Here is a 112,302-nt window from a genome sequence, read left to right on the forward strand (position 1 = left end):
CCTATCTCTCGTCTCGCAGGATCAACTCGACGACGTCGCTCTGAGGCTCAATCAGCGACCCCGAAAAACCTTGGACTTCGAGACCCCGGCCGATAGGCTGCAGAAGGTGTTGCGATGACCGGTTGAACTCACCGCCCCATCCTGGCCATTCATTAAAGTTGCTGCGAGCTTTTCGCCCCCTTGGCTTTTTCCGATCTATCTCCTTACCCATCATGGCATCAAGTCTTATCGGACTTGCCGTCAGCGAAGCAAACCATCGAGGTCGAACTCATCCCAACCTTTGAGCCTTGGAGGCAGGCCGTCCTTCTCGAGAACGGAGGCCGAGCCAGCCTTCTGCTGGCCTTTGCCAGCCCGTGTGAGAGCAGCCTTGCCAGCCGCGCGCCGCCTGTTTTCCGCAGCGGCGATCGCATCTTCTTCACGCCAGACATCGGGCATTCCACGATCGAGGACATCCTCGATGAGACGCGGGTCGAACACATGGAAAGTGATTTTCCGCGCGCGGCCGCGCAGCTTCACTGTCCGTGTTCCAGCGCTTTGCAGACGGCCGTCCTTGAGCCACCGATGCCGCTCGACCGAGGTGATCGTCAGGATGTCCTCGACCTCTCGCGGAATGACCGGCAGGTCCTCGATGCCATTCAGAATCCTCGATATGATTGTGATGGTGTCGTGGAAGTCATTGTCGCTGTCGTCCGGCACTCGCAGTTCGAGCGCCCCGGACGCGATATCGACTAGCTTCTTCGCCGAAAGCGGCAGGCCAGCCCGCACCTCTAGAAGGATTCCTCTGGCCCGAACCGACGACCCGACCGTGGCGGCAGTCGAGAGCGGCCATTCCTGGATTAGCTTTGTAGGTTGCGGCATCTTACGGCGTGCAGGCATGGGGCTCAGATAGGTTTTCGAGCATTCAGCCTCAACCCTAAATCTGCTTATCACTGTGCGACACGAGCGTTGACTTGATCGGTCTCTTTGGTTGAAGCTCAGCTTTTCGGATTATTCGCCTGAAGCTGCTTATCCGCAATCGGCCCCAGACCTGTAGCTCGAGGTTAGAAGCGACGACGCTGAAAGCGGACATTGCAGATGGCCGTTGGGATCATATCTGTCGCAGAAGTCAGGTGTAGAATTGTCGCTTTAATCGGGATTTTCGCGAAAGGGCGATGTCGGCTTCCGACCCCATTGCCACCGTTCGGATTGCTCCCGTCGCTGTTCGAAACCTGCCGTTCTTTCAATTCGACCTGGCGGCAAGAAAGGGGGCCGGAAGCGGTACGTCCCGTCTTGCGCGCTTTCGTCGATCAATTGCGCTGCTTCGGCGGGTTTTTTATGGACGATGACTTAGCCTCGGCAGTCAGAGCGGCACGCAGGCGACGAACTTCCTGATTGAGGGCTATCATCTCTTTTGCCGTCATACCTGCTTTGGCGAAAAGCGCCTCTCCGAGACAGCGGCTCTGCTCACTGAGCGCCTTGCCTTGATCGGTCATAATGACCCGAACACTGCGTTCATCCTCGGCGCTGCGGAGTCGACGCACCAATGACGCGGCTTCCAAGCGCTTGACCAGAGGGGTGATCGTGCTTGGCTCGAGATCGAGCCGGGTTGCAATTGCGCTGATACTCAAACCGTCCTTCTCCCACAGAGCGTTCAGCACGAGATACTGCGGATAGGTGATGCCAAGCCCATCGAGCAGCGGCTTGTAGAGCCGGCTGACCGCCATGGAGGTGGAATAGAGCGAGAAGCAAAGTTGGTCTTCGAGAGGGATGTTTTGGGTCATGAGGCTACATATCACGCAATTGTTTATCGCGGCAAATAAAAAACTGGACAGCTGATTGGCGAAGCGTTAGGTGTGTGTTTATTGCGATAAAGATTTTCGCGATATCAATCTAAGGAGACCGATATGCCCGTCAATGTTCTATATAGCACCAAAGCCACATCCACCGGCGGCCGTGATGGCAAGTCTCGGATCGAGGGTGGACGGGAGATTGCGCTGTCCACACCAAAGGAATTGGGCGGCAACGGGGGAGAAGGCACAAACCCCGAACAACTCTTTGCTGCCGGCTATTCAGCCTGCTTCCTCGGCGCGCTCAAGGCGGTTGGATCCCAAATGAAGGTCAAGGTTCCGCAAGATGCCGCGGTCACCGCGACGGTCGGGATCGGGCCACGCAGCGAGGGAGGCTTCGGCATCACCGCCGCGCTGGCGATCAGCCTGCCAGGCCTTGCTCGTCACACCGCCGAACGGCTGGTCGAGGCCGCGCATCAGACATGCCCCTACTCCAATGCGACCCGCAACAACCTCGATGTCGAGTTGACGCTCGTCTGAGGCCTGATCGCGCCAATGTCCTGCACCCCGGGGTCGTCCCCTGGGGCAGCGGAAAGGAATCGACATGTTTGGAATTACACCCCTCGGTTGGCTGCATACGCTGGGCAGCCTGCCCGCCATTCCCGCCGCCGCCTATATGCTTGTCCGCCATGGCCGGATAACCCCACGCTCGGTCGCCGGCCGTATCTATTTCGTCTGCATGGTGATCGGCGGGCTCACAGTTTTCCTGGTGGCCACCGCGCCGGAAAGCCCGATCATCGGAGCGGCCACCCTGTTGCTTCTTTTTGCCGGCTATACGGTCGGACGGGTCACGATCCTGGGCCGCGTCCGCCGGTATCTGGAAACCTTTCTCCTGACCCTCACGGTCTTCCTGCTGATGGTCCCGACAGTCTCCGAAATATTGCGCCGCGTTCCCGATGGCCACCCGATCGTGACGGACCCGGACTCTCCCATTCTAAAGGGCGCGCTCGCGAGTCTCGTGGTGATGTTGATTTTCGGTCTTGCCGCGCAGTTTATCTATCTTTTCAAGTTCAAGGTCAGCAACAGAGCACGCTGAAAAGCCCAGCGTCGTGATCGGACGTTTGCCGGGATACTCAGTGAGGGTTTCGAGTTCTCGGGCGACGGAGGATGGCTGGCGCGCAAGCATGGCACGCATCGCGCTGGCGTCTTCGAAGACAGTCTGCTCGCTCTTCCAGCAAGTAAAGCTCCGAACATGCTTATGTGCTGCGAATGCGAAAAATGAGACGTCTGTGAAAGACCTGACCGTACCCGGAATCTGCCGTTCCGCTTCCCACCCCAGAGCGGCGGAGCTGTCGCATAAATTCTGACTTTGCTGCCAAGCCAATGGCGAGGATGGGGTGGATTCTTGCCCGACTGCTTCTGGGCGGCGGAACTGGGAAAGCTGCCATTCAGGTGGCCGCCGCACTTCGACCGCAACGCGCCCCCATTCCGGACGTTCAAGGCGCCTTTGCCACTGCCCAAGAGCAGACGTCACCCACGGGAAGCTGGCAAGCAGCCAGTGCACTTGGCGCCGGATCGAACGAAGAACCGCAAGTGGAGAGCGACGACGGTGATTTGGGGAGCGGTTCGGCGCGCCAATTTTGCGGACGCGCCGAAATTGAGCATTAAGGGCGGGCGGCTTTCAAGCGGCCGTCAGATACGGAATGGCGCCTGCGATGTCGGTGTCGTCGATCATGTGGAAGTTGCTGACGCTGCCGGCCCGGCGCGCCTTGGCATACGGCGCATAGTCGGGATCATTCGCGAAGCGCTCGAGTGCGTCGCGGGAAGGAAATTCCAGTAGCGCAATGAGCGTACTGTCCTTTTCCTGCCCCTCCATCGTGCTGATGTTTCCGCTCCGGGACAGGTAGCGGCCGCCATGTTTTTCGACGAGCCTGTGCACGTTGTTTGCGTATTCCGGCACCCATCCGTCGTCGGTGACCTTGATGTCGGCGATCAGGAAGACACTCATTGTGGTTCTCCGTTCCTCTGCTTTTCGCAGCGATCTTCATGAAGGCCACGATACGCACTCGATGCTGGAGCCGACGGCGGCAATGGTCCAGTCACGGAACTGGAGCGCGGGGTACAGTTTCTGTACTTTAGCCGCCCCGCTTAGCTGCTAGCATGAGGACCTCAGTGAACTCATGGAGGTCTTCAGTGTCCCAACCCGGTTACAAGCAGTTTTGCCCTTTGGCGATGGCGGCCGAAATCCTGTGCACCCGGTGGACCATGGTGCTGCTTCGTGAGTTTATAGCCGGATCAACACGCTTCAACGATCTTCGGCGCGGGGTTCCCAAGATGTCGCCGACGCTGCTTTCCCAGCGGCTGAAGGAACTCGAGATCGCGGGCATCGTCGAACGGCGTCCGCTGCATTCTGAGAAGGGTGTGTTCGAGTATCACTTGACCCAGGCTGGAAAGGACTTGCGACCCGTTGTGGAAGCCATGGGATTTTGGGGCCAGAAATGGGTCGAATCGAGCCTTTCCCTCCGCAATCTCGATCCTTCCCTGCTGATGTGGGACATGCGGCGCAATCTGAACCCCGAGCCGTTGCCCAAATTGCGTACGGTGGTACAGTTTTTGTATTCGGATCTTCCGGCTTCCAAGAGCCATTGGTGGCTCGTGATCGAGCCTCAGGGTGAAGTCGACCTGTGCTGGTCAGATCCCGGCTTTGAGGTCGATCTCTTTGTCACGACCGATCTGCGCACCATGACGGCGATCTGGATGGGCCTGACCACGGTCGCGCAAGAGAAGAACATCGATCTCTCGGGCTCGCGCATGGTGGCATCCTCGATGCAGGCGTGGCTCGGCCTTAGTCCCTTCGCTGTCCAGGCGAAGCTCGTTGCATAGGACCGGGCCGCGCGGGCAATCACATTCATCCTGCTCCTCGGAAGCGCTGATCGCGGTACAGCCAGTGTCTGACCACAGCCGCGGACGTCAGGGCGGTGTCATGCGGCAGGCCGGCCATGCCGGCGGTTAATGTCGGACATTGAGGTCAGCATTGCCGCCTCCTGAAAGCCGACATTCCAACTGGCTACGCTGAGGGTCGTGGTTGCGCCAAGAGCGGTCCTTCGAGCGAAGTTCCTTGGGTGTCATGTATCACCGGAAGCGGACGTTGGTCTGCGCTGTTGCACCTCATAGCGTAGCCCAAGAAGCTATAACAGCGGCTGCCCGCCGTGACCCGGAAGATCGTGCGGTGACGCAACCATTTCGGGAATTTCGGGAGCGGCCAGAGAGCCCAAAGTGCGTGCAAACCGGACCGACAGAGTGATACGCCCATTTGCTGCTAGACACGCAAGCGGCCAAGCGACGCAATCTCATTCGGCGATTTCCCGCATCACGTGGTAGAGCGCCGACTTGGCTTCGAACCCGACGCCCGGGATCTGCGGCAAGCGGACATAGCTGTCTTCCACGGCAATGCCGTCCGCAAAGCCGCCGAAGGGCTGGAACACGTCCGGATAGCTCTCGTTACCACCGAGATGGAGGCCGGCGGCGATGTTGAGCGACATCTGGTGGCCGCCGTGAGGGACCACGCGGCGCGAAGACCAGCCAAGTTCCTGCATCACCTCGAGCGTGCGCAGATATTCCACCAGCCCGTAGGACAGGGCGCAGTCGAACTGCAGCCAGTCGCGATCGGACCGCATTCCGCCGTATCGCAGCAGATTGCGGGCGTCCTGGTGCGAGAAGAGGTTTTCGCCGGTGGCCATGGGCAGGCCGTATTGGGCCGCAAGCTCGGCCTGGAGCGCGTAATCGAGCGGATCACCCGCTTCCTCGTACCAGAAGAGATTGTAGGGCTTGAGGCCTTCCGCATAGGCGATGGCGGTGCCGAGATCGAAGCGCCCGTTGGCGTCGACCGCCAGCCGCCGACCGTCGCCGACCACGTCGATCACCGCTTCGATGCGGGCAATGTCTTCCTCAAGCGGCGCGCCGCCGATCTTCATCTTCACCACTGAATAGCCGCGGTCGAGATAGCTGCGCATCTCGTCCTGCAATTTGCAGTGGTCCTTGCCCGGATAGTAGTAGCCGCCGGCGGCATAGACCCAGACCTTCTCATCGGCCACGCCGCCACGGAAGCGGTCGGCAAGCAGGCGCCAGAGCGGAACCCCCGCGATCTTGGCCACTGCGTCCCACACGGCCATGTCGATCGTGCCGACGGCGACGGAGCGCTCGCCGTGACCGCCGGGCTTTTCGTTGGTCATCAGCGTCTTCCAGATCGCGAAAGGATCCAGATTGTCGTTGGCTTCGTCGACGAGGCTCGCCGGATCGGCCTCCAGCACGCGGTCGATGAACCGGTCGCGCATCAGCGCGCCCTGTCCGTAGCGGCCGTTGGAATTGAAGCCGTAGCCGACCACGCGCTTGCCGTCGCGGATCACGTCGGTGACGACCGCGACCACCGAGCAGGTCATTTTCGAAAAATCGATATAGGCGTTGGCAATCGGGGAGGCGATCGAGACGGTCTTCTCGCGGATTTCAAGAATCTTCATGTCGGTTCTCTTTCAGTTCAGTGCGTCGGCAATCGCCTTGCCGCAGGTCACGGTGTCGGCCATGCCGCCAAGGTCGCGCGTGCGCAGCGCAGGTTCAGCCAGAATCTTTTCGATAGCTTTGAGGATGCCGGCGGCCGCCTCGGGATGGCCGAGATGGTCGAGCATCATCGCGCCTGCCCAGATCTGGCCGACCGGGTTGGCGACGCCCTGGCCGGCAATGTCGGGCGCAGAACCGTGGACAGGCTCGAAAAGCGAGGGGAGGGCGCGCTCCGGATTGATATTGCCCGACGGTGCAATGCCGATCGTGCCGGTGCATGCGGGGCCGAGATCGGACAGGATGTCGCCGAACAGGTTCGACGCCACCACCACGTCGAAACGGTCGGGATGCAGCACGAAGAGCGCGGTCAGGATGTCGATATGATATTTGTCGACCTGCACGTCCGGATAGACCGCCGCCATCTCCGCCACCCGCTCGTCCCAATAGGGCATGGTGATGGAAATGCCGTTCGACTTGGTGGCCGAGGTCAGGTGACGCCCGCGTTTCATCGCCAGCTCGAATGCGTAGCGCAGGATCCGATCGACGCCGGTGCGCGTCATCACCGTCTCCTGCATCACGATCTCACGGTCGGTGCCGGGAAACATCTTGCCGCCAATGGAGGAATATTCGCCCTCTGTGTTCTCGCGCACGATCATCATGTCGATGTCGCCCGGACCTCTTCCCGCAAGCGGCGAGGAGACGCCCGGCATCAGGCGCGCCGGCCTCAGGCTCACATACTGGTCGAACTCGCGTCGGAACTGGATCAGCGATCCCCATAGCGAGACGTGGTCGGGCACCGTGGCGGGCCAGCCGACCGCACCGAAGAACAGCGCGTCATGGCCGCCGACTTGCGCCTTCCAGTCGTCGGGCATCATCTGACCGTGCTTGGCGTAGTAGTCGCAGGACGAGAAGCCGAATTCGTCGAACCGGAAGTCCAGCCCATAGCGGCCAGCGGCGGCCTCGAGCACGCGAATGCCTTCAGGCACCACTTCCTTGCCGATTCCGTCTCCGGGGATCACGGCGATGCGCATGCTGTTATTGCTCATTTCGTCCTCAATCGTTGCGGCCGCGGATGGCGGCGATGACGGCCTCGGTCACGCGGTCGGTGGTGGCGGTTCCCCCCAGGTCGGGGGTGTGAAGTTCGGGACTGGCAGTAACCGTCTCGATCGCGTCCATCAGGCGGCGGGCAGCTTCAGGCTCGCCGATATGGTCGAGAAGCATCGATGCGCTCCAGAAGGTGGCGACAGGATTGGCGATGCCCTTGCCGGTGATGTCGAAGGCCGAACCATGGATGGGTTCGAACATCGAAGGCGTCCGCCGTTCGGGATTGAGGTTCGCGGTCGGGGCGATGCCGATGGAGCCTGCGAGCGCGGCGGCCAAGTCCGACAGGATATCGGCATGCAGGTTGGTCGCCACGATTGTGTCGAGCGACGAAGGATTCAGCGTCATCCGCACGGTCATGGCATCGACGAGCATCTTGTCCCAGGTCACGTCCGGAAACTCCGTGGCAACCTCACGGGCGATCTCGTCCCACATCACCATGCCGTAGCGCTGAGCGTTCGACTTGGTGACCACGGTCAGCAGCTTGCGCGGCCGCGACTGCGCCAGCGCAAAGGCGTGGCGCATGATCCGCTCGACGCCGGCTCTGGTGAAGATCGAGACCTCGGTCGCGACTTCACCCGGCAGGCCCCTGTGCGAGCGCCCGCCCTGGCCGGCATATTCGCCTTCCGAGTTCTCGCGCACGATCACCCAGTCGAGGTCGCCGGGTCCGACGCCGCGAAGCGGGCTTTCAATGCCGGGCAGAATACGGGTGGGGCGGACATTGGCGTACTGGTCGAGCGGCTGGCAGATTGCCAGGCGCAGGCCCCAGAGCGTCAGGTGGTCGGGCACGTCGGGGGCGCCGACCGCGCCGAAGAAGATGGCGTCGAAGGCGCGGAGCCGTTCGGCGCCATCCTCCGGCATGAAGTCGCCGGTCCGCTTGTAGCGCTCGCTGCCCCAGTCGAAGGTCTCCACCTCGAGGCGGAAGTCGCCGTCGCGCTCGGCCAGCGCCGCAAGCACCCGGTGGCCCGCGGCAACGACCTCGATCCCGATCCCGTCGCCCGGGATCGAGGCGATCCGATAGGTCTTCATCATTGTTCCTTCTCTTACATCAGCATGCCGCGGGGCATCCGGAGGAGAAGCACGTCGGCCATCAACCACCAGAAGACCGCGACGGTAACGATCGCAACGAGGCCGCGGAGGAGCCAGGTGCGGGCCGGCACGCTGTCATGCTCGCCGACGGCGGTCATGGCGACAAAGGCCGTAAAGCTCGTGACGATGAAGCCGACGACCGGCAGGAGCCAGACCCAGACCGCGAAGATGGCAACCAGGATCGCCCGCCGCCTGTTGGAAACAGGTCCGACCGCGGTCTCGGTCGGGACCGGCCGGTTCCTGCCCATCACTCCGAGGACGGTCAGTGCGGCCGACATTGCGGCCAGGAGCACCGCGATCGTCTTGGGGAAGATCGAGCCCATGGCCGACATGCTCTGCGCGCCCCAATAGGCCAACCCGGCAGTGGCGAGGAAGATTGCGGCCAATCCCACCGCGCCCCAGTCATGGCCGCGCGCCGCCACGGGCTCGGCTTCGGGCAGCGGATGCGCATGGTCGAGCGCGCCGGGACGGCCCGTCGCCGCCGTTGCCACTTCGGTCAGGGCGGCGGTGCCGCGCTTTCTTGCCCGGTAGTCGGCCCAGAAGGGATAGAGCAGCGTGATCAGCGCGGCGAGGATGATGGCGATGCTGATCGGGCGGCCGAAGAACATTCCGAAGAGGTTTCCGGTCGCATTGCCGATGAGATAACTCTGTACGAAGCCCTGCTCGGCAATCGAGCCCAGCACCAGCCCGAGCACGATCGGCGACGGCGAGAACCCGTAGCGATTGATGAACCAGGCGATAATGCCTACTCCCAGCATGACCTGGGTGTCCTGCACGTTCGAATGGACGGCGAAGGAGCCGATGATCGTCAGGAACGCCACCGTCGGAACCAGGAGCGCCTTCGGGAAGGCGATGACCGACTTGTAGGCGTAGCGCCCGATCAGCAGCCCCGCCGGCAGCATCAGGATGGTCGCGATCAGAAGGCCGTAGATAAAGGTGTAAACGATGTGCCCTTCGGAGGAGAACAGCGTCGGCCCGATCTTGATGCCCTGGACCAGCAGGGCGCCGAGGATGATGGCGTCAGGCGGCGTGCCGGGAATGCCGAGAACCAGCGTCGGGATGAAGCCGCCGCCGACGGTGGCGTTGTTGGCGGCTTCGGTGGCGATGACGCCGTCGGGCTCGCCCTTGCCGAAATAGGCCGAGCGCGGCGATGCCCTGCGCGCCTCTGAATAGCTAACGAGGCCGGCGATCGAGCCGCCGGCCCCGGGGAGGATGCCGATCACGGTTCCGATCACCGACGAGCGGGCGACGTTGAATTTTTGCTTCCAGCAGATGCCGACCGCTTCGCGGAACCTGATCCCGTCGGTATCGCCTGTGATCTTGAGATGCGGGTCCTTGGTCGCGACGAGGTCGATGATGACCGGCACGCAGTAGAGCCCGATCAGCGCCGCGACATAGTCGATGCCGCCGAGGAAGGCTTGCGAGCCGAGCGTGTAGCGCACGTCACCGCCGACGACGGCGACGCCGACCATGGACATGAGAAGGCCGATACACGCGCCGATCAGGCCCTTCAGCGTGTTTCCCACGGAAAGCGCCGAGATCAGCGTCAGACCGAAAATGGCCAGCCAGAAATATTCCGTTGGCCCGAAGGCGAGCGCCACCTTGGCGAGCGGCGGGGCGAGCAGCAGCAGGCTGATCGCCCCCACGAGACCACCCACGACCGAGGCGATGGTGGCGAGCGTGATCGCCAGCCCGCCGTCGCCCCGCCGGGCCATGGGATAGCCGTCGAAGGTGGTGGCGATGGAGGACGGCGTTCCCGGTGTGTTCACCAGGATCGCCGCGAAGGCCCCGCCGTAGATCGCGCCGGTATAGATGGCGCCGAGCGCGATCAGGCCCGCGGCGGGGTCCATTGTGAAGGTGAATGGAACCAGCACGGCCACGGCCATCGTTGCCGACAGCCCCGGAAGTGCCCCGATGACCGTGCCCAGTACGACGCCGCCGAGGGCGAGCACCAGGTTGAACGGGCTGAGCGCGTCCAGGAAATAGCCGAACAGTTCCATCCGCCGGTCTCCTACTTGTCGCCGATGCCGAGCGCTTCTGCGCCCGCGGCATATTCAGCCTTCATCTCTTTCATGAAGGCGTCCATCTTGTCGTAGGTGATGTCGGTCAGCACGAAGCCTCCGTCCTCCATCTTCTTCTTGAAGTCGGGGTGCTCGTTGATCTGCTGGACGATGTCGGAGATGCGCTGCCGCATTTCCTCCGATGTCGAGTCCGGCACCGCCACGCCGCGATAGGCGCCGCCGGCCATGTCGTAGCCGAGTTCCTTGAAGGTCGGCACGTCGGGGAAGGCCGGCAGTCGCTCGTCGGAGGCCACGGCGAGCATCCTGAGATCCTCGCCCACATTCACGCCGGACGTCGCGTAGTTGAATCCCGCCCTCGTTTGCTGGCCAAGGACGGCCGTCATTGACGGGCCGGTGCCCGAGAAAGGCACATAGGTGGTGGTGACGCCCGCAAGGTTGTCGAACTTGGCTTGGCCGAGATTGTTCGCCGAATTCGCGCCCGAACCCGCGAATGTCACCAGCCCCGGATTCTCCTTCGCATAGGTCACGAGATCCTCGAGAGTCTGGAACTCGCTGTCCTTGTGCACGAAGATCGCGTTCGGTGTGTAGTGGAAATAATGTACCGGCGTCAGGTCATCGGTGGCGTAGCCGACCGAACCTTCCATCGGCTGCAGCACCGTGTGCGGCAGGTTGATGCCCATGATCGTGTAGCCGTCGCCCTCGATCTGGTTGAGCTCCGACCAGGCCTGCGCGCCACCGGCGCCGGGCTGATACTGTACGACCACGTCGTGTCCGGTGACGTCCTTCCAGACGCTCTGCTGGTAGCGTGCCGAGACGTCGGATTCGCCGCCGGCATTGAACGGGATGATGTAGGTCATCGGCTTGGTCGGAAAGTCTTCGACCGATTGCGCTGCGGCCGGCAGGGCAGTCAGCAACGCAAGCGCCGTGCCTGCGACGAGGGTCAATTTGATATTCATGGTCATCCTCCCAGAGATCGGCCCGAACGAGATGTCGGGCGCCTGTTTCAAGAAAAGTTCGGCAGGCAGGCAGCACACCGACCTGCATTGTCTGCGCATCCGGGCTTCCTTCCTCATCGAACTGCGCATCCTCGGGTGCCGACACCGCCCATCGGCAGCTATCGGCGACGCCGGCAGGTTAACTTCTGAATTCTGCATTTGGAAATTCCGATATTTCATTTCATTATTGCGTTTGATGAACGAATGGAGATTGGATGAGCGGCGAGAGCGACATGCAGTTCTTCACGGTGGTCGCGCAACGCAACAGCCTGTCGCAGGCTGCCCTGGAGCTTGGACTTACGGCCTCGGCGGTCAGCCGGCGGCTTGCCAGGATCGAAGACAGGCTGGGGGTGCGGCTGGTGAACCGCACCACGCGCCGGCTCAGCCTGACCAGCGAGGGCGAGGCCTATCTTTCCGCCTCGCATGACATCATCAACCGTATCGCGGTCGCCGAGGAAGCGATCTTCTCGGCCCGGGCCGAGCCGCAGGGCCTTTTGAGGATCAACGCGACGTTCCAGTTCGGCCGCGAGCATATCGCGCCCGCGATCTCGAAATTCTCCACGCTGTTTCCGCAGGTGCAGGTGCAGCTGGTGCTGACGGATGCGCCGATGAACCTGATCGAGGACGGGTTCGATCTGCAGATCCGGTTCGGGCCGCCGGCGGCGACGCGGCACGTGACGGCGCTGCTGCTGCGCAACAGGCGGATGCTGGTTGCCGCGCCCTCCTACCTGGCGGCTCGCGGCGTTCCACGTCGGCTGGCAGATCTCGCGCACCACTCGTGCATCGTTCTTCGGCAGGAGCATGCGGCCTACGACATCTGGAGGCTGGGCGACGACCAGGGCGTGCGCGTTGCCGGCGCGCTTGCGACCAATCACGGCGAGATCGCCGTCTCCTGGGTGCTCGACGGCCATGGGATCATGCTGCGATCGGAATGGGACATCGCCCCGCATGTCAGGTCAGGCCGGTTGCAGATCGTGCTGCCGCGCCACTACACGCAGGCCGACATCATGGCCGTCTACCCGGAGCGGCTGAACCTTTCGGCGAAAGTGCGCATGTTCGTCGATCTGCTGCGCGAGGAGCTCAAACCGAAGACGCGGGAATTGCAGCTTGCCTGACAATCATAACTGCGCACAGGCTTAGCGCTCGCGAGCCGCTTCGCCACGCTTGCTCGCACGAGGCCGCAGCGTTGATGGCGCGCTCTCAAGACAATGCCCCAACGGCATCTCTTGGCATGCAGTGCAGACGTTCATTCTTTGACTCTAGAGTGACCGCTAAGGGTCAGATCACGACCTTAATTCCAGCAGGTTGAATGTCTGCAATCTTCGTTCTGAAGCCAGAAGCTGCCTGTCCGCAGTCGGCCCCAATTTTAAGACGTTCGTTATGTCTCGACGCATGCTCGCTACTGGGACAACCATGGAGCCATGAAAAGAAAATTGGCAGCGACCGTCGCCTCCGTGCTGCGGCCGCCGGATGATCGTCCTGGGGCGGAACCAATTGAGCGCAAATGTAGGGCCATTTCGGTAGCTTAACCGACCCGCCGGAGCAGATTTCGCTACGGACGGCAGGACCGGAAGAACTCTTCTTTCGCCGACCTGTTGACAAGTCGATCTTTTAGCGATTGTCTACTGATCGATCGATCAGACAGGGAGCTGGAAGGTCGACAGGATGGGAGATGCGAGACTCTCCGAGCCTTTTGGGAGGAACTTATGCTTAACGACGTTTTTGTCCTTGATGCCATTGCGCACGCTTATAATTTCGCAGACAGCAATCGCATCGGTCAGCCATATGCCGATGGTATTGCGAACGGCGTCTATCAGATGCACACGCAATACGCGCCCAAGGGGCGGCCTGATCTGGTCCTCGATCAGCGAACATTCGACAATGATATCTGTGATCCCGACCTGACCGGCGAAGTCATTTTCGGCGAGAGCCACACGGACGCCACCATCTACCATGAGCTTCCGCTCTACGGTTACTTCAAGGATGGCGGCTCGCCCTTGTGGGTTGGCGAAAAGATGCGCGAGCGGTGGCCGGGTCGCGTCTTCCTCTATGGCGGCATTTCTCCTCACCAGCCAAACGCGCTGGATCGTGTCGACGAACTGGTGGAGCGCCATCGGGTATCGGGCATCAAGCTTTACCCGCACGACATGATCTCTGGCGAACTCCGTACTTACGGTATCGACGACGAGAAGTTGCTGTTTCCCATTTTTGAAAAAGTGCGCAAGCACGGCATCAAGACCGTCGCCATCCACAAGGCGATCGTCATGGGACCGGTTCCGATCGAACCTTATTTCCCCTTCGAGGTCGGGGCGGCGGCACGCGCTTTCCCGGACATCAATTTCGAGATCGTTCACGGCGGCTGGGCGTTCATGGAAGAAACCGTCGCGCAGATGCAGTGGCATCCCAACATTACGGTCAGCACGGAAGGGACGACCGCTCTGCTTGCCCGGTCGCCGCGCAAGTTCCTGGAGATCATCGGGACACTGATGATGAACGGCTTCACCGATCGGATCCTGTGGGCGATGGGCGGTCTGGTAGGTCACTCTCGCTGGTACGAAGAAGCTTTCTGGAACATCGAGATGCCGAGGGATCTTGTCGACGGCTACGGATTTCCGGAGCTGACCGAGGAGGCCAAGCGCAAGATCCTCGGTTTGAACGCCGCAAACCTGCTCGGCCTCAACATGGAAGAGGTCAAGCAAGCCACGTCCTCGGACGAATTTGCAAAGCCTCGCCGTCTGAAGGCGCCCTATTCGGCGCTCAAGCGCTCAGCCGCATAAGATCGGAGGACTTCATGAATAACGCAGAATTGCGCGAGTCCATCGCGCAAACCCTGGAAGCTATTGTCGACCCTTGCAGCATTGCTTCGGGCGCGCCTGCCGGGCTGGTCTCGATGGGGTTGGTAGGTGACATCAACATCATGCAGGCCACGGACAGCGCGGACGTCGAGGTCACCCTGTATATAACCGAACCGGGCTGCATGATGGCCGCCCTGTTCCAGATCACCGCCAAGCAAAAACTCGAGCAGATCGAAGGCGTCGGCAGTGTCGATGTGAAAGTCGACTACGGTCACATCTGGGGCCCGGAACAGATGACGCCTGAGTACCGGGAGCGCCTTCGCGAATACAGATCCTGTCAAGAGAAGCACATGCAAGCACTTCACGCGTCAGCATAAATCTAAAGGGAGGGAAAGATGAAACTACTGAGGAATTTGAAAGATTGGAGTATCATGGGCGGGGCCGCAATGGTTCTGCTAGGCGGCATCGCCTCGACGGGAAGCGCGTCCGCGCAGGAGGCCGATCCCGTCGCATTTGCCAAAACCGTCGTCGACGCTGCCCGCCAGAGCAAGATGTCGCGCAGTCCGCTCGACCAGGGCGGCGTCACATGGACCGGGGCGGACAGTTCGCCCAAGCCCATCGAGAAGGCAAGCGTGGCGGTAATGCCATGCCCCTTGTCGCTCGGCGTATGCCAGTTCCTGTTCAAGTCCGCGAAAGAGGCTGCCGAGGCGATCGGCTGGGAAGCCTTCCCGATCGACAACAAGGGCGATCCGGCCGTTGCGCAGAAAGCGGTCGATGCCGCCATCACCCGTGGCGTCAGCTGCGTGCTGACACTTGCCTCTCCCGCTCGCGATATCCGGTCCCAGATTCAGCGCGGCAAGGACAAGGGCGTCGCCTTCGTCACTGGCTTCTCCGATGATCCGAAGGAGTTTGGCGGCGATATCGGCTTTGGTCTCGACTACCACGCGGCCGGTGAATTGCTGGGCGCCTATGTCGTGGCGCATGGCGGCGGTGGCGTCGTGATTTTCGACTCGCCCCAGCTTCCCCAGCTTTCGGTCCGCCTGGCCGGGTTCAAGAGCTATCTTGAAAAGCATGGCGGCGGGGTCGCCACCATCGTGCACGAGGAAGATTATTCACTGGCGGCTGGCGCTCCCGGCCAGATCACCAAGATGCAAGCCATCCTTACCAAATATCCGAAGGACAGCTTCCAGTGGATCATCGGCCCATTTGACGATGCCTTGGTTCCCCTCTTGCAAACGGCAGCACAACGCGACCGTACCGAGATCAAGGGCCTTGCGTTCGACGGCGAACCGATCGCCTACGACTCCATCCGCAGCGGCGGCTCCCAGGCCGCCACCATCAGCTGGGGACTGGAGTGGGTTGCCTGGGCCGGCATCGACGAGTGCAACCGCGCGCTCAACGGCGCAGAGGTCGGCGTCAACAAGGACTTCCCCATTCAGCTGACCGACAGCACCAACGTGCCGGCGGAAGGCAAGTCCTACGACATCAACTTCGACTTCAAGGCCAAGTACAAGGAGATGTGGTCCGCCGCCCGCTAAGGCGCGCCGCCTTGCCACAACGGATGTGAGGCCCCCCGCGGGCCTCACATCCCCCAATCATGCCCGAGTTCCGACAGACTGCGGATGCGATTTCCTATGCAGACACATGATCAAATCGTGATGGCGAACACGCCGGGCGACGCGACCGAGGCGGGAGCTGCGTCAACGGTCCTCGCCTTCCGCAACATCGGCAAGACCTTCGGGCCGACGGTGGCCGTGGACGATGTCAGTTTCGAACTGCATGCGGGCGAGATCCATGCCCTGGTGGGCGAGAATGGCGCCGGCAAATCGACGCTGATCCGGATTCTGGCCGGAGACCATCAACCCGACCAGGGTCAGATCCTGCTGGACGGAAAACCAGTACAGTTTGGTCATCCCGGCGCGGCGCTCGAACACGGGATCGGTTTCGTCCACCAGATTCCGATGTATGTGCCGGACCTCAGCATCACCGAAAATCTGCTGCTGGGCGTGCCTTTCCGCAGGAATGGACTTGGCCTGATCGACTGGGCCGCCGAGCACATCGCCGCGAAAAAGGACCTGCTGAAGGTCGGCATCCATGCCGATCCTCGACAGCCCTTGATCAATCTGGGGCCGGCCGAGCGCCAGCTTGTCGCCGTCGCGCGATCGTTGCGCCGTGGCCTGAGCGTGCTGGTGCTCGACGAAGTCACCGCCTCGCTGACGGAGTTGGAAGTTCGCACGGTCCACACGCAGATCAAGCACTTGCGCGACCAGGGCATCGCCATCCTCTATGTCAGTCATCGGCTTGAAGAAATCTTCCGCATCGCAGACCGCGTGACGGTCATGCGGGACGGCCGGCGCGTGGCCACCCTGCCCGTCGCGGGGATTTCGCACCGGGACCTCGTGAACCATATCGTCGGGTCCGATGTGGACGATCTCTTCTCAAAGCCCAACGCTTCTCCAACGCACGCTGGTTCGTCTCCCCGCCTTGAACTCGCGGGCCTCGGCGACGCCAAATTGAAGGGCCTGGATCTCAAGCTCTACCCCGGCGAGATCGTGGGGATCGCGGGCCTCGGCGGCAGCGGGCGTTCCCGCCTGCTCAAGACGATCTATGGCGAGGTCAAGCACACCGAAGGCGAAATCCGTCTCGACGGGAAAGTCTGTCGGTTTGCATCTGCGTCGGATGCCTTGGATGCCGGCATAGGCCTGGTGACCGAAGACCGGATAGCCGACGGCTTCGTCGACACCTTGCCTATCTGGAAGAACATCACCCTGCCATGGGCCAAGCGTTATTCGGGACGCGGCTTTCTGAAATTGGGGCACGAGCGCACATCCGCATCGCGCGACGCCGCCCGTGTCGCGGTCAAGATGCCCTCGGTCGACGCGCTCATGACGCAACTGTCGGGCGGAAACCAGCAGAAGGCGATTTTTGCGCGTTGGATTTCCGCGCCGATCAAGCTGCTTCTTCTGGATGAGCCGACGCACGGCGTCGATATCCGTTCCAAATCTCACATCTACGAGTTGATCCGCGACCTGACGAAACGGGGCGTGTCCATCCTGCTGGTCTCCTCCGACACCGAGGAACTGGTGGGGCTGTCCGACCGCGTCTTCATTTTGTCCAGCGGCCACTTCCGGTCCGAATTGTCCGGAGACGAAATCAACAAGGATCGCATCCTTCACTCACTCCTCGATGAAGAAGAACAAAGCTGATGACCATGGTAACCACGGAAAGGAAAGCCAAGCCGGAACTGCCTGACGGGCCTGAACCGCGCAGCAAGAGCAGAGTGGATTGGGGCACGCTCGCGCCAGTCTTCTTCTTCTGTTTTCTGATCGCCGTGTTCGGCATTCTGGAACCGGCGGTTTTCCTGAGCGGCGAAAACCTCGCCTCCATTCTCAATAACGGCGCGGTTCTTGCTATGCTCGCTTGCGGCCTTACCGTCGTGCTTGCCGTGGGCGAATTCGATCTGTCGATTGCCGCAACGGCGTCTTTTGCCGGCGCGATGGCCGCCGTGCTGGTCACGCAAATGGGCATCGGCGTGACGTTGGTCGTCCCTGTCGTCGTATTGCTCGGGCTGATCATCGGCCTGGTCAACGGCATCCTCGTCACCCGCTACCAGATGCCCGCTCTTATCGCGACCATCGGCGTTTCCAGCCTGCTCGATGGGTTGACGCTCTGGATAACCGGCAACTCCGTCATCTTCAGCGGATTTACCAAGGCCTTCCTGAAGCTGGGCGACTGGCGCATAGGCACCATCCAGGCACCGGTATTCTATCTTCTGGTGCTGAGCGCGGTTCTCATCGTGGCCCTTCGCTACACGGCCACCGGCCGCCATATCTATGCGACCGGCGGAAACCGCGCGGCAAGCCGGATGTCCGGTATCCGGGTCGACCGGCAGATCATTACCGCCTTTGTCATCGCCGCCATTCTCGGCTCGCTCGCAGGCCTGATCTATACGGCCCGCCAGGGTTCGCTGACCCCCTTGTTCGGCGCAAGCATGTTGCTGCCGACCTTCGCGGCCGCGTTCCTGGGCTCGGTGACGCTGGCGCGGCGGCACTTCCATGTCGTGGGCACCGTCATCGGCGTCTATCTCATCGAGACCGGCACGACGGGTCTCCTGATCCTGGGGGCTCCCGCCTATACGCAGCAGCTTTTCGCCGGGGCCGTGCTCATTTTCGCGACCATCGGGGCCCGTTACCGCCGCCGCGGTTCGACCTGAGCGCCGCTTTTCACAGCCATTAGTCACAGCAACGGAAGGAAGTACCATGTTCATTCCCATCGTTCCCGCCGGGGCATCCAAGCCCATCGCCCCCTACGTTCACGGCGCTCGCGCCGGCAACGCCCTTTATGTTTCAGGGACACTGGCAATCGACCAGGCAGGCGCTGTCGCGCACCCCGGCGATATCCTGGGTCAAACCCGCCATGTGATCGAGCAGATCAAGGGCGTGGTCGAGGCGGCGGGCGGCTCGCTTCAAGACATCGCCTACAACATGATCTTCATTTCCGACGCCAAATATTACGCGGGAATGAACGAGATCTATTCGAGCTACTTTCCCAATCCTCCCGCCCGGTTCTGCATCATATCCGAATTGGTCAGGAAGGAATTTCTCGTCGAGATCGCATCGGTTGCTCACATCGGGGATGCGTGAGGCGACCGACAGAAGCCGAGCAAGCTCGAACCGATGCAGTCAGCCGCTCCTCAAGCGCCATTAATACTAAGGTTTTCGGATGCCCATTGCCCAACTTTCAGATTGTGAGATCTACTACGAGGAGTACGGCGAAGGCCCGCCGCTGATGTTCGTGTCCGGTCTTGGCGGGGTCGGCTCGTACTGGACGCCGCAGATCGAGGCGTTCGCCAAGCATTTCCGCGTGATCATTCACGATCATCGGGGCACGGGGCAGAGCACAAAATCGAAGATCCGCTATTCGCTGGAGCAGATGTCGGCGGATACGATCGGCCTGATGGATGTGCTCGGCATCAGCAGTACCCATCTGGTAGGGCATTCGACGGGTGGCGCGATCGCCCAGATCCTGTGCCTCGATCACCCGGAGCGCATCCGCAGTGCCGTCATGTACGCCACCTGGACACGTGCCGATAATTTCTTCCGCAGGTGCTTCGAGGTGCGCCGCGAATTGTTGAAGGCGGGGGCGTCGGCCTATATTCGCGGAGCTTCGATCTTCCTCAATCCGAGCTGGTGGATCCGGGATAGCGCGGACGAGGACGATACCTCCGTCTACGGAGAGGATTTCGACACCGATATCGTCGACAGCCGTATCCAGGCGCTTTTGGATTTTGACCAAACGCAACGCCTCTCACAGATTGCCGTTCCAGTGCTGGTGGTTGGGGTGGAAAACGACCATCTGACCCCGCGCTATTATTCCGAGGAACTGGCCAAAATCATCCCGGGCGCGGAACTGGTTATTCTGGCCGATGGCGCCCACGTCGCGTCGCAACTGCGCCCACATGAATTCAACAAGGTCGTCTATGATTTTCTTTCCCGGTCATGACCGGGAGCGGTGAGGCCAGTGCCGGGGCTGGAAATTAGAGGTTTCCGCCGCCGTATCTGTGGTGAACGTAGTGGCGGAAAGCACCCGTGAGCATCGTGTACTTGAACCTCGCTCTGGACTCAGGTCGGTCGGGAAATATAACGTTCCGCATCGCGGTAGAACATTTGGGTAAAGCTGCTATCTCATGACAATCGCCAAGATTAAGTCTCAAGATCGGAACGACCGCATAACCTCCGATACGAGCAAGAGGGACGTCATCCTGGATCAGGCGGCGATATTGTTCGCGTGCAAGGAATTCGAGGGCACTTCAATGCGTGACATAGCGCGCATGGCGGATGTCAGTCAGTCCCTCATCCATTACCATTATGAAACCAAAGAGCAGCTTTTCGAGGCGGTATTCGATCGTCATATGACCGAGATGAACCGTCATCGAATGAGCCTCATAAGCGATTTTATGAGCAGCAAAAATCCCGATGAAGAACAATCGATCGAGAAATTAATAGAGATCTTGATCAAACCGTGGATCGACCTGACGAATGACGAAAGAGAGCCTACGAGAGAATTCGCGAAATTTGTTATCAGAAGCGCCTATCACGATGACGAGTGGTCGCGAACCGTCGCGGTCAAGTACTTTGATGAAGTCCAGCGAACGGGCGTAAAGGCGTTCAAGGCAATCATCCCCGAATTCGACAACAAGGCGGCCTTCCGGGCGTATTTTTTCACGCTCAGCATGTTCTACATGTCGTTGAGTGCACGGGGCCGGCTCTCAGCGCTCGCAGGGGGGGACACCGATATGGCGGATTCCGGCTCCCTTCTCCATCATGGTGTGTGCTTTGCCGCGGCCGGTATTCGCGCGATGCGGGCCGAGATATCGGGCAGGACCGTTCACGAATGAGATGGGGCCTTGTTGTGGCGGCAATGGCTGAAGCCGTAGATCCGCTTCAAGGTCGCTCCAATTTGCGGATCACAGTACCGCCAGACAGAAGCCTCGGAAATTCATACGATCGGAATCTTCTACTGAAAGCGGACATTGTTGGGCCGGCTGGAGCTATCCATGGTAATCCCCTTTATCAGATTTGGTGGCGGAGCCATGATGGGCTTTCGGATCGTAAATCTGATCGTGCTGGGGCAGCCGCAGAATTTTCACGTGAATGCAGCAACGTGGGGTGTAGCGAACCACCGGGAGTCGATACCTAAGCTGGACGTCCCCGTCATCAGACCGCTACGTCGAGCGCTTCGACGTTGCCGTCGAACAGCTTGATCGCTGACGTCAATGCCGTGTTGGACAGGGTTTGCGTCGCCAGCACGGCGAGCCGCTTCATCGGTCGCGAGATCGAGACATAGAAGAGATTTCGCGCGCGGAAGTAGCCCTTACTGTTGGCTGCCGTCAGCGCTTTGGTCTCGATGAGCTCCAGCAATATGGGCCAATTATAGTGGTTCCAGCCGCCGCCAAGCACCACTAGGACGTTCTCGAATTCCGCGCCCTTGACGCTGTGTTGGGTCGCGAAGGGCGACTGCTTCTCGACGAACTTCACCAACGAGATCACTTCGGCGTACGCCACCGCTCGCAACGCGTCATGCCGCTGGAGACCTGTGGCGTCGTCAGGTATCGGCTCGCCGTTGAACTGCCGCAGTTCATCCTCGCGGCGTAGCACCCGATCGGGAAGGACCGGACGTTTCGTTGCCTGCAAATGATCGAGCACGGCGCCGATGGTGCCTTCGTTGCGGAGATTCAACAGCCGGTCCATGTCGTTCCGCCAGGCGAGCTTATCCGCTTGCGTGTGGATCGCCGGACGACTGCCATAGAGGCGGAAGACCTCTGCATAGTTGGATGTCCGATAGGCCTCAGCCATCGGTTCGAGCGTTTCCGCGAAGAACTTTATGGCAGGATCTTCCTTCCGCGCGAACGCGTCATTACGTTTCCGGAAAACCTCTGCGATGGACGGGTACCGAGGCGCTGGCTCGGCTCGCAGTGTGGGCGCTCCGGCGTTATGCGCCGATCGTTGCCGCCGATTCCCCCGACGGTCTGGTCATCGATACGACGGGCGCTGATCATCTTCATGGCGGCGAGACCGTTATGCTCACCGATATGGTGGAACGGCTCGCCGCGTCCGGCATTACGGCTCGTGCCGCGATCGCCGATAGCTGGGGTGCGGCGCATGCGCTTGCCCGCTTTGGCGCGCTGCCGATCCATGTCGTGCTCCCAGGGGAGAGTACAACTGCGATCCAGCAACTGCCGATAGCAGCCTTGCGCTTGCCGACAGAGATGGTCGCCAGTCTGCGGCGGCTTGGCCTTGACCATATTGCCGATCTCTCCTCAAAACCGCGTGCACCGCTAACCCTGCGTTTCGGGCCTGAACTCGGCCGTCGGCTTGACCAGGCGATGAACCGCCTCGGTGAACCGATCGAACCGGTCCGGCCGCCCGAAATCGCCGAGGTCCGCCGCGCATTCGGCGAGCCGATCGGGGCCGCCGAGACCATCGCCAAATATACGGCAAGGCTCGTTGCGGAACTTTGTTCATTGCTCGAGATCAGGGGACATGGTGCGCGCCGTCTCGATCTGCTGCTCTACCGCGTCGACAACCGTGTCGAGGCAATCCGTGTCGGTACGGCGCAGCCTGTGCGTGACGCAGAACGGCTGGCACGGCTTCTCACCAACAAGATCGAGACGATCGATCCTGGCTTCGGCATCGAACTCATGCGGTTGGCCGCGACCGAAGCCGAACCGCTGAAACACAAGCAGACGATCTCTTCACTGATCGAAGCGCCTGAGGCCGATGTCTCCGATCTGATCGATACGCTCGCCAATCGCATCGGCGAAGAGCGGCTCTATCGCTTTGCACCGATGGCCAGTGACGTTCCGGAACGGTCGGTCCAGCGGATTGCTCCTACGGCACCCGATTGCGGAGAAGTTTGGCCGAGCCGCTGGCCGCGGCCGACACGATTGCTGACGACGCCGGAATTGATCGAGACGGTGGCGCTCCTGCCCGATCATCCCCCCGTCACGTTCACCTGGCGTGGCATCCGCCGCCGCGTCCGCCGCGCCGACGGTCCCGAGCGTGTTTTCGGCGAATGGTGGAAACGCGACGCCGAGTTGACGGCTGTCCGGGATTATTTCCAGGTCGAGGACGATTCCGGCGAGCGCTTCTGGATTTACCGCGCCGGTGACGGGGAGGATGCGGCGACGGGCTCGCACAAATGGTTCCTGCATGGAGTATTCGGGTGAGCGGCGTCGCACGCTATGCGGAATTGCAGGTGACCTCGCATTTTTCCTTTCTGCGCGGAGCGAGCAGTTGCGAGGAATTGTTTTCGCAGGCCGCCGCACTTGGCATCGAGGCGCTGGCCGTCGTGGACCGCAACAGTGTCGCCGGGATTGTCCGTGCCCACCAGGCGGCCAAGGAAACCGGGGTGCGCCTGATCGTCGGCTGCCGTCTCGATCTTACTGGCGGCCTGTCGGTCCTGGTCTACCCCACCGACCGTCCCGCCTATGCACGGCTTTGCCGCTTGCTGTCGCTCGGCAAGGGACGGGGCGGCAAAGGCAAATGCATTCTTGGCTGGGACGATGTCGTCGCCTATGGCGAAGGATTGATCACCGTCCTTGTACCCGACGAAGCCGACGATATCTGCGGCCTCCGCTTGAGGCGATTGCACGAATCCTTTGGCGACCGCGCCTATCTGGCGCTGACGCTTCGGCGGCGGCCGAATGACCAGTTGCGCCTGCACGAGCTTTCGAACCTGGCGGTCTCGATGCGCGTGCCGACCGTCATTACCAATGATGTCCTGTTCCACGCCCCGGTGCGGCGTCTGATGCAGGACGTGGTCACCTGCATCCGGCACAATTGCACGATCGACGACGCGGGGTTCCGGCGCGAGCGCCACGCCGATCGCTACCTGAAGCCTGGCGAGGAAATGGCACGCCTGTTCGGCCGCTATCCGGAAGCGCTTGCCCGCACCGTCGAGATCGCGAAACGCTGTCGCTTCTCGCTGGATGAACTCGCCTACCAATACCCGGAAGAAAAGACGATGCCGGGCCTGACGGCGCAACAGGCGCTCGAACACCTGACCTGGGAGGGTGCCGCGGAGCGTTATCCCGAAGGCCTTCCCGACAAGGTGCGCGCCTCGCTCATGCACGAATTGCGGCTGATCGAGAAACTCGAATATGCGCCGTACTTCCTGACGGTGAATTCCATCGTTCGCTTTGCCCGCTCCCAAGGAATCCTTTGCCAGGGCAGAGGGTCCGCCGCCAACAGCGCGGTCTGCTTCGTGCTCGGCGTCACCTCGATCGATCCAGACCTCAACGATCTTCTGTTCGAACGGTTCGTCTCCGAGGAGCGGCGCGAGCCGCCCGACATCGACGTCGATTTCGAACATGAACGGCGCGAAATCGTCATGCAGTGGGTGTTCGAGACCTACGGCCGTGACCATGCCGCACTTTGCTCGACCGTTATCCGCTATCGTTCGAAGGGTGCATTGCGCGATGTCGGCAAGGCGCTCGGCCTCACCGAAGATCTGATCAAGATGCTGTCCGGCCAGATCTCGTTCTGGTCGAAGGAGGGCGTCGACCCGAAACATGCCGAAGAACTCAATCTCAATCTTGGCGACCGCCGCTTGCGGTTAACGCTTGAACTTGCCCGCGAACTGATCGGCACGCCGCGCCACCTCTCACAGCATCCCGGCGGGTTCGTGCTCACCAACGACCGTCTCGATGATCTTGTGCCAATCGAGCCGGCGGCGATGAAGGATCGGCAGGTAATCGAGTGGGACAAGGATGATATCGACATCCTGAAATTCATGAAGGTCGACTGTCTGGCGTTGGGTATGCTTTCCTGCATGAAGCGAGGATTCGATCTCCTTTCCGCGCATAAGGGGATCAATCTCGATCTGGCGAGCATTCCGCCGGAGGACGCGAAAACCTACGCGATGATCCGCAAAGCCGACACCCTTGGCACCTTCCAGATCGAATCCCGCGCGCAAATGTCCATGCTGCCGCGAATAAAGCCACGCACCTTTTATGATCTCGTCATCGAGGTGGCGATCGTCAGGCCAGGCCCGATCCAGGGCGACATGGTGCATCCCTATCTGCGTCGCAGGGAGGGAAAGGAGGACATCGTCTATCCCAAGCCCGAACTGGAAAGGTGCTCGGCAAGACGCTCGGCGTACCGCTGTTCCAGGAACAGGCGATGCGGGTCGCCATTGAATGTGCCGGGTTTACCCCGGGGGAGGCCGACCAGTTACGCCGGGCCATGGCGACGTTCAAGCATACAGGCGGCGTCAGCAAATTCGGAGAGAAGCTGATCTCCGGGATGATGAAAAATGGCTACGAGCGCGAATTCGCGGAGAAGACCTTTAGCCAACTCGAAGGATTCGGCTCCTACGGGTTTCCGGAAAGCCATGCCGCGAGCTTCGCGCTGATCGCCTATGCTTCGTCCTGGTTGAAATGCCATCATCCTGACGTCTTTTGCGCAGCACTTCTCAACGCCCAGCCGATGGGATTTTATGCGCCAGCGCAGATCGTCCGCGATGCAATTGCCCACGGTGTCGAGGTCCGCCCGGTCTGCGTCAATGCTTCGCGCTGGGATTGCACGCTGGAGCCGACCGACCGGGAGGATAGTTTTGCCGTCCGTCTTGGCTTGCGGATGGTCAAGGGCTTGGCCAATGCCGATGCCGCCCGGATCGTTGCCGTTCGCGCAGACCGATCTTTTGCCTCGGTCGACGATCTCTGGCGACGCGCGGGCGTTCCAGCCGCTTCCCTCGTGGAGCTAGCCGAGGCCGATGCCTTCCGCCCGTCCTTAGGACTCGCGCGGCGGGAGGCACTTTGGGCGATCAAGGCGCTACGGGACGAGCCTTTGCCCCTGTTTGCCGCCGCATCGATCCGGGACGCCGAAACCGTTCCGGAAATCCACGAACCTGCCGTACCGCTGCGGCCGATGACGGCTGGCGGCGAGGTAGTCGAGGATTACGGTCATGTCGGGCTGACGCTGCGCGACCATCCCGTCAGCTTTCTCCGGGAGGACCTTCGTCGGCGGCGCATCGTTTCCTGCGCAGACGCCATGGCCGCGCGCGACGGCCGTTGGCTGGAAGCTGCGGGCATCGTGCTAGTCCGCCAGCGGCCGGGGTCGGCAAAGGGCGTGATGTTCATCACAATCGAGGACGAAACCGGGATCGCCAATCTGGTAGTGTGGGAGAAGATCTTCGAGAAACATCGGCGCATTGTGCTGTCAGCCGGCATGATCGGCGTCCATGGCCGCATCCAGCGTGAAGGGGATGTCGTGCATCTCGTCGCACATCGGCTGACCGACCTGTCGGCCGATCTCGCCAGCGTTGGTGATCGAGACGCAGCATTCCCGTTGCCGCATGGCCGAGGCGATGAATTCCACCATGGCGGCCCCGGTCTTGATCCGCGCGGCGGGCCGAAATTGCGGAACAGCGACAATTCAGACGCGCATATCGAGCAAATCAGGGTGAGGACGCGGGATTTCCGATAATCGGCGGAGGCATTTAGCGAGGCATGAGGATGCGTCTTATTTGATCACGCCGCAGACATTGCCCACGATGAAAGCCTGGCAGAACCCGACGCTCGGCTTATGTAGGGGTGGGAGGGTCGCTCCATGAAACTCGGACTCTGCAGTTGAAGATCGCCAGTTTCAACGTCAACGGCGTAAACGGTCGTTTGCCCGTTCTCGTACGATGGCTGGGAGAAGCCCAACCCGATGTCGTTTGTCTTCAGGAACTGAAATCACCAGACGACCGCTTTCCGATCCAAGAGATCGAGAAGGCCGGATACGGTGCAATATGGCATGGACAGAAAAGCTGGAACGGCGTTGCCATCCTTGCGCGGGGGAAAGAGCCGATCGAAACCCGCCGGGGATTGCCAGGAGATCCCGATGACAGTCACAGCCGCTATCTCGAGGCGGCCATCGACGGAATGATTGTGGCCTGCCTTTACATTCCGAACGGCAATCCTGCACCTGGTCCGAAATTCGATTACAAGCTGCGCTGGTTCCAGCGGCTGTCGGAACACGCAGCCTCGCTCCTCGCACTCGACATACCCGTCATCCTCGCCGGAGATTACAATGTCATGCCGACGGATTTGGACGTCTACGCGCCCGAGCGCTGGCGTGACGACGCGCTGTTCCGGCCGGAGGTGCGTGCCGCCTATCACGATCTTGTTGCGCAAGGCTGGACGGATGCGTTTCGTCACCTTCACCCGGACCAGCGCATCTATACCTTCTGGAAATATTTCAGGAACGCCTTTGCGCGCGATGCGGGCCTGCGGATCGACCACTTTCTGCTGAGTCCATCCGTCGCTCGTCGGCTGAAGGCCGCAGGTGTAGGCAAGGACGTGAGGAGTTGGGAGCACGCTAGCGATCACGCCCCTGTATGGATCGAATTATCGAAATAGGCAGCCGAGCATCAACGCCCCTCCCGTCGGCGCGCGAAGTCCGACAAAATGGGCTTTTGACCTTCCAGGATTTTGCTGTCGGCTTCGGCCAGACTGAACCAGGCGGCGCGATCCACTTCGGGAAACTCTTTCATCTGGCCGGACCGGGGCGGCCATTCCAGTGTGAACGTATTGCTGGTGATCGCTGTCAGGTCGATGTCGATGTTAGCCTCGACCGACCAGGCGATGACGACTTTTCCACCGCGTTGCTTGTACTCGCCAAGCCGCTCGAAACGACCATGGATCCTTGTTCCAATTTCCTCTTCGACCTCGCGCTGCGCGGCCGCCAATTCGTCTTCGCCGTCGTCGACGAGTCCTTTCGGTATGGACCACGCCCCCGCATCCTTCTTCGCCCAGAACGGTCCGCCGGGATGGACGAGCAGCACTTGGAGTTCCGCCTCTGTTCGACGAAATATCAACAGTCCGGCACTGCGCTTTACCATGTCGACCCCCAGGGCGCCGGTGGTCGCTAGTCGGAGCCGGGTCGCACGGTTTGAACATCAAGCGATCCTGCGGGAAGTGGCCTGAGAAGCTCAGCTTCAGGCTTCGTAAGATGAATCCAGGATGCCCAGTCTTCGGGACGCAATACGACCACCTGCCGATTGTGATAGGGCCTGACATCCGGCCCAGGTTCCGTCGTCAGCATTGCAAAGGACGGAGGCTGGTTACCCTCGCCGTCACGCCAAAGGCCCGCGATCGCCATGAAGGGTGAATTTTGCAGTGTGAACCTGTGCTTGGCCTTCGGATACTTCTTTCCCGTGAATTCGAAAAAGGCGCTCGCAGGAACGAGACAGCGCTTGCTTTCCGTGAACCTTCGGCCTTCCGAGCGGAAATTGAAAATCGGACCGCTTTTTGGATCTGCCGGGGGAAAACCGAAACGCATCGACACGAGTTCGATCGTCTCACCTGCACTTCGCATCACGGGTCCGGTGTCGCCGATCTTGACGTCGTCTGCCATCGGCAAGTCCAGTTCGGTGTGTTGCGGAGGAATCTCCAATTCCAGTTGCCGCATAAGTTCGCGATACTCTCCCCAAACGATGTGTTGTTCGTAATCGTTACACATTCTGGCAAGATAGGGCGGACCACCACGGCTGACGAGAGGTCAACATTGTCTTTGGGTTCAAGGTAGTCGCGGGAATGGCCGTTCGTCGGTAACTTCGTCGCGAACGTGGAAGCTCTGGAACAACAATTGGTCGCGGACGGGCTGCAAACCGAGCTGAAATCCATCCTTATCGCCCAGGGCCTGGCCGGCGCCGCCAACATGTCTGATGCCGACCTTGTCGCCTCTTTGAAGGAGGACAAATGCGGCTATGCTGCACAACTCGGAGCCCAATGCGCAGTCGATCCCACCCTTATCCCCGCGCGTCCCTGCAGTTTCGAGTCGGATCTCTTCGAATCCTTGGTCAGGAACCGACTATAGAGGGACCGCGAACATCGAGTCTTTTGGAGAGGGAATGAATCCTGAAGTCATATATCAAGGACTCATTCTAAATTGTTGACATTAAAGCGCTAAGTGAAATTCCGCGATTTGACCGTGAGTGCCAAAATAGATACAATTCGCGCCCGCCGAGCGGCGCGGCGACGCGGCGTGGACGGCGAGTATGAGGAGAATGCCGCCTAGCTTTGCCGAGGTGGCAGCTCGTTTAGTAGCGGCGGCCCCATGGAGAAGATGCCCTCGCTCGACGTTCCAGATGCCGGCTCCGGACCGGCAATCACGGCCGAACTGCTCGAGCTGTGCATGGACCGTGGTGCCCAAGCCATTGTCAGGGACGAAAAACGCGGCGCCGCCTATCTGCCCATCTACGACAGGCTGAGCGCGGAGCTAGCGGCCATGAGGCAACGGGCTGCGACGCTGGACGAGATACGGGAGCGCGTCAGACGATCGCTGGATCGAAGTCGAAAGCTATCTGGTTGAGGACCTTCTGGCGAAACTTCAACGAGCCCTTCTCGCCATACAACGGCCTCTCGAGCTTATGCCCCACTAGGACTTCCCGTAGCTCCATATCGATGCCCCCTTCCAGCATGCGGTCCTCAAAGGAGTGCCTGAGCGAATAGACGGCATGCTGCTGGCTGGGCTTGAGGCCATTCTCCTTCAGATATTTGTTGGCCATCGCCGAATAAGAGTCCTCTTTGTCCTTGTAGCGAAGAAATCCCTTCGGATGCCGTTTGAACACCTCCAGGGCGACGCCGACTAGCGGGATCTTCCGGTCTGACTGTTCGGTTTTTATGTCTCTCGTGTCGTCTGGGTCGGTGCGGGCCGTTACGTGTATGTAAGGGACCTCCTCGTCGAGATGGATGTCTTCTGGCACGATGTTGCACAGCTCCGCCGGACGACAGCCTGTTTCGATCAGTGCCAGGGTGATTCCGCGACCTTGGTCGTTCATCGCCGCGAGCGCGCCGGGGGCGAGGATCTTGTCCCGGATCCACTCCGGCGCAAACGGCAATCTCTTCCGCCCGCCGTCGTTCTTGAAGCTGAGATCGGAGAATGGGTTCTTCCTGTCCTCCTGCTGGTGCTTGAAGTACTCCGAAAAAATGTTCCGCAGTATGCCGATCTGCTTGTTGGCGGTGCTCGGGGAACACCCTCTCTGTGTCTTATCCTCCGGAATTACCCTGCCAAGCCAGTATTTGTGCAGGGTCAGACCGTCTCCGCGCGTCGTGTCCGCGATCGGTTTTTTATCTGTCAGCAAAAGGAATTTTGATATAGCGCCCTTTCTCGTGTTGTCCCAACGCTTCAACTGCCCTGGACTCTTTTTTGCCAGTTCCTGTTTCTTGATCACGCTCTTGTAGACTTCGTATGCATTCCACCAACTGACCGTCGGGCGCTCCTCGCGTCCCAGGGCCGCAGCCTCCGCTACGGGCGGCGTCCCCGCCGGCAGGATCGCGACCACGTGCCGGACGAGTTCGGCGAGCGACCCCGAAGCCAGTTCCGAACTTGTCCGGTAGGAAAATCCCAGCGCCTCGGCCCGCCGAGCCGCGGCTTGGTACCGCAGGCGTGCCTGGTCCGCGTCCTCGTCGAGAATCAGTGCTTGCCAATAGTCGCTGTCGGCCGCCTCCAGCGCGTCCCGCTTGGCTCTGGCCTCCGCCAAGTCGTCGGTCTTGAGCGACATCCGGACGAGAGGTGAACGCGAATCCAACGCGGCGACGACGGCGGGAATACGACGCCAGTAATAGTAAATTCCCTGTCGGGGCAGCAGGTAGCGATCGGGATCGACCTTCCGGTAATAGCGCACTTCGTCGCCTCGCGGTATTACTGATTGTATCTCACATTGTATCACAATCTCGCAGCAAGTCAAGCGGGCTCCCTATGGGCTGTATCGCGCGATGCCTTTGTTTGCAAGGCGTTGGCGGAGAATTAGGGGGTGAGAGATGGAGCGGGTAGCGGGAATCGAACCCGCGCGTTCAGCTTGGGAAGCTGACAAGCTACCATTACATCATACCCGCGCAGCAGCCTCGTTATCATGAAGCTGGGTCGTGGGGCAATCGCAAAGCCGATGGCTTGAAGCGCCGATGGCTTGAAGCATTGTCTGCACGTGCTATTTGACGAACAAAATAATCTGGAGCCGCGTCTTGTCCGCATTGAACCGCTTTCTCGGCGACAGTCCCATCAAGGTGCTGCTGAAACTCATCGTCATCTCGTTCCTCGTCGGGCTGGTGATGAGTGCCTTCGGATGGTCGCCACTCGACGTGCTCTACCGCATCAAGGAATTTTTCCTCGACATCTGGAACATGGGCTTCCGCGCTCTCGATCATTTCCTCGGCTACATCCTGCTGGGGGCCGCGATCGTTGTTCCGGCCTTTCTCCTGCTGCGGCTTGCCAGTTTCCGGAAATAGCACCACCGGCCGCATATTTCGGTTGATCGACACTTCTTGAGGAAAGCTGCCCTGGATCAGGCTTCGACATTGGCTGCCCGGCCGTTTACGGTTTCGAACCGCTCGGTACTGGCGATTGCCGTACCGATGACGCTTGCCTATCTGACGACGCCGCTGCTTGGCCTTGTCGATACGGCCGTGATCGGTCAGTTCGGCGATGCGGCCCTGCTTGGCGGACTTGCTGCCGGCGCGCTTGTCTTCGACGTGGTCTTCACCACTTTCAATTTCCTGCGCTCCGGCACGACAGGGCTGGTCGCGCAGGCTTTCGGGCGTGGCGATACGCTGGAAGAACAGGCGGTGTTCTGGCGCGCCGTGCTCATCGCGGTCGTGGTCGGTCTGGTGCTGGCGCTATGTGCGCCGCTCGTGTCGCTTGGCGGGCAATGGTTCATGGGCACTGAGCCGCGCGTCAACGAGGCCATGGATACCTATATCCGTATCCGCCTGCTCGGTGCGCCGTTCTCGCTGATCAATTACGCCGTCCTCGGCTATGTGCTGGGCCGCGGCGAGGGCAGGCTCGGCCTGCTCCTGCAACTCGTTCTCAACGGCATCAACATCGTCCTTTCCATCGTGCTCGGCCTGAAATTGGGCTGGGGCGTCTCGGGCGTCGCCTGGGGAACCGTCTCGGGCGAATTCATCGCCGCGCTGGCCGGGCTGGTCATCCTCAGCCGCCGCTTTGCGAGTATGCCGCGCGTGTCGAAAGCCCGCCTGCTCAACATAGGCGCCTTCGTGGCCACCATGGCGCTCAACCGCGACATCATGATCCGCTCGTTCTCGCTGCTGGCGGCCTTTGCCCTGTTTACCCGCCACGGTGCGCAGTTCGGCACGGTGACGCTGGCCGCCAATGCGGTGCTGATGAATTTCTTCATGGTCGCCAGCTTTTTCCTCGACGGTTTCGCCACCGCCGCCGAACAGCTGGCGGGGCGGGCCATCGGTGCCCGTGCGGAGGCCGCATTTCGGCAGGCCGTGCGCCTGACGCTGATCTGGGGGTTCGCACTGGCGGCAGCGGCCATGTTGGTTCTGCTGCTGGCGGGCGACAGCCTGATCGGCCTCATCACCACGTCGCCGGACGTACGCGCCGTCGCCTCGGCCTATTTGCCATGGGCGGCACTTACGGCGCTGAGCGGCGTGCTGGCGTTCGAGATGGACGGGATATTCATCGGGGCGACATGGTCGCGCGACATGCGCAACATGATGCTGCTGTCCCTGGCGGCCTTTGTGATCGCAATGCTGGCGCTGGCGCCTTTCGGCAACAACGGCCTGTGGATGGCGCTGCACATCTTTTTGCTGATGCGCGGGTTCGGCCTGCTGGCTATATTGCGCCTGCGCGTGCGAACCGCCTTTTAAAGCCACCCTTCTAAAGCGGCTTGGCCGCCCAGAGATACAGGTCGCTGTCGCGTAGGTCGCGGATCGACGGCAGGCCTTCCTTGCCGACGAATTCGGCCATGCCGGAAACGATGCGCGCCGGCAGGCCCGGCCCGGCATAGATCATGCCCGTATAAAGCTGGACCAGATCGGCGCCGGCCCGGATTTTCTCCAACGCCGCTTCAGTGGAGCCGACACCGCCTGCGCCGATGATGGCTCTGTCGGGACCGAGCAATTTGCGCATTTTGGCCAGCACGATGGTCGAGCGCTCGAACAGCGGCTTTCCCGAAAGGCCACCGGCTTCACTGGTAGCGCTCCTGCTGCGAAGGTCCTGCCGCGCCAGCGTGGTGTTGGAGACGATGACGCCGTCCACCTGCTTGGCCGTCACCTCGGCGGCGATGGCTTCGAGTTCCGCTTCGACAAGGTCGGGCGCGATCTTGAGGAAGATCGGCGGCTGCGCGGAAGCTTCCGCTCTCGCCGTCATGACGCGCACGAGCAGTTCGGCAAGCTGCTCTTGCCCCTGCATGGCGCGCAGGCCGGGCGTGTTGGGAGACGAGATGTTGACCGTCAGATAGGACGCATGCGGGGCGAAACGGCGAATGCCGAGTTCATAGTCACCGATCCGATCGGCGCTATCCTTGTTGGCGCCGATATTGACGCCGACGATGCCGCCTCGTCCTTTGCGGGCGACCAGCCGGCGCTCCATCGCCTCGTGTCCCTCATTGTTGAAGCCCAACCGGTTGATGACGGCCTCGTCTTCGACAAGCCGGAAGATGCGCGGCTTGCGATTTCCGGCTTGTGCCAGCGGCGTCACCGTACCAACTTCGGCAAACCCGAAGCCCAGGCCCAGCAGGGCGTCGGGCACTTCCGCATTCTTGTCGTAGCCGGCCGCCATGCCCAGCGGATTGGGAAAATCGATGCCGCATAGGCTTGTCTTCAGCCGGCTGTCGGCGGGTCTGCCGGTCCTGATTGGAAGCCCGCTTTTCAGCGCGGCGATGGACAGGCCATGCGCCGTTTCCGGGTCCAGCGCGAACAGGATTTTCTGGCCGATTTTATCGAGCACGCTTATTGGCCATCCATTTCAGGAAATTCATGTAGGCCGTCGGCGGCAAGCGGCAAGGCGCGAACCCAACTTACGGCGTCGAGGTCGAGAACGCCGTAAAGATGAGGAAACAGCGCGCCGCCCCGTGACGGCTCATATTTCAACGCATCGCCCAGGCGGTCGCCGTCGACGGCGACCAGCAACAGGCCGTCCTGCCCGGAAAAATGCTTTGCCGCCGTTTCCCGCGCTTGCGCCGCTGTGGAGAAATGAATGAAGCCGTCGGCGATGTCGACCGGCGCGCCGAGGAAGCGGCGTGTCTTTTCCGCTTCGCGCCAAAGGCTTGCGGGGCATATCTTGTAGATGGTCTGTGCCATGCCTGCGCTATAGTCTCAATGCGGGCTGCGGGAAAGGGCAGGGCAAAGGTCTTCCCCATTTCAGCCGGAAACATGCGATAATCTCGACCGACCGACCGATGGAGGAAGAGATGCGTCTTCAACACCTCATTGTTCCTGCCGCGACTGCCTTGCTGGTCACGGCATCGGCACAGGCCGACGACAGCGGCCGTTACCGGTTGGAGAAATCGGCTGACGGCTATGTCCGCATGGATACGCAGACCGGCGCCATGTCGACATGCAAGGATCAGAACGGCCAGTTGGTCTGCCGGACGGCCGCCGACGAACGCGCTGCCTTTCAAGATGAGATCGACCGCCTCCAGACATCGGTGAAGGCGCTCGACACGCGCGTGGCGACACTGGAAAACTCGTTATCGGCACGCCTCGAATCCAAGCTGCCCACCGAGGAGGAGTTCAACAAGACGATGGGTTATATGGAGCGCTTCCTGCGCAGCTTCATGGGTATCGTCAAGGACATGGAAAACAACGATAGCGGACCCGCCAAACCGGCCCCGGAAAAAACCTGAGGTAGCGGATCACGTCGTCCGCATCCATTTCGCCAGCCGCTCGGCGGCCTCTTCCAACTGGTCGAGGCGTCGATTGAAGCACAGGCGGAAATAGGGCTCGCCGCCTGTGCCGAATGCCGATCCGGGCGCAAGGCCGACATTGGCGCGGTCGACCATGTCGAAGGCCGCGGCCCGCGAGTCAGTAATGCCATCGATCGAGAAGAACAGGTAGAACGCCCCCGGTGGCACCGTGAAACGGGCGCGCCCGGTGTCGGCAAGGATCGCGCAGACCAGATCGCGCGCCATTCTTGCCCGGTCCACCTGCTCGGTGACGAAGGGATCGCCCTTGTCGAGGGCGGCGACCGCGCCGCGCTGCATGAACTGCGCCACGCCCGACGTCGAATACTGGATCAGGTTTTCGAAAACGGATTGAAGCGCCGGGTGTGTTTTGACCCAACCCACGCGCCAGCCGGTCATCGCCCAGTTCTTGGAAAAGCTGTTGACGAAGAGGATGCGGTCTTCCTCGCCTGCGATGTCGAGGAAGGAGGGCGCCCGTCCGCCGTCGTAATAGAAGCGCGAGTAGATTTCGTCGGCGATGATCCAGAGCCCCTTGCGCCGGGCAAGGTCGAGGATCGCCTGCAGTGTCTGCCTGTCGGCGGTCCAGCCTGTCGGATTGGAGGGGGAGTTTACAAAGATCGCCCGGGTGCGCGGCGTAACCGACGCCTCGATCTTTTCGACATCGCAGGACCAGCCATTGTCGGAACAGTCGAGTTTGACCGCAACCGCCCGCGCACCCGCCAACTCAGTGGCGGCAGGAAAATTCGGCCAGGACGGCGACAGATAGACGACCTCGTCATCCTTGCCGGCGATCGCCGCCAGCGCCAGCTGGATCGCGTGCATGCCCGAGCCGGTAACAATGAATTCGTCTTCGCTGAAACCCCTGCCGAAATGCCGCTGATAGTAGCGGGCAAGCGCCTGGCGCAAATCGGGAATGCCTTTTTGCCAGGTGTAGAAGGTTTCGCCGCCCGTCAGGGCTGTTGCTGCCGCGTCGGTGATGAACGCCGGCGTCGGCAGGTCGCCTTCGCCGACCCAAAGCGGGATCAGCCCCTCGCGGCCACGGCCATGGTTTGCCACGGCGACGATGCCGCTTTCGGGGGCAGCGCGCGCTTCCGCGCGCAAAGTTCCGATCAGGTTCATGCGTTCAATCCATCAAGCGGCAAAAGCAGAAACCCCGGCCGCAAGCGACCGGGTTTTTGATCCAGTCAAAAGCAGCGATTACTTTCTGGCAAGCAGATCGCGGATTTCCGTGAGCAGCGCAACGTCGGCGGGCGGCGGTGCTGCCGGGGCGGCAGGCTTTTCGCGCTCGAGACGCCGGCGCATATTGTTGACGCCCTTGACCATCAGGAAAATGATCCATGCGAGGATCAGGAAGTTCAGTACCACGGTCAGGAAGCTGCCATAGGCCAATACCGCGCCTTGCTCCTTCGCCGCGGCCAGCGAAGTTGCAGTAACGGTCGACGAAAGCCCAAAGAAGTAGTTGTTGAAGTCCAGTCCGCCGAAAATCGCGCCGACGATCGGCATGATGATGTCGTTGACCAGTGAATCGACGATCTTGCCGAATGCGGCGCCGATGATGACACCGACCGCCAGGTCCATGACGTTGCCCTTGGAGATGAATTCTTGGAATTCTTTAAGCATGGGCCGTTCCCCTTGGCTGTGCAGTTGTCGTTCAGATCCAGCCGTGGATCGGTCTGGAATCGTCTGACAATAGCAAAAACATCGGTTTAGAACACAGGAATTTTCAAATGAACGGTGGATGGATACGCGCCGATGCGCCCTCCGCCGCCGTCAGGAATTTTCGTGGTGTTGAGGCAGGATCGTACCGTAGGATCGCCGAATTCTCTTTCGTGCCCGAGGATTGAAACAGTTCGACTGTTGGAGCGGCCCAAATTGGAAAGCCGTTTCCGGGCGCGATCTTGACCCAATTATCGGATATGGACTAATTACAAGGGCAGGTTGCCCTGCCAGAACGCGTCCGTTTGTGGCAGTTGAAAGTCAGGCGGCCTTTCGCCGGCACCAATCAGGAAATGGTACATGCAGCATCTTTCGGCGGTCGAAGCGGCTGAGGCTGAAGTCTCGAACTATCCAATCCCGGCCAATGTTCACGCCGAGAAGGTGGTGTCCGTGCGGCACTACACCGACCGGCTGTTCTCGTTCCGCATCACCCGGCCGCAATCGCTGCGCTTCCGTTCCGGCGAGTTTGTCATGATCGGCCTGCCCAATGCCGAGAAGCCGGTTTTTCGGGCCTATTCGATCGCCAGCCCGAATTGGGACGAGGAACTCGAATTCTTTTCGATCAAGGTTCCGGACGGCCCGCTGACCTCCAAGCTGCAGAGGATCAAACCCGGCGACACCGTCATCATGCGCCAGAAATCGACCGGCACCCTGGTGCTGGATGCGCTGACGCCCGCAAAGCGCCTGTTCATGATCTCGACCGGCACCGGCATCGCGCCCTTCGCCAGCGTGCTGCGCGACCCCGAGACCTATGAAAAGTTCGAGCAGGTGGTCCTCACCCATACCTGCCGCGACAATGCCGAATTGACTTATGGGCAGGAACTGGTCGCCGCACTGGAGAACGATCCGCTGATCGGCGAACTCGTCCATGGCCGCGTCACCCTCTACAATTCGACGACGCGCGAGGAATCCTCCCGCGTGGGCCGCATCACCGCGCTGATCGGCTCGGGAAAATTCTACGCCGATCTCGGCATTGAAAAACTCGATCCCGAAACCGACCGCATCATGATCTGCGGCTCGATGCACATGCTCAAGGACGTCAAGGAAATAGCGGAAACTCTCGGCTTTCGCGAAGGCTCGCTGGCCAATCCGGCAAGCTTTGTAGTCGAACGCGCCTTCGTCGGTTGATCCCGCCAACCACATCCGGCCTTTCTGGTGGTTCTGACGGTTAAGCGTCCTATTTCCTCGCGGGGAAGACGGGAGACGGCGGTGCTGGCCAGCGACACCATCTGCCAGGCGATCAGGAACCGGCGGGTCCTGTCCTTTGTCTACAAGGACGGCACCCGCACGGCCGAACCCTATATACTGGGCTACGACGCATCCGGAACGCTCATGCTGTCGGCGGTGCAGATATCCGGTGGCAGCGGCATGGGTTTTCGTACATTCATCGTCGCCCATCTGTCGGTCATCACCGTCACGCAACAGCACTTCATCGGCGTGCACCGCGACTACAACCCGCGTGACCGTCTGTTCACGCATGTGCTGTGCCAATTGTAGGACGGCACTGTCCCGGGTTCGCGCTGGAACATCGGTTGACGCCGCCCAATATGTTCTTTAACCAGAAAAAACAAATATAAGCGCCGCCGTGCCATGAAACCATGCGCCGCGACGCCAGCGCGCGATCCGGGAGGCAGCGGAATGACGGCTCATCTGACAGGCAAGACGGTGGTGATTACGGCGGCGGCGCAGGGCATCGGCCGCGCCAGCGCGCTTGCCTTCGCGGCGGCCGGCGCGAAGGTCCATGCCACCGACATCAACGAGCCGCTGCTTGCCGAATTGGGCAAGACGGCCGGCGTTGCAACGCGAAAACTCGACGTTCTGGACGACGTCGCCGTCAGGTCGGCCTTCTCGGACATCGGCAGGATCGACGTCTTGTTCAACTGCGCCGGCTTCGTTCATTCCGGATCGATCCTCGAGATGAAGGATGCCGACCTCGACTTCGCGCTCGACCTCAATGTGCGCGCCATGGTGCGGACCATTCGGGCGGCGCTGCCCGGCATGCTGGAGCGCGGCGATGGCGCGATCATCAACATGTCGTCGGTGGCAAGCTCGCAGAAAGGCGTGCCCAATCGCTTTGCCTACGGCCTTACCAAGGCGGCCGTCATCGGTTTGACCAAGGCGGTTGCGGCCGATTTCATCGGCAAGGGCATCCGCTGCAACGCCATTTGCCCCGGTACCGTCGAAAGTCCGTCGCTGGAAGGCCGCATGCGCGCCGCCGGCGACTACGAAACGTCCCGCGCCGCCTTCATCGCGCGCCAGCCCATCGGGCGTCTCGGCACGGCGGAAGAGATCGCCGATCTCGCCGTCTATCTCGCCGGCGCGGCCTATACGACAGGGCAGGCCTATAATATTGATGGCGGCTGGTCGCTCTAAAAGGGAAAAAAACATGAAATTGCTACGCTACGGCGATGTGGGTGCCGAAAAGCCCGGCTTGCTCGATACGGATGGGGTGATCCGCGATCTGTCGAAGCACGTGCCCGACATTGGCGGCAAGGCGCTGGATCCGGCATCGCTTGGCGCGCTTGCGAAACTCGATCCGGCATCGCTGCCGGCGGTCTCGGGTAGTCCGCGTATCGGCGCCTGCGTTGCCAGTGTCGGCAAATTCATCTGCATCGGCCTGAATTATTCCGACCATGCCGCCGAAACCGGCGCGGCCGTCCCGTCCGAGCCGGTCGTGTTCATGAAGGCGTCCTCGGCCATCGTCGGCCCGAACGACGCCGTGCTGATCCCGCGCGGTTCGGAAAAGACCGATTGGGAAGTTGAACTTGGCGTCGTCATCGGCAAGACGGCCAAATACGTCTCCGAGGCCGAGGCGCTCGATTACGTAGCTGGCTACTGCGTGTCGCACGACGTTTCCGAGCGCGCCTTCCAGACAGAGCGGCAGGGCCAGTGGACCAAGGGCAAATCCTGCGACACGTTTGGGCCTATCGGACCGTGGCTGGTGACAAAGGACGAGGTGGCCGACCCGCAGAACCTGAAGATGTGGCTGACGGTGAACGGGGAAATCCGGCAGGACGGCTCGTCGAAGACGATGGTGTACAACGTCGCCTTCCTCATTTCCTATCTCAGCCAGTTCATGAGCCTGCATCCGGGCGACGTCATCTCGACCGGCACGCCGCCCGGCGTCGGCATGGGCATGAAGCCGCCGTGCTATTTGAAGGCCGGAGATATCGTGGAATTGGGTATCGAGGGGCTGGGCACGCAAAAGCAGACGTTCAAGGCGGACGTTTGAGCTGACGGCCAAGCTGCCCGCTTGGGCTGACGGCCCAAGCTGACATTCAAGTCTGGCGTGTAGAACCACCACCGCCGTCATCCCGGAAGCCTGCGTCGGAGCGTAGCGACGGCGCGGTTGTCCGGGATCCACGCCGTTACGGCAACAATTTGCATTGCGCGTCGACGCGCCCCATCCGGCCAAGTCACGGCATGGGTCCCGGGTCTCACGGAGCTTCGCTCCGATCGCCGGGGATGACGCCTGCATCGCCCGCCTTATCCTCCCGGATGGCAGTCAAATGCCTTTTACTTCACCGCCATGCCGTCCACCCCGAATCTGTATGTCCGGTCAGGGTCTGGCGTCGCGTAAAGCGTCGCCCCTGGCTCGGCGTCATAAACGCCAAACAACCGCACCGTGATCAGCCCCGTCTTCTCGCAATCGAGATAGAGGTTGGTGTCGGCGCCGAGATGCTCGGCATGGACGACCGTGCCTTTCCACGCGCCGCTGTCTGGGCTGACGATGATGTGTTCCGGCCGGACCCCCACCGTCTTGACGCTTTCACCCAGGCGTTCGCCGTCGATGAAATTCATCTTCGGCGAGCCGATGAAGCCGGCGACGAATTCGTTTGCCGGTGAATTGTAAAGCTCCATCGGCTTGCCGATCTGCTCGATTCGGCCGGCATTGAGCACGACGATCTTGTCGGCCAGCGTCATCGCCTCGACCTGGTCGTGGGTAACGTAAATCATCGTCGCCTTCAGGCGGCGATGCAGTTGCGCGATTTCCAGCCTTGTGTTGACGCGCAGCGCGGCATCGAGGTTCGACAACGGCTCGTCGAACAGGAACAGTTTCGGTTCGCGCACGACGGCGCGGCCGATGGCGACGCGCTGGCGCTGGCCGCCGGAAAGTTCGGCCGGACGGCGTCCGAGATAGGGCTCGAGCGATAGCATGGTGGAAGCCGCACCGATGCGCTTGTCGATCTCGGCGGCCGGCGTGCCGGCCTGCTTGAGGCCGAGACCCATATTGTTCTTTACCGTCAGATGCGGATAGAGCGCGTAGGTCTGGAACACCATGGCGATGCCGCGCTTGGCCGGCGGCGTCGAACTGACATCGTCGCCGTCGATGACGACGCGGCCCGAACTCGAATCCTCCAACCCCGCGATGACGCGCAGCAGCGTTGATTTTCCGCAGCCGGACGGGCCGACGAAGACGACGAACTCGCCGTCCGTCACCTCGAGGTTGATGCCCTTCAGCACCTCGATCGGGCCGAACGCCTTTTTCACATTCTCGATGATCAGTGAGCCCACGGCCTGTTCCTTACAGTTTGACGGCGTTGCCGGTGCGCACGCTTTCATCCGCGGCAAGGCAGACGGCGAGCGAACGCACAGCGTCGTCCATATGGCGCGAAAGATCGATGTCTTCGCGGATCGCCTTGAGCAGGAATGCCTGTTCGAGGTCGCACAATTCCTGATGGCCGGGCTCGCCCTGCATGGAAAGCAGCTCGTCCGGCTTGGTGAATTTTCCGTCCGCCCCGGTCGCGGCACTATGCAGACGGATGGTCGAGGTTTTCGTGTGGGTGTCGATGTCGTCGGATTTCGCGCCCTCCGCCATGACGATGGAGACGCAGCCATTGGGCGAGATCACATCCTTCACGAAGAACGCCGTTTCGGAAATCATCGGCCCCCAGCCGGCCTCGTACCAGCCGACCGAGCCGTCGTCGAACAGCACCTGTAAATGGCCGTAATTATACATGCCGTCAGCGATTTCATCGGTCAGCCGCAGCCCCATGCCGCGAACCTCGACAGGCCTGGCATCGGTGATCTGCAGCATCACATCGAGATAATGCACGCCGCAATCGACGATGGGCGAGGTGGTCTGCATCAACTGCTTGTGCGTTTCCCAGGTCGCGCCCGAGGACTGCTGGTTGAGGTTCATGCGGAACACGTAAGGACCGCCGAGTTTGCGCGCTTCCGCGATCAGCCGCATCCACGACGGATGGTGGCGCAGGATATAGCCGATCACCAGCTTCTTGCCGTTGGCCTTGGCCGCATCGACCACGCGCTGCGCGTCGGCCACGGTGGTCGCCAGCGGCTTTTCCACGAAGACGTGGCAACCCGCTTCCAGCGCCCGCACGGCATAGTCGGCGTGACTGTCGGAATAGGTGGCGATGCAGGCGACGTCCGGTTTTTCATCGCGCAGCGCGTCATCGAAGGAGCGGCGGATTTCGTAGCCTGACAGTTCGGCCGGCAAGGGCACGTCGGAACGGTTGACCAGTGCGGCAATGCGGAAACCGGGATTGGCTTCATAGGCGAGCGCGTGGCTGCGGCCCATATTGCCCAGGCCGGCAACGACCACGCTGATGGGTTCGCTCACTTGACTGCTCCTGCTGTAATGCCGCGGATCAACTGCCGCGAGAAGATGAAATAGAGGATCATGACCGGCAGGATGGCGAGCGAAAGTGCGGCCAGCACGGCGTTCCAGTTGGTGACGAACTGGCCGAGGAACAGTTGCGCCCCGAGCGTCACCGTCTTGGTGCTTTCGGACGGCGCCAGGATCAGCGGAAACCACAGATCGTTCCAGATCGGGATCATGGTGAAGACGGCAACGGTAGCCATGGAAGGCCGGACCAGCGGCAGCACCAGCCGGAAGAAGATCCTGTATTCGGACAGGCCGTCTATCCGGCCGGCGTTCTTGAGGTCGTCGGAAACCAGTTTCATGAATTCCGACAGGATGAACACGGCCAATGGCAGGCCTTGCGCGGTATAGACGAGGATCAGCGCCGTCAGCGTGTTGACCAGCCCGCTCGCCACCATCAATTGCAGGATGGCGACGGTGGCGAGCCGGATCGGGATCATGATGCCGAGCGCCAGATAGAGGCCCATCAGCGTGTTGCCGCGAAAGCGGTACTCGGACAGCGCGAAGGCTGCCATGGCGCCGAACAGCAGGACGAAGAACAGCGAGACAACAGTGACCACCAGGCTGTTCCAGAAATAGAGCGGGAAGTTGCCCTGCGACAGCACGGTCGCATAGCCGATGAGATCGAACGTCTCCGGACCGGGCAGCGCCAGCGGCGTCTTGAAGATCGCCGCGCGCGACTTGAATGAGTTGACGACGATGACCAGCACCGGAAACAGCGCGATGACCGTATAGGCGATCAGCACCGCATGGGCAGCGGCGGTGCGCGGCAGGGACTTTGTTGCGCGGCTCATCTTCGCCCCTCAGAACTGATACCGACGCAGGCGCGTCTGGATGCCGAACAGATAGGTCGCGACGCCGATCAGGATGATGAGGAACATCATCGTCGCGATGGTCGCGCCCATGTTCGGATCGCCGATTTGCAACTGGAAGCCGAAGAAGGCGCGGTAGAGGAAAGTGCCCAGGATGTCGGTCGAATAGTTCGGGCCGGCAAGCGCGCCCTGCGCCGAGTAGATCAGGTCGAAGGCGTTGAAATTGCCGACGAAAGTCAGGATCGAAATAATGCCGATGGAGGGCAGGATGAGGGGCAACTTGATCTTCCAGAACTGCGCCATGCCGGTGACGCCGTCGCATTCGGCGGCCTCGATCACCTCCTCGGGGATGGTAAGCAGCGCTGCGTAGATCAGCATCATCGGGATGCCGACGAACTGCCACACCGAGATCAGCGCCAGCGTCGTCAGCGCATAGGCCTCCTTGCCGAGCCACGGCGCGAACAGGCTCTTCATGCCGATCAGATCGAGCAGGTTGGGCGCAACGCCCCACAGCGGCGACAGGATCAGCTTCCAGGCGAAGCCGACAATGACGAAGGACAGGATGGTCGGCACGAAGATCGCGGTGCGGTAGAAGGCTGAAAAGCGCAATCTCGGGCTGGCCAGAAGGGCGGCCAGCACCACCCCGATCGGATTTTGCACCAGCATGTGGACGATGAAGAACCAGGTGTTGTTTCTCAGCGCGTTCCAGAACCCGGTCGACCAGCGCGGGTCGCCGAACAGCGTTCGGAAATTGTCGAAGCCGACAAATACCTGCGATTGCTCGACATTGCGAAACAGAGAGAATTGCAGCGTGCCGGCCAGCGGCAGGATCATGATGGCGGTGTAGATCAAAACCGCTGGCGCCAGGAACACGGCGATGTGCCAGCGGAACGGCCTTTTCGGTTTTGTCGCTGCGGCCATCGGTCGGTCCCATCCGGTCAATTCAGGCTTCTTGCGCGCCGGAGCCATCGGCTTGTACCCCTCCCATTGTGGGGCGGCGGCGAGCAAACGAAATAGAGTGTAGCTTGCAAAACGGGGTGGAGGTCAATGCCGAGAAGTCCTCGACCCCCACCCCGTTCGCTTCAGTTGCGACCCTCCCCGCGAGGGGGAGGCAACACGCTGACGGCTACTTGGCCGGCTTGTACCAGCTGTCGAGACCGTCCTGCAGTTTCTTGGCCGCGGCTTCCGGCGTCTCCGTGCCGTTGATCACGTTGGCGGCGGCTACCCAGGTTTCGTTTTCGAGGTTGGGCGTACCGCGCGACAGGATCTGGTAGGTCGAGCGCATGGTCGGCTCGCAGCTCTGGCGCCAGCTCAGGAATTCCTTGGCCAGCGGGTCCTTCAGTTCCACCGTCTCGCTGGTTAGCGGGAAGAAGCCCGGCAGCGCGTTGCCGTAGATCTCGGCGAATTCCTTGGAAGCCACCCAGGCCAGGAATTTCTTGGCTTCTTCAGGATGTGCCGACTTGGCGTTGATGCCGATCGCGTGGTCCGGCTGGTCGGAGAGGTAGCACTTGTCGCCTTCCTTGGGCAGCGGCGGCGGGAAAGCGCCCATCTTGAACTGCGCCTGCGTGTTGAAGACGGAGATTTCCCACGAGCCGGACGGGTAGATGGCGGCGCGGCCGAGCGTGAACAGGTTCTGGCTGTCCGGATAGGCCTGCGCCTGGAAACCGTCGCCCATGAACGGACCCCACTTGGCCAGTTCCGTGAACGGCGCGACCCAGTCGGCGTCGGTCAGCTTCTGGGTGCCGGCGATCAGTGCCTTGCGGCCTTCCTCACCGTGCCAGTAGTTGGGACCGATATTCTGGTAGGCCATGGTGGCGGCTTCCCACTGGTCTTTGGTGCCCATGGCGAGCGGGATGAAGGTGCCGTCGTCCTTGATCTTCTGCAGGGTGGCGAAGAACTCGTCGCTGGTCTTCGGCGGCGTGATCTTGAGCTGGTCGAAGGCATCCTGGTTGTAGATGAAGCCATGGATGACCGAGGCCATCGGCACGCAGAACGTGGTCTTGGCGTCGTCCGTCTGCCATGCCGCCTTGGCGACATCGGAGAAATTCTTCATGCCGTCGATGTCGTCGACCGGGCTGAGATAGCCCTTGTTGAAGAGATCGAGCGAAGCGTCGAACGGGCGGCAGGTGATGAGGTCGCCGGCCGAACCGGCGGCCAGCTTGGCGTTGAGCGCGGCGTTGTATTCGGTGGGGGCTGCGGCGGCGAACACCACCTTGATGCCCGGATTGGCCTTTTCGAAAGCCGGGATGATCTGGCTCTGCCAGATCTGGGTGTCGTCGTTGCGCCAGCTTTCGATGGTCAGCGTCACGTCCTCGGCGTAAGCCGTGCCGGCCGAACCCAGAATGCTGGAACCCAGCAAAACTGCCGTCAGTAGTTTCGGTGTCATGTTCATTCTCCCTGTTGACCTTTGTCAGGTTCGGTTTTGATGAGGATCGCGGCTTGCTACCGTCTGCTCCCCTCGACAACGGAAAGGGCAGGCCGCAATCTGTGGCCAGTTCCTTCCAGTATTTTCTCGGCCGCCTCGGCGTCGGGCGCGCCCGACGCCAGCAGCACGGCAATCTTGACCGCGCCGCCGCTGGTGTCGAGCAGGCGGCGGGCTTCATCGCCGTCACGTCCGGTAATGGCCGAAACGATGCGTGCGGCGCGCTCGCGCAATTTGATGTTGTCGGCGAGGAGGTTGACCATATGGCCGTCATGGACATGGCCGAGATGAATGGCGGCGAGCGTCGACAGCATGTTGAGCGCTATTTTTTGCGCGGTGCCGGCACCCATTCGGGTCGAGCCCGCGATCACTTCCGGCGGCGTCTCCAGCAGGATGGCGACATAGGCTAGCTCCAGCAGTGGCGTGCCGGCATTATTGGCGATGGCGATGGTCGCCGTACCCCGGCGCTTGGCTTCTTCCAGCGCCCGCACCGTATAGGGTGTGGTCCCGCTGGCGGAGATGGTGATCAGGCAGTCGTTTGCCCCCAAAGCCGCCTCGGCGACGGCCCGCGCCGCTTCGTCGACATCGTCCTCGGGTCCGCCCGCAAGCGTCTTGAACGCCTGGTCGCCGCCAGCGATCAGGATGGCGATGCGGTCGCGCGCTATGCCGAACGTACCCGGCAATTCAAGCGCATCGGCCAGCGCCATCAGGCCGGAACTGCCAGCGGCGGCGTAGGCGACCCTGCCACCACGCCGGAGTTTTTCGGCGACGATTTCGGCAGCGGAAGCGATGGCTGGAATGGCGTTGCGAACGCTCGCAGCCGCCTCGATCTGGCCGTTGGCCAAGGCGGATAAAATAGCGTCGGGGGTCTCGGTGTCCAGTCCTGTCGCATTCTGGTGCGGCGCTTCGGTGCGCGGTTCAGCCATCCTGGTTTCTCCTCCTCCAAAACGATACCAAAAAAATACCACTTGTCCACACGCATTAACGAATTGACGTGCAGAAAATGTCGAAAACTAAAAATACATAATGTTATCAATAAAATACGTATTAACTTTATTTGCAGCAGAAATTAAGCCTTGGATATTGGTACTTTATTGGTATCATCAAACGAGAGGAGAAATCGCTTTGAATTTCGTGCTTGGCATCGACGGTGGTGGCACCAGCTGCAGGGCGGCCCTTGCAACCGCGGACGGCGTCGTGGTCGGTCGTGCCAAGGGCGGAGCGGCCAATATCCGTACCGATCTGACCGGCGCGCGCGCCAACATCGCCGAATCCGCCCGACTAGCCTTTATCGACGCCGGCCACGACCCCGCTCTTGTGTCGAAGACGCCCGCTGTCCTGGGCCTCGCCGGCGCCAATGTCGGCACCTACCGGCAGCAACTGGAAGCGATCCTGCCGTTCAGCCAGAGCCGCGTCGAGACCGATGCGGAGATCGCATTGGAAGGCGCGGTCGGCCCGCATGACGGCGCCATGGCGATCCTGGGGACCGGCTCCGCCTATATGGTAAGACGGGGCGGCAGCATGCGCGCCATCGGTGGCTGGGGCTTCCAGATAGGCGATCAGGGTGGCGGCGGCCGCATCGGTCGCGATCTGCTTGAACAGACGTTGCTGGCCCATGACGGCATCCGCCAGGGTTCGCCGCTGACGGACGAGATCCTCGGCGTGTTCCGCAACCATCCAGAAGACGTGGTGGAATTTACTACCAACGCCAAGCCCGGCGATTTCGGCGGCTTCGCGCCAAAGGTGTTCGAACACGCCGGCAAGGGCGATGCCGTCGCCACGTGGATCGTGGACCGGGCTGTCGCCGACGTCGAGGCAGCGCTGGCAGCGCTCGACCTTGCCGCCGATGCGCCGCTCTGCCTGCTCGGCGGGTTGGCACCCCTTTATGCGCCGCGCCTGTCGGCGCGCTATCGTTGCCTGCTTCGCGAACCGCTCGGCGATGCGCTTTCAGGTGCTGTGCAAATGGCGGTTCGCGCTTTCGCAGGCGAGGCGACCAATGGTTGAGGCCACCGACCAGATATTCGCTTCGCTCCGGCAATCCACCCGGCGCGGCGCACCGCTTTACCTGCAGTTGAAGAAAAACATCGAGGACGCCGTCAACCGTGGCATTATCGGCCCCGGCGATGCGCTGCCTTCCGAGCGCGACATTGCCGTCAAGGCTGACATTTCGCGCGTTACCGTGCGCAAGGCGGTGCAGGATCTGGTCAAGGGCGGCATATTGGTGCAGCGCCATGGCTCCGGCACGTTCGTCGCGCCGCGCATGGAGCGGGTCGAGCAATCGCTGTCGCGGCTGACGTCTTTTACCGAGGACATGGCGCGGCGCGGCATGAATGTACGCTCGCAATGGCTTGACCGGGGGCTTTACACCCCATCGCCCGAGGAGATGATGGTGCTCGGCCTGTCGTCCAGCGAGCGTGTGGCGCGTGTGGCGCGCCTGCGCATCGCCAATGAAACGCCGCTGGCCATTGAGCGCGCCGCCCTGTCGGCCAGCGTTCTGCCCGATCCGGCCGCCGTCGATTCATCGCTCTATACGGCACTTCAGGCAACCGGGAGCCGGCCGGTCAGGGCGGTTCAGCGCATATCCGCGGCGAACCTTGCCGAAGCGGACGCGTGCCTGCTGGAAGTGGCGCCCGGCTCGGCCGGCCTGCACATAGAGCGAATCTCGTACCTCGCCAGCGGCAAGGTCATCGAATTCACCCGCTCGATCTATCGCGGCGACGCCTATGATTTCGTTGCCGAACTGAGACTGACCGGGCCAAGCGACATCGGAGACGGACAATGACGGCGACAATCACGCATATGCGACGCGAGATCGAGGAAATACCCGAGGCGGTGGCCCGGCTTCTCGACCGCTCGGGGTCGGCGCTGAGCGAAGCCGGACGCGGCATAAGCCAGCGCAACCCGCATTTCGTGGTGACGGTGGCGCGCGGTTCTTCCGACCATGCGGCGACCTTCATGAAATATGCGGTCGAACTGACCGCCGGGCTTGCCGTTGCGTCGGTGGGGCCATCCATCGCCTCCATCTACGGCACCAAACTGAAGCTCGCCGGAGCGGCCTGCCTTGCCATCTCGCAGTCGGGCAAGAGCCCGGATATCGTTGCGCTGACGCAAACCGCCAGGGCCGGCGGCGCGCTGACGGTCGCGCTGACCAACACGGCAGACTCGCCGCTCGCCCGCGCATCCGACTACTCTATCGACATACTGGCCGGGCCGGAGCGCAGCGTCGCGGCGACGAAAACCTTCGTCAATTCGGCTGTCGCGGGCCTCGCCCTGATGGCGCATTGTACCAACGACACCGCGCTTTTGGAAGCGCTGGCGCGCCTGCCGGAGCATTGCCGCAAAGCCATCGATTGTGACTGGATGCCGTTCGCCAGTTCGCTAGTGCAGGGCCAGTCGTTGTTCGTGCTGGGGCGCGGCCCGTCCTTCGCCATCGCCAGCGAAGGCGCGCTGAAGTTCAAGGAGGTCTGCGGCGTTCACGCCGAGGCCTATAGCGCGGCCGAAGTCATGCACGGGCCGCTGGCGCTGGTCGGGCCGGGTTTCCCGGTGCTGGCGCTGGCCGCGCGCGATGCAGCGGAGGCCTCCATCGTCGACGCCGGCGATCGGCTGGTCGCCAAGGGCGCATCGGTCTTCGTGACCAGCGATGCCGCCGGAAATGCGCACAAACTGCCATTCGTGGCGACCGGCCATCCCCTTACCGATCCGCTGGCGCTGATCGTTTCGTTCTATGCGTTCGTCGAGGCCTTCGCCCGTCATCGGGGCCTCGACCCGGATGCGCCGCGTAACCTCAACAAGGTGACGGAAACCCTATGAGTAATCGTGTTGCCCTGATCGGCGCGCGCGTCTTCGACGGCGATGCCTGGCATGACGATGCGGCGCTGATCGTTCGCGGCGGCGAGATCGAGGGCATCGTGGCAGTAGATGCCGTGCCCGCCGACCTGGAAACGGTCGAGACGAGCGGCATGCTCGCCCCCGGTTTTGTCGACCTTCAGGTCAATGGCGGCGGCGGCGTCATGCTGAACGACCACCCCGACATTGCCTCCATCGAGCGCATTTGTCGGGCGCATGCGCCGTTTGGCACCACGGCACTTTTGCCGACGCTGATTACCGACACGCCTGAAATCACGGCCGCCGCCCTTTCGGCAGGCGCTGAAGCCGCGCAAAAGAAGGTGCCGGGTTTCCTAGGCTTGCACATAGAAGGGCCGCATCTGTCGCTGGCACGCAAGGGCGCGCACGACCCAAGGCTGATCCGGCCGATGACGGATGCCGACCAGGCGGCGCTGATCGCCGGGCGCGCGCAAATGCCGGTGCTTTTGACCACCATCGCGCCGGAATCGGCCGATACGCAGCGTGTCGCGGCATTGGCGCAGGCCGGCATTATTGTCAGCTTTGGCCATTCCGATGTCGGCTATGCGACGGCCGGCGCTTTTGCGGCAGCCGGCGCCTCGATGGTGACGCATCTGTTCAATGCGATGAGCCAGATCGGCAACCGCGAGCCGGGGCTGGCGGGAGCGGCCATCGACAATGGCAGGCTGTTTGCCGGGGTGATCGCAGACGGCTTCCATGTCGACGCGGCCACCATCGGCATCGCCCTGCGGGCCAAGCGGGGGCCGGCGCACATTTTCCTCGTCACCGACGCGATGGCGACAATCGGCACCGACATGGCGTCGTTCACGCTGAACGGGCGCACCATCTACCGCAAGGATGGCAAGCTGACGCTGGCCGACGGCACGCTGGCCGGTGCCGACCTCGACATGATCTCGGCCGTTCGTTTCATGCACCGGGTTATCGGTCTCGACCTTGCAGAAGCGCTGCGCATGGCATCGGCCTATCCCGCCGAGGCGGTCGGCCAGTCGCACCGGCTCGGACGGTTCACCAAGGGGGCCGCGGCAAATATCGTCGCGCTGTCCGACGAACTTGACGTCAATGCCGTGTGGATTGACGGCAAGCAGGTGTTTGCCGCCGAAAGCTGATGGCTTACCGCGCGTCGGCTGCGGAGCGAATGGCCGCGATGTTGCTTCTGTAGGCTTCGACGCTGTCGCCCTTGAAAATCGCAGCACCCGCCACGAGGACGTTCGCGCCTGCTGCCGTAACCAGCGGCGCGGTCTCCGGCGAGACGCCGCCGTCGATCTCGATATGGATCGGCCTGTCGCCGATCATCGCCTTCACGCGAGCCACCTTTTCGACGAGGGCCGGGATGAAGGCCTGGCCGCCGAAGCCCGGATTGACGGTCATGATCAGGATGAGGTCGAGCCGATCCAGCACATATTCGATCGCGCTTTCCGGCGTCGCCGGATTGATCGCCACGCCCGCCTTCTTGCCCAAATTGCGGATCGTCTGCAACGAACGGTCGAGATGCGGCCCGGCCTCGGCATGGACAGTGATGCCGTCGCAACCGGCATCGGCGAAGGCCGCCAGATAGGGGTCCGCGGGAGCGATCATCAGATGGCAGTCGAAAAACGCCTTGGTGCGGGCGCGGATCGATTTGATGACGGCCGGCCCGAAGGTGATGTTGGGCACGAAATGCCCGTCCATCACGTCGAGATGGATCCAGTCCGCGCCGGCCAGCGATACCGCTTCGACCTCGTCGCCGAGTTTCGAAAAGTCGGATGCCAGAACCGACGGCGCGATCAGGGTCTTGCCGGTCATCTTTGTCTCTCGCTGCTCGAGTCCAATGTCGTTGGTGGCCCTAAATGCCCAAGGCGCGTTTGTCGACAGGAATCCTGCCTTCGACGCGGTTCGCGACCTTTAGCGCTGCCCGCGTTGACGCCACTCGACTTCCAGGAAGCGCTTGCGGCCAAGATGGCCGGCACCTTCCTGGATGTCGGCGCAGATGGCGTCCTTCAACGCCTGCGCGTCCTTGGCGCGGATCGCCTCCAGCGCCTCAAAGTGCCGGTCCACCCGATAGCTTTCATCGAGGTTTTCGGTCGCTTCGCGCATGAAGGGTCCAAGCCGCAGCCACACCGATTCGATCAGCACGAGCAGGACCGATGAACGGACCTCGTACAGGCATCGGTGAAAGGCGAAGTTGCGCTCGATGCCGAGTTCGATGTCGCCGGCCGCATAGGCGGCGTCGATCAGCCCGTCCAGGTGCTGCAGTCGGTCGAGCCGCAGATAGTCGATATGCGGAAGCGCACGTTCGGCGGCCAGCGTTTCAAGCGCGATGCGCGTCGCGATGATTTCGTCGAAACGCTCCGGCCCGATGTCGGGCACGCGCACGCGCCGGTTGTCGAGATATTCCAGCGCGCCATCGGCGATCAATTGGTGCAGGGCCTCGCGCACCGGGGTGGCGCTGACCTCCAACCCTTCGGCGATGCCGGCAATGGTGATTGGAAGGCCGGGGGGAAAGCGCCCGGTCATCACCGACTTGCGCAGACACCGGTAAACCCACTGCTTCATGGGCTCGGCGGCGAGCTTTTCTTCGCGGGCGATCGAGGTCGCTTTTGGTTCTGGCACTGGCCTTAACCTCAAATTTGGCGCTCTTTAGCAAAGCGCACCGCGCAAGCCTTTACATATATGATCATATTACCTTAGATTGTGATCATAAAATTTCCAAGTGCGGCAATACAGGCCAGATAGCGGAACTATTTTTCGCAACCACGGTGGACCATGATTGATGAGCAAGAAGCCCGCGATTTCCTAGACAAAAACCCTGATATCGAAGTGCTGGAAGCCTTCGTTATCGACGTCAACGGCGTGCCGCGCGGCAAATGGATTCCGCGCGAGCGTTCGGTGGAGGTGTTGACCAACGGCATGGCGATGCCGCGTTCAGTCTATGCACTCGACGTCTGGGGACGCGACGTCAATGCGGCCGGCCTTGCCGAAGGAACCGGCGACCCCGACGGCCTGTGTGTTCCTGTTCCGGGAACGCTGGCCCGCATAAGCTGGCTGAAGCGGCCGACGGCGCAGGTGATGTTGAGCATGAACGGCCCGGACCGGGGCCATTTCTATGCCGATCCGCGCCAGGTGCTGGCGAAAGTCCTCGACCGTTTCCATCAGATGCGGTTGACGCCGGTGGTCGCCACCGAGCTTGAATTCTACCTGATCGACCCTGTTCGCTCCGCGCTCGACCCGGTTCGTCCACCGCATACGCGAGAGGGCCGTTGGCACACCGGCCAGACGCAGGTTCTGTCGATTGCCGAATTGCAGGATTTCGAGGACGTCTTTCACGAGATCGATTCGACCTGCCGCGAGCAGGGCGTGCCCGCCGACACCACGCTGCGGGAGAACGGGCCGGGCCAGTACGAAATCAACCTCAACCACGTGCCGGATGCGCTGCGCGCCGCCGACTACGCCGTGCAGTTGAAGCGGATCGTCAAGGGCGTGGCGCGCAAGCACGATCTGGACGCCACCTTCATGGCCAAGCCCTATGGCATGCAGGCCGGCAACGGCATGCATGTGCATTTTTCCATGCTGGACGAGAACGGCAACAACGTCTTCGTCGATGAAAATGGGCCGTCCGACCTGCTCATGCAGTCGGTCGGCGGACTGCTGCGCTACATGGGCGAAAGCACCGCGATCTTTGCGCCCCATGCCAATTCCTACCGCCGGCTCAAGCCCAGCGAGCACGCGCCGACCTTTGCTTCGTGGGGCTTCGACAACCGTTCCGCGGCGGTGCGTGTCATCACGGCGAGCAGGCCGGCCACCCGCATCGAGCACCGCGTCGCCGGCGCCGACAGCAATCCCTATCTCGTGCTCGCCATGATCTTGCAGGCTGCCTATATGGGCATGAAGGAAAGACTGGATCCGGGCGGGCCGATCAGCGGCGACGAACATGCCATCGACAACGAGCCGCTGCTGACGAGTTGGGACAGCGCCGTCCAGCGCTTCGCCACTTCCGGCTTCGCCTATGGTGCGGTCGGTCCGGAATTCCGTTCGCTTTACTCTGCCTGCAAGCGCCAGGAACTGGATGAATTCTCGATGCGCGTCACGGACGTCGAATACGACGCCTATATCAGGACCGCTTGAAATGGCCGCCCGTATTTCGCCCGTCCCCAATCCGGGGCACGCCGACTCCTGGTACGCGGCGTCTGCCAACGACCGTCGCGTGCGTGAAACCCTGACCGAGGCGTTGAGCGCCGACATCTGCATCGTCGGCGCGGGCTTCACCGGCATATCGGCCGCCCTTGAGCTGTCCGAGCGCGGCTACAGCGTCGTGGTGGTCGAGGCCGAGCGCATCGGCTTCGGCGCGTCCGGCCGCAATGGCGGCCAGATCGTCAACGGTTATAGCCGCGACCTGGATACGATCGAGGGCCGCTATGGCCGCGACAAGGCGAACGCACTGGCGGCAATGTCACGCGACGGCGGCGACATCATTCGCGCGCGCATCTCAAAATACGGCATCGACTGCGACCTTCGCCATGGCGGCTTCTTCGCTGCCTTCACGCCCAAGCAGTTGCGCTATCTCGAAACGGTCAAGCACGGCTATGAGGCGCATGGCCTTGACGGAATGGAAATGGTGGCGCGCAAGGACGTCGGCCGCTATGTCCGCTCAAGCCGCTATGCCGGCGGCATGATCGACAGGCGCGGCGGCCATATCCATCCTTTGAACCTCGTGCTCGGCGAGGCCAGGGCGGCCGAAAGCCTGGGCGCGCGCATCTTCGAGAATTCCCGTGCTATCCGTGTGGAAACCGGCGGCAAGCCCACGGTCCATACCGACAAGGGAAGCGTTACCTCCTCCTATCTGCTGATTTGCGGCAATGCCTATCTCGGTGGCCTTGTTCCATCCGTGACCGACCGCATGATGCCGGTTTCGAGCCAGGTGATGGCGACCGAACCGCTTGATCCGGCGTTGCTGCGCGAATTGCTTCCGGCCGACTATTGCGTAGAGGATGCAAATTACGTTCTCGATTACTATCGGCGCACCAGCGACAATCGGCTGCTCTATGGCGGCGGCATCGGTTATGGCGGGCAGGACCCGGCGAATCTCACCGCAATCATACGGCCGAACATGGCCAAGACGTTTCCCGAACTTGCAAGCGCGCGGATCGACTATGCCTGGAGCGGCAATTTCGCCCTGACGCTGACACGTATCCCGCATGTCGGGAGGCTCTCGGACCACGTCTATTTCTCGCATGGCGACAGCGGGCATGGCGTGACGACCACCCATTTGCTCGGAAAGCTGCTGGGAGAAGCGGTGGCTGGCCACGCGGAGCGGTTCGACGTCTGGGCATCGCTGCCCAGCCTTCCTTTCCCGGGCGGCAAGACGTTCCGGGTCCCGCTCACCGCGCTCGGCGCATGGTGGTACGGCTTGCGCGACAGGCTGAGCCTGTGAACTGACATCTTGGAACCTTTGGGGTGTCATGTTTGTTGAGGGCAGCAGGCACGTCGATACCGATGGCGGGATGGGGATACCGGAATGAGTGCTGATCGCGATACCGCCTCGAAGTCCGGCTACGGCTCTTCGGTGACCGCTGACGGTATCGCCGCCCCGAGAATGGCCTTGCCGGGCGCGGTAACGCTGGTCGGGGTCACCGCCATTCTTTACCTCGGCCGGGACGTCTTTCTTCCGCTGGCGGTGGCGCTGCTTCTTACGTTCGCTCTGGCGCCGATCGTTTCGTTCTTGCGCAAGAGATCGCTGCCCAAGCCCATTGCCGTCGTCCTGACCGTGTTTATCGCGTTCGCCGCCATTGCCCTTTTGGCTACATTGGTTGCCACGCAGGTGACCAATCTCGCGCAGAACATCCCGACCTATCAGTCGAACATCGTCGCCAAGGTGCATTCGCTTAAGGAAATGGGCGCCGATGGCGGCATTATCGATCGGCTGAGCGGCGCGGTCCAGCGTGTCGGCGCCGAATTGCAAACGAGCGCGCAGCCTGCACAACCTGCCCATATTGCCCCCAAGGCAGAACCGCTGCCGGTCGAAATCGTGTCGCAGGAAAGCACGATCGAGACGTTGAAGAACGTCATCGTGCCGCTAGTCAGTCCGTTCGCCACGGCCGGTCTCGTCGTCGTGGTCGTCATCTTCATGTTGCTTGAGCGCGAGGACCTTCGCGACCGCTTCATCCGGCTTGTCGGCTATGGCGACGTTCATCGGACTACGGAGGCCTTGCAGGAAGCCGGAAAGCGGGTAGGGCACTATCTTCTCATGCAGTTGGTGGTCAACACGCTCTATGCCGTGCCCATTGCTGCCGGCCTTTGGCTGCTCGGTATCCCCAACGCTCTGCTGTGGGGGCTGCTGACGCTGGTTCTTCGCTTCGTGCCTTATATCGGGCCGGCTATAGGCATGTTGATGCCGCTGTTCCTGGCACTTGCGGTGGCACCCGGATGGTCGCTCGTCCTGTGGACCGGAGCGCTGTTCCTCTTCATGGAACTGGTCAGTGGAAACATTCTGGAGCCGCTGCTTTATGGCTCGAGAACCGGCCTGTCACCCTTGGCGATCATCGTGGCGGCGATCTTCTGGACGTGGCTGTGGGGGCCGCTCGGGCTGGTTTTGTCCACGCCGCTGACCGTGTGCATGGTCGTGCTTGGCCGCTATGTGCCGCAGTTCGAATTCCTTGAAGTGCTTTTCGGAAACGAGCCGGTGCTCGACCCGCATACGAGGCTGTACCAGCGCTTGCTGTCGGGCAATGTCGACGAGGCCACGGACAATGCCGAGGAGTTCTTGGAGAAGAAATACCTCGTCGACTACTACGACACGATCGGTATTCCAGCCCTGCTGCTTGCCGAGCAGGACCGGCAGCGCGGTGCCTTGCGCGACGAGCAACGCAAGCGCCTGGCAATGACCGCCCAGACGCTCGTCACGAACCTCGAAGACATCGCCGACGAAGAAGAAAATGAAGAAGATGGGAGCGAGGAAAATGCAAAGCCTTCCGACGCAGCGGGAGAGGACGACGACGACACGGCGGTCGACCTGCTGCCCGACGGCGAAGGCATGACGGTGCTTTGCGCCGGCGGACGCGGCGAGATCGACGATGCCGCCGCCGCAATGCTGGCCCAGATATTTGAGGTGCAAGGTGCCGCCGCTACGTCGATTACCCATGAGGGCCTTCAGCCTCTGGCGGCCCGCAAGCTTGTGCTGGACAAGGTCGACACCGTCATCGTGACGTTTCTCAACGGGACATCGGCAACCCAGGCCCGCATCGTGGTTCGCAGGCTGAAGAAGCTGCAACCGGGCCTGCGCGTTGGCGTTCTCGCTCCAGCCGAATGCGGTTTCGGCGAGGCCAAGGCGGAAAGCATAGGCGCCGATTTCATCGCGTCCAGTGCTTCGGAAGCGGCGATTGCCGGCTTGACGAAAGCCGCGCCGGTACGGCTGAAGAACACCGTCCGGCATATGGCAAGACGCAAGCCGACGTCGCGAAAAGCCGCTGTCGAAAAAGAGCCGTCGCCGGCGTGAGTCCGAATTAGCGCGCCGTCAGGCCGCGCAGGCGGGCCGTCGGATCGCTCCCGAAAGGAGCGTCGATGGCGGCGTGGAGGTCGCTGCGCGTCAGGCCTATATCGGCAAGCTCGGTGTCCGTCATTTCGCTCAGCCGATCAAAAGCGCGCCGGTTTTTCCACACGCGAAAGAAAGTTGCGATGCGCTCGAACACACGCAGCGCGACAGTCGGACGCCGGGCGGCATGCGTGTTGTCGGACGCGAAATCACAAGTGCTCATGGCCATGTTCCTTCATCTGCAAAGGCGCGCAAAACCCCTCGGTCACCGGGAGGATGGCGACCGCCAAGGCTCGATGCGGGCCTTTTCGTGGACGATGGTGTTTTGCCATCGGTGGATTGATTAATCCAACGAATGTTTCTAATCTTTACGATCAATATCAATGATGGATTGGACTCATGAAAGCGCCGCTCGATCTTGACCAGTTGCAGACCTTCATCGCTATCTCCGACACCGGCAGCTTTACCCGCGCCGCAGACGAAGTGAACCGGACCCAATCCGCGGTGTCCATGCAGATGCGCCGGCTGGAGGAGCGCATTGGCAAGCCGCTGTTCGAAAAGGATGGCCGCACCAACAAGCTGACGGAGGAAGGCGACAAGCTACTGTCCTATGCGCGGCGGCTACTTTTTCTCAACCGCGAAACCCTTGCCGCCTTCGACGATCAGCGCCTGGAAGGCACGATCCGCATCGGCACGCCGGATGACTACGCCGACCGGTTCCTGCCGGAGATCATGGCGCGTTTTGGCCGCTCCAACCCGCGTGTCGAAATGACCGTGATATGCGAACCGACGCCGGGTCTGGTCGAGCACCTCAAGCGCGGCAATCTCGACATCGCGCTGGTGACGCATAACGTAACGCGGGCGCAATCCGAGGTGGTGCGGCGCGAACCGCTTCTGTGGGTAAGTTCGGCCAACCATGCAACGCACGAGCAAACGGTGCTGCCCATGGCGTTCGGGCGTCCGAACTGCATCTGGCGGCGCGCTGCCTGCGATGTGCTCGACAATATGGACCGGGAATACCGCGTCCTCTTCACCAGTTTCTCGGCCACCGTCATCGCTGCCGCCGTGCTTTCCGGCCTGGCGATATCGGTGTTGCCTGAATGCGCGCTGCGCCCCGGCATGCGCGTCCTGGGCGAGGCCGACGGTTTTGGCGCATTGCCCGATTGCCACATCGCGATCATGCGGGGACAGAGTTCGCGCCCGGACATCGTCGAGGCGCTTGCGCGTCATATTTCGGAGAGCCTGGACAACATATCCGTGCCGCTCGGCGACGAAGCGGGAAGTTTCGATCTTTCCGCGCTGGCATTTTCGAAAATGAAGAAGCCCCGGTCCGCCCAACTCATGCCGGGATGGTAGCAGCGGCGGCCTTGACGCACCGCGCCGATAGAAGCTCAATCCGGCCATGAGCGAATTGGCATCCGAATCACGCACCAACGCTGCCGAATACACGGTGAGCGAAATTTCCGGCGCGCTGAAGCGTACCGTCGAGGACACATTCGGCAATGTGCGCGTGCGGGGCGAAATTTCGGGCTACCGCGGCCCCCATTCCTCCGGCCATGCCTATTTCGCCTTGAAGGACGACCGCGCCCGGCTGGAGGCTGTGGTCTGGAAGGGCGTGATGGGGCGGCTGAAGTTCCGGCCCGAAGAGGGCATGGAGGTGATCGCCACCGGCAAGCTCACCACCTATCCGGGTTCGTCGAAATACCAGATCGTTATCGACAATCTGGAGCCGGCCGGCGCCGGCGCGCTGATGGCCCTGCTGGAGGATCGCAAGCGGCGCCTGCAGGCCGAAGGCCTGTTCGACCCGGCCAGAAAACAGCTTTTGCCATACATGCCGCGCGTCATCGGCGTCGTCACCTCGCCGACCGGTTCGGTCATCCGCGACATCATCCACCGCATCAAGGACAGGTTTCCGCTGCATGTCATCGTCTGGCCGGTGCGCGTGCAGGGCGAGACATCGGGCGCGGAAGTGGCTGCCGCTGTGACAGGCTTCAACGCGCTGTCGCAAGTGAGCGGCATTCCAATCCCCGATCTGCTGATCGTGGCGCGCGGCGGCGGCAGTCTCGAGGATTTGTGGGGTTTCAACGACGAAGCGCTGGCGCGCGCGGTTGCCGCATCGAACATCCCGGTGATTTCGGCGGTCGGCCATGAGACGGACTGGACGCTGATCGATCTGGCTGCGGACGTTCGCGCGCCGACCCCGACGGGTGCCGCCGAAATCGCGGTGCCGGTACGGGCGGAACTCGAGGCGACGCTCGCCAGCCTGGCTGCGCGGTTGCGCAGTTGCGTTTCGCGTGGCGTCGACCGCAAGCGCCAGGCTGTTCGCGCGGCCGCGCGGGCGCTGCCTTCACCCGACCAGTTGCTGGCGCTGCCGCGCCGGCGTTTCGACGACGCCGTCAGCCGGCTCGACAGGGCGCTTGTCATCGGGGTCGAGCGCAAGCGGGCGCGGCTTGGTGGCGTACGGCTTTCGCCGGCTACGCTGTCTCGGCGCATAAACGAGGCGCGGACATTGACGGAACGCGACCTCGCGCGGGCGGGCGCAGCTTTCTTCGCCGTTGTGCGCGAGCGACGGACCCGGTTTTCCCACGCAGCCCTGCGGCTGACGCCAGCCCCGATCGAAAGACGGCAAAAACGGCAGGGTGAGGCGCTCACGGCGCTTTTCAGGCGCGGCGAGCACGCGATGTCTGCCAAGCTAGACCGATTGCGGGCACGGCTGACACAGGCGGATCGGCTGCTGGCGACGCTGAAATTTTCCGAACAGGCCATCCTCGATCGTGGCTACGCGCTGGTGCTGGATGCGTCCGGCGAACTGGTCAAGCGCGCGGCGAATGTGAAGGCCGGCGATGCCCTCGAACTGCGTTTTGCCGATGGCGGCGCAAGTGCGGTTGCGACGGGCGGTTCAGACAAGCCGAATCCGGCTCCAAGACAGGCGTCTCGGCCCGCCAAGCCGCGCGAGGGTGGCGGCCAAGGCTCGCTTTTTTAAGCCAGGTAAAGTTATAGGTGGGATGGGCTGGAGCGCTTTTTACCCAGCGCTACGAAATGCGCCGCGTGGCGCTCGGCGGCAGGTCAGCGCTTGCCGGTAGGCGTATTCTCGTTTTCGGCGGTCCTTGCCGCGGAAGAGTTCCGGTCGCCATCAGCGTTCTGCTCAGGCTTCGCAGCCTCGGCTGCTTCTTCGAGCTTGGCGGTGATGAGATCCTGAATGTCGCCGACCTCTTCCTGGATATCTTCAAGCGGAATGCCAGCCTCGGCGGCCTTTGCGGTGCATTCCTTGGCGAGCGTCTCGGCCTGCGTTTCGATGCGGGTTAGCTGGCATGGCGCATGAACCTTCTCGCCGATCCATTCCTGCAAAAATTCGATCGCGTGTTCGCTCATGCTGGCACCTGTTGCTGGCTTTGGCAGTTCGCTGACGTCAACGCGCAGAGCGGCGAAAAGATCACCATTTCGATGCGCGGGCGTAGTTCGGGAAAGATGCAGAATTCAAGAGAGTCCAATCCTTCAACAAGACTGGTACCGTTGGGTGGGCTCGAACCACCGACCTCCGGATCCACAATCCGGCGCTCTAACCAACTGAGCTACAACGGCACGATTACCTGGACATGATCGTGCTGGAATTTCGTCCTTGCCGATCATGCTCCCTTGTTCGGCGCTGCGTCCTTACGGGCATTCGAATCTTAATTCAAGACATTTGGGAAGGCAAAGCGCCTTCATGCACCGCTCTTGCCAAACGGCGGGCCCAAACGGCAGACAAAGAAAAAGGCCGGCGGGAGGAGGTGCCGGCCTTTTCCAGTACTTAGCCAGCGGGAGGAGGTGCTGGCCGCGTCGCCCGACAGGCGGAGGGAGGAGGAAACCACCCGCCGGGTATTCTGACCCCTAGATAGGGACGATTGTGCCCGAAGGAATGCGGCGTTTTGCAGCACACCCCTTCAGGCAGGAAAATCAGGCGACCTTGAGTTCCGAGAAAGCCTTCTCGACGGCAGCCTTGATCGGCTTGGAGGCGTCTTCGACAGCCTTGGTTGCGACGGTCTGGAAGTCCTTCGTCTGCTGCACGGTCGTCTCGACCTGCTTGCGTACGAAAGCGGTCTGCAATTCGATGACTTCCGACAGCGAACGCGCGCCGATCAGGGCCTCGAGGTGCGAGAAGCTTGCGTCGGCATTGGTGCGCAGCGCGGCGATGGTCTTCAGCGACAGGTCGCCGGAAGCGGACTTGGCCGTCTCATAGGTCGACTCGAGAGCCTTCTGGGTCTCTTCGGCGCCGGACTTGATCTTCGCATAGGCTTCCTTCGACTGCTCGACGCCCTTCTCGGCGAAGGCGCGGATCTGGTCGGTAGCCTTGCTTGCATCGAACGTGGGGAATTCAATGGTTTCGGCGGTCTTGGGCTTGTTCATCTCGGGCATCCTTCTGGGGAGCGGCTTTTGACAGGAAACACCGCTTCGTTCATGTATGGAACCTATATAGCGGCATTTATGGTGCATTGCAACATTTTTGTTGCGACGCACCATCGACGAGCCGGAGCGACGTTAACCACGCGGCCAAAATTCAATGGCCTCAACGCATGGATTGTGGACCTTCCGGCTGCGGACCTCTATTAATTAACAAAGCGTTAACCGCAAAATCGCCCGTATCGCGAGGGTATTCTCGAGCCCATGCCGCCAGACAGCTATTCGTTTCTCGATGTCGCCGTGCTTGACCCGGTTCGGCAGCGCTTTGCCTCGGGCGATGCGGTCGTCATTCTGTCAGTCGACCTCGAGCAGGTGATCTGGGCCAACGGGCCGGGTGCAGCACTGCTCGGTTATCCGGATATCGAGGCGACCATCGGCGCTTCGGCGCGGTTGCCGCTGATTGCGCGGCGGCAGGTCATGGCGACCGGCGGCTTCCCCGAGATTGGCAGCGACCGCGCCCTTCTGGTGAGGCTGGCGACAGGGGTGACGAGCCATGCCGTGCCGTTGCTGGCAAGCGCCGTCACCATGCCGGATGGAGAAAAGGCGATCATGCTGGCCGCGCCCCCGGCGCAGGCGGAACCCCCGGACACCGCAGAAAGCGCGCGCCGCGCCATCGCCGGCTTCAGCGAAGGCGGCCATTTCCTGGCGTTTGTCGACGGTGAAGGCAAGGTCGAGGCATCGTCGGCCGGCTTTGCGACTCTTGGCATCGCGCAGCAGACGCTGGTCGCGCTGGTGGCCGATGTCGCCGGCGGCCGCGACCGTATCGTCAAGCGTCTGGTTCCGGGCGAGGCCGGCGCCTATCCCGCGGGTTTCGCCCGCCTGACGGAGGACCCCGTGCGGCATTTGCTTGTCGTCATCGACGAAGCAAGGCTGGAAGGTGCCACGTCTTCCCACCCGGAAGCTGAACAGGAGGCGGAGGCGCTCGTAGCGCCCGGTTCGCAGGAACCGCAGGAGCATGAGGCGGATACGCGCCAAATGGCCCGCGAAAGCGCCACGTCGCTGCACGACCACTGGTATTTCAATACGGAAAACGAGGGGGAAGCCGCGCAGCAGCCTTCGCATCCCACACCCTATTCCATCGCGGAGGCAGAACGAGCCGCCGCGGAGAAAGCGGAAGAAAAACAAGACCTGCCGGCACCGGCTATCAAGCGCAACGCCCCGCCCGTACGCTTCGTCTGGCGCACGGATGCGGACGGGATGTTCAGCATGGTGTCGCCGGAATTCGTAGCGGTGGTCGGCGCGCCGGCGACCGACATCATCGGCCGGCGCTTCAAGGATGTTGCCACCGTCTTCGGTTTCGACCCGGCGGGCGAGATTGCCGATCTTCTGGAGCGGCGCGACACCTGGTCCGGCCGCTCGGTGCTGTGGCCCGTCGCCGGCACTGATCTCGCCGTTCCCGTCGATCTGGCGGCGTTGCCGGTCTATGACCGCAACCGGGTTTTCGAAGGGTTCCGGGGCTTCGGCGTAGCCAGGGTCGCCGATGCCGTGGCCGATCCGGAGGCAGTCGGGCTGGCGCTCGTCAAGACGACGCCCGAGCCGAAAGAACCGGCTATGGAAGGAAGCGAGCCCGCCGCTCCAAAGGAATCCGCCGATCCTTTCAAAGGGGAAGTGCCGGCGCTGACGATCGTTCCCAAGCAGGAGCGCCGCTTTGCCGACAAGGTGATCCGCTTGGCGGAACATCGCCAACCGGCCAACGACAAGGGGTTGTCCTCGCTGGAGCGCAGCGCATTTCGCGAGATCGGCGAGCGCCTGAGGAAGGACAGCACGCCCGGTTCCCGTGAGGATCAGCCGCGTGCACCGGAAAGCCCACCCGCGAAGGCCGAACCCGCCGACGCCGGGCCTGTCGCTTCCGTCCCGGAGGCATCTGACGCCGCGCCGCCAGAGGCCGACTTGCCAGTTGGGTCAGAGGCATCGGAAACGCCGGATGAACCCGATCGTCAGGTTGGCGGCAAGGCCCGCGAAACGACTTCCGGCTCGGTGCTCGACTATGCGGAAAACGGCAACGAAAGCACCGATGATTTGGCGTCCGAGCCGGAGTTAAAAGCCGAAGACTCGCCCTCGGCCTTCTCGACCGGGCGGGCAGGCGCAGGCACGCCCGACACGTCGATCCTTGGCAAGCTTCCCGTGCCGCTGCTGTTCCATTCCGGCGACAGCCTGCACTATGCCAACGATGAATTCCTGCACCTGACGGGCTATGAAACGCTTGCCGATCTGGAGCAGGCCGGCGGGCTTGGCGCCCTGTTTGCCGACCCCTATGCCCAGCAGGATGCGCCCGACAGCGCCGACCGTACGCTAAAACTCAAGACGCAGGACGGGCTGGAGTTCCCGATCGACGCCATATTGCGCTCGGTGCCATGGGGAGACGGCAAGGCGCTCATGCTGGTGGTGCGCCGTTCCGGCGACGACGGGCCGCAAGAGCCTGCCGCGCCACCGATTGTCGAGGCACCCGCGCAGACGCAGCCGGACCTGGCCGACCTCAAGGCGCGCATCGCCGAAATGCGCACCGTCATCGATACGGCGACCGATGGCGTCGTCCTGATCGACCGCGACGGCACGATCCGCTCCATCAGCCGTCCGGCCGAGGCGCTTTTCGGCTTCGACAGCGACGACGTGGCGGGCAAGCCGTTCGCCTCGCTGTTCGCCATCGAGAGCCAGCGGGCGGCGCGCGACTATCTGAACGGGCTTTCCGACAATGGCGTCGCCAGCGTGCTGAACGATGGCCGCGAGGTCATCGGGCGCGAAGCGCAGGGCCGCTTCATCCCGATGTTCATGACCATCGGCCGGCTGCCCAACGAAAGCGGATTCTGCGCCGTGGTGCGCGACATCACCCAATGGAAGCGGGCCGAGGAAGATTTGACGCAGGCGCGCGCTGTGGCCGAGCGGGCATCTTCCCAGAAGACGGACTTTCTTGCCCGCATCAGCCACGAGATCCGTACGCCGCTCAACGCCATTATCGGCTTTTCCGAATTGATGGTCGACGAGAAATTCGGGCCGGTCGCCAACGACCGCTACCGCGATTATTTGCGCGACATCAATCGCTCGGGCAACCATGTTCTCGACCTCGTCAACGACCTGCTGGACATTTCCAAGATCGAGGCCGGGCAGCAGGAAATGGACTATGAGGCGGTGTCGCTCAACGAAACGCTGGCCGAGACGGTGGCGATGATGCAGCCGCAGGCCAACCGCGAGCGCGTCATCATCCGCTCCAGCTTCGCCTCGAAATTGCCGGAAGTGGTGGCCGACCTGCGCAGCGTGCGCCAGATCGCGCTCAACATCCTGTCCAACGCCATCCGCTATACGCAGGCCGGCGGCCAGGTCATCCTTTCGACAGCCTACGAGCCGTCGGGCGACGTCGTCATGCGCGTGCGCGATACCGGCATCGGTATGAGCCAGGCCGAGATCGAGCAGGCGCTGAAGCCGTTCAAGCAGATCAACGCGCTGAAGCGCGGGCGCAATGACGGCACGGGGCTCGGCCTGCCCTTGACCAAAGCGATGGTCGAGGCCAACCGCGCCCGCTTTTCCATCAATTCGACGCCCGGCGAGGGCACGCTGGTGGAAGTGGCATTTCCCTCGACGCGGGTGCTCGCCGAATAGACGCGCTCCGTCGGGCAAAGAAAAAAGGCGTCCGCGAGGACGCCTTGAAATGATGAATGGGTCACAACGGGCTTGAGCAACATGCGTCCTCATGGGGTGAGGAGCGGGATTTCTCCCTCAAGTTGGCTTGGACTATCGCGGCTGCTCCTTAACAAGTCCTTACCGGCCCGGGATAAAGTTTACGAGTGTGTACCACTTGTGAAATTTAGGTAAATTCTCGCGATACGTTTTGTTAACCATGACAGCTTGCTTCAACCCAATCTGCAAGCTGACTCAGTCTGCAAGTTCGGGAAGGTTGCGAAACAGGTCGAGCGCTTCGGGATTGGCCAGCGCCTCCTTGTTCTTGATCTCCCGCCCATGCACGGCATCGCGCACGGCCAGTTCGGTGATCTTTCCTGACTTGGTGCGCGGAATGTCGGTGACGGCCACGATCCTGGCCGGAACGTGCCGCGGGCTGGCGCCGGTGCGTATCTTGGTGCGGATGCGCTTTTCCAGGTCCGCGTCCAGCACCGCCCCCTCAGCCAGCCGCACGAACAGCACGACGCGCACGTCATTGTCGAAATCCTGGCCGATGCAGATTGCCTCCGCGACCTCGGGCATCTGCTCCACTTGGTTGTAAATCTCCGCCGTACCGATGCGAACGCCGCCGGGGTTGAGCGTCGCATCCGAGCGGCCATGGATGATCAGGCCGCCATGCTCGGTCCATTCGGCGAAGTCGCCATGGCACCAGACATTGTCGAAGCGGTCGAAATAGGCCGCGTGGTAGCGCTTGCCATCCGGGTCGTTCCAGAAGCCGATCGGCATTGCCGGAAACGCCTTGGTGCAGACGAGTTCGCCCTTTTCCTGCCGGATCGGCCGGCCGTCATCGTCCCAGACGTCGACGGCAAGGCCGAGGCCGGCGCCCTGTATCTCGCCAGTCCACACCGGTTCCGTTGGCACGCCCAGCACGAAGCAGGAGACAATGTCGGTGCCACCTGAAATCGAGGCGAGGTGCACGTCCTTCTTGATGCCGTCATAGACGAAGCGGAAATCCTCCGGCGACAAGGGCGAGCCGGTCGAAGAGATCGTGCGTACGGTGGAAAGATCGTGCGTGTCCATCGGGCGAAGGCCGGCCTTGCGCACGGAATCGATGAATTTGGCGGAAGTGCCGAAATAGGTCATCTTTTCCGCATCGGCGAAGTCGAACAGCACATTGCCGTCCGGATAGAAGGGCGAGCCGTCATAGAGCAGCAGCGTCGCGCCGCAGGCCAGGCCCGACATCAGCCAGTTCCACATCATCCAGCCGCAGGTGGTGAAGTAGAAGAAGCGGTCGCCGTCGACAATGCCGGCATGCAGCCGCAATTCCTTGACGTGCTGGATCAGCGTGCCGCCGGCCGAATGGACGATGCATTTGGGAATGCCAGTCGTGCCCGACGAAAACAGAATGTAGAGCGGATGGGAAAACGGCAGCCGTTCGAAGGCCACCGGCCTGTCCGAAAAAGCCGCAAGCGCGGCATCGAGCGCTTCAGCCCCTTCGATGCTTGCCGCCACATCGCCGGACGTGCCGAGATAATCGACCACGAGCACCTTGCGCACGGTTGGCAGTTTTGCCGCCACCGCCGCTATCTTGGCCGCGACTTCGATCGCCTTGCCGTTGTACCAGTAGCCATCGGGCGCGATGAACACCACCGGCTCGATCTGGCCGAATCGGTCGAATACGCCCTGCTCGCCAAAGTCGGGCGAACAGGACGACCACACCGCGCCGATGGATGCCGTGGCCAGCATCGCCGCCACCGTCTCCGGCATGTTCGGCATCATGGCGGCGACCCGGTCGCCCTCCTTGACGCCGAGCGAAACCAGCAATTGCTGCAGGCGCGAGGTCAGCGCGTGCAGGTCGTTCCATGAAAGCCGCCGCTCGACCTTGTCCTCGCCGTGAAAGACGATCGCCTCGCCGGTTCCGGTCTTTTGCAGCAGGTTTTCAGCAAAGTTCAGCCTGGCAACGGGAAAAAAGGCCGCGCCCGGCATCTTGTCGCCATCGGCAAGCACCCTGTCGCCCTTGTCGCCGATAACGCCGCAAAAATCCCAGACCAGGTCCCAGAAGGCTTCCCGGTCGTCGATGGACCAGCGGTGAAGCTGCGCATAGGAGGATAGCGCGCTGCCGGATTTTGCCGCTACCGCCTTCATGAAGGCGGTCATCGGGGCTGTTTCGATCCGCTCCGGCGTCGGCGTCCAAAGCGCTTCATTGGCAGTCATGCGTTCTCCTCCAGATTAGGCTCCGGTTAAGCATAATGCCGCCGGGCAGGGCAAGATTTTGTTCGGCCTGCGGCATGGATGTATGCAAACGCCATCGGCAGGCCATAAAGACTTGTAATGCGACGGGCGTCGGCTACACCTTTGCTGCGATTTTCGAGACGAACATACGGGGCAAGATGCCATCACCTTTCATCCGGCGGGGCATTTGGACAATCGGCGCTGCCGTGCTTGTCGTCGCGTTGGCGTATGTGGCGCTTCCCTACATCGCCTCGACCCGTATCGTGCGCGACCGTATCGCCTGGGAGATGAGCGCGTGGAGCGGCTTTCGCGTGACCATCCAGGGCGCGCCCAGCATCAGCGTCTGGCCCAAGTTTCAAGCCACACTGACTGACGTGAACCTGTCGGAGTGGACGCGCAAGGACGGCCCGCCGGTCATCGAGGCGGATCGCGTCGAAATCGATCTTTCGGCGATGGCGGCGCTGCGGGGCAATGTTGTATTTTCCGCCGCTCGGCTGATCCGCCCGACGCTTCGGGTCCAGCGCACGGCCAAAGGTCTGCTGCTGCCCGCATCGCCGTCTGGCGGCCGCATCGCGCGCTCGATCGATACGGCGCGCCAAGTGATTGCCGCGCAGCCGACCAATCCCGATATCGACAAACTGCCTTCCGATCCTTTCGGCACCGTGGAATTCAAGGACGGCAAGGTAGTCACCGCCGTCGCGGGAAAGGATGTGGAGGTTTTGACCAGCCTCAACGGCAAGGCCAACTGGTCGGAACTGAATGGCGCAGGCCAACTTTCGGCCACCGGAATCTGGCGTGGTGAGAGCGTTTCCCTGGATCTGGCGTCGGACAGGCCGTTGGTCTTGTTTGCCGGCGGCGCCGCCCCGGTCAGCGTGGCCCTGAAGGCAACGCCTGCGGTATTGTCTTTCATCGGCACGGCAGGCTTTTCCCAGAACGCCTATCTCGACGGCACGATGAAATTCTCGGCCCCGTCGCTGCGGCGCATGCTGGAATGGCTCCAGGCCGGCGTGGCGCCGGGCGCTGCGATCGGCTCCATATCCGTGACGAGCAAGGTTACGGCCGCGGCCGGCCGGGTCAAGTTCGACGGCACGCAGATCGCCCTCGACAACAATCCGGGCACCGGCGCGCTTGATATTTCCTATGGCGGCGCCCGTCCCGCAATGTCGGGCACACTCGCTTTCGAAAAGCTTGACCTTCGCTCCTTCCTCTCAGCCTTTACCCCGCTGACTTCCGCCCGCAAGGAAGACGCGAACGACAGCGAGAGCGCGCTTGCGAGCGGGCTGGACATCGATCTTCGGCTGTCCGCGACCCAGGCGACGGCCGGCGCGCTGCAACTTGCCAATGTCGCGGCGACGGCGCAGGTCAAGAACGAGCTTTCCGTATTCGACATATCGGACGCCACCGCCTTTGGCGGCACGGTACAGAGCAGCCTGCGCTTCGACCGCAAGCCGGAAGGCACGCAGGCCGAATTCCGGCTGCGGGCATCGGACGTTCACGGCGCGGATTTTGCGGCGGCGATCGGCATGACAAGACTGGTGCCGACCGGAACCGGGACCGTTTCCGTCATCCTGAAGGGACCGGGCAAGGTGTGGGACTCGATCCTTGAAAACGCCGATGGCTCCATTTCCGCAAATTTCGGCCCCGGCACGCTGACCGGGCTTAACCTGCCAGCCTTCCTCAAGCGGAGCGAGCAGGGCGGCTTCTTTGCGCTCGACGACGTTGCTGATGGCAGCGTGCCTGTCGACGGAGCTGAGTTGAAAGCGAGCATGTCCAAGGGCGTGGCGCGGATCGAAAAGGCGGAAGCGATATCCGCGAAAAGCAAGATCTGGCTCACGGGCATCGTTCCCTATGCCGGCCGCGGCCTTGCCTTGTCAGGCGGCGTGATCCAGCCGAACCCGACGACCGTGCCCGCTGAAGGTCAGGCGGCGATCACGCCCAATCAGATCTCGTTTTTTGTTGGCGGAACCTGGAGCAATCCGTTCATTTCGCCGATCAAGCCGGGGCTCTCGGCTCAATAGAGCGCTGTGCGCCCGTCCCTGCCGTTTGGGGAGGGCGATGTGGCGCATCAACCTCTTTGCGCGATCTGCTCGTCACGCAAACGCTGCACCTCGCGGCGCTTGTTGACGATGGAAGCGGTGATGACGCCGAGCGCGACGATACCGATCAGCAGCGTGCAGGCCGCATTGATCTCCGGCGTCACCCCCAGGCGCACCTGGCTGTATATTTTCATCGGCAGCGTTGTGGCGCCCGGACCGGAGGCGAAGGAGGCGATGACCAGATCGTCCAGCGACAGCGTGAAGGCCAGCATCCAGCCCGAGACGATGGCCGGCAGGATGACCGGAAGCGTTACCTGGAAGAAGGTTTTTACCGGCGGCGCGCCCAGGTCCATGGCCGCTTCCTCCAGCGACCGGTCCATTGTGATCAGGCGCGATTGCACGACGACCGCGACGAAGCACATGGTGAAGGTGATATGCGCCAGCATCACCGTCAGCAATCCCCTGTCCAGCCCGATGGCCACGAACAGCAACAAGAGAGACAGGCCGGTGATGACGTCGGGCATGACCAGCGGAGCGAAGATCATGCCGGAGAACAGGACGCGGCCCTTGAAGCGGGTGTAGCGCGTCAGCGCCAGCGCGCCCATCGTTCCCAGGACCGTTGCAACGGTGGCGGAAACCAGGCCGACGCGTAAGGTCACCCAGGCGGCATCCATCAGTCCCTGATTATGGAAAAGCGATACGTACCATTTTGTCGAAAAGCCGCCCCATACCGTCACCAGCTTGGATTCGTTGAACGAAAACACGACAAGCAGCACGATCGGCAGGTAGAGGAAGGCAAAGCCCAGCACGATCGAGGTGATGTTGAAGCGGCTCCAACTCGTGTTCATGTCACCGGTCCTGTTCCTGGGATCGCGCCTGCGCCCGCTGGAAAAGCATGATCGGCACGATCAGCAGCAGCAGCAGGATGACGGCCACCGCCGATGAAACCGGCCAGTCGCGGTTGGAGAAGAATTCGTTCCACAGCGTCTTGCCGATCATCAGCGTCTGCGAACCGCCCAAAAGGTCCGGAATGACGAACTCGCCTACCGCTGGAATGAACACCAGCAGGCAGCCGGCAATCACGCCCGGCAGGGAAAGCGGGAAGGTGATTTTCCAGAATGCGGCGGTCGGCGGGCAGCCGAGATCCTTGGCCGCCTCGATCAGTGAGTAGTCCATCTTTTCGAGCGACGCGTAGAGCGGCAGCACCATGAAGGGCAGGTATGAATAGACGATGCCGATGAAAATGGCGGTATAGGTGTTCAGGATGATCAGCGGTTCACTGATGACACCGATGCCGAGCAGGAACTGGTTGAGAAGGCCTTCCGGCTTCAGGATGCCGATCCAGGCATAGACGCGAATCAGGAACGAGGTCCAGAACGGCAGGATCACCAGCATCAAAAGGGTCGGGCGGATCGTAGCCGGCGCGCGCGCCATGCCGTAGGCAAGGGGATAGCCGACCAGAAGCGCCAGGACCGTCGAGATCGCCGCGATGGTGACGCTGGAAACATAGGCATAGAAATAGAGAGGGTCCTGCGTCAGCCATATGTAGCTGTCGAAACTGAGTTCTCCGAGTTGGCTGACAAGGCCGGAAATGCCGTTTTCCAAGCCAAACGCGGGCGTGTAGGGCGGAATGGCGATCGCCGTCTGCGACATCGAAATCTTGAAGACGATGATGAACGGGATGAAGAAAAAGAACAGCAGCCAGACATAGGGAATGATGATGACCAGCCGGCTGGCGAAGGCCGAGGCGAGCCGCACCAGCACCGGTTTCGTCGTCGTGGTGGTGGGTTGCGCATCGACGGAGGAAAAGACGACATTCGACATGGAACGCCCCTACCGCGCCAGCACGATACCGGCATCCGGCCGGAAGGATATCCAGGCGCGGTCGCTCCAGGTCAGCGGATCGTCGGACACGCGCGCCGCATTCATCGTGCTTGCCCGCACTACCTGCCCGTCGTCGAGTTTCACATGGAAAACGGTCATGTCGCCCAGATAGGCGATGTCATAGACTTCGCCTTCCAGCGCGTTGACGGCATCCGTCGGCTTTTTCGACGATATCCTGATTTTTTCGGGGCGGATGGCAAAGGCGATGTCGGCGCCGGCAGGCGCGTCTCCGGGATTGTTCACGACGATCTGGGCGCCGGTCGCGCCGGTGATGCGCACCGTATCGGCGTCGCGCGCCGCCACCTTGCCCTCGAACATGTTCACATTGCCGACAAAGCCGGCGACGAAGCGCGAGGTCGGCGCTTCATAGACCTCGGTCGGCGTGGCCACCTGCATGACCTCGCCCTTGTCGAGGATGGCGATGCGGTCGGCCATGGTCATGGCTTCTTCCTGGTCGTGGGTGACGACGACGAAGGTAAGGCCGAGATTCTGCTGGAGGTCCATCAATTCGAACTGCGTCTCTTCGCGCAACTTCTTGTCGAGCGCGCCGAGTGGTTCGTCCAGCAAAAGCACCTTCGGCCGCTTGGCCACCGAGCGCGCCAACGCCACGCGCTGACGCTGGCCGCCCGACAGTTGGTGCGGCTTGCGCTGAGCAAACGGCTCCAGCTTGACCAGCTTGAGCATCTCGGCGACGCGCGCCGCAATCTCGGGTTTCGGCATGCCGTCCTGCTTGAGGCCGAAGGCGATGTTCTTTTCCACCGTCATGTGCGGAAACAGCGCATAGGACTGGAACATCATGTTGACCGGACGCCGATAGGGCGGGATGCCGCGCAAATCCTGGCCATCGAGCAGGATGCGGCCTTCGCTCGGCTCCTCGAAGCCGGCGAGCATCCGCAGCAGGGTCGACTTGCCGCAACCGGAAGCGCCGAGCAGCGCGAAGAACTCGCGCTCGAAGATCGTCAGCGATAAATTGTTGACCGCGGTGAAGTCGCCGAACCGCTTGGTCACGTTCTCGAACTGGATGTAAGGCTTGGCATTCGGGTCGCTCCATGGTGCGAAATCCCTGCGGATGCTGCCCAGCGATGCCATATACTTCTCCGTCCCTGTTCGTGCCCTTGTCTCGTCCCATCAAGACCCGGTCTGAAAGAAAACCCCGGCATTAGCTGCCGGGGTTTTGCTTGAGAGAGCGCTACTGCCCCGTGACGATCTTGGTCCAGCTTCGGGTGAACAGGCGTTGCGTCTTCGAGTCGAGCGCGGTGTTGACGAACAGCTTGTCCATCGTCGCCTGGTCCGGATAGACGGCCGGGTCGTCGTGGACGGCCTTGTCGAGGAATTCCTGCGAGGCCTTGTTGCCGTTGGCGTAGAAGACATAGTTCGACGACTTGGCGATCACTTCCGGCTTCATCATGTAGTTGATGAATTCCAGGGCCTCTTGCGGGTGCGGCGCGTCGGCGGGGATGGCCATCTGGTCGAACCACATCTGCGTGCCTTCCTTGGGGATGGCATAGGCGAGTTCGACGCCCTGCTTGGCTTCCTCGGCACGGTCACGCGCCTGGAAGATGTCGCCCGAATAGCCGACCGCCACGCAGATATCGCCGTTGGCGAGGCCGTTGATGTATTCGGATGAATGGAACTTGCGAACGAAGGGTCGCACCTTCGACAGCGTTTCCTCGGCCTTGGCGATGTCGGCCGGATCGTGGCTGTCGGGGTTCAAGCCGAGAAAGGCCAGCGTCACCGGGAACATGTCGGTCGGCGAATCGAGGAAGTTGATGCCGCAATCCTTGAGCTTGGCTGCCTGTGCCGGGTCGAACACCGCGGCCCAGCTGTCGATCTTGTCGGTGCCGAGCGCTTCCTTGATCTTGGCGACGTTATAGCCGATGCCGACCGTGCCCCACATGTAGTTGACCGAATACTCGCTGCCCGGATCGAAGATGTCGGTGCGCTTGGTCACCGTGTCCCACATGTTCTTGATATTGGGCAGCTTGGACTTGTCGAGCTTCTGGAACACGCCGGCCTTGATCTGGCGCTGCAGGAAACTGCCCGTCGGCACGACGACATCGTAGCCGCTACCGCCGGCCAGGAGCTTGGTTTCAAGAATTTCGTTGGAATCGTAGACGTCGTAGCGAACCTTGATGCCTGTTTCCTTGGTGAAGTCGTCAATGATGGAACTGTCGATGTAATCGGACCAGTTGAAGACGTTGACGACGCGTTCTTGCGCGTGGGCATTAAAGGTGGTCGATGTTATCAAAATCGAAGCTGCGGAAAGCCAGAACGCCTTACCGGTCATATGCGAAACTCCCTCTATTCACATTTTTTTGGCCTCGACGATCCCTCAACCGCCGCCCATGTATTTCAGACTATTGGCGTTTCCGGCGGTCGACAAGCCACAATTGAAGCGAAGTCAACAATCCTTCGATAGTTGCGTGCGGCCGTATTCGCAAATATGCCGAACCAGCCGGCTTGCGCCTGCCGGGCGGCGCGCCGCCGCCCTCACCAGTCGCCGCCCCGCTCTCACCAGTCGCCGATGGTCGCCTGGATAAGCGCAAGCGCTGCCACGGCCGCCGTATCGGCGCGCAGGATGCGAGGCCCGAGCGGAATGGGCGTCACGAAGGGCAGCGCGCGCAGCATCCGGCGCTCGTCATCGGAAAAGCCGCCTTCGGGGCCGACAAGGAGGGCAAGCCTGTTCCCGGTCAGCGATTGAAGCGCAGACAGCGGATTGTCGGTCGCGGCATCCTCGTCGCAGAAGATCAACCGCCGGTCCTTGTCCCATCCGGCCAGCAGACGCTCGAACTTCTCGGCCTCCCGCACTTGCGGCACGGCAAGGATGCCGCATTGTTCGGCGGCTTCTGTCACATTGGCGCGCAGGCGCTCGATGGATGGTTTCGCAACCTGCGTATGCTGGGTGATGACGGGCTGCAGCACACCGGCGCCCATCTCGACCGCCTTTTGCACCAGATAGTCGAGCCGGCCCTGTTTCAGCGGAGCGAAGCAATAGACGAGATCGGGCAGCGGCGGCTGCGGCCTTTGTGGCTCCAAAAGCTTCAAGCGCACTGATTTTTTGGTTTCTGAAGCGATCGCCGCCGACCACTCGCCGTCGCGGCCGTTGAACAGCAGCAGTACCGCGCCCTCGGCAAGCCGCAGCACATGCAGCAGATAATGGCTCTGCTGCGGGCTGGCTTCCAGTTCGACGCCGTGGGCAAAATCGTCCGGCACGAACAGCCGCTGCATCTTGTAGTTGGCGCGCATCGGCGAGCAATGCGGCAGGGCGGCTTCTTCGTCAAGGCGGAGAAGCACCAAGTCGAGGTGCAGGGGGGATTTCCTCCCGGCTCTCGGCATGCAGGCGGATCACCTCGGCAAATTCCAGTTCGGCCCGGACGAGTTCGGGCGGGCGTTGCAGCAAGGCGACGAATTCCGGCAACAGTCCGTCGCCTCGCGATGCGCAAAGGGTGTGAAATGAAAGCAGCGCATTCATTTTAGGGCTCCGCAGCCAGAGATGCATTGGAGATCAGTTAGGCCTGCGGATTGGGGCCTCGCCACCCGTTTCCTGATTTACCTTGCCTATGCTGCCGCCCATATCGGCCGATAGCCGGCGCGCAATATTTCGACGGTTGTCGGCGGGGTCACCAGCTTCAGGGGACGGCCTTGCAGTGCGCTGAAATCATGCCGGTCCCGGTAGCCTCCGAACGACCAGCGCAGCGCTGTGCCTTCGCGCAACGCGTAAATGGTTTCGCCATCCGCGATAATCGCGCCGTCGGGCAGCGCCGCCAGATCTGGCGCCGAAGCCAGCGTCCCGCCGCAAGCCAGCCGTTCCCTGTGCAGCCTTTGGTCGAGCATGGGCGCGCGCGGCTTTTCGATGCCGAAGGCGGTGCCGAAACGCTGCATGAAATCCGTCGCGCGCTCGCGCCGGCAGTAAAAGCAGGGGCGGTGCCCGGCCGCCAGTGCGGTCACTTCGTCGAGGAAGAACAGTTCGGTCCATCCGGCACCTGCCTGTCCGTTGCCCTGCAAGGGGCCGTTGAGGCCCATCGGATCGCGCCGCACATTTTTGAAATCGCAGACGCAGACGATCCATGCCTTCAGCGTCCAGCGCCTTTTCAGCAGCGTCTTGGTCGCCGGATCGTGGATGATGCCGCGATTGCCGGTGAAAAGGCCGCGCTCCGGCACGGCATGGACGGCGCCGAACGGGTCGACACGATTTTGAAGTGGCACAGCGCTTGTCCTTTGCGTGTCCGGCTTGGTCGTCCGGGCGGCTCGTGGTATCGCGCATCGGGTCATTTTTCCGGCAGGGTATATCGATGCGCGTCCTTATCGTTGAAAATTACGGCAATACCGGGCTTGGGCAAGTGGGCGCGGCCCTTGCGGAAGTCGGCGCCGAAATCGATCTTATCCGCCCCTATCTGGGCGATGCATTGCCAAACGATGCCGCCGGCCATGACGCGGTGGCGATTCTGGGCGGCGGCCAGAATGCGCTGGCGGATGCCGACTATCCATATTTCCCGGCGCTGCTTACCCTGATCCGCGACTTTGCGGCCCGCAACAAGGCCGTGCTTGGCATCTGCCTGGGCAGCCAGCTCATCGCGCGCGCTTTCGGCGGCCTCAATCAGGTCGGCGGCGCCACCGAGTTCGGCTGGTGCAGCGTCTCGCTGACGCCGGAAGCCAAGGAAGACGCCGTGCTTGGCGCGTTGCCGGAAAAATTTCCGATTTTCGAATGGCATGACGACACGTTTTCGTTGCCGCCGGGCGCGGTCAGGCTGGCCGGCAGCAGCGTTGCGGAAAATCAGGCGTTTCGGCTCGGCCGCGCCGTCTATGGCTTCCAGTTCCATTTCGAGGCCGACCGGCAGCTGGTGCGTTACTGGAGTACGGAATTTGCCTCGCTGATCGCTTCGCGCCGACCCGATTGGGCCGAAAGGCTCGACGATGAAATGGCCGAACATGGCCCCGCCGCCGATGCCGCCGGCCTGGCGATCGCCCGCGCCTGGGTGGCCGCGATCTGAGGCGTAGACCCTTGGTCGGCATGACGCTGCGGAAGCCGTGGCAATTTTGGCACGCCGGGCGGAATCCGCTGTGGACGCCGGAATTCACCCTTGGCTTGTGCCCGCCCGCTCCCCTAGAAGACCCACGTTCTGCGGCATGCGCTAACGCCGTGCATGCAGTGCAATAATGTGAAAAAGCGTTGAAACATTCAGGCGATTTGCGCGTTTCAACGCATTGGTAACCGTACTCGTGCAGGGATGCAGGAAGTTCAACAGAGATGACGACCGTGAAAGCTGCGTTCCTGTCTTTTGCCATGCTCGCGGCCATCGTGCTGTGCGGTCTCGGCATCTATGCCGCCGATGCGGCCAGCAATCACAATGCCGTCGACGGCTACGGCGTCACCGCTTCGCTGCGCTGAACCGTCCCGTCTTCCGACACCGTCAGGATTTCCTTTTTCGCGCCGTCCACGACGAGCGCGGTGAGCCGGCCCGACCGGTAGGCAAGGGTGTCGACATTGACCCGGTTGGCCAGGATTTCGGCCTCCTCGTTCGGCGTGTGGCCGTGCACGATCACTTTCGGGTAGAGGCCGGAATGGTTGTGAAAGACGTCGCGTATCCAGATCAGGTCCTGGCGATCCTGCTGTTCCAGCGCGATACCGGGGCGGATACCCGCGTGGCAGAAGAAGAAGTCGCCGAAACTTGCTGAAAACGCCAGCGACCGCAGAAATTCGACATGACTGGCCGGCACGGCCTCGACCAGTTCCGCATGGCTTGTTCGCAAGCTGTTCTTCGGGTGCCGGAACAGGCCGGTCTTATCCTGTTCCAGGTCGACGCCGTAGGACTTTGCCGTCTGCACGCCGCCATACTGCACGAACAGGCTTGCCGGGTCCGGATGATCGAGGAATTCGAGAAAACCGAGATCGTGATTGCCGGCTAGCATGACGGTGCGCGGATCGCGCTTGCGGGCCGCGACCAGCAGATCGAGGACGCCCTTCGAGCCCGGCCCCCTGTCCACATAGTCGCCGAGATGCACGACGCGCCAGTCGGCGACCCCGTCTCGTTCCAGGTCCGTGCCGATTTGGGCATGCATCGCCGCCAGCAGGTCGAGCCGGCCATGCACGTCGCCGATGGCATGGAGACGCATGCCGTCCGGCGCGCGCGCATCGCGAAAATGTATGCCGCTCATCGACGCGCCCATCCTATCGATGCAGCATGTCCTTGCCGACATCCAGGATGTCGCGCTTGCCGCACAGCGCCAGCGTGGTGTCCAGTTCCTTGCGGATGATCTCCAGCGCCTTGGTCACGCCGGCCTTGCCGCCCGCACCCAGCCCGTACAGGAAGGGGCGGCCGATATAGGTGCCCTTGGCGCCGAGGCACAGCGCCCGCAGCACGTCCTGGCCCGAGCGGATGCCGCCATCCATATGGACTTCTATTCTGTCGCCCACGGCATCGACGATCCCTTCCAGCACCGAGATCGAAGAAGGCGCGCCGTCAAGCTGGCGGCCGCCATGGTTGGAGACGATGATCGCGTCAGCACCTGTCTTCGCGGCCATGATCGCGTCTTCCTTGTCGAGGATGCCCTTGAGGATCAGCTTGCCGCCCCAGCGCTGCTTGATCCATTCCACATCCTTCCACGAAAGCTGCGGGTCGAACTGCTCGTTGGTCCATGCGGCAAGCGACGACAGGTCTTTCACGCTCTTGGCGTGGCCGACGATGTTCCTGAAGGTGCGGCGCGGTGTCCCCGCCATCTTGAGGCACCAGCCCGGCCGCGTCGCCAGTTGCCACACACTGCTCGGCGTGAATTTGGGCGGGGCGGACAGGCCGTTGCGCAAATCCTTGTGGCGCTGGGCCAGAATTTGCAAGTCGAGCGTCAGCACCAGCGCCGAGCATTTCGCGGCTTTGGCCCGGTCGATCAGATTATAGACGAAGTCCCGGTCGCGCATCACGTAGAGCTGGAACCAGAACGGCTTTGTCGTCACCGAGGCGACGTCCTCGATCGAGCAGATGCTCATGGTGGAAAGCGTGAACGGCACGCCGAATTCTTCCGCCGCCTGCGCCGCCAGCATCTCTCCGTCCGCGTGCTGCATGCCGGTCGAGCCGGTCGGCGCCAGCGCCACCGGCATCGACACTTTCTCGCCGACCATGGTGGAGGCGAGTGAACGGTTGGTCATGTCGACCAGCACGCGCTGGCGCAGCTTGATCTTGCCGAAATCCGCTTCGTTGGCGGCATAGGTGCTTTCCGTCAGCGCGCCGGAATCGGCATAGTCGAAGAACATTTTCGGCACGCGCCGGCGTGCCTTTTCCTTCAGGTCGGCGATGGTGAGGTCGAGGCTCATGGTACGTTCCGATTGCTAGGAGTTGGCTTCATTGGCAGGCGAGCGCTGGCGCAGCCTCAGCCGCGACACGCGCTGCCACTCGTCGTTGCGCTCGGCTTCCGCCATGGAGCACTCGACATAGGTGATGTGGTCCATCGCCGCCTTGCGAGCGCCGGGCGGATCGCCGGCCTTGACCGCCGAATAGATGGCGCGGTGCTGGGCCAGCAATGCCTCGCGTGCGCCGGGCAATGCGAACACCAGCAGGCGATTCTGGAACACGCCTTCCGAAAGAAGCCGATAACAGGAGCGCAACGTGTGTAGCAAAATGATGTTGTGGGCGCATTCGCCGATCGCATGGTGGAATTCGACGTCGATCTCCGCTTCGTCTTCGAAATTGCCGGTGTGGTGCGCTTTGTCCATGCGCTCCATGATGCCGTCGAGCAGCGCGAAATCATGAGCGGTAGCGCGCCGCGCCGCATATTCGGCCGCCACGCCTTCGATTTCGCGGCGATACTCCAGATAATCGCGTGCCGCCTTGCTGTGGGTGGCGAACAGATCCACCACCGGTTTTGAAAAAACCTGGCCGATCACGTCCGCGACATGCGTGCCGCCGCCATGGCGTGTCGTCAAAAGCCCGCGCATTTCCAGCGTCTTCAAAGCGTCGCGCAGGATCGGCCGGGATACCTCGAACTGAAGCGAAAGCTCGCGCTCGCCGGGAAGCCGGTCGCCGGTCGAGAGCACCCCTTCCAGGATGAGGCTCTCGATCTGCTCCACCACCTCGTCGGCGGTGCGCGAATGTTCGATCCTGGAGAAAATGTCGCTCAACTGGGTGCCTGTGGTTTGACGGCCAGCGCCAAGGATAAAGGCAGCGCCGCCAACTGGTCAAATTATTTATCCAATTTGGCTATCTTGCCGCGATCCGTCGAACGGGTCTTTCTGCATATCGGCCAAAGTTCCGTTTGCGTCGGCTGGTGATAGGATTTACTCGAATGGCGTTGGGCCGGCCAAGCCGGGGGAACCGCGCCCGAGGGAACCACCGTGTCGAACGACCCTGCCAATCTCCAGTTTCAGCCGCGCACGACGGGCAGCGTCATGGGCTTTCCGACCCATGAGGGCCGCTCCGGCGCTCTGGGCGAGGTTCATGCGCGGCCACAGCCGCTGGTCCGCACGCCGCGCGTCATGGTTCAACTGTCCTTCATGACCGAGGGCGGTGCCAGCGTCGATCACGCCGTGCTGTGCGAATTGTCGCGTCGGCTGGGCGTCGCCGAGCCCGAGCATCAGGCGCGGCACTACGCCATGCCATGGGGGAACGGCTCGCTGCGCTGGGAGCGCCACACCGAATTCTCCACCTATCTGTTCGAAGGGCCGCTTGGCGGAAATGGCCGCGTCCAGCAGCAATCACCGTTCGGCAACGGATTTTCGCCGCCCGGAACGGTCATTTCCGGCATCAGGCTGGAAATCCGCAAATGGACCGCAGCTGCCGAAAAGCTGATCGCCGGCTTCGACCCGACAAGCCTATGCTACTCGCTGGTCGAGAACGGCAAGGCCGCCATCGTCACCGATTTCCGCCAGGACGGCGACGGGCTGACCCGCATCCTGGTGCTGGACCGGGGTCTGACGCCGGCACGGACCGGTGCGCTGTCACAGCGCCTCATCGATATCGAGACATACCGGACGCTGGCCATGCTTGGCCTGCCGCTGGCGCTGGCGCTGTCGGGCAGGGCGCGCCGTATAGAAGACAGGCTGGCCGCCATCACCCGCGAAATGAAGGCCTCCGAAACGCGCGATAGCCAGACCCTGCTGGCCGATCTCACCGAATTGGCGGCCGAACTGGAGGCGGATGCCGCGTCTAGCCTCTACCGCTTCGGCGCCAGCCGCGCTTATGACGGCATCGTGCGCGAGCGGCTTGAGGCGCTGGATGAAGCGCCGGTGCCCGGCTACGACACCTGGGCCGGTTTCCTGCAGCGTCGCGTCGCACCCGCCATGCGCACCTGCCGCTCGGTCGAGGAACGCCAGGCCAATCTGTCGCGAAAACTGACCCGCGCCACCACGCTGCTGCGCACCTGGGTCGATGTCGAACTCGAGAAGCAGAACCGCGACGTACTCGCCTCGATGAACAACCGCGCGCGCCTGCAACTGCGGCTCCAGCAAACGGTTGAGGGGCTCTCGGTCGCGGCCGTTTCCTATTATGTCGTCGGGCTGATCGGGTATCTGGCCAAGGGCGCATCCATATTCGGCCATGCCTTCGCGCCGGAAATCATCACCGCCGCGTCGGTGCCGGTGGCGATCCTGCTGGTGTGGTGGGGCGTGCGCCGCGTGCAGCGCAGCCATTCGGAGCCGGGTAAGATGCCGGGCGAGTAGAACGGTAGCGGCCATTTGACGCTCCGGAAGTGGCGCGTGGCGTCGCATCCGGATTCATCCACTGCGGCATTTGCAAGCAATCGATCCAACTGGTAAAAGCTTTTTACCAGTGAAGCGAGGGGTGCTGCGAATGTCCGGCCTTGTCATGCCGAAACCCGACGATGCCACGCTGGCGCGCCGCGTCGAAATCGTCGCCGACATGCGCCAGATCGTACCGGGCGAGGGCGTCGTCGATGCCGAAAACTCCATGCGCGTCTTCGAAAGCGACGGGCTGACCGCCTATCGCCAGTTGCCGTTGGTCGTGGTGCTGCCGGAAACGGTCGCGCAGGTTTCCCGCATCCTGAAATATTGCGACGCAAGAAACATCCGCGTGGTGCCGCGCGGCTCCGGCACCTCGCTGTCGGGCGGGGCGCTGCCGCTGGAAGATGCCGTGCTTCTGGTGATGAGCCGCTTCAACCGTATCCTCGACATCGACTTTCCCAATCGCACGGTTGTCGCCCAGCCGGGCGTCACCAATCTCGGCATCACCACCGCCGTCGAGCAGGAGGGCTTTTATTACGCCCCCGACCCATCCTCCCAGATCGCCTGCTCGATCGGCGGCAATGTCGCGGAAAACTCCGGCGGCGTGCATTGCCTGAAATACGGGCTGACCGCCAACAATGTGCTCGGCATCGAAATGGTGCTGATGAACGGCGAGGTCATCCGTCTCGGTGGCAAGCATCTGGACGCCGAAGGCTACGACCTGCTCGGCATCATGACCGGCTCGGAGGGGCTTCTGGGCGTCGTCACCGAGGTCACCGTGCGCATATTGAAAAAGCCTGAAACGGCGCGCGCGCTGCTGATCGGCTTTCCGACCAGCGAACAGGGCGGCCAGTGCGTTGCCGACATCATCGGTGCCGGCATCATTCCGGGCGGCATGGAGATGATGGATCGCCCGGCGATCCACGCAGCCGAGGATTTCGTCCACGCCGACTATCCGCTCGATGTCGAGGCGCTGCTGATCGTCGAACTGGATGGGCCGGGCGTCGAGGTCGATCATCTCATCACGGCAGTCGAGGCGATCGCCATTCGTAATGGCTCCACCACCTGCCGCATTTCGCAGAGCGAGGACGAGAGGCTGACCTTCTGGGCGGGGCGTAAGGCCGCGTTCCCGGCGGTCGGGCGCATCTCGCCGGATTACTACTGCATGGACGGCACCATTCCGCGCGGGCAATTGCCGAAAGTGCTGGCCGGCATGCGCGAACTGTCGGAGCAATACGGCCTCGGCGTCGCCAATGTCTTCCATGCCGGCGACGGCAATCTGCACCCGCTGATCCTCTATGATGCGAACGTACCGGGCGAATTGAGAAAGGCCGAGGATTTCGGTGCCGATATTCTGCGGCTGTGCGTCAGGGTCGGCGGCGTCCTGACAGGCGAGCACGGCGTCGGCGTCGAAAAGCGCGACCTCATGCCGGAGATGTTCAACCAGATCGATCTCGATCACCAGATGCGCGTCAAATGCGCCTTCGACCCCAACCACTTGCTCAACCCCGGCAAGGTCTTCCCGCAACTGCGCCGCTGCGCCGAACTCGGCCGCATGCACATTTCGGGCGGCAAACTGCCGTTCCCCGACATTCCGAGGTTTTGACGATGGCGCAATCACGGCAGGACTTGGGTTCCTCTCCCCCGCAAAGCGGGGGAGAGGTGGCGCGGGCAAAGCCCGTGACGGAGAGGGGGGCGGTGGAATTGCCGAGCCGCCGCTCGCCAGAAAAGGTCGCGCGCGCTCGTCAACTTCGCCAGGGCGGCAACATGGCGGAAGCGCTTTTGTGGAATGATACGCTTGCCTCGGATTTGCGGTTCGTTTTTGCCGAAGCGAGCGAAAAGATGGAAGGCAGCATCGGATGATCGCCCCCTCTCCGTCTCGCTGCGCGAGCCACCTCTCCCCCACTTGGGGGCGAGGAACCCAGGTTCTGCATCCATGACCACCATCACCCCCACCACCGCCGCCGAAGTTCTCGCCACCGTCCAGTGGGCGTTGGCGGAAGAAGCGCCGCTGGAAATCGTCGGGCATGGCTCCAAGCGTGGCATTGGCCGGCCTTCGCAGACGGCCCACACGCTCGACCTGGCACAACTTTCCGGCGTCACGCTGTACGAGCCGGCGGAACTGGTGCTGTCCGCGCGCGCCGGCACGCCGCTTGCCGAGATCGAAAACCTGCTTGCCGACAACGGTCAGCAACTTGCCTTCGAACCCATGGACTATGGACCCTTGCTGGGCGGCGAGCCGGGCAGGGGGACCCTCGGCGGCGTGCTTGCGGCAAACCTCTCCGGTCCTCGCCGGCTGAAGGCGGGGGCCGCGCGCGACCACATCCTCGGCATCAATGCGGTTTCTGGCCGGGGCGAGGCGTTCAAATCCGGCGGGCGGGTGGTCAAGAACGTCACCGGCTACGACATGTCCAAGCTGATGGCCAATAGCTGGGGCACGCTGGCCGTCGTCACCGACCTCACCTTCAAGGTGCTGCCTTCCGCCGAAACCGAAACGACGCTTGCCGTGCGCAGCCTGCTCGACGAACACGCTGCCGCCGCCATGGCAATGGCGGTCGGGTCCAGCGCCGAAGTGTCGAGCGCGGCACATTTGCCCTATCCCGCCGTGGCGCGTGTCGCTGGTGGTGCGCTCGGCAACGATGCAGCGACCGTGCTGCGCGTCGAGGGCTTTGGCCCGTCCGTCGCTTACCGCATCGAAACGCTGAAAAGCCTGCTGAAGAATGCCGGCGCGCTGGAAGAGATTTCCGGGGAAACGTCGCGAAAAATATGGGCCGATATTCGCGACTGCGTGCCCTTCGCGGGCGCCGGGAAAAAACCGGTCTGGCGCGTGTCGATGGCTCCGGCCGATGGCCACGCCATGGTGATGACCTTGCGGATGCAGACCGCCGTTTCGGCTTTATACGACTGGCAGGGCGGGCTGATCTGGCTGCGCATGGAACACGGCGAGCCGGAAGCCGACCTGCTACGCGCGCTGGTAAAGCGGCATGGCGGCGGTCATGCAACGCTGGTGCGCGCGGCACCCACAGAGCGCGCGAGCATACCGGTTTTCGAGCCGCAGGCACCGGCACTTGCCGCCCTGTCGGCGCGGCTGAAGGCCGAATTCGATCCGAAGAATATCCTCAACCCCGGCCGGATGGCGTGGGCGGCATCTTCTGCTAGCTTGCCACCCGTTCAAGCAACAGAGGGGATGTCATGAGCGACACGAACAACGAACCGATCGGATCACGCCAGGACGGCGGTTGGTTCGCGCCGGGGCGCACCAATGCACAACTGGTCTATATTCTTTATCTTGCCGGCTTTGTCGTTGGCATCAGCAGCCTGATCGGGCTGGTATTTGCCTATGTCAACCGGGGCAAGTCCGAGGCCTGGGTGGATACCCACTACACGTTTTTGATCCGCACGTTCTGGATCGGGCTCCTGTATGGGCTGGCCTCGTGCCTGCTGATGCTCGTCGCCATCGGCTTTGTGCTGGTGTTTGTAACCGTGGTTTGGGTCATTGCCCGCTGCATCATCGGGCTGCAGGCCATATCGCGCGGCGCACCAATCGCAAACCCGAATAGCTGGCTTCTGGGCCGTTAGGATAGCACCGTGCAGACCTCATTCACGCTCGCCCAGCTTGCCGATCCGCATGTGGCGGAATCGGAAAAGATCCTGCGCAAATGCGTGCATTGCGGCTTCTGCACGGCGACCTGCCCGACCTATGTGACGCTGGGCAACGAACTGGATTCGCCGCGCGGGCGTATTTATCTGATCAAGGACATGCTGGAAAACGGCCGCGCCGCCGATAAGCAGATCGTCACCCATATCGACCGCTGCCTGTCCTGCCTCGCCTGCATGACCACGTGTCCATCCGGCGTCAACTACATGCATCTGGTCGACCACGCCCGCGCCCATATCGAAAAGACCTACAAGCGCCCGCTGCCCAATCGCGCCATCCGCGCGCTGCTGGCTTTCGTATTGCCCTATCCGTCACGGTTTCGCACAGCGCTGAAACTGGCCAGACTGGGCCGGCCTTTCGCCGGCCTGTTCGACAAGGTGCCGGCGCTGAAACCGCTTGCCGCCATGTTGCGGCTGGCTCCCGCTGCGGTGCCTGCCGCATCCCCCATGGCGCTGCCCGGCGTTCACGTATCCACGGTCGGAGCGCGAAAAAAACGCGCCGCCATCCTCACCGGCTGCGCGCAGCCGGTGCTCGATCCGGGCATCAACGAGGCGACGATTTCGCTGCTTAACCGGCTTGGTGTCGAGGTGGTGGTGCCGGAAGGTGAAGGTTGCTGCGGCGCGCTGGTGCACCATATGGGCAAAGAGGAACAGGCGCTTGCCTCCGCCCGGCAGAATGTCGACGCATGGACCCGCGAGCTGGAAAACGGCGGCCTCGACGCCATAATCATTACGGCATCCGGCTGTGGCACGACAATCAAGGATTACGGCTTTATGCTGCGGCTCGATCCGGCCTATGCGGACAAGGCGGCAAGGGTTTCGGCGCTGGCCAAGGACATCACCGAGTTCCTGTACGCGCTCGACCTGCCGGAGTCGGCGCAAAAGCCCGGCACCGTCGTCGCCTATCATTCGGCCTGCTCGATGCAGCACGGCCAGAAGATCGTTCGCGAACCGAAGGAGTTGCTGGCCAGGGCAGGTTTCGTGGTGAAGGAGCCGCGCGAGGGGCATCTATGTTGCGGCTCTGCCGGCACCTACAACATCATGCAGCCCGAGATTTCCGCCCGCCTGCGCGACCGCAAGGTCAAGAACATCGAGGCGACCGGCGCGGCCATTGTCGCCACCGGCAATATCGGCTGCATCACGCAGATCGCGTCCGCCGCCGGCATGCCGGTGGTGCATACGATAAAACTGCTCGACTGGGCCTATGGCGGACCGAAGCCGGAAGGGCTGGTGGACGGCGCGTAGGGCGCAAGAGCCCCTCTCCGTCTCGCTTTGCGAACCACCTCTCCCCAAAGGGGCGAGGAACCCAGGTTCGGCTTGATCTACGTCAAGCAAAGACAGTGCGCCCACCTGAACGTGGCGCTTCGTACTTTTTGAAGAACACGAACCCTCGCGGGTTCCGGTTCCTCGCCTCTTTTGGGGAGAGGTGGCTCGCGAAGCGAGACGGAGAGGGGACCCTTGGCGCTGGTCCGGCCTACTCCGCTGCCAGCTTTTCCGCCGTGTAGCTGTCCCGGTACAGCGCGCGCTGGCGGCTGAGCGCGACCATGGTGTTGCGCAGCAGGATCGATACCGTGATCGGCCCGACGCCGCCCGGCACCGGCGTGATCCACGAAGCGACATGCCGCACGCTTTCGGTGTCGACGTCGCCGACGATGCGGCTCTTGCCGTCCGGGCCGATCTCGGAATTGATGCCGATGTCGATGACCGCGGCGCCCGGCTTGACCATGTCGGCCTTGATCAGGCGCGGCTTGCCCACCGCGACGAACAATGCATCGGCGCGCCGCGCATGCGCCGCCACCGATCGCGTCATGTGATGGCAGACCGTCACCGTCGCCCCTTCGCTCATCAAGAGGAAGGCGATCGGCTTGCCGACGATTTCCGAATGGCCGACCACCACCACTTCCAGCCCCTTGAGATCGAGGCCGGTTTCCTTGAGCAGTTCGACCGAGGCCGCCGCTGTACACGGCGCGAGGTCAAGCTCGTTATAGACGATGTTGCCGATGGAAGCCGGATGCATGCCCTCCACGTCCTTGAGCGGATGCACCGCCGCCTGGATCGCCTTGATCGGGATATGCGGCGGCACCGGGCGCTGGATGATGATGCCGGTGATGCGCGGATCGGCGTTCATGCCGTGGATCGCCGCTTCCAACTCGCCAGCCGTCAGGTCGGCCGGAAAATTCCGCTCCTCGAAGCCGATGCCGGCCTGTTCGGCCTTGGCGCGCTGGTTGCGCACATAGACACTGACCGCCGCCACGTCGCCGACGGTGATCGACACCAGTTTCGGTGGAAAGCCTTGCGCCGTTGCCTCCGCCGCGTCGCGGGCGACCTCGGCCATGATGCGCTGCGCGACCGGAGCGCCCTTCAAGTAGCGGCTATCGTCTGAGAGGGACATGGCGGACCTTCTGCCGGTGGATTTTTACGGTGACATAGCAGACGGACGCAGCAAAGGGCAGTTCGAAAGCGCAACTCGGTGCTTTCGGTGCGACTGAGGGCTTTGTTCGAGCGGGGATACCCCCTCCCCACAAGGGGGAGGAGGACTCTGTCGCAACCAACCCCGACAAACAAAAAGGGCAGCCGGTTTCCCGGACTGACCTTTTCGCGACCGGCCGCGTTCCCAAGCGGCCCGTCCCCCGTTGTTGAGTAAAGCGCTACATCACCACCACGGTCGTGCCGACCGGCACACGCTCATAGAGATCGACCACGTCTTCGTTGCGCATGCGGATGCAGCCGGACGACACCGAACCGCCGATGGTCCAGGGCTGGTTGGTGCCGTGAATCCGGTAAAGCGTCGAGCCGAGATAGAGCGCGCGCGCGCCAAGCGGGTTTTCGATGCCGCCGTCCAGATGCGTCGGCAGGTAGCGGCCCTTGGCCTTTTCGCGTGCGATCATTTCGGCAGGCGGGCGCCAGTCCGGCCATTCGCGCTTCTGGCTGACCTTGTGGGTTCCGGCCCATTCGAAACCGGGCTTGCCGGTGCCGACGCCGTAGCGCCGCGCCATGCCATCCTTTTCGACCAGATAGAGAAAATTCTGGGTCGTATCGATGACGATGGTGCCGGGTTTTTGCGGGCCGTCATAGGCGACTTCGCGCGGCAGGTAGATCGGATTGATTTCCCGGTGCCTGACCAGCTTTCGAGCCGGCGCCTCTACGGTCGCGGTGCGAACCCGGTCCGGCTGCACCTGGACCCGGTCGACGGGCTGGACGCTGCGCCTTTGCTGGCGCGTGGCAACGGGCGCCTGGCGGGTTTTGCGCACGACGACGCCGGGCTCCTGGCCAAGCTGCATTACCCAGGGGGCGGAAAGATCGGGGCTGACCGTCACGGGCGGCCGTTCCGCATAGCGGTCGTTGGCAGCAGCCGCATTCGCGCTAAGGGCGAGGATCGCCACCGCGCCAAGCAGGGATGGAAACAAAAATTTCATCGGACGCACTCTCGAACTGATCGTCACATGAACCGGGTGGCTTGCCTTCCGGTTTGCGCGATCATTGGCGTGGAGCGGCAACCGAAACATGAATCGGAATGCGTAAAATGCGAGAATGTCAGTAAAGCTTTCGGTGTGGTTACCGGCGGGTGCAGAAATCTGGTAAAGCGCCGGTAAAGTCGCTTCTATCCGCGTTAACGAATGGGTTTTTTGCCATGGATGACGAGAATTCAGGCCTGACCATCGGCCCCGACGGCGTCAGGCGCTGCGCCTGGCACGGCAATCTGCCGGACTATCTCCATTATCACGACCATGAGTGGGGCCGTCCCATGGCCGACGACACGCGGCTGTTCGAAAAGATCTGCCTTGAGGGTTTTCAGTCGGGTCTGTCCTGGCTGACCATCCTCAGGAAGCGCGAGAATTTTCGCGCCGCGTTCGACGGTTTCGACATCGACCGCGTGGCGGCGTTCACCGAGGCCGATATCGAGCGACTGGTCGGCAATGCCGGCATCATCCGCCATCGCGGCAAGATCGTCTCCACCATCAACAACGCCAGGCGCGCCCACGAAATGGCCGATGAAGCGGGTTCCCTTGCCGCATGGTTCTGGAAGTTCGAGCCGACTGCTGACGAGCGGCCGGAGATCGTGGATATCGCCCATCTGCGCGCGAACCCCACCACGGCCGTTTCTGTGCGCCTGTCGAAGGAATTGAAAAAGCGCGGCTGGAGTTTCGTCGGCCCGACTACCGTCTATGCCTTCATGCAGGCGATGGGGCTGGTCAACGATCACCTCGAAGGCTGTGCCTGCCGCGATAAAGTGGAAGCGGAGCGCCGGGCCTTCAAGCGACCGGCGTAGAAGCTTCAGGCGGTGCCGGTCAGCATCATGCCGGCAACGATGGCCGCCGCCGTCGCGAAGGTTGGAAACAGCACCAGCAGGCCGGTCATCAACGCCGCCTGCATGCCGCGCATCTCGGGCTGTTGAACGGCCAGGTCGAACCGTCCGGCACATTGGCGGCCTGGATTGTTCGGCAGGCTTGCTTCATTGTATTCGATTGTCTGCGCGGTCATCGGTTGGTACCCGAGGTTTGTGTTTCAGTTCGGTTATATTTCGTGATTATGTCGGCACAAAGCCCCGATTATGGCGGAATTGGTTCCTTTTGCGAAAGCAATGGTGCGGGGCAAACCCTTGCCGCTCCCGGCTGCATCGGTTAGGACAGCCGCGCTGTCGCATGCAGCCTTTGGCTGGGCGGCGCCCACGAAACATCGAGTAAAAATCCCATGGCCGACAAATCGGAAAAGATGAAGGCGCGACTGCCGCGCGGTCTGGTCGATCGCAGTGCGCAAGACATCCGCGCCGTCGAGACGATGATGGCGAAGATACGGGACGTGTACGAGCTTTACGGCTTCGAGCCGGCCGACCAGCCGCTGATCGAATACACCGATGCGCTCGGCAAATTCCTGCCCGATCAGGACCGGCCGAACGAGGGCGTCTTTTCGTTCAAGGACGATGACGAGCAGTGGCTGTCGCTGCGCTACGACCTGACCGCGCCGCTGGCGCGTTATGTCGCGGAAAATTACGAGCGCCTGCCGAAACCGTTCCGCTCCTACCGCGCCGGCTGGGTGTTCCGCAACGAAAAGCCGGGGCCGGGCCGCTTCCGCCAGTTCATGCAGTTCGATGCCGACACGGTCGGCACGCCGGGTGTCGCGGCCGATGCCGAAATGGCGATGATGATGGCCGATGTGATGGAAGCGCTGGGAATTGCGCGCGGCGATTACGTGATCCGGGTGAACAACCGGAAAGTGCTGGACGGCGTGCTGGAGGCGATTGGGCTTGGTGGCGACGAGAATGCCGGCCGCCGGCTGACCGTGCTGCGCGCTATCGACAAGCTGGATAAGGTTGGCATCGATGGGGTGCGAGACCTGCTTGGCAAAGGTCGCATGGACGAGAGCGGCGATTTCACCAAGGGCGCTCAACTTGACGACAGCCAGATTGGCCGCGCTGCCAGCTATCTCGGTACAGCATTTCGAGAAAGTCGCTCAGATTTGGACGGAAGCGGGGCGACTTCACCAATAGACAACGTTTCCAGCGAACAAACGTATCGCTCTAGCGGTATGTCCTTCAGTTTTTGGCACGATGCGGTTGCCGGCTCGGTAAGGGGTGAGGAAGGCGTCAAGGAGTTGGAGGAACTCTCTGCCCTCTGCCAAGCGGCAGGTTATGACGTTGATCGAGTAATGGTTGATGCTTCCGTCGTCCGTGGCCTCGAATACTATACCGGCCCGGTCTACGAGGCCGAGCTTCTGGCCGAAATTCCCAATGAGGACGGCAAGATTGTGCGCTTCGGCTCGGTGGGCGGTGGCGGGCGCTATGATGGGCTGGTGTCGCGCTTTCGCGGCGAGCCGGTGCCGGCGACCGGCTTTTCCATCGGCGTCTCGCGTCTGATGACGGCGCTGAAGAACCTCGGCAAGCTGGACACGTCGGACGTGGTGGCACCCGTCGTCGTGCTGGTCATGGACAGGGATACGGAAAGCCTCGGCCGCACCCAGAAGATGGTGGCCGATCTTCGCAGGGCAGGCATCCGCGCCGAAATGTATCTCGGCGGCGCCGGCATGAAGGCGCAGATCAAATATGCCGACCGGCGCGGTTCTCCCATCGTCGTCATCCAGGGCGGCGACGAGCGTGCGCGCGGCGAAGTGCAGATCAAGGACCTGATCGAGGGCGCACGGCAGGCCTCGGCCATTGCCGGCCATGCTGAATACAAGGAAGCGCGGCCCGGCCAGGTGACGGTGCCGGAGACGGACCTGGTGGCGGAAGTGCAGAAGATTCTGGCTGCGCAGAAGAACGAACGGGACCATGCCTGACAGCGTTGGCGCTCGACGTTGCCCCCCTCTGTCCTGCCGGAATGCCCTTCGCTATGGCTCCGGGCGTTCGTCGCTGGAAAAGCCAAATCGTTGGCTTTTCCTTGGCCTTCGGCCGGCTGATCTCCCCCCTTGCGGGAGAGATGTCCGGCAGGACAGAAAGGGGCAACGTCGAGCGCCGGTTTTAACGATGACGCGACTTCCTTCTCCCCTTGTGGGAGAAGGTGGCCGAGCGCAGCGAGGTCGGATGAGGGGTGCTCCAGCGGAGCGCTCCGTCGCCTTCGGTGACACCTTCTCCCACAGGAGGAGAAGGGAAGGCTGTACCGCATGACCACCCGCCCCGCCATCTCCGCCGAAATCGCCACCCTGTTTGCCGCGCGAGATACGCACGCGGTCGAGGTCGCGGTGCTACAGCCGGCCGATCCGTTTCTCGACATGGCCGGCGAGGATTTGCGCCGCCGCATCTTCCTGACCGAAAGCGAGACGGGGCAGAGCCTTTGCCTGCGGCCGGAATTCACCATTCCCGTCTGTCTCGACCATATCGCCAGTCAGGCCGGCACGCCGCGCCGCTATTCCTATCTGGGCGAAGTGTTTCGCCAGCGCCGCGACGGCGCCAACGAATTCTTTCAGGCCGGCATCGAGGATCTGGGCGACCGCGATATCGCGCAGGCCGATGCCCGTTCCGTCGCCGACGCCCATGCGCTGCTGGCGCTTGTGCTGCCGGGCAGGAAACTGACCATTACGCTCGGCGATCAGTCGGTGTTCGAGGCGGTGCTGGCAGCACTTGGCCTGCCGCGTGGTTGGCGCATGCGGCTGGCGCGTGCCTTCGGCTCCGAGACGATGCTGGAGGCAGCCCTTGCCGATCTCGCCAACCCGCCGCACAACGGGCAACTGACCGGGACGGTGGCAGCCCTTGTGGCCGATGGCGACGCGGCCCTTCTGGCCGGGCATATCGCGCACGGCATGGAGCAGGCCGGGCTGTCAGCTTCTGCCGGGCGCACGCCGGCCGACATCGCGCGCCGCCTGATCGAAAAGGCCGAACTGCGCAGCGTGCGGCTGTCGAGCGAGGCGTTTTCGGCGCTGAAGGCGTTTCTTGCCATCGACGTGCCGCTGGCAGGAGCCGCCCCGGCGCTGGAAAAATTTGCCGCCGATGCCGGCCTGGCGCTGGGCAATGCGTTGGAGAATTTTCGCGCGCGCGCGGAAGCGCTCGCCGGCCATGGCCTGGCGGTCGAAAGCATCCGCTACGACGCCGCTTTCGGCCGGCCGCTCGATTATTACACCGGGCTGGTGTTCGAAATCACGTCGTCGCATGAGGGCGACCCGGTACTGGCCGGCGGCGGCCGCTACGACCGGCTGCTGACGCTGCTCGGCGCGAAAACGCCGATCCCCGGTGTCGGCTTTTCCGTCTGGCTCGACCGCGTGGAAGCGTTGAGAGGGGCGGCACGATGATCACGCTTGCGCTGCCGTCAAAAGGCCGGCTGAAAGAGCAGGCGCTGGAAGTGCTGGCCAAGGCCGGGCTTTCCGTCTGCCTGCCGGACGATTCGCGGACCTATCGCGCCCACATAGAGGGCCGGGCCGATATCGAGGTGGCGTTCCTGTCCGCGTCCGAGATTGCCGGTGAAATCGGACAGGGCGCGGTCGATCTCGGGATCACCGGCGAAGACCTTTTGCGCGAAAATCTTGTCGACTGGGAAAGCCGGGTGGAGATTGTCGCGAGGCTCGGCTTCGGCCATGCCGACGTGGTGGTGGCGGTGCCGGACATGTGGCTGGACGTCGAGACGATGGCTGACCTGGACGACGTGGCCGCCGATTTTCGCCAGCGCCACGGACGCCGGCTGCGGATCGCGACCAAATACTGGCGGCTGACGCAAAAATTCTTTTCGCAAAAGCACGGCATCCAGGTCTATCGCATCGTCGAAAGCCTGGGCGCGACTGAAGGCGCACCGGCCGCGGGTTCGGCCGACATCATCGTCGATATCACCTCGAGCGGTTCGACGCTTCGCGCGAACCATCTGAAAGTGCTGGTCGACGGCGTCGTGCTGCGCTCGCAGGCTTGCCTCGCCGCCTCGCGCAAGGCGCGTAGCACCGACGACGAAGCCCTGCTTCGCGCGGTTGCCGACAAGGTAAAGCTGGCGCTGGAATAGCCCGCGTCAGTTGCGGTAGGCCGGCTCCTGCTCGTCGAGGATTGCTTTCAGTTCCGAAAGGTGACGGTCGGCCTGGCCCGGATAGTCGTCCAGTTCCTTCGCCGTCTTTTCGGCGATTTCGTCGGAAAGCACGCGCAGCGGCCGGCCGGTCCACAACGCCTTGATGTAGGTTTCGGCGGCGCGCTCGAAATAGAACATGCGGTTGAAGGCATCGGCCACGCTATCGCCGATGACGAGCACGCCATGATTGCCCATGACCATTACCCTGATCTTGGGATCTGACAGCAGCGTCGAACAGCGCTCGCCCTCTTCCTCGAAGGCCAATCCGCCATAATGCGCGTCGACGACATGGCGATTGTAGAAGGTGGCCGAATTCTGGTCGATCGGCGGCAGCGTGGAATCGGCCAGCGAGGCCAGCACCGTGGCGTGGATCGAATGCACATGCATGACGCAGCGCGCATGGCGCACATTGCGGTGGATGGCGCCGTGCAGCCCCCACGCGGTCGGGTCCGGCGCATTGGGGCCGGACAACGTTTCAGGATCGTTGGCGTCGATCATCAGCATGTCGCTCGCCTTGATGCGCGAAAAATGCATCTGGTTCGGGTTCATCAGGAATTTCGTGCCGTCCTCGTTGACGGCCAGCGAGAAATGGTTGGCGACCGCCTCATGCATGTTGAGCCGCGCCGTCCAGCGGAAGGCGCAGGCGAGGTCGACGCGCTCTTCGTAGAAGGGCAAATTGCTCAGCGGTTCGGTCTGCAGGCGGGCGATGCTCATCGAAAAATCCTCCGTGGTAGCGCCAAGAGTGCCGTGGGCAGCCCGCGCGCGCAACCGCTTTGCGTTGGCACAGGGCTATGGCTGGTTCAGGCAGGAAACCGTGCGATGGAAAGCGTGATGAATCCGGCCCCGAGCAACAGGCACAGCGGCGAGAAATAGCGGACATCGTTGGTTGCGAAAGGCTGCTCCGGCGTCAGCCGGCGCCACGCCGGCGTGAAGCCGGCAATGCCGCGCGCAAGGAAGACCAGTCCGATAAGAAATGCCGTGATCGCCAGTCCCTGCAGCGCAAAAGGCGTGGCAAAGACGCCCATCAGCGCCATCGGCCACAAGGTGGCAAGGCCAAGGCAGGCGGCCACCGCGAAGCAGGCGGCGGGCGTCGGCATCTGGTCGACGCCGCGAAAACCGCCGACGGCGCGGGCGCAGGACGCCGCATCCGTTCCCGGCCAGATGCCGCCGATGCCCCAATGGACATGCAGCGTGGTGACAAGCAGCAGGACGAAGGAGAGCGCGAAGGCGAGAACGATCATGGACGGAGCCCGTGGCATTCATGAATGACGGCTATTTCCTAGAACATTCTGCATCGCGACCCAATGCCCATCAGGAGATGGTGTCGAAGAGCCGCAGGATCCACCACGCCTGATAGGCCAGCGCGAATGCGACGAAGGCGATGTGGTAGCGCTTGTCCCGCACGAGGACCGCGATGATGCACAGTGCGACGAAAACCGGCGTTCGGATCAGATATTCGTGGCCGAAGCGGGCGAAATGCGCTTCGCCTTTCAGCAGCGTATCGACCACGTCGAGCAGATAGGTCGCGGCAAGCAGGCCGAAGAACCACGCGCGGCGCGCGTAAAAATAGTCCTCGTAGCCGCGATAGTCCTGCATGCTGTCTGGAAACAGCAGCGCGCACAGCAGGAACAGCACGACGGCGTAGCCGATGACGAACAAATATTTCCCGAAGGTCCAGTTGTCGACCTGAAAGAGGCTGAATTCCCACCACCAGAAATGAACGAGCATCAGAAGGACCGACGCGACCCAAGCCAGATGTACGGGATAAAGCCGGTACTGCTTGGGGTGCTGCACGATACGCGCCAGCCCCGAGAGCAGGCGGGTAACGCCGAGCCCGATCACCATGCCCATGACGATGCGGATATGCGGAAAGATATCGTGCGCCGAAACCGCCGCGTCCTGGACCGCCATCTGTCCCTCGCTTGTGCAAGAATCAATCGTATGCGGTTTCAATGTGCATGCCTCACGTCCTATATGGAACCATGCAAGCGAGCTTCCGTTTGCGTCTGGACACGAACGCAACTGAAAAGGAGCGGACATTTGCGTCAATTTGGATTGAATTTAATGCTGGCGCTGCTGTTCGGCGGTGCGCTGATCACCCCCGCTTCAAGCCAGGGGCTGACCGGGAGTGAGGCCGTCGAAAGCATTACCGGAGACTCGGACATCCGCCAGGAGGAAACCACGACCTCGGCGGAAGAGCAGAAGGTGCTGGCGGCCATCGACAACACCGTGCAGAACACTAGTACCGTCCGCAAATTGTCGGCGGTCAAGCATGTCGATATCGTGTTTCTTGCCGATGCGGCGCGCGCGCAGGGCGTGCCTTCCCCGAAGATCGAGGCCAAGCTGAAGGATCACGCCAGCGAAATTGCGACACTTCGCCAGGAACTGGAAGCCAATGCGCTTCTGTTTCATGCCGTCGATTCGCGCCGGGTGATGACCAAGGACATACTGGCCGTGGAATTTCCCGATTCTGACCGCGTCGTCGTCTACGCTGCGGGTAAACCGGCCAACTGACGCATGGGAAGGCGAGCAGCGCAGTGACAGCGGGTTTGCAGTCCCTGTCGCCCCGGCAACCGATTGTGGATATATCGCTTGTTGCCTCTCACCGTTTCGGTTTCTATAGAAGGACATGGTGGCGCTCACCGGCATCCGGCGGGAGCGACAATGGCGACCAGGCTCGATTGAGCAGGCGAGCTTGATGAGCAGGAATGCGTTGCCAGGTCGGCACCCGGAAAGAAGTGAGAAAGGAACCGAATGGCTGACGAGTTGGCGACGGAAATCATTGCAAGGATCAAGACGCACGCCGAAGAGGGTGGCGAGGAGATCACGTCCGCTACCGAACTGACCGCGCTCGGTATTCATTCGCTTGAACTGACCGAGATCATTTTCGACCTAGAAGAAGATTACGGCATCGAAATCGAAATGAACACGGTCGATGCCTGGAGCAATCTGAAGAACGTCGGCGACATCGTCGAGGCGGTTCGCGCCCTGATCGCTAAAAAAGCCTGATTGCCGTAAAGCCCGAGCGAGAGTTCCCCATGCACCACCGCGTCGTCATCACCGGCCTTGGCGGAATTTGCGGGCTTGGCACCGATTCCGCCGCGATATGGAGCGAGATGCGCGCCGGACGCTCGGCGATCGGAGAGATCACGAACTCGAACCTGCATCAGCTCAAAGTCAGGATCGGCTGCGAGGTCAAGCAGCTTCCCGATCATGGCATTCCTCACAAGCAACTCGTTTCCATGGACCGCTTCAGCCTGCTTGCGGTGATCGCCGCGCGTGAAGCCATGCGGCAGTCGGGGCTCGTTGGGGGCGATGTCGATAGCTACAGGATGGGTGCGGTCGTCGGCGTCGGCATTTGCGGCTGGGAAGCGATCGAGGAAAATTATCGGGCGATCCTGCTCGAAGGCAAGAACCGCGCCGGCATCTTTACCGTACCCAAGGTCATGCCGGGCGCGCCGGCGGGCCAGATCAGCATGGATCTCGGATTGCGCGGGCCGGTTTTCGGCGTCACCTCCGCCTGCTCGTCATCCAATCACGCCATTGCCTCGGCGGTCGACCAGATCAGGCTCGGGCGCGCCGATGTGATGGTTGCCGGCGGCACCGACGCCCCCTTGTTATGGGGCATCCTGAAAGGCTGGGAAGCATTGCGCGTTCTGGCGCCGGATACGTGCCGTCCCTTCTCAGCCGACCGTCAGGGGCTCGTGCTGGGCGAAGGCGCCGGCATGGCTGTGCTGGAAAGCTATGAACATGCCGCCGCCCGTGGTGCGACCATCCTTGGCGAGGTGGCGGGCGTTGGCCTGTCGGCGGATGCATCCGATATCGTCGCGCCCACCATCGAGGGGCCGGAGAGCGCCATGCGGGCCTGCCTGCGCGACGCCGGGTTCAACCCGCAAGACGTCGACTATCTCAATGCCCATGGCACCGGCACCAAGGCCAACGACCAGATCGAAACCGCCGCGATCAAGCGCGTGTTCGGCGATCATGCGAAGAAATTGTCGGTTTCCTCGACCAAATCCATGCACGCGCATTGCCTCGGTGCTTCGGGCGCGCTGGAAATGATCGCCTGCGTCATGGCGATCCGCGAGGGGTTGGTGCCGCCGACCGCCAATTACCGGGAACCGGACCCCGATTGCGACCTCGACGTTACGCCCAACGTCGCCCGCGAACGCCCGGTACGCACGGCCATCAGCAACGCCTTTGCCTTCGGTGGCACTAACGCGGTGCTGGCCTTCAAGGCCGCCTGACGCGTCTCCCGCGCGACATTTAGGAGCTTTTATGACCGATCTTTCCGCGTATCCCGTAGCCGCGCGCTGGCCGGCAAAGCATCCGGACCGTTTCCAGCTTTATTCGGCAACCACGCCCAACGGCGTCAAAATCTCGATCCTGCTGGAGGAACTCGAGATGCCCTACGAGGCGCACTACATCGATATAGGCAAGGATGAGACCTGGACGCCGGAATTCCTGTCGCTCAATCCCAACGGCAAGATCCCTTCGATCATCGATCCGGACGGGCCGGGCGGCAAGCCACTGGCGCTGTTCGAATCCGGGGCGATCCTTCTCTACCTGGCGGAAAAGACCGGCAGGTTCCTGCCGGCCGATGCCGGCTTGCGCTACGAGACGATCCAGTGGGTGTTTTTCCAGATGGCGGCGATCGGCCCGATCTTCGGCCAACTCGGTTTCTTCCATAAATTCGCGGGCAGGAACATTTCCGACAAGCGCCCGCTTGAACGCTATCGCGTCGAATCCCGGCGTCTGGTCGGTGTCCTGGAAACGAGGCTCACCGGCCGCACATGGATCATGGGTGACGATTATACGATCGCCGACATCTCGATGCTGGGCTGGGTGCGCAATCTGATCGGCTTTTACGAAGCGCGCGAACTTGTCGGCTTCGACGACTTCCCCAATGTCGCGGCCTGGCTGGAGCGTGGGCTTGCCCGCCCAGCGGTACAGCGCGGCCTCACCATTCCGGCGAAAGCCTGACGTGCCCTAATCGGCAGATCAGTTTATTTGGTTTTTGATTTGCCTTCGCCACCCTTGCCGACCACCGAGGCGGCAAGCTTGGCGGTCGCCACGACGGCTCCCGTCGCGACCTGGGCGATCTTGGTGGCAAGCGACGGGTTATCGCTGTTTTTAGAGCCTTTGGCGCTCCTGGATGCAGGCTTTGCCGCAGGTGCGGCACTCTTCTGCGCCGGTGTCACTTTCCTGGGTGCTGCCTTGCCAAAAGCCGCAGGCTTTGCCGCGTCCCTGGAACGCTCCGCGATGGCGGCTCCGGCCCCGGTCTTGGACTGCACGGATGCGGTTTTTTTCGCCGCGGGTTTCTTCGCCTTGGTTACCATGGGTTCTCTCGTTATCGGCACGATTGCCGTCTCACCCATAACGACCCGAAAGTCTTAAAGTTCCTGTATGGCCGGCTCGGCAGGGATGCCGACCTCCAGGTCGGCCACCCGCCGGCGCGCCAGAACACGCTCTATATTGGGCATGTCGTTCGAGGCGATCCAGGCGCGGGCGTCTTCATCGGAGCGGCCATGCTCGCGCCAGCGCGCCATTAGCCGGCGCTCGAGTTCCCCACGCTCGACACCCACGAAAATCGAGAAATCGAACAGCGGCGCCAGCCGCGCCCACGGCTCCTCGTCGAGCAAAAGGTAGTTGCCTTCGACCAGTATGAATTTGACCTCTTTCGAGACGATGGCTGCGGCGGCCCGCGATAATTCCATGCCGCGGTCGAATACGGGAATGGCGATGTCCGGTTCGCTTGCGCGGATGCGCTTCAGGAGCGCTTCGAAGCCGGCGAAGTCGAATGTCTCGGGCGCGCCCTTGCGGGGTCGCAAGCCGCGCGGAACGAGCACGGTGTCGTCGTAATGGAAGCCGTCCATGGGAACGACTTCGCAGAGGCCCTCGGGCAGCAGTTCGCGCAGGCTGGCCGACAAGGTCGATTTCCCGGAGCCCGGCGGCCCGGCGATGGCGACGACGAACCGCTGCGCCGTGCTGGCCCGCTTGAAGATGGTAGCCGCGATGTGTGCGATTTCAGACATGGGCGATCCACAGTTCTGTCCGGCCATCTTGCCGACATCTTCCCCAAAATTCAACGCGGCAGGGTGCGGAAGGGTTTCAACCGGTCTTTAGAAAATCGTCGTCGAATAGGATTTCCCGCGTCGAGTCATCGGAAAACGCCAGCAGCAGGCAGCCGGGTCGGGGCGAAACCGTATGTGGCGGCTCGCTACCCGAAAGCGGCAATCCCCCGATAATCTGGCGAAACGCCACGCGTCCGCCCAGATCGAACGCCGTCGCAATCCCTTCCCGTTTCAGCCAATTGTCGCCGATCGAGGCGGCGTGGCCGATTGCCGTGCGCCCATCCTCGATGCCGAGAACGCCGCGATGGCGTCCTCTCCACGGCGCATAGTCACGCCCGCCATTGCTGATCCACAGCATGGTTACGGGCAGTTCCGCCGGGTTTTTCAGCACCAGCACCAGGTCGCCTTCGTCCTTGCGCGCTACGGCGGTCCAACCCGGCCCGCCATGATCGGCCTCGACCAGCGTGACGAAATCCTCATGCCGCCGGTCCATCCGGTATTCGGTGAGGTCGGTTGTGCCGCCACCTGCATCGGGAAAGCGCGTGAGATCGGCGGTCTGGGCCGGGTAGGCCAGCAGAAAGCGGCCGCGTTCAGGGTCGGGCTCCAACGGATCGCCGGGTGTTGCCGCCAGCCGCTTCGGCGAAAACGACAGCCTGCCGCCGCCTTGCATGACCGTCATGGTGTGATGGGCGACTGAAATCGCGCCCGAACCGCCAGAAAACACATGCTCCTGATACAGGAAAGGGTGGCCGTCGCGCAAAGTGAGGATTTTCTCGACGCCGGCGCCCATGACCTTGCGGCGCAAGCGAAAACGCGCGCGCCAGCCATCGGCAAGTGCGGCACTCTCGATCAAATCCCAGCCGCTGTTGGCCGGCCAGCCATGCAGCGGCGCTTCCTCGACATCGCTGCGCGAAAACGGCGCGCACAGGAAATCGCCGGACAGCCGCACCACGCCCTCGGGCAGGTTTTCCGGCAAAAGCGCCTCCGGCTCATCGATCCAGGGCGCGCGATGCAGCGGCCGCAATGTCCTGCCGCCGGCATCGATGGCCATGTCGGCAAGGTGGCCGACGCTCAAATCCACCGACACCGCAATGCCTTTTGCCTCGATCGTAACCGTGTCCATGGCACCCTCGATTCGCTTTTATTGTAGGAGAGCCTTTCCGGCGTGCCCGACGCAAGCGGAATAGCCATTAACCAAATGGACGTGGGGCAACGGTTACTGTAGACACGTCCCGCCTCAGCAACAGCATGCCGAAACAGAAAAATCTTGAGCCTTTTCTCCCTCATCCAGAAATGCCTCGTCGCCATCGCCCTTCTTGGGGCGGTCACCGGCTGCACGACAATGACGCCGCCCGACCAGGTGCTGACGGTGCCGGCACCGGCCGGAAAATACGCGGCCATCGTCGTCGATGCGAAGACCGGCAAGCAACTGTTCGAAGTGAATTCGACCGCGCAGCGCTATCCCGCTTCGCTGACCAAGATGATGACGCTTTATCTGCTCTTTGAAGCGCTGGATTCAGGCCGCGTCACCAAGGATACGCAAATTCCGGTTTCGGCCCATGCCGCCTCGCAGCCGCCGACCAAGATGCGGCTGAAAGTCGGCGAGACCATCGACGTTGAGACGGCGATCCATGCACTGACCGTAAAGTCGGCCAACGACGTGGCCGTGGCGGTCGGTGAGTTCCTTGGCGGCAGCGAGGAGGCGTTCGCCGGCATGATGACCGCCAAAGCGCGCCGGATCGGCATGCGCAACACCGTCTTCCGCAACGCTTCCGGCCTGCCCGACGATGCGCAGCACACGACCGCGCGCGATATGGCGGTGCTGGGCATGGCGCTGCGCCAGCGCTTCCCGCAATATTATCGCTACTTCTCGACTACCGATTTCATGTTCCGCGGCAAGTTGATCCGCGGCCACAACGACATGCTCCGCAGCGTCCGCGGCGTCGACGGCATCAAGACCGGCTATATCCGCGCATCGGGCTTCAACATCGTGACCTCCTACGACGCCGACGGCCGACGTATCGTCGTTGTGGTCATGGGTGCCGACAGCGCCCGCGAACGCAACGCACACGCAGAAGCACTGCTTCGAAGGGCGCTTTCGCCCTCGCCGGGCGATACAAGACTGGTTTTTGCCGATCAGCAGCCCTGATTGCGTCTCGTCACAAAGCTACCGCCGGCGAACCGGCAACCGATAGCAGCGATGCAACGAGGGTGTCGCGTTCGTCCCGCGACAGGATATCGGAATCGAACAGGTTCATGCTGCGCAGGCCTTCGATGGCGAGATAGCAGATCAGCAGCGCGTCCTTGCTTGGCGTTTCCGCCTTGAGACGCTGAAACAGTTGCAGGCGAAACGCCTTGATCGGGTCGAGGAATTCCGGATCCTCGGCGACGGCTGAAAATATCCATGAAGCCGAAGGCTTGGTCTCCTCGCATTCCCTCGCCGCCAGCTTGATATAGATGGAAAGCAGGTTCTCTCCGCTGGTATTGTCCGCGCGCGCTGTTTCCAAAGCATGCTCGAATTCGGTCAGGTAGCGTTCCACCAGCCCCTGCATCAGCTTAGCCTTGGTCGGGAAATTATAGAGCAACCCGCCCTTCGAAACGCCGGCACGCAAGGCAACGGCATCGAGCGAAAGGCTTCCCGGCCCCGCCTCGGCTGCCACATCGGCGGCGGCGTCAAGGATTTTCTCGCGCGAGTTGGTTCTTGGCAGTTTCATTGCGTTCTCCAGCTTCCAAGTACCTAAACCCAATTGACAAGACCGTCCAGACGGTACAGTAAGCGCCGGAGAATTTTCAGGCCGACATGCCGCGAAGACGTTCGCCCGCATTTTTCGCCATCAAAGCTCAATTCGACCGAGGGGACTTTTCTTGATCAAGCGCTTCATCATCGCCTTCGTCCTGCTCGTGCTCATTGGTGGCGGCATCGTCGGCTTCAACATTTTCCGCGACAACGCGATCAAGCAGTATTTCGCGACCATGAAGCCGCCGGCAGCGACGGTTTCGACCACGGTCGTCAAGCCGATGGAGTGGACACCGGGCGTTGAGGCGATCGGCACGGTCAGCGCCGTGCGCGGCGTCGACCTGACGGTGGAAACCACCGGCATCGTCAAGGAAATTCTTTTCCAGGCGAACCAGAAGGTGGAAGCCGGCGCCGTTCTCGTCCAACTCGACGATGCGGTTGAACGCGCCGATCTCGATGCGCAAAAGGCGCAGGCAGCTCTCGACCAGACGTCTCTGACGCGCGCCATCGAACTTCAAAAGCGCGGTGTCGGTTCAGAAGTCACACTGGACACGGCCAGGGCCACCGCTTCGGCCTCGGCGTCCCAGGTGACCAAGCTTGAAGCCGTTCTCGACCAGAAGCAGTTGAAAGCACCCTTTGCCGGTACGGTCGGCATCCCGAAAGTCGACCTTGGCCAATATCTGGCGCCGGGCACCGCCGTGGTGACGCTTCAGGATCTGGACACGATGCGGGTCGACTTCACGGTTCCCGAACAGCAGCTTGCGCTCGTTACGATAGGCCAGGCCGTGAAGCTCGGCACGGGCGGCGAAGACATGCCTTTCACAGGCACCATTCGCGGCATTGATCCGAAGATCGATCCGACGAGCCGGCTGGTCACGATCCGGGCCGAGGTCGCCAATACCGAAGGCAAGCTGACCCCCGGCCAGTTCGTTCAGGTGCGCGTTGAACTGCCAGCGGAAAAGAATGTGCTGGCGCTGCCACAGACGGCGCTCACTTCCAGCCTTTACGGCGATTTCATTTTCGTGGTGCATCCGGCCGACGCGAAGCCGGAGGCAAAGCCGGCGGAAGCCGGTGGAGCGGCACCGGCTGCTGCTGCCAAGGAGGGCGAGGCCAAGGATGCCGCCGGTGAGGCTGCAAAGCCGGCGGCTGAAGGGCCGGACCTGGTGCTGTCGCAGGTATTCGTCACGCCGGGACGCCGCAACGGCGACGTGGTTGAAATCCTTAAAGGGCTGGCCGCTGGCGACGAGGTGGTCACCGCCGGCCAGAACCGGCTGTCCAACGGCATGTCCGTTCATGTCGACAACACCATCGACCCGACCAAGCCCGCCAACCCGCAGGCAGCCGCGCAATGAGTATTTCCGACATATTCATCCGCCGCCCGGTCCTCTCGACCGTGCTGGCCTGCATGATCCTGCTTCTCGGGTTTCAGGGTATCTTCAATCTGTCGATCCGGCAGTATCCGAAGGTCGATGAGACGGCGATCACCATCACGACCGCCTATCCGGGCGCCAGCGCCGACCTGATCCAGGGGTTCATTTCGGCGCCAATCGCGCGCGCCGTTTCCTCCACCGAAAATGTCGATTACGTCACCTCGCAGAGCAGTCCCTCTGTGAGCACGGTCACCGTGCAGATGAAGCTCGGCTCCAACCCGGACGTGGCGCTGACCGAAGTCCTGTCGAAAGTGCAGGGCGTTCGCGGCACGCTGCCGACCGAGGCCAAGGACCCGGTCATCGTCAAGGGCACCGGCCAGCAATTCGCGATGATGTATCTGTCGATGCAGAATCCGAACATGACGCCCGAGCAGCTCACCGAATATATCGAGCGCGTCGTGCGGCCGCGCATGACGACGGTTGAAGGCGTGGCCGACGTGCAGATATTCGGCGCCGCCGATTATTCGATGCGTGTCTGGATCGACCCGATCAAGCTGGCCGCGCGCGGCATGACGGCGACCGACGTGCTGACGGCGATCAACAATTCGAATTTCCTGTCCGCGCCCGGCAAGGTCGAGAACGAATATGTCGTCTCTTCCATCACCGTGCGCTCGACGCTGCAGACGCCTGAAGCCTTCGCCCAGCTTCCGCTTCAATCCAAGGACGGCAATGTGGTGCGGTTGCGCGACGTGGCGCGGGTGGAGCTTGCGGCCGAAAGCACCGACACGAGGGTCAATTTCAACGGCAAGCCGGGCACCTTCCTCGCCATCTTCCCGACGCCAGCGGCGAATCCCCTGAGCACGGCGGAAGCGATCCACAAGATCGTGCCGTCGATCCAGGAAACCCTGCCCAAGGGCATGACCATCGTCATCGTCTATGATTCGACGGAGCAGATCAGCGCGTCGATCGATGAAGTGTTCAAGACCATCGCCGAGGCCGTCGCCATCGTTGTCGTGGTCATCCTGCTTTTCCTCGGCTCGTTCCGCTCGGTCCTGATGCCGATCGTCACGATCCCGCTGGCGCTGATCGGGGCTTGTTTCCTGCTCTATGCCGTCGGCTATTCGATCAATCTGCTGTCGCTGCTGGCCATGGTGCTTGCTATCGGCCTTGTTGTCGACGACGCCATCGTGGTGGTGGAAAACGTCCACCGGCACATGGAAGAGGATCACATGTCGCCGATGCAGGCGGCGTTCAGCGGCATGCGCGAAATTTCCTCGGCCATTGTCGCCATGACGCTGACGCTGGCTGCGGTGTTCGCGCCGCTTGCCTTCACCGGCGGCTTGACCGGTGCGCTGTTTCGCGAATTCGCCGTAACGCTGGCCGGTGCGGTGGTGCTGTCCGGCATCGTCGCCATCACCATCACGCCGATGATGGCGGCCCGCCTTCTGAAGGCAGGGACGGGCAGCCGTTTCCAGCGCATCGTCGACAGTACTTTTTCGCGCGTCGAGCATGGCTATGAGAAGCTGGTTAGCGGGTCGCTGAAATATCGCCCGGTAACGCTGATGATCGTCGCAGCGCTGGTTGCGCTGACGGGCTTCATGTTCGTCAACACGTCCAGCGAGCTGGCGCCGGAAGAAGACCAGGGCTTCCTGCTGTCGCTGGTGACCGGGCCGCGCTACGCAACGGCCGACTATACGGAAACCTACGTCAACCAGATACTGGACCTGGTGAAGGACGTGCCGGAAACACGCGCCTTGTTTGCCGCCACAGCCTTCGGCGGCGCGACCAACAGCGCTTTCGTCGGCTTTGCCTTCAAGGACTGGGCCGACCGCACCCGCTCGCAAAAAGAATTGCAGGCTGACATTCAGGGCAGGCTGTCCAATGTCGCAGGCGTCGAGGCTTTCGTGTTCGCGCCACCGACCTTGCCGGGGTCCGGCGGCGGCCTGCCGATCTCCATGGTGGTGCGCTCGACTGGTGACTCCAGCCAGGTCTATGAGGCTGCCGAGCAGATCAAGAACAAGGCGCAGGCTTCCGGGCGCTTCATCGTCGTGCAGAATTCGATGTCCTTCGATGCCCCGCAAGTCACGGTGACCATCGATCGCGATCGGGCGGCGGCGCTCAATATCCCTATCGCGGATATCGGCCGAACGCTGACGCTTCTGGTCGGCGGCGCGGAAGTGGCGCAATTCGACCGCGATTCCAACAGCTACGACATCATTCCGCAGGTGCCGCAGGAGTATCGTAACAATCCCGAGAAACTGGGTGACTTCTTCGTGCGCAGCGCGGCCGGCGACATGGTGCCGCTGTCGTCGGTGGTGAAAATATCCAACAACGCCTCTCCCGCCGCCATCGAGCAGTTCAACCAGTTGAATTCGGCGACGATTTCCGCGCTGCCGGTGCCCGGCGTCACGACAGGCGACGGTTTGAAAACGCTTGAGGACATCGCCACTGAGAGCCTGCCCGACACCTTCTTCGTCGATTATTCCGGCCAGTCGCGGCAGGAGAAGGAGCAGGGCAATACCATCCTGATTGCTTTCGCGGCGGCCATTCTGGTGATTTATCTGGTGCTTGCCGCGCAGTTCGAAAGCTTCCGCGATCCGCTCATCATCATGATGTCGGTGCCGCTGTCGATCTTCGGCGCCATCGTGCCGCTCAACCTCGGGCTAGGTACATTGAACATCTACACGCAGGTCGGCCTTATCACCCTCATCGGGTTGATAACCAAGCACGGCATTCTGCTGGTCGAGTTCGCCAACCAGCAGCGCGAAGTTCACGGCATGCGGCGGCGCGACGCCATCATCGCCTCGGCCAAGGTGCGCCTGCGCCCGATCCTGATGACCACAGCGGCCATGGCGCTTGGCGTCCTGCCGCTGATCACGTCGAGCGGGGCGGGTGCTGCGGCGCGCTACTCGATGGGTCTGGTGATCTTCACCGGCATCCTGATCGGCACGATGTTCACGCTGTTCGTGGTTCCGATGTTCTACACACTGATCGCCAGCAAGGACCTTCCGCAACATGCGGAAAAGCCGGACCCGAAACTGATGCCGGTCGCGGCCGACTGACCTGTTAGCGAACCCACGCTCGTCATCCTCTGCACAAGGCCGAGGATGATGAGCGTAAACAGGCGATGACGCTGGCGATTGGCCCAACGCGGATGATTCACAAAGAGCCGAATTTCGTCATTCCCGATCTCGTGAGCGACCGGAGAGTGTCGGGAATCCATGCCTCGGCGCCAAAAATGCACCGAGGCATTCAAGGTGTCGAAGCTATCCCTTAGCCGCTTCTTCGAGCTTGGCGACGTCGATCTTGACCATCTCCATCATCGCTTTCATAACGCGGGCGGCCTTGTCCTTGTCGGCATCGTTGAGAAGCCTTGGCAGGATTTCCGGCACGACCTGCCACGAAACGCCGTACTTGTCCTTCAGCCAACTGCACTGGACCTCCTTGCCGCCGTCGGCGGTCAGTTTATCCCAGAAATAATCGACCTCTTCTTGGTCCTTGCAGTCGATGGACAGCGAGATCGCCTCGGTGAAGTGGAATTCCGGCCCGCCGTTCAGCGCCTGGAACGTCTGCCCGTCGAGTTCGAACGTCACCATCAAGACGCTGCCTTGTTTGTCCGGTGCCTCCTTGCCCCAGCGCAGGATCTGGCCTGCCTTGGAATTCTTGAAGATCGAGACGTAGAAATTCATCGCGTCTTCCGCCTGTCCGTCGAACCACAGGCATGGGGTGATTTTCTGCATTTTCCGCTCCTTGACGTTGATCCCGCTTGATCGAAACCGGATGCCGGCTCCCGCCTCAGTGGCCGGCATCCTATTGCTGCCTGCTTCGAGGACGTCCCGAAGCCGGGCAATCCGACATCGTTGCCGATTTTTCTTCCCGGCCGTCTCGCTGGCGCAGTGCAAAACCGTGGCCAGCCTGAACGTTGGCGTATATAAAGCTCGCGGCTCAATTCAGGTTCCGCACCTCGATCGGCGCGGCGTAAGTTTCAAGGACAGTTTCATGCCTCCCTATCGTTCACGTACCACCACCCATGGCCGCAACATGGCCGGCGCGCGCGGCCTCTGGCGCGCCACCGGCATGAAGGACGGCGATTTCGGCAAGCCGATCATCGCGGTGGTGAATTCTTTCACGCAGTTCGTGCCCGGCCATGTGCATCTGAAAGACCTTGGCCAGCTTGTTGCACGTGAGATCGAGAAGGCCGGCGGCGTCGCCAAGGAATTCAACACCATCGCGGTCGATGACGGCATCGCCATGGGCCATGACGGCATGCTTTATTCGCTCCCCAGCCGCGAAATCATCGCCGACTCGGTCGAGTACATGGTCAACGCCCATTGCGCCGACGCCATGGTCTGTATCTCCAATTGCGACAAGATCACTCCCGGCATGCTGATGGCGTCGCTACGCCTCAACATCCCGACCGTGTTCGTTTCGGGCGGGCCGATGGAAGCCGGCAAGGTCGTCATCGCCGGCAAGACACAGGCGATGGACCTGGTCGACGCCATGGTGGCGGCGGCCGACGACAATGTGTCCGACGAGGACGTCAACGCCATCGAACGCGCGGCCTGTCCGACCTGTGGCTCGTGCTCGGGCATGTTCACCGCCAATTCCATGAACTGCCTGACCGAGGCGCTCGGCCTGTCGCTGCCCGGCAACGGTTCGACGCTGGCGACGCATGCTGACCGTAAGCGCCTGTTCGTCGAGGCCGGCCACGTGATCGTCGATCTTGCCCAGCGCTATTACGAGCAGAATGACGAGAGCGCGCTGCCGCGCAACATCGCCTCCAAAGGTGCGTTCGAAAACGCCATGACACTCGATATCGCCATGGGCGGCTCGACCAACACCGTGCTGCATATCCTCGCCGCCGCCCATGAAGGCGAGATCGATTTCGACCTTGCCGACATCGACCGGCTGTCGCGCCGCGTACCCTGCCTGTGCAAGGTGGCTCCGGCCAAGGCTGACGTCCACATGGAAGACGTGCACCGCGCCGGCGGCATCATGGCGATCCTGGGCCAACTCGACCGCGCCGGCCTCATCAACCGCGACCTGCCGACCGTTCATACCGCGACCCTCGGGCAGGCCATCGAGCATTGGGACATTTCCTCGACGAACAGCCAATCCGTGCGCGATTTTTACCTCGCGGCCCCCGGCGGCGTGCCAACCCAGACTGCCTTCAGCCAGGACCGGCGCTGGGACGATCTCGACCTTGATCGCGAGAACGGCGTCATCCGTTCGTCGGAGCATCCGTTCTCGAAGGATGGCGGCTTGGCCGTGCTCAAGGGCAATATCGCGCTCGATGGTTGCATAGTGAAGACGGCGGGCGTCGATGAATCGATCCTGAAATTCACCGGCCCGGCGCGCGTTTTCGAAAGCCAGGATTCGAGCACGCTCGCTATCCTCAACGGCAAGATCAAGCCGGGCGACGTGGTGGTGATCCGCTACGAGGGCCCGCGCGGCGGCCCCGGCATGCAGGAAATGCTGTATCCGACCAGCTATCTGAAGTCGAAAGGCCTCGGCAAAGTCTGCGCGCTGCTGACCGACGGACGCTTTTCGGGCGGCACGTCAGGCCTGTCCATCGGCCACGTTTCGCCGGAAGCCGAAGAAGGCGGGCTGATCGGGCTGGTGCGCGAAGGCGACACCATCGAGATCGACATCCCGAACCGCACCATCAACCTTGCTGTGGACGAGGCAGAACTGGCCAGCCGCCGCGCAGCCCAGGATGCCGCCGGCTGGAAGCCCACGGAAGTGCGCAAGCGCAAGGTCACGCAAGCGCTGCGCGCCTACGCCGCCTTCGCCACCAGCGCCGACAAGGGCGCGGTGCGCTACGTGCCGGAGTAGTTTCGGCGCTTTCCGGGGCGTGCGGACTGCGATGTTGCTGATGCCGTGAGACCGCAAATCAAAGCCGTGGACAGTCAGCGGCGGAATTGGCACACCGGTTTCCGGATGGCAGTGTGTTCACGAATATCCGGTCGAGACCAAGGACTAAAAAATGAGCTTCGACATCATCGTTGCCGGCTGCACGCTGCCTGACGGTAGGGTTGCGGACATCGGCATCAGAGGCGAAACCATCACGGCGATCGAGCCGAAACTTGACGCCGAGGCAAAGACCGTCATCGACGCCGCTGGCGATCTCGTTTCGCCACCCTTCGTCGATCCGCATTTCCATATGGATGCGACGCTCTCTTACGGTCTGCCGCGCATTAATGCGTCGGGCACGCTGCTGGAAGGCATCGCGCTGTGGGGCGAGTTAAAGCCGCTTTTGACGCATGAAGCCGTGCGTGACCGCGCGCTTGCCTATTGCGATTGGGCAGTTTCGATGGGTCTGCTTGCCATCCGCACCCATGTTGACACCTGCGACGACCGGCTGCTTGCGGTCGAGGCGCTGCTCGACGTGAAAAAGACGGTCGCGCCCCATATCGACCTGCAACTGGTCGCTTTTCCGCAGGACGGGTTCTATCGCTCGCCTACAGCCCGCGCGAATACTATTCGCGCTTTGGATAAGGGCGTTGAGATCGTCGGCGGCATCCCGCATTTCGAGCGCACCATGGCCGACGGCACCCGCTCGGTCACCGAACTGTGCGAGATCGCGGCCAAGCGCGGACTGATGGTCGACATGCATTGCGACGAGAGCGACGATCCGCTGTCGCGCCATGTCGAGCAACTGGCCTACGAGACGCAGCGCCTTGGCCTGCAGGGCAGGGTGGCCGGCTCGCACCTGACCTCCATGCATTCGATGGACAATTATTATGTCTCGAAGCTGTTGCCGCTGATCGCGGAAGCCGACCTGTCGGTCATCCCCAATCCACTCATCAACATGATGCTGCAGGGCCGCCACGACACCTATCCGAAGCGGCGCGGCCTGACCCGCGTGCCGGAAATGCTGAAACTCGGCATCCGCGTCGGCTGGGGCCAGGATTGCGTGCTCGATCCGTGGTATTCGCTGGGCACGGCGGACATGCTCGATGTCGCCTTCATGGGCCTGCACGCAGCCCAGATGTCGAGCCCGACTGACATGGCGAAGTGTTTCGACATGGTGACCAATGTCAACGCCGCCATCATGGGCCTCGACCATCTTGGCCTGGAAGTCGGCAAGCGCGCCAGCCTTGTGGTGCTCGATGCCGGCAACGCGATAGAGGCGGTTCGTCTGCGTCCCGACCGGCTATGGGTCGTCGCGCGCGGCAAGGTGGTGTCCCGCCGCGAAAAACGCGACGCTGTCCTGTCGCTTCCGGGCCGTCCCGCCTCGGTCAACCGGCGGCATAAAACCAGGTAGAGCGCCGCGCGTCCGCGTACTGATTCTGTGCTGGCTCCCCTCGTCAAACGGGGAGCGTTGCGCTAACACCTCGCCGACCGGCCATCGACCGGTAAGGACTTGCCGGCCATGACCTTCGTACAAAAGATTGGCGTGAAGAATCTTCTGCTGGCCGGTATCTTGCTGATGCTGGCCGGCGACTTCATGTTCGCGCTGAACGACGCCATGGGCAAATGGCTGGTCGCGTCCTTTTCCGTCGGTCAGGTCGTGCTGATCCGCTCCATCGGCGCGTTCATCGTGCTTGGGCCGATGCTGGCCAAGCAGGGCACCGAAAAGCTGTTCCACATGGAGCGGCGCGATCTTCAGTTCTGGCGCGTCGTCGCCACCACGCTCGATACTTCCTTCTTCTACGCGGCCGTGGTTTACCTGCCGCTGGCCGACGTCATGAGCTTCTATATGGCCGGGCCGATCTATGTCGCGGCGCTGTCGCACTTCCTGCTTGGCGAGAAAGTCGGCTGGCGCCGTTGGTCGGCGATCCTGATCGGCTTCTGCGGCGTGTTGATCATGCTCCGGCCGTCTACCTCCGCCCTTTCGCTGTCTTCGATCTTCGCGCTTGTCGGCAGCCTGTCCTTTGCCTTTGCCATCGTTCTCAACCGCCGGCTTCGCGGCACCAGCGACACCTCGCTCGTTACCTGGCAGACGGTCGGCACTCTTATCGTCGGCGGCGTGCTGACGATCGGCGCATGGCAGACGCCGAGCGCGTTCGACGTCGGTGCGATGCTGCTTCTAGGCATCGTTTCCTGCATCGCGCATCTGCTCATCACGAGAGCATTGAAGCTGGCCCCGGCCTCGACGCTGGCGCCGCTGCACTACACGCTGCTCTTGTGGGCAATTATTTTCGGCCTGGTCTTCTTTGGCGATGTGCCCTCCTCACGCATCCTGATCGGGGCCGGCATCATCGTGCTGGCCGGGCTGTTCATCTTCCATCGGAAGAACGTGGTCGATGAGGTCGTTCCCACGGACGTGCCCAAGGGCGTCAGCTGAGGCGGGACTGGAATTTCTTCAGGCGCAGTTGTTTGGTAGAAGAGTATCCATATAATTTGATTAAAGAAGTAAATATTAACTGATTTTTAACAATAGACTTCACCTGAGTCACGTTTTTCACTAAATATTCGGGAGATGATGCGCGCAATGGTGGCAATAGATATGTTACCCAAGCGCTGTAACGCCGGATGCATGCGCGGGCGCGCCGCATGGATGACAGGAGAATTTGGTGCTGCAGTGGCATGAGCGGAAACTGGACGACTTCCCTACCGCTTTGGTGGGCGGCATGCCTATCAGCACGGCGGACCGACAGGCCACGGCTGCGCTCATGATCCGGGCTGCCCGCGAACACAGCCGCGGCGACCGGCCGCTCTACTTCACGTCCGTCAACGGCGAGACGATCGCGCGGGCAAACGCCGACAAGGCGATCGCCGCCCTGTTCCGGAGTGCCGACCATATCGCCGCCGATGGGCAACCGCTGGTGCTGGCCTCGCGCTGGCTCTGCGCCCAGAAATTGCCGGAGCGGGTCGCGACGACCGACCTGTTCCACGACGTGGCCAAGCTTGCGGAAAAGAGCGGCTCGACCTTCTATCTGCTGGGCTCGACCGAAGCGGAAAATGCACGCGCGGTCGCCGTCATCGCGGCAACCTATCCGGCATTGAAAATTATCGGCCATTCGCACGGCTACCTGAAGGGCAAGGAACTCGAAGCCAAGCTGGACGAGATCGACGCGCTGGCGCCGGATATCCTCTGGCTGGGTCTGGGCGTGCCGCTGGAGCAGATTTTCGTCCGGGACTTCTCCACTCGGCTTGGCCATGTCGGCATCATCAAGACTTCGGGTGGCCTGTTCAATCATCTTTCGGGCAAGAATCCGAGAGCGCCGAACTGGATGCAGAAAGCCGGGCTGGAATGGCTGTGGCGGCTGCTGATCGAGCCGCGCCGGCTGTTCTGGCGTTATCTGACGACCAATCCCCGCGCCATCTATGCCATTTTGAGGTATTCCAAGTGAGTACTGGTCCTGCATCGGCCAGGACGCCTTCCATCGACGCCGATATCGTCATTATTGGCGCGGGCCTTAGCGGCACGCTTGCTGCCATCGTGCTTGGCCGCGCCGGCTATGATGTGGTCCTCATCGATCGAAATGCGGTCTGCCCGCCGGAATTCCGCGTCGAGAAGATTGGCGGCGTCCAACTCGCCATGATGGAACGGGCGGGCATGCTCGGCATATTGTCGGCGAACGCCACCCGGTTCGACGGGATCGTCAATGCCCGCAAGGGACGCATTCTCGACAAAACCAAGGGGACGTATTACGGTTTCCGATACGGCGAGATCGTGGCAACCATGCGTCGCCACCTGCCGGACAATGTCCGTTTC

The 112,302-nt window shown here is 62.1% G+C and carries 106 protein-coding genes, 2 tRNA genes and 2 pseudogenes (1 of these 110 only partly in view); 59 read left to right on the plus strand and 51 right to left on the minus strand.

The window, feature by feature from the left end; all coding sequences use genetic code 11:
• A pseudogene (locus ACX3P0_RS17235) lies at positions 1-118 on the plus strand (IS30 family transposase); the annotation flags it as partial.
• 122 nt (positions 119-240) lie between these two features.
• On the opposite strand, the gene ACX3P0_RS17240 reads toward ACX3P0_RS17235, so the two are convergent.
• Positions 241-876 carry a hypothetical protein gene (locus ACX3P0_RS17240; protein ID WP_459090344.1) on the minus strand — a complete coding sequence of 212 codons (636 nt, stop codon included), beginning with the start codon at positions 874-876 and terminating at the stop codon, positions 241-243.
• 410 nt (positions 877-1,286) lie between these two features.
• Positions 1,287-1,760: a MarR family winged helix-turn-helix transcriptional regulator gene (locus ACX3P0_RS17245; RefSeq protein ID WP_459090346.1), complete on the minus strand. Its 474-nt coding sequence runs from the start codon at positions 1,758-1,760 to the stop codon at positions 1,287-1,289.
• 123 nt (positions 1,761-1,883) lie between these two features.
• Between ACX3P0_RS17245 and ACX3P0_RS17250 the strand changes: the two genes are divergently transcribed.
• Positions 1,884-2,306 (plus strand): organic hydroperoxide resistance protein, encoded by a 423-nt coding sequence (locus tag ACX3P0_RS17250; RefSeq protein WP_459090348.1) that lies wholly within the window; start codon positions 1,884-1,886, stop codon positions 2,304-2,306.
• Positions 2,307-2,370: 64 nt separating this feature from the next.
• Positions 2,371-2,862, plus strand: a complete 492-nt coding sequence (locus ACX3P0_RS17255) for a hypothetical protein (protein WP_459090350.1) — start codon at positions 2,371-2,373, stop codon at positions 2,860-2,862.
• Between the two features lie 585 nt (positions 2,863-3,447).
• Here ACX3P0_RS17255 and ACX3P0_RS17260 read toward each other — a convergent pair.
• Positions 3,448-3,774 carry a DUF1330 domain-containing protein gene (locus ACX3P0_RS17260; protein ID WP_459090352.1) on the minus strand — a complete coding sequence of 109 codons (327 nt, stop codon included), beginning with the start codon at positions 3,772-3,774 and terminating at the stop codon, positions 3,448-3,450.
• 185 nt (positions 3,775-3,959) lie between these two features.
• Here ACX3P0_RS17260 and ACX3P0_RS17265 point away from each other — a divergent pair, with 185 nt between their 5' ends.
• On the plus strand, positions 3,960-4,649 hold the full coding sequence (locus tag ACX3P0_RS17265) for a winged helix-turn-helix transcriptional regulator (RefSeq protein WP_459090354.1): 690 nt from the start codon (positions 3,960-3,962) through the stop codon (positions 4,647-4,649).
• Between the two features lie 467 nt (positions 4,650-5,116).
• Here the strand turns inward: ACX3P0_RS17265 and ACX3P0_RS17270 are convergent, their stop codons facing one another.
• Genes ACX3P0_RS17270 through ACX3P0_RS17290 form a run of 5 tightly spaced genes read right to left on the minus strand, consistent with a single transcriptional unit; the run spans position 5,117 to position 11,487 of the window.
• Positions 5,117-6,283, minus strand: coding sequence for a mandelate racemase/muconate lactonizing enzyme family protein (locus tag ACX3P0_RS17270; protein WP_459090356.1), 1,167 nt, complete (start codon positions 6,281-6,283; stop codon positions 5,117-5,119).
• Between the two features lie 12 nt (positions 6,284-6,295).
• Positions 6,296-7,366 (minus strand): tartrate dehydrogenase, encoded by a 1,071-nt coding sequence (locus ACX3P0_RS17275; RefSeq protein WP_459090358.1) that lies wholly within the window; start codon positions 7,364-7,366, stop codon positions 6,296-6,298.
• 7 nt (positions 7,367-7,373) lie between these two features.
• Positions 7,374-8,450, minus strand: a complete 1,077-nt coding sequence (locus ACX3P0_RS17280; RefSeq protein ID WP_459090642.1) for a tartrate dehydrogenase — start codon at positions 8,448-8,450, stop codon at positions 7,374-7,376.
• Between the two features lie 14 nt (positions 8,451-8,464).
• A complete protein-coding gene (locus ACX3P0_RS17285) occupies positions 8,465-10,510 on the minus strand; it encodes a tripartite tricarboxylate transporter permease (RefSeq protein ID WP_459090360.1) in 2,046 nt (681 codons plus the stop codon).
• A gap of 11 nt (positions 10,511-10,521) precedes the next feature.
• Positions 10,522-11,487: a tripartite tricarboxylate transporter substrate binding protein gene (locus ACX3P0_RS17290; protein ID WP_459090362.1), complete on the minus strand. Its 966-nt coding sequence runs from the start codon at positions 11,485-11,487 to the stop codon at positions 10,522-10,524.
• Between the two features lie 254 nt (positions 11,488-11,741).
• Here ACX3P0_RS17290 and ACX3P0_RS17295 point away from each other — a divergent pair, with 254 nt between their 5' ends.
• From ACX3P0_RS17295 to ACX3P0_RS17335, 9 genes are all read left to right on the plus strand, one after another.
• Positions 11,742-12,641 (plus strand): LysR family transcriptional regulator, encoded by a 900-nt coding sequence (locus ACX3P0_RS17295; protein WP_459090364.1) that lies wholly within the window; start codon positions 11,742-11,744, stop codon positions 12,639-12,641.
• Positions 12,642-13,232: 591 nt separating this feature from the next.
• The gene (locus ACX3P0_RS17300; protein ID WP_459090366.1) at positions 13,233-14,303 is read left to right on the plus strand and encodes an amidohydrolase family protein; all 1,071 of its coding nucleotides are present in this window, start codon (positions 13,233-13,235) and stop codon (positions 14,301-14,303) included.
• A 14-nt stretch (positions 14,304-14,317) separates the two neighbouring features.
• Entirely contained in the window at positions 14,318-14,698 is a 381-nt protein-coding gene (locus ACX3P0_RS17305; protein WP_459090368.1) for a metal-sulfur cluster assembly factor, read from the plus strand.
• An 18-nt stretch (positions 14,699-14,716) separates the two neighbouring features.
• On the plus strand, positions 14,717-15,859 hold the full coding sequence (locus ACX3P0_RS17310; RefSeq protein ID WP_459090370.1) for a sugar ABC transporter substrate-binding protein: 1,143 nt from the start codon (positions 14,717-14,719) through the stop codon (positions 15,857-15,859).
• Between the two features lie 96 nt (positions 15,860-15,955).
• Positions 15,956-17,527, plus strand: a complete 1,572-nt coding sequence (locus ACX3P0_RS17315) for a sugar ABC transporter ATP-binding protein (RefSeq protein WP_459090372.1) — start codon at positions 15,956-15,958, stop codon at positions 17,525-17,527.
• A gap of 5 nt (positions 17,528-17,532) precedes the next feature.
• Complete coding sequence (locus ACX3P0_RS17320) at positions 17,533-18,534, plus strand: ABC transporter permease (RefSeq protein ID WP_459090374.1); 1,002 nt, start codon at positions 17,533-17,535, stop codon at positions 18,532-18,534.
• Positions 18,535-18,580: 46 nt separating this feature from the next.
• Positions 18,581-18,964: a Rid family hydrolase gene (locus tag ACX3P0_RS17325; protein WP_459090376.1), complete on the plus strand. Its 384-nt coding sequence runs from the start codon at positions 18,581-18,583 to the stop codon at positions 18,962-18,964.
• A gap of 79 nt (positions 18,965-19,043) precedes the next feature.
• Positions 19,044-19,823, plus strand: coding sequence for an alpha/beta fold hydrolase (locus ACX3P0_RS17330; RefSeq protein ID WP_459090378.1), 780 nt, complete (start codon positions 19,044-19,046; stop codon positions 19,821-19,823).
• A 184-nt stretch (positions 19,824-20,007) separates the two neighbouring features.
• Positions 20,008-20,718, plus strand: a complete 711-nt coding sequence (locus ACX3P0_RS17335) for a TetR/AcrR family transcriptional regulator (protein ID WP_459090380.1) — start codon at positions 20,008-20,010, stop codon at positions 20,716-20,718.
• 319 nt (positions 20,719-21,037) lie between these two features.
• Here the strand turns inward: ACX3P0_RS17335 and ACX3P0_RS17340 are convergent, their stop codons facing one another.
• Positions 21,038-21,676 (minus strand): hypothetical protein, encoded by a 639-nt coding sequence (locus ACX3P0_RS17340; RefSeq protein ID WP_459090382.1) that lies wholly within the window; start codon positions 21,674-21,676, stop codon positions 21,038-21,040.
• Between ACX3P0_RS17340 and ACX3P0_RS17345 the strand changes: the two genes are divergently transcribed.
• The 3 genes and pseudogenes from ACX3P0_RS17345 (at position 21,655) to xth (ending at position 27,225) form a co-directional block, all read left to right on the plus strand.
• A complete protein-coding gene (locus tag ACX3P0_RS17345) occupies positions 21,655-23,049 on the plus strand; it encodes a Y-family DNA polymerase (RefSeq protein WP_459090384.1) in 1,395 nt (464 codons plus the stop codon). The two genes, ACX3P0_RS17340 and ACX3P0_RS17345, sit on opposite strands and share 22 nt — an antisense overlap.
• Positions 23,022-26,308: pseudogene (locus ACX3P0_RS17350) on the plus strand (error-prone DNA polymerase). The gene ACX3P0_RS17345 and the pseudogene ACX3P0_RS17350 overlap by 28 nt, the downstream one beginning before the upstream one ends.
• A gap of 143 nt (positions 26,309-26,451) precedes the next feature.
• Complete coding sequence (gene xth, locus ACX3P0_RS17355) at positions 26,452-27,225, plus strand: exodeoxyribonuclease III (RefSeq protein WP_459090386.1); 774 nt, start codon at positions 26,452-26,454, stop codon at positions 27,223-27,225.
• An 11-nt stretch (positions 27,226-27,236) separates the two neighbouring features.
• Here the strand turns inward: xth and ACX3P0_RS17360 are convergent, their stop codons facing one another.
• Together ACX3P0_RS17360 and ACX3P0_RS17365 are read right to left on the minus strand one after the other, a co-directional pair.
• Complete coding sequence (locus tag ACX3P0_RS17360; protein ID WP_459090388.1) at positions 27,237-27,707, minus strand: NUDIX domain-containing protein; 471 nt, start codon at positions 27,705-27,707, stop codon at positions 27,237-27,239.
• 26 nt (positions 27,708-27,733) lie between these two features.
• Positions 27,734-28,327, minus strand: a complete 594-nt coding sequence (locus ACX3P0_RS17365; RefSeq protein ID WP_459090390.1) for an SOS response-associated peptidase — start codon at positions 28,325-28,327, stop codon at positions 27,734-27,736.
• Positions 28,328-28,924: 597 nt separating this feature from the next.
• Here ACX3P0_RS17365 and ACX3P0_RS17370 point away from each other — a divergent pair.
• On the plus strand, positions 28,925-29,179 hold the full coding sequence (locus tag ACX3P0_RS17370; RefSeq protein WP_459090392.1) for a hypothetical protein: 255 nt from the start codon (positions 28,925-28,927) through the stop codon (positions 29,177-29,179).
• Here ACX3P0_RS17370 and ACX3P0_RS17375 read toward each other — a convergent pair.
• Entirely contained in the window at positions 29,139-30,494 is a 1,356-nt protein-coding gene (locus tag ACX3P0_RS17375) for a tyrosine-type recombinase/integrase (protein ID WP_459090394.1), read from the minus strand. The genes ACX3P0_RS17370 and ACX3P0_RS17375 overlap by 41 nt on opposite strands.
• 137 nt (positions 30,495-30,631) lie before the next feature.
• Positions 30,632-30,705, minus strand: a tRNA-Gly gene (locus ACX3P0_RS17380).
• A 126-nt stretch (positions 30,706-30,831) separates the two neighbouring features.
• Between ACX3P0_RS17380 and ACX3P0_RS17385 the strand changes: the two genes are divergently transcribed.
• Both ACX3P0_RS17385 and ACX3P0_RS17390 read left to right on the plus strand, forming a co-directional pair.
• Positions 30,832-31,095: a DUF6460 domain-containing protein gene (locus ACX3P0_RS17385; RefSeq protein WP_459080341.1), complete on the plus strand. Its 264-nt coding sequence runs from the start codon at positions 30,832-30,834 to the stop codon at positions 31,093-31,095.
• Positions 31,096-31,131: 36 nt separating this feature from the next.
• The gene (locus tag ACX3P0_RS17390; protein ID WP_459090396.1) at positions 31,132-32,478 is read left to right on the plus strand and encodes an MATE family efflux transporter; all 1,347 of its coding nucleotides are present in this window, start codon (positions 31,132-31,134) and stop codon (positions 32,476-32,478) included.
• Between the two features lie 10 nt (positions 32,479-32,488).
• Here the strand turns inward: ACX3P0_RS17390 and ACX3P0_RS17395 are convergent, their stop codons facing one another.
• On the minus strand, positions 32,489-33,565 hold the full coding sequence (locus tag ACX3P0_RS17395; RefSeq protein WP_459090644.1) for a quinone-dependent dihydroorotate dehydrogenase: 1,077 nt from the start codon (positions 33,563-33,565) through the stop codon (positions 32,489-32,491).
• Positions 33,562-33,912 carry a DUF952 domain-containing protein gene (locus tag ACX3P0_RS17400; protein ID WP_459080339.1) on the minus strand — a complete coding sequence of 117 codons (351 nt, stop codon included), beginning with the start codon at positions 33,910-33,912 and terminating at the stop codon, positions 33,562-33,564. The genes ACX3P0_RS17395 and ACX3P0_RS17400 overlap by 4 nt, the downstream gene beginning before the upstream one ends.
• Before the next feature lie 110 nt (positions 33,913-34,022).
• Between ACX3P0_RS17400 and ACX3P0_RS17405 the strand changes: the two genes are divergently transcribed.
• A complete protein-coding gene (locus ACX3P0_RS17405; protein ID WP_459090398.1) occupies positions 34,023-34,457 on the plus strand; it encodes a hypothetical protein in 435 nt (144 codons plus the stop codon).
• A 9-nt stretch (positions 34,458-34,466) separates the two neighbouring features.
• Here the strand turns inward: ACX3P0_RS17405 and ACX3P0_RS17410 are convergent, their stop codons facing one another.
• Together ACX3P0_RS17410 and mscL are read right to left on the minus strand one after the other, a co-directional pair.
• A complete protein-coding gene (locus ACX3P0_RS17410; RefSeq protein WP_459090400.1) occupies positions 34,467-35,633 on the minus strand; it encodes a pyridoxal phosphate-dependent aminotransferase in 1,167 nt (388 codons plus the stop codon).
• A 78-nt stretch (positions 35,634-35,711) separates the two neighbouring features.
• Positions 35,712-36,134: a large conductance mechanosensitive channel protein MscL gene (gene mscL / locus ACX3P0_RS17415; protein ID WP_459080336.1), complete on the minus strand. Its 423-nt coding sequence runs from the start codon at positions 36,132-36,134 to the stop codon at positions 35,712-35,714.
• A gap of 396 nt (positions 36,135-36,530) precedes the next feature.
• On the opposite strand from mscL, the gene ACX3P0_RS17420 reads away from it, so the two are divergent.
• The 4 genes from ACX3P0_RS17420 to ACX3P0_RS17435 all read left to right on the plus strand — a co-directional run bounded on the left by ACX3P0_RS17420 (position 36,531) and on the right by ACX3P0_RS17435 (position 39,462).
• Positions 36,531-37,358 carry a ferredoxin--NADP reductase gene (locus ACX3P0_RS17420; RefSeq protein WP_459090402.1) on the plus strand — a complete coding sequence of 276 codons (828 nt, stop codon included), beginning with the start codon at positions 36,531-36,533 and terminating at the stop codon, positions 37,356-37,358.
• Between the two features lie 81 nt (positions 37,359-37,439).
• A complete protein-coding gene (locus ACX3P0_RS17425; protein WP_459090405.1) occupies positions 37,440-37,727 on the plus strand; it encodes a hypothetical protein in 288 nt (95 codons plus the stop codon).
• Positions 37,728-37,868: 141 nt separating this feature from the next.
• Positions 37,869-38,603 carry an SDR family oxidoreductase gene (locus tag ACX3P0_RS17430; RefSeq protein ID WP_459090407.1) on the plus strand — a complete coding sequence of 245 codons (735 nt, stop codon included), beginning with the start codon at positions 37,869-37,871 and terminating at the stop codon, positions 38,601-38,603.
• 13 nt (positions 38,604-38,616) lie between these two features.
• Positions 38,617-39,462 carry a fumarylacetoacetate hydrolase family protein gene (locus ACX3P0_RS17435; protein ID WP_459090409.1) on the plus strand — a complete coding sequence of 282 codons (846 nt, stop codon included), beginning with the start codon at positions 38,617-38,619 and terminating at the stop codon, positions 39,460-39,462.
• A 284-nt stretch (positions 39,463-39,746) separates the two neighbouring features.
• Here ACX3P0_RS17435 and ACX3P0_RS17440 read toward each other — a convergent pair whose 3' ends face one another.
• The 6 genes from ACX3P0_RS17440 to ACX3P0_RS17465 form a co-directional block, all read right to left on the minus strand.
• A complete protein-coding gene (locus ACX3P0_RS17440; protein ID WP_459090411.1) occupies positions 39,747-40,745 on the minus strand; it encodes an ABC transporter ATP-binding protein in 999 nt (332 codons plus the stop codon).
• A gap of 10 nt (positions 40,746-40,755) precedes the next feature.
• A complete protein-coding gene (locus tag ACX3P0_RS17445; protein ID WP_459090413.1) occupies positions 40,756-41,811 on the minus strand; it encodes a Gfo/Idh/MocA family protein in 1,056 nt (351 codons plus the stop codon).
• Entirely contained in the window at positions 41,808-42,647 is an 840-nt protein-coding gene (locus ACX3P0_RS17450) for a carbohydrate ABC transporter permease (RefSeq protein ID WP_459090415.1), read from the minus strand. The genes ACX3P0_RS17445 and ACX3P0_RS17450 overlap by 4 nt, the downstream gene beginning before the upstream one ends.
• Positions 42,648-42,656: 9 nt before the next feature.
• The gene (locus ACX3P0_RS17455) at positions 42,657-43,586 is read right to left on the minus strand and encodes a carbohydrate ABC transporter permease (protein ID WP_459090417.1); all 930 of its coding nucleotides are present in this window, start codon (positions 43,584-43,586) and stop codon (positions 42,657-42,659) included.
• 205 nt (positions 43,587-43,791) lie between these two features.
• Entirely contained in the window at positions 43,792-45,051 is a 1,260-nt protein-coding gene (locus tag ACX3P0_RS17460; protein WP_459090419.1) for an ABC transporter substrate-binding protein, read from the minus strand.
• A gap of 56 nt (positions 45,052-45,107) precedes the next feature.
• On the minus strand, positions 45,108-46,013 hold the full coding sequence (locus ACX3P0_RS17465; RefSeq protein WP_459090421.1) for an N-acetylmuramic acid 6-phosphate etherase: 906 nt from the start codon (positions 46,011-46,013) through the stop codon (positions 45,108-45,110).
• 199 nt (positions 46,014-46,212) lie between these two features.
• Here ACX3P0_RS17465 and ACX3P0_RS17470 point away from each other — a divergent pair, with 199 nt between their 5' ends.
• From ACX3P0_RS17470 to nagA, 4 genes are read left to right on the plus strand one after another with little or no spacing between them, the layout of a single operon-like run.
• The gene (locus tag ACX3P0_RS17470; protein WP_459080325.1) at positions 46,213-47,091 is read left to right on the plus strand and encodes a glucosamine kinase nucleotide-binding domain-containing protein; all 879 of its coding nucleotides are present in this window, start codon (positions 46,213-46,215) and stop codon (positions 47,089-47,091) included.
• Positions 47,084-47,869 (plus strand): GntR family transcriptional regulator, encoded by a 786-nt coding sequence (locus ACX3P0_RS17475; protein WP_459080324.1) that lies wholly within the window; start codon positions 47,084-47,086, stop codon positions 47,867-47,869. Before ACX3P0_RS17470 ends, ACX3P0_RS17475 begins: the two co-directional genes overlap by 8 nt.
• Positions 47,866-48,897: an SIS domain-containing protein gene (locus ACX3P0_RS17480; RefSeq protein ID WP_459080323.1), complete on the plus strand. Its 1,032-nt coding sequence runs from the start codon at positions 47,866-47,868 to the stop codon at positions 48,895-48,897. The genes ACX3P0_RS17475 and ACX3P0_RS17480 overlap by 4 nt, the downstream gene beginning before the upstream one ends.
• Positions 48,894-50,057, plus strand: coding sequence for an N-acetylglucosamine-6-phosphate deacetylase (gene nagA, locus ACX3P0_RS17485; RefSeq protein ID WP_459090423.1), 1,164 nt, complete (start codon positions 48,894-48,896; stop codon positions 50,055-50,057). Before ACX3P0_RS17480 ends, nagA begins: the two co-directional genes overlap by 4 nt.
• Before the next feature lie 4 nt (positions 50,058-50,061).
• Here the strand turns inward: nagA and rpe are convergent, their stop codons facing one another.
• Complete coding sequence (rpe, locus tag ACX3P0_RS17490) at positions 50,062-50,733, minus strand: ribulose-phosphate 3-epimerase (protein ID WP_459080321.1); 672 nt, start codon at positions 50,731-50,733, stop codon at positions 50,062-50,064.
• A gap of 99 nt (positions 50,734-50,832) precedes the next feature.
• Complete coding sequence (locus ACX3P0_RS17495) at positions 50,833-51,540, minus strand: GntR family transcriptional regulator (protein ID WP_459080320.1); 708 nt, start codon at positions 51,538-51,540, stop codon at positions 50,833-50,835.
• Between the two features lie 153 nt (positions 51,541-51,693).
• Between ACX3P0_RS17495 and ACX3P0_RS17500 the strand changes: the two genes are divergently transcribed.
• The 3 genes from ACX3P0_RS17500 to ACX3P0_RS17510 all read left to right on the plus strand — a co-directional run bounded on the left by ACX3P0_RS17500 (position 51,694) and on the right by ACX3P0_RS17510 (position 56,419).
• Positions 51,694-53,052, plus strand: a complete 1,359-nt coding sequence (locus tag ACX3P0_RS17500; protein ID WP_459080319.1) for a glutamine synthetase family protein — start codon at positions 51,694-51,696, stop codon at positions 53,050-53,052.
• A gap of 1 nt (position 53,053) precedes the next feature.
• The gene (locus ACX3P0_RS17505; protein ID WP_459090425.1) at positions 53,054-54,358 is read left to right on the plus strand and encodes an NAD(P)/FAD-dependent oxidoreductase; all 1,305 of its coding nucleotides are present in this window, start codon (positions 53,054-53,056) and stop codon (positions 54,356-54,358) included.
• A gap of 84 nt (positions 54,359-54,442) precedes the next feature.
• Entirely contained in the window at positions 54,443-56,419 is a 1,977-nt protein-coding gene (locus ACX3P0_RS17510; protein WP_459090427.1) for an AI-2E family transporter, read from the plus strand.
• A gap of 7 nt (positions 56,420-56,426) precedes the next feature.
• Here ACX3P0_RS17510 and ACX3P0_RS17515 read toward each other — a convergent pair whose 3' ends face one another.
• A complete protein-coding gene (locus tag ACX3P0_RS17515) occupies positions 56,427-56,678 on the minus strand; it encodes a DUF1127 domain-containing protein (RefSeq protein ID WP_459090429.1) in 252 nt (83 codons plus the stop codon).
• Positions 56,679-56,854: 176 nt separating this feature from the next.
• Between ACX3P0_RS17515 and ACX3P0_RS17520 the strand changes: the two genes are divergently transcribed.
• A complete protein-coding gene (locus ACX3P0_RS17520) occupies positions 56,855-57,811 on the plus strand; it encodes a LysR substrate-binding domain-containing protein (RefSeq protein ID WP_459090431.1) in 957 nt (318 codons plus the stop codon).
• A 46-nt stretch (positions 57,812-57,857) separates the two neighbouring features.
• Positions 57,858-59,438, plus strand: coding sequence for an exodeoxyribonuclease VII large subunit (xseA, locus tag ACX3P0_RS17525; protein WP_459090433.1), 1,581 nt, complete (start codon positions 57,858-57,860; stop codon positions 59,436-59,438).
• An 83-nt stretch (positions 59,439-59,521) separates the two neighbouring features.
• Here xseA and ACX3P0_RS17530 read toward each other — a convergent pair whose 3' ends face one another.
• The 3 genes from ACX3P0_RS17530 to ACX3P0_RS17540 all read right to left on the minus strand — a co-directional run bounded on the left by ACX3P0_RS17530 (position 59,522) and on the right by ACX3P0_RS17540 (position 60,841).
• On the minus strand, positions 59,522-59,827 hold the full coding sequence (locus ACX3P0_RS17530) for a DUF768 domain-containing protein (RefSeq protein WP_459080314.1): 306 nt from the start codon (positions 59,825-59,827) through the stop codon (positions 59,522-59,524).
• Between the two features lie 133 nt (positions 59,828-59,960).
• Positions 59,961-60,037: transfer RNA gene (locus tag ACX3P0_RS17535), tRNA-His, on the minus strand.
• Between the two features lie 354 nt (positions 60,038-60,391).
• On the minus strand, positions 60,392-60,841 hold the full coding sequence (locus ACX3P0_RS17540; protein WP_459080313.1) for a phasin: 450 nt from the start codon (positions 60,839-60,841) through the stop codon (positions 60,392-60,394).
• A 258-nt stretch (positions 60,842-61,099) separates the two neighbouring features.
• Between ACX3P0_RS17540 and ACX3P0_RS17545 the strand changes: the two genes are divergently transcribed.
• Positions 61,100-64,489 (plus strand): histidine kinase dimerization/phospho-acceptor domain-containing protein, encoded by a 3,390-nt coding sequence (locus tag ACX3P0_RS17545; RefSeq protein WP_459090435.1) that lies wholly within the window; start codon positions 61,100-61,102, stop codon positions 64,487-64,489.
• 273 nt (positions 64,490-64,762) lie between these two features.
• Here the strand turns inward: ACX3P0_RS17545 and ACX3P0_RS17550 are convergent, their stop codons facing one another.
• The gene (locus ACX3P0_RS17550) at positions 64,763-66,721 is read right to left on the minus strand and encodes an acetoacetate--CoA ligase (protein WP_459090437.1); all 1,959 of its coding nucleotides are present in this window, start codon (positions 66,719-66,721) and stop codon (positions 64,763-64,765) included.
• 176 nt (positions 66,722-66,897) lie between these two features.
• Here ACX3P0_RS17550 and ACX3P0_RS17555 point away from each other — a divergent pair, with 176 nt between their 5' ends.
• Complete coding sequence (locus tag ACX3P0_RS17555; RefSeq protein ID WP_459090439.1) at positions 66,898-68,757, plus strand: AsmA family protein; 1,860 nt, start codon at positions 66,898-66,900, stop codon at positions 68,755-68,757.
• A 47-nt stretch (positions 68,758-68,804) separates the two neighbouring features.
• Here the strand turns inward: ACX3P0_RS17555 and ACX3P0_RS17560 are convergent, their stop codons facing one another.
• The 7 genes from ACX3P0_RS17560 to ACX3P0_RS17590 form a co-directional block, all read right to left on the minus strand.
• The gene (locus ACX3P0_RS17560) at positions 68,805-69,623 is read right to left on the minus strand and encodes an ABC transporter permease subunit (RefSeq protein WP_459080310.1); all 819 of its coding nucleotides are present in this window, start codon (positions 69,621-69,623) and stop codon (positions 68,805-68,807) included.
• 1 nt (position 69,624) lies between these two features.
• On the minus strand, positions 69,625-70,599 hold the full coding sequence (locus tag ACX3P0_RS17565) for an ABC transporter permease subunit (RefSeq protein WP_459080309.1): 975 nt from the start codon (positions 70,597-70,599) through the stop codon (positions 69,625-69,627).
• A gap of 9 nt (positions 70,600-70,608) precedes the next feature.
• A complete protein-coding gene (locus ACX3P0_RS17570) occupies positions 70,609-71,748 on the minus strand; it encodes an ABC transporter ATP-binding protein (RefSeq protein WP_459090441.1) in 1,140 nt (379 codons plus the stop codon).
• Positions 71,749-71,848: 100 nt separating this feature from the next.
• A complete protein-coding gene (locus ACX3P0_RS17575) occupies positions 71,849-72,946 on the minus strand; it encodes a polyamine ABC transporter substrate-binding protein (protein WP_459080307.1) in 1,098 nt (365 codons plus the stop codon).
• 224 nt (positions 72,947-73,170) lie between these two features.
• Positions 73,171-73,905, minus strand: a complete 735-nt coding sequence (locus ACX3P0_RS17580; protein WP_459090646.1) for a 16S rRNA (uracil(1498)-N(3))-methyltransferase — start codon at positions 73,903-73,905, stop codon at positions 73,171-73,173.
• Positions 73,906-73,936: 31 nt separating this feature from the next.
• On the minus strand, positions 73,937-74,131 hold the full coding sequence (locus tag ACX3P0_RS17585; protein WP_459080306.1) for a hypothetical protein: 195 nt from the start codon (positions 74,129-74,131) through the stop codon (positions 73,937-73,939).
• A gap of 86 nt (positions 74,132-74,217) precedes the next feature.
• Entirely contained in the window at positions 74,218-74,865 is a 648-nt protein-coding gene (locus tag ACX3P0_RS17590) for a hypothetical protein (protein WP_459080305.1), read from the minus strand.
• An 86-nt stretch (positions 74,866-74,951) separates the two neighbouring features.
• On the opposite strand from ACX3P0_RS17590, the gene ACX3P0_RS17595 reads away from it, so the two are divergent.
• Positions 74,952-75,650 carry a type 1 glutamine amidotransferase gene (locus ACX3P0_RS17595; RefSeq protein WP_459090443.1) on the plus strand — a complete coding sequence of 233 codons (699 nt, stop codon included), beginning with the start codon at positions 74,952-74,954 and terminating at the stop codon, positions 75,648-75,650.
• A gap of 257 nt (positions 75,651-75,907) precedes the next feature.
• Positions 75,908-76,048 carry a hypothetical protein gene (locus ACX3P0_RS17600; RefSeq protein WP_459090445.1) on the plus strand — a complete coding sequence of 47 codons (141 nt, stop codon included), beginning with the start codon at positions 75,908-75,910 and terminating at the stop codon, positions 76,046-76,048.
• On the opposite strand, the gene ACX3P0_RS17605 is transcribed toward ACX3P0_RS17600, so the two are convergent.
• Genes ACX3P0_RS17605 through ACX3P0_RS17615 form a run of 3 tightly spaced genes read right to left on the minus strand, consistent with a single transcriptional unit; the run spans position 76,021 to position 78,769 of the window.
• Positions 76,021-76,815, minus strand: coding sequence for a metallophosphoesterase (locus tag ACX3P0_RS17605; protein ID WP_459090447.1), 795 nt, complete (start codon positions 76,813-76,815; stop codon positions 76,021-76,023). The two genes, ACX3P0_RS17600 and ACX3P0_RS17605, sit on opposite strands and share 28 nt — an antisense overlap.
• 13 nt (positions 76,816-76,828) lie before the next feature.
• Positions 76,829-77,965 (minus strand): alpha-hydroxy acid oxidase, encoded by a 1,137-nt coding sequence (locus tag ACX3P0_RS17610; protein ID WP_459090449.1) that lies wholly within the window; start codon positions 77,963-77,965, stop codon positions 76,829-76,831.
• 15 nt (positions 77,966-77,980) lie between these two features.
• Positions 77,981-78,769: an FCD domain-containing protein gene (locus ACX3P0_RS17615; RefSeq protein WP_459090451.1), complete on the minus strand. Its 789-nt coding sequence runs from the start codon at positions 78,767-78,769 to the stop codon at positions 77,981-77,983.
• Between the two features lie 213 nt (positions 78,770-78,982).
• Here ACX3P0_RS17615 and ACX3P0_RS17620 point away from each other — a divergent pair, with 213 nt between their 5' ends.
• From ACX3P0_RS17620 to glcF, 6 genes are all read left to right on the plus strand, one after another.
• Positions 78,983-80,305: a DUF3422 family protein gene (locus ACX3P0_RS17620; protein WP_459090453.1), complete on the plus strand. Its 1,323-nt coding sequence runs from the start codon at positions 78,983-78,985 to the stop codon at positions 80,303-80,305.
• 130 nt (positions 80,306-80,435) lie between these two features.
• Complete coding sequence (locus tag ACX3P0_RS17625) at positions 80,436-81,932, plus strand: FAD-linked oxidase C-terminal domain-containing protein (protein WP_459090455.1); 1,497 nt, start codon at positions 80,436-80,438, stop codon at positions 81,930-81,932.
• Positions 81,933-81,934: 2 nt separating this feature from the next.
• Complete coding sequence (locus ACX3P0_RS17630; RefSeq protein WP_459090457.1) at positions 81,935-82,189, plus strand: hypothetical protein; 255 nt, start codon at positions 81,935-81,937, stop codon at positions 82,187-82,189.
• 73 nt (positions 82,190-82,262) lie between these two features.
• Positions 82,263-83,522, plus strand: a complete 1,260-nt coding sequence (gene glcE / locus ACX3P0_RS17635; RefSeq protein ID WP_459090459.1) for a glycolate oxidase subunit GlcE — start codon at positions 82,263-82,265, stop codon at positions 83,520-83,522.
• Positions 83,519-83,905, plus strand: a complete 387-nt coding sequence (locus tag ACX3P0_RS17640; RefSeq protein WP_459090461.1) for a DUF4870 family protein — start codon at positions 83,519-83,521, stop codon at positions 83,903-83,905. Before glcE ends, ACX3P0_RS17640 begins: the two co-directional genes overlap by 4 nt.
• Positions 83,906-83,914: 9 nt before the next feature.
• Positions 83,915-85,228, plus strand: a complete 1,314-nt coding sequence (gene glcF, locus ACX3P0_RS17645; protein WP_459090463.1) for a glycolate oxidase subunit GlcF — start codon at positions 83,915-83,917, stop codon at positions 85,226-85,228.
• A gap of 229 nt (positions 85,229-85,457) precedes the next feature.
• On the opposite strand, the gene ACX3P0_RS17650 is transcribed toward glcF, so the two are convergent.
• A complete protein-coding gene (locus ACX3P0_RS17650; protein WP_459080294.1) occupies positions 85,458-86,375 on the minus strand; it encodes a bifunctional 5,10-methylenetetrahydrofolate dehydrogenase/5,10-methenyltetrahydrofolate cyclohydrolase in 918 nt (305 codons plus the stop codon).
• Positions 86,376-86,631: 256 nt separating this feature from the next.
• Entirely contained in the window at positions 86,632-87,399 is a 768-nt protein-coding gene (locus tag ACX3P0_RS17655) for a L,D-transpeptidase (protein WP_459090465.1), read from the minus strand.
• A 215-nt stretch (positions 87,400-87,614) separates the two neighbouring features.
• Between ACX3P0_RS17655 and ACX3P0_RS17660 the strand changes: the two genes are divergently transcribed.
• The gene (locus ACX3P0_RS17660; protein ID WP_459090467.1) at positions 87,615-88,253 is read left to right on the plus strand and encodes a DNA-3-methyladenine glycosylase I; all 639 of its coding nucleotides are present in this window, start codon (positions 87,615-87,617) and stop codon (positions 88,251-88,253) included.
• A gap of 5 nt (positions 88,254-88,258) precedes the next feature.
• Here the strand turns inward: ACX3P0_RS17660 and ACX3P0_RS17665 are convergent, their stop codons facing one another.
• Entirely contained in the window at positions 88,259-88,465 is a 207-nt protein-coding gene (locus ACX3P0_RS17665) for a hypothetical protein (protein ID WP_459090469.1), read from the minus strand.
• A gap of 210 nt (positions 88,466-88,675) precedes the next feature.
• Between ACX3P0_RS17665 and hisS the strand changes: the two genes are divergently transcribed.
• From hisS to hisG, 3 genes are all read left to right on the plus strand, one after another.
• Positions 88,676-90,256, plus strand: a complete 1,581-nt coding sequence (gene hisS / locus ACX3P0_RS17670) for a histidine--tRNA ligase (RefSeq protein ID WP_459090471.1) — start codon at positions 88,676-88,678, stop codon at positions 90,254-90,256.
• A gap of 324 nt (positions 90,257-90,580) precedes the next feature.
• Entirely contained in the window at positions 90,581-91,702 is a 1,122-nt protein-coding gene (locus ACX3P0_RS17675) for an ATP phosphoribosyltransferase regulatory subunit (protein WP_459090473.1), read from the plus strand.
• Entirely contained in the window at positions 91,699-92,397 is a 699-nt protein-coding gene (hisG, locus tag ACX3P0_RS17680) for an ATP phosphoribosyltransferase (RefSeq protein ID WP_459090475.1), read from the plus strand. The genes ACX3P0_RS17675 and hisG overlap by 4 nt, the downstream gene beginning before the upstream one ends.
• A 6-nt stretch (positions 92,398-92,403) precedes the next feature.
• On the opposite strand, the gene ACX3P0_RS17685 is transcribed toward hisG, so the two are convergent.
• The 3 genes from ACX3P0_RS17685 to ACX3P0_RS17695 all read right to left on the minus strand — a co-directional run bounded on the left by ACX3P0_RS17685 (position 92,404) and on the right by ACX3P0_RS17695 (position 94,368).
• Positions 92,404-93,171, minus strand: coding sequence for a class II aldolase and adducin N-terminal domain-containing protein (locus ACX3P0_RS17685; RefSeq protein ID WP_459080287.1), 768 nt, complete (start codon positions 93,169-93,171; stop codon positions 92,404-92,406).
• Positions 93,172-93,257: 86 nt separating this feature from the next.
• Positions 93,258-93,698, minus strand: coding sequence for a DUF3995 domain-containing protein (locus ACX3P0_RS17690; protein ID WP_459080286.1), 441 nt, complete (start codon positions 93,696-93,698; stop codon positions 93,258-93,260).
• Positions 93,699-93,768: 70 nt separating this feature from the next.
• Positions 93,769-94,368, minus strand: coding sequence for a hypothetical protein (locus ACX3P0_RS17695; protein WP_459090477.1), 600 nt, complete (start codon positions 94,366-94,368; stop codon positions 93,769-93,771).
• Between the two features lie 153 nt (positions 94,369-94,521).
• Between ACX3P0_RS17695 and ACX3P0_RS17700 the strand changes: the two genes are divergently transcribed.
• The 4 genes from ACX3P0_RS17700 to ACX3P0_RS17715 all read left to right on the plus strand — a co-directional run bounded on the left by ACX3P0_RS17700 (position 94,522) and on the right by ACX3P0_RS17715 (position 97,440).
• Positions 94,522-94,971, plus strand: coding sequence for a hypothetical protein (locus ACX3P0_RS17700; protein ID WP_459090479.1), 450 nt, complete (start codon positions 94,522-94,524; stop codon positions 94,969-94,971).
• Positions 94,972-95,211: 240 nt separating this feature from the next.
• On the plus strand, positions 95,212-95,466 hold the full coding sequence (locus ACX3P0_RS17705; protein WP_459080283.1) for an acyl carrier protein: 255 nt from the start codon (positions 95,212-95,214) through the stop codon (positions 95,464-95,466).
• Positions 95,467-95,495: 29 nt separating this feature from the next.
• Complete coding sequence (locus ACX3P0_RS17710) at positions 95,496-96,704, plus strand: beta-ketoacyl-[acyl-carrier-protein] synthase family protein (RefSeq protein WP_459090481.1); 1,209 nt, start codon at positions 95,496-95,498, stop codon at positions 96,702-96,704.
• A gap of 31 nt (positions 96,705-96,735) precedes the next feature.
• Positions 96,736-97,440, plus strand: coding sequence for a glutathione binding-like protein (locus ACX3P0_RS17715; protein ID WP_459090483.1), 705 nt, complete (start codon positions 96,736-96,738; stop codon positions 97,438-97,440).
• A gap of 23 nt (positions 97,441-97,463) precedes the next feature.
• On the opposite strand, the gene ACX3P0_RS17720 is transcribed toward ACX3P0_RS17715, so the two are convergent.
• From ACX3P0_RS17720 to ACX3P0_RS17730, 3 genes are all read right to left on the minus strand, one after another.
• Positions 97,464-97,796, minus strand: a complete 333-nt coding sequence (locus ACX3P0_RS17720) for a hypothetical protein (RefSeq protein WP_459090485.1) — start codon at positions 97,794-97,796, stop codon at positions 97,464-97,466.
• A 54-nt stretch (positions 97,797-97,850) separates the two neighbouring features.
• Positions 97,851-98,492: a nucleoside triphosphate hydrolase gene (locus ACX3P0_RS17725; protein WP_459090487.1), complete on the minus strand. Its 642-nt coding sequence runs from the start codon at positions 98,490-98,492 to the stop codon at positions 97,851-97,853.
• 76 nt (positions 98,493-98,568) lie between these two features.
• Entirely contained in the window at positions 98,569-99,654 is a 1,086-nt protein-coding gene (locus ACX3P0_RS17730) for a hypothetical protein (protein WP_459090489.1), read from the minus strand.
• 144 nt (positions 99,655-99,798) lie between these two features.
• On the opposite strand from ACX3P0_RS17730, the gene ACX3P0_RS17735 reads away from it, so the two are divergent.
• On the plus strand, positions 99,799-100,680 hold the full coding sequence (locus tag ACX3P0_RS17735) for a D-alanyl-D-alanine carboxypeptidase family protein (RefSeq protein ID WP_459080277.1): 882 nt from the start codon (positions 99,799-99,801) through the stop codon (positions 100,678-100,680).
• Between the two features lie 10 nt (positions 100,681-100,690).
• Here the strand turns inward: ACX3P0_RS17735 and ACX3P0_RS17740 are convergent, their stop codons facing one another.
• Positions 100,691-101,245: a TetR/AcrR family transcriptional regulator gene (locus tag ACX3P0_RS17740; protein ID WP_459080276.1), complete on the minus strand. Its 555-nt coding sequence runs from the start codon at positions 101,243-101,245 to the stop codon at positions 100,691-100,693.
• 151 nt (positions 101,246-101,396) lie between these two features.
• On the opposite strand from ACX3P0_RS17740, the gene ACX3P0_RS17745 reads away from it, so the two are divergent.
• Together ACX3P0_RS17745 and ACX3P0_RS17750 are read left to right on the plus strand one after the other, a co-directional pair.
• Positions 101,397-102,620 (plus strand): efflux RND transporter periplasmic adaptor subunit, encoded by a 1,224-nt coding sequence (locus tag ACX3P0_RS17745; protein WP_459090491.1) that lies wholly within the window; start codon positions 101,397-101,399, stop codon positions 102,618-102,620.
• The gene (locus ACX3P0_RS17750) at positions 102,617-105,700 is read left to right on the plus strand and encodes an efflux RND transporter permease subunit (RefSeq protein WP_459080274.1); all 3,084 of its coding nucleotides are present in this window, start codon (positions 102,617-102,619) and stop codon (positions 105,698-105,700) included. Before ACX3P0_RS17745 ends, ACX3P0_RS17750 begins: the two co-directional genes overlap by 4 nt.
• A 204-nt stretch (positions 105,701-105,904) precedes the next feature.
• Here ACX3P0_RS17750 and ACX3P0_RS17755 read toward each other — a convergent pair whose 3' ends face one another.
• Complete coding sequence (locus ACX3P0_RS17755) at positions 105,905-106,378, minus strand: VOC family protein (protein ID WP_459090493.1); 474 nt, start codon at positions 106,376-106,378, stop codon at positions 105,905-105,907.
• A gap of 259 nt (positions 106,379-106,637) precedes the next feature.
• Between ACX3P0_RS17755 and ilvD the strand changes: the two genes are divergently transcribed.
• The 5 genes from ilvD to ACX3P0_RS17780 form a co-directional block, all read left to right on the plus strand.
• Positions 106,638-108,473, plus strand: coding sequence for a dihydroxy-acid dehydratase (gene ilvD, locus ACX3P0_RS17760; protein ID WP_459080272.1), 1,836 nt, complete (start codon positions 106,638-106,640; stop codon positions 108,471-108,473).
• Between the two features lie 151 nt (positions 108,474-108,624).
• Positions 108,625-109,905 carry an amidohydrolase family protein gene (locus ACX3P0_RS17765; RefSeq protein ID WP_459080271.1) on the plus strand — a complete coding sequence of 427 codons (1,281 nt, stop codon included), beginning with the start codon at positions 108,625-108,627 and terminating at the stop codon, positions 109,903-109,905.
• A 108-nt stretch (positions 109,906-110,013) separates the two neighbouring features.
• On the plus strand, positions 110,014-110,928 hold the full coding sequence (locus tag ACX3P0_RS17770; RefSeq protein WP_459090495.1) for a DMT family transporter: 915 nt from the start codon (positions 110,014-110,016) through the stop codon (positions 110,926-110,928).
• A gap of 286 nt (positions 110,929-111,214) precedes the next feature.
• Positions 111,215-111,937, plus strand: a complete 723-nt coding sequence (locus ACX3P0_RS17775; protein ID WP_459080375.1) for a WecB/TagA/CpsF family glycosyltransferase — start codon at positions 111,215-111,217, stop codon at positions 111,935-111,937.
• Positions 111,934-112,302, plus strand: partial view of an FAD-dependent oxidoreductase gene (locus tag ACX3P0_RS17780; protein ID WP_459090497.1) — the start only. The gene runs 858 nt beyond the window's last position; the window shows 369 of its 1,227 coding nt (coding positions 1-369); the start codon lies at positions 111,934-111,936; its stop codon lies beyond the right edge, outside the window. The genes ACX3P0_RS17775 and ACX3P0_RS17780 overlap by 4 nt, the downstream gene beginning before the upstream one ends.

The sequence above is a fragment of the Mesorhizobium sp. A556 genome, assembly GCF_054489545.1.

What these genes read in the sequence shown, in the direction of transcription:
- ACX3P0_RS17240 (WP_459090344.1), bottom strand. Translation starts at nt 876, where the DNA reads ATGCCTGCACGCCGTAAGATGCCGCAACCTACAAAGCTAATCCAGGAA.
- ACX3P0_RS17245 (WP_459090346.1), bottom strand. Translation starts at nt 1,760, where the DNA reads ATGACCCAAAACATCCCTCTCGAAGACCAACTTTGCTTCTCGCTCTAT.
- ACX3P0_RS17250 (WP_459090348.1), top strand. Translation starts at nt 1,884, where the DNA reads ATGCCCGTCAATGTTCTATATAGCACCAAAGCCACATCCACCGGCGGC.
- ACX3P0_RS17255 (WP_459090350.1), top strand. Translation starts at nt 2,371, where the DNA reads ATGTTTGGAATTACACCCCTCGGTTGGCTGCATACGCTGGGCAGCCTG.
- ACX3P0_RS17260 (WP_459090352.1), bottom strand. Translation starts at nt 3,774, where the DNA reads ATGAGTGTCTTCCTGATCGCCGACATCAAGGTCACCGACGACGGATGG.
- ACX3P0_RS17270 (WP_459090356.1), bottom strand. Translation starts at nt 6,283, where the DNA reads ATGAAGATTCTTGAAATCCGCGAGAAGACCGTCTCGATCGCCTCCCCG.
- ACX3P0_RS17275 (WP_459090358.1), bottom strand. Translation starts at nt 7,366, where the DNA reads ATGAGCAATAACAGCATGCGCATCGCCGTGATCCCCGGAGACGGAATC.
- ACX3P0_RS17280 (WP_459090642.1), bottom strand. Translation starts at nt 8,450, where the DNA reads ATGAAGACCTATCGGATCGCCTCGATCCCGGGCGACGGGATCGGGATC.
- ACX3P0_RS17285 (WP_459090360.1), bottom strand. Translation starts at nt 10,510, where the DNA reads ATGGAACTGTTCGGCTATTTCCTGGACGCGCTCAGCCCGTTCAACCTG.
- ACX3P0_RS17290 (WP_459090362.1), bottom strand. Translation starts at nt 11,487, where the DNA reads ATGAATATCAAATTGACCCTCGTCGCAGGCACGGCGCTTGCGTTGCTG.
- ACX3P0_RS17295 (WP_459090364.1), top strand. Translation starts at nt 11,742, where the DNA reads ATGAGCGGCGAGAGCGACATGCAGTTCTTCACGGTGGTCGCGCAACGC.
- ACX3P0_RS17300 (WP_459090366.1), top strand. Translation starts at nt 13,233, where the DNA reads ATGCTTAACGACGTTTTTGTCCTTGATGCCATTGCGCACGCTTATAAT.
- ACX3P0_RS17305 (WP_459090368.1), top strand. Translation starts at nt 14,318, where the DNA reads ATGAATAACGCAGAATTGCGCGAGTCCATCGCGCAAACCCTGGAAGCT.
- ACX3P0_RS17310 (WP_459090370.1), top strand. Translation starts at nt 14,717, where the DNA reads ATGAAACTACTGAGGAATTTGAAAGATTGGAGTATCATGGGCGGGGCC.
- ACX3P0_RS17315 (WP_459090372.1), top strand. Translation starts at nt 15,956, where the DNA reads ATGCAGACACATGATCAAATCGTGATGGCGAACACGCCGGGCGACGCG.
- ACX3P0_RS17320 (WP_459090374.1), top strand. Translation starts at nt 17,533, where the DNA reads ATGGTAACCACGGAAAGGAAAGCCAAGCCGGAACTGCCTGACGGGCCT.
- ACX3P0_RS17325 (WP_459090376.1), top strand. Translation starts at nt 18,581, where the DNA reads ATGTTCATTCCCATCGTTCCCGCCGGGGCATCCAAGCCCATCGCCCCC.
- ACX3P0_RS17330 (WP_459090378.1), top strand. Translation starts at nt 19,044, where the DNA reads ATGCCCATTGCCCAACTTTCAGATTGTGAGATCTACTACGAGGAGTAC.
- ACX3P0_RS17335 (WP_459090380.1), top strand. Translation starts at nt 20,008, where the DNA reads ATGACAATCGCCAAGATTAAGTCTCAAGATCGGAACGACCGCATAACC.
- ACX3P0_RS17345 (WP_459090384.1), top strand. Translation starts at nt 21,655, where the DNA reads ATGTCCGATAGGCCTCAGCCATCGGTTCGAGCGTTTCCGCGAAGAACT.
- ACX3P0_RS17340 (WP_459090382.1), bottom strand. Translation starts at nt 21,676, where the DNA reads ATGGCTGAGGCCTATCGGACATCCAACTATGCAGAGGTCTTCCGCCTC.
- ACX3P0_RS17360 (WP_459090388.1), bottom strand. Translation starts at nt 27,707, where the DNA reads ATGGTAAAGCGCAGTGCCGGACTGTTGATATTTCGTCGAACAGAGGCG.
- ACX3P0_RS17365 (WP_459090390.1), bottom strand. Translation starts at nt 28,327, where the DNA reads ATGTGTAACGATTACGAACAACACATCGTTTGGGGAGAGTATCGCGAA.
- ACX3P0_RS17370 (WP_459090392.1), top strand. Translation starts at nt 28,925, where the DNA reads ATGGAGAAGATGCCCTCGCTCGACGTTCCAGATGCCGGCTCCGGACCG.
- ACX3P0_RS17400 (WP_459080339.1), bottom strand. Translation starts at nt 33,912, where the DNA reads ATGGCACAGACCATCTACAAGATATGCCCCGCAAGCCTTTGGCGCGAA.
- ACX3P0_RS17405 (WP_459090398.1), top strand. Translation starts at nt 34,023, where the DNA reads ATGCGTCTTCAACACCTCATTGTTCCTGCCGCGACTGCCTTGCTGGTC.
- ACX3P0_RS17410 (WP_459090400.1), bottom strand. Translation starts at nt 35,633, where the DNA reads ATGAACCTGATCGGAACTTTGCGCGCGGAAGCGCGCGCTGCCCCCGAA.
- mscL (WP_459080336.1), bottom strand. Translation starts at nt 36,134, where the DNA reads ATGCTTAAAGAATTCCAAGAATTCATCTCCAAGGGCAACGTCATGGAC.
- ACX3P0_RS17420 (WP_459090402.1), top strand. Translation starts at nt 36,531, where the DNA reads ATGCAGCATCTTTCGGCGGTCGAAGCGGCTGAGGCTGAAGTCTCGAAC.
- ACX3P0_RS17430 (WP_459090407.1), top strand. Translation starts at nt 37,869, where the DNA reads ATGACGGCTCATCTGACAGGCAAGACGGTGGTGATTACGGCGGCGGCG.
- ACX3P0_RS17435 (WP_459090409.1), top strand. Translation starts at nt 38,617, where the DNA reads ATGAAATTGCTACGCTACGGCGATGTGGGTGCCGAAAAGCCCGGCTTG.
- ACX3P0_RS17450 (WP_459090415.1), bottom strand. Translation starts at nt 42,647, where the DNA reads ATGAGCCGCGCAACAAAGTCCCTGCCGCGCACCGCCGCTGCCCATGCG.
- ACX3P0_RS17455 (WP_459090417.1), bottom strand. Translation starts at nt 43,586, where the DNA reads ATGGCCGCAGCGACAAAACCGAAAAGGCCGTTCCGCTGGCACATCGCC.
- ACX3P0_RS17460 (WP_459090419.1), bottom strand. Translation starts at nt 45,051, where the DNA reads ATGACACCGAAACTACTGACGGCAGTTTTGCTGGGTTCCAGCATTCTG.
- ACX3P0_RS17465 (WP_459090421.1), bottom strand. Translation starts at nt 46,013, where the DNA reads ATGGCTGAACCGCGCACCGAAGCGCCGCACCAGAATGCGACAGGACTG.
- ACX3P0_RS17475 (WP_459080324.1), top strand. Translation starts at nt 47,084, where the DNA reads ATGGTTGAGGCCACCGACCAGATATTCGCTTCGCTCCGGCAATCCACC.
- ACX3P0_RS17480 (WP_459080323.1), top strand. Translation starts at nt 47,866, where the DNA reads ATGACGGCGACAATCACGCATATGCGACGCGAGATCGAGGAAATACCC.
- nagA (WP_459090423.1), top strand. Translation starts at nt 48,894, where the DNA reads ATGAGTAATCGTGTTGCCCTGATCGGCGCGCGCGTCTTCGACGGCGAT.
- rpe (WP_459080321.1), bottom strand. Translation starts at nt 50,733, where the DNA reads ATGACCGGCAAGACCCTGATCGCGCCGTCGGTTCTGGCATCCGACTTT.
- ACX3P0_RS17500 (WP_459080319.1), top strand. Translation starts at nt 51,694, where the DNA reads ATGATTGATGAGCAAGAAGCCCGCGATTTCCTAGACAAAAACCCTGAT.
- ACX3P0_RS17505 (WP_459090425.1), top strand. Translation starts at nt 53,054, where the DNA reads ATGGCCGCCCGTATTTCGCCCGTCCCCAATCCGGGGCACGCCGACTCC.
- ACX3P0_RS17510 (WP_459090427.1), top strand. Translation starts at nt 54,443, where the DNA reads ATGAGTGCTGATCGCGATACCGCCTCGAAGTCCGGCTACGGCTCTTCG.
- ACX3P0_RS17515 (WP_459090429.1), bottom strand. Translation starts at nt 56,678, where the DNA reads ATGAGCACTTGTGATTTCGCGTCCGACAACACGCATGCCGCCCGGCGT.
- ACX3P0_RS17520 (WP_459090431.1), top strand. Translation starts at nt 56,855, where the DNA reads ATGAAAGCGCCGCTCGATCTTGACCAGTTGCAGACCTTCATCGCTATC.
- xseA (WP_459090433.1), top strand. Translation starts at nt 57,858, where the DNA reads ATGAGCGAATTGGCATCCGAATCACGCACCAACGCTGCCGAATACACG.
- ACX3P0_RS17530 (WP_459080314.1), bottom strand. Translation starts at nt 59,827, where the DNA reads ATGAGCGAACACGCGATCGAATTTTTGCAGGAATGGATCGGCGAGAAG.
- ACX3P0_RS17540 (WP_459080313.1), bottom strand. Translation starts at nt 60,841, where the DNA reads ATGAACAAGCCCAAGACCGCCGAAACCATTGAATTCCCCACGTTCGAT.
- ACX3P0_RS17545 (WP_459090435.1), top strand. Translation starts at nt 61,100, where the DNA reads ATGCCGCCAGACAGCTATTCGTTTCTCGATGTCGCCGTGCTTGACCCG.
- ACX3P0_RS17550 (WP_459090437.1), bottom strand. Translation starts at nt 66,721, where the DNA reads ATGACTGCCAATGAAGCGCTTTGGACGCCGACGCCGGAGCGGATCGAA.
- ACX3P0_RS17555 (WP_459090439.1), top strand. Translation starts at nt 66,898, where the DNA reads ATGCCATCACCTTTCATCCGGCGGGGCATTTGGACAATCGGCGCTGCC.
- ACX3P0_RS17560 (WP_459080310.1), bottom strand. Translation starts at nt 69,623, where the DNA reads ATGAACACGAGTTGGAGCCGCTTCAACATCACCTCGATCGTGCTGGGC.
- ACX3P0_RS17565 (WP_459080309.1), bottom strand. Translation starts at nt 70,599, where the DNA reads ATGTCGAATGTCGTCTTTTCCTCCGTCGATGCGCAACCCACCACCACG.
- ACX3P0_RS17570 (WP_459090441.1), bottom strand. Translation starts at nt 71,748, where the DNA reads ATGGCATCGCTGGGCAGCATCCGCAGGGATTTCGCACCATGGAGCGAC.
- ACX3P0_RS17575 (WP_459080307.1), bottom strand. Translation starts at nt 72,946, where the DNA reads ATGACCGGTAAGGCGTTCTGGCTTTCCGCAGCTTCGATTTTGATAACA.
- ACX3P0_RS17580 (WP_459090646.1), bottom strand. Translation starts at nt 73,905, where the DNA reads ATGCGCGCCAACTACAAGATGCAGCGGCTGTTCGTGCCGGACGATTTT.
- ACX3P0_RS17585 (WP_459080306.1), bottom strand. Translation starts at nt 74,131, where the DNA reads ATGAATGCGCTGCTTTCATTTCACACCCTTTGCGCATCGCGAGGCGAC.
- ACX3P0_RS17595 (WP_459090443.1), top strand. Translation starts at nt 74,952, where the DNA reads ATGCGCGTCCTTATCGTTGAAAATTACGGCAATACCGGGCTTGGGCAA.
- ACX3P0_RS17600 (WP_459090445.1), top strand. Translation starts at nt 75,908, where the DNA reads ATGACGACCGTGAAAGCTGCGTTCCTGTCTTTTGCCATGCTCGCGGCC.
- ACX3P0_RS17605 (WP_459090447.1), bottom strand. Translation starts at nt 76,815, where the DNA reads ATGAGCGGCATACATTTTCGCGATGCGCGCGCGCCGGACGGCATGCGT.
- ACX3P0_RS17610 (WP_459090449.1), bottom strand. Translation starts at nt 77,965, where the DNA reads ATGAGCCTCGACCTCACCATCGCCGACCTGAAGGAAAAGGCACGCCGG.
- ACX3P0_RS17625 (WP_459090455.1), top strand. Translation starts at nt 80,436, where the DNA reads ATGTCCGGCCTTGTCATGCCGAAACCCGACGATGCCACGCTGGCGCGC.
- ACX3P0_RS17630 (WP_459090457.1), top strand. Translation starts at nt 81,935, where the DNA reads ATGGCGCAATCACGGCAGGACTTGGGTTCCTCTCCCCCGCAAAGCGGG.
- glcE (WP_459090459.1), top strand. Translation starts at nt 82,263, where the DNA reads ATGACCACCATCACCCCCACCACCGCCGCCGAAGTTCTCGCCACCGTC.
- ACX3P0_RS17640 (WP_459090461.1), top strand. Translation starts at nt 83,519, where the DNA reads ATGAGCGACACGAACAACGAACCGATCGGATCACGCCAGGACGGCGGT.
- ACX3P0_RS17650 (WP_459080294.1), bottom strand. Translation starts at nt 86,375, where the DNA reads ATGTCCCTCTCAGACGATAGCCGCTACTTGAAGGGCGCTCCGGTCGCG.
- ACX3P0_RS17655 (WP_459090465.1), bottom strand. Translation starts at nt 87,399, where the DNA reads ATGAAATTTTTGTTTCCATCCCTGCTTGGCGCGGTGGCGATCCTCGCC.
- ACX3P0_RS17660 (WP_459090467.1), top strand. Translation starts at nt 87,615, where the DNA reads ATGGATGACGAGAATTCAGGCCTGACCATCGGCCCCGACGGCGTCAGG.
- ACX3P0_RS17665 (WP_459090469.1), bottom strand. Translation starts at nt 88,465, where the DNA reads ATGACCGCGCAGACAATCGAATACAATGAAGCAAGCCTGCCGAACAAT.
- hisS (WP_459090471.1), top strand. Translation starts at nt 88,676, where the DNA reads ATGGCCGACAAATCGGAAAAGATGAAGGCGCGACTGCCGCGCGGTCTG.
- ACX3P0_RS17675 (WP_459090473.1), top strand. Translation starts at nt 90,581, where the DNA reads ATGACCACCCGCCCCGCCATCTCCGCCGAAATCGCCACCCTGTTTGCC.
- hisG (WP_459090475.1), top strand. Translation starts at nt 91,699, where the DNA reads ATGATCACGCTTGCGCTGCCGTCAAAAGGCCGGCTGAAAGAGCAGGCG.
- ACX3P0_RS17685 (WP_459080287.1), bottom strand. Translation starts at nt 93,171, where the DNA reads ATGAGCATCGCCCGCCTGCAGACCGAACCGCTGAGCAATTTGCCCTTC.
- ACX3P0_RS17690 (WP_459080286.1), bottom strand. Translation starts at nt 93,698, where the DNA reads ATGATCGTTCTCGCCTTCGCGCTCTCCTTCGTCCTGCTGCTTGTCACC.
- ACX3P0_RS17695 (WP_459090477.1), bottom strand. Translation starts at nt 94,368, where the DNA reads ATGGCGGTCCAGGACGCGGCGGTTTCGGCGCACGATATCTTTCCGCAT.
- ACX3P0_RS17700 (WP_459090479.1), top strand. Translation starts at nt 94,522, where the DNA reads ATGCTGGCGCTGCTGTTCGGCGGTGCGCTGATCACCCCCGCTTCAAGC.
- ACX3P0_RS17705 (WP_459080283.1), top strand. Translation starts at nt 95,212, where the DNA reads ATGGCTGACGAGTTGGCGACGGAAATCATTGCAAGGATCAAGACGCAC.
- ACX3P0_RS17710 (WP_459090481.1), top strand. Translation starts at nt 95,496, where the DNA reads ATGCACCACCGCGTCGTCATCACCGGCCTTGGCGGAATTTGCGGGCTT.
- ACX3P0_RS17715 (WP_459090483.1), top strand. Translation starts at nt 96,736, where the DNA reads ATGACCGATCTTTCCGCGTATCCCGTAGCCGCGCGCTGGCCGGCAAAG.
- ACX3P0_RS17720 (WP_459090485.1), bottom strand. Translation starts at nt 97,796, where the DNA reads ATGGTAACCAAGGCGAAGAAACCCGCGGCGAAAAAAACCGCATCCGTG.
- ACX3P0_RS17725 (WP_459090487.1), bottom strand. Translation starts at nt 98,492, where the DNA reads ATGTCTGAAATCGCACACATCGCGGCTACCATCTTCAAGCGGGCCAGC.
- ACX3P0_RS17730 (WP_459090489.1), bottom strand. Translation starts at nt 99,654, where the DNA reads ATGGACACGGTTACGATCGAGGCAAAAGGCATTGCGGTGTCGGTGGAT.
- ACX3P0_RS17740 (WP_459080276.1), bottom strand. Translation starts at nt 101,245, where the DNA reads ATGAAACTGCCAAGAACCAACTCGCGCGAGAAAATCCTTGACGCCGCC.
- ACX3P0_RS17750 (WP_459080274.1), top strand. Translation starts at nt 102,617, where the DNA reads ATGAGTATTTCCGACATATTCATCCGCCGCCCGGTCCTCTCGACCGTG.
- ACX3P0_RS17755 (WP_459090493.1), bottom strand. Translation starts at nt 106,378, where the DNA reads ATGCAGAAAATCACCCCATGCCTGTGGTTCGACGGACAGGCGGAAGAC.
- ilvD (WP_459080272.1), top strand. Translation starts at nt 106,638, where the DNA reads ATGCCTCCCTATCGTTCACGTACCACCACCCATGGCCGCAACATGGCC.
- ACX3P0_RS17765 (WP_459080271.1), top strand. Translation starts at nt 108,625, where the DNA reads ATGAGCTTCGACATCATCGTTGCCGGCTGCACGCTGCCTGACGGTAGG.
- ACX3P0_RS17770 (WP_459090495.1), top strand. Translation starts at nt 110,014, where the DNA reads ATGACCTTCGTACAAAAGATTGGCGTGAAGAATCTTCTGCTGGCCGGT.
- ACX3P0_RS17775 (WP_459080375.1), top strand. Translation starts at nt 111,215, where the DNA reads ATGCCTATCAGCACGGCGGACCGACAGGCCACGGCTGCGCTCATGATC.